This window comes from Brevundimonas sp., from assembly GCF_035935935.1.
In the GTDB taxonomy this organism is placed as follows: domain Bacteria; phylum Pseudomonadota; class Alphaproteobacteria; order Caulobacterales; family Caulobacteraceae; genus Brevundimonas.
Map to the genome: position 1 here is coordinate 107510 of NZ_DASYWO010000006.1, position 84060 is coordinate 191569.

The window sequence follows — 84060 nt, forward strand, 5'->3', positions numbered from 1 at the left end:
GACGTCGCGCTGGCGACAGCCGAACCGCTTCGCCACCTCGGACGCCGTGCGACGCGCCGCGTCGGCGCCCGCCTTGCCCGTGAAGGCGTTGGCGCAGCCCGCGTTGACGACCAGGGCCCGGACGTCCGACCCGCCGTCCGCGCCGTCCAGATGCCGCTTGCACCAGTCCACCGGAGCCGAGCCGATGCGGTGCCGCGTGAACACGCCGGCGCAGGTCGTGCCGCGGGCGAACCGGAACACGGTCAGGTCGTCGCGCTCGTGCTTGTAAAAGCCCGCGCGGGCGGTGGTGATCTCCACGCCGCCGACCGCGCCGATCGTGGGGAAGGGCACGGCCAGGGGCGACACCTGCAGGCCGGGCTTTCCCGGTGCGGCGGCCGCTGCGGCCTTCGGCTTCAACGCCGAGGCCAGGGGATCCAGCGCCTTGCCGATCGCCTGCTCGATCTTGCGGCCGGTCGAGCGCCCCTCCCGCGACCCGCTCAAGGCCGGTCTTTCGGCGCGGCGGAGGCGGCGGGGGTCTGGCCGGAGGTCGGGGCCGAGGCGGGCGGCGGAGTCGGCGCGGGCGCGGGCGTGCGCGGCGCCGATGCGGGCTCCTGCCCGCCGCCGTCGGCGGACGATCCCAGCAGCACCTCGACGTCGGCGCGGCCGCGAAGGTCCTCCAGCAGGCGGCGCACGCCCTCATAGGTCAGGTACCGGACGATCTGCGGTCGGGCCTGCTCCAGCGTGGGCGGCGTTTCGCGCCGGCGGTCCTCGATGCGCACGACCGCCCAGCCGCCCTCGACCTGGAAGGGCCCGATGGTCGATCCGGCCGGCCGGTCCCGCAAGGCGTCGGCATAGGCCTTGGGCATGACGTCCAGGGTGGAATAGCCCAGGTCGCCCCCGGAATAGCGCGTCGCCTCGTCGATGGAGCGCTCGGCCGCCACGGCCTCGAAGGCCGCGCCGGCGGACAGGATGCCGACGACCTGCGCCGCCTCGGCCTGCGTCCGCGACACGATCTGGCGCACGCGGATCTCCTCCGAAGTCCGGGCGAGGCTCAGCTGTTCGTTGTACAGGGTCTGCACCGCCTGATCGGTGATGGTGCCGTTCACGACGGTCTCGACCAGCACGTCGCCCAGGATGCGGTCGCGGGTGGTGGCCAGTCGCCGCTGCACCGAAGGGCTGTTGTCCAGCCCGCGGCGCTCCGCCTCGCGGGCCAGCAGCTTCTGGTCGATGACCTCGTCAAGGACGCGCCGGAACAGGCCCGACGTCACGTCCAGCGGCTCGCCCTCGCCGATCAGGCCCTGCGCCACCGCCTCGCGCTTGACGTCGGAAGCCCAGATGGTCTCGCCGGCCACGCGGGCCACGGCGCGGTCTCCGGGCTCGGGCGGACGGTCGTTTCCGCCGGCGCCGCCGCACGCGGCGAGCGTCAGCAGGGCGAAGGCCGCCAGAAGCGCGAGAAGGGAGGTCGGGCGCTGTGGCATGGGCGGCTCGGCTCCGGGCGAAAGGGCCGCCGCGACGGGGTTTCCGGGCCGCGGCAAAGCCCCTCGCGTTGACAGGGTCAAGGCCGGTGCTTAAGTCCCGCCTGCGTTCAAGTCGAGGGGTTTTCGACGGTCCGCGCGCCCTCGCCGCGCCGCTGTTTCAGCCGGGTTCGGGTCGCGCCACGCCGAAGCCCCCGAGACCGGCGCGACCGCCCCGATCGGGGCTCGTCCTCAGGCCAGAGAGCCCCGTCCCAGAGCCTTCGCCCGCTCGACCGCACACCGGATCCCACATGCTCGGCTTCGCCAAGAAACTGTTCGGCAGCTCCAACGACCGCAGGGTCCGCGAGTTCATGGGTCAGGTGACCCGGATCAACGCCCTGGAGGAGAAGTTCGCCAAGGTCTCGGACGACGAGCTGCGGATGATGACGGACGTGTTCCGCGACCGTCTGGCCAAGGGCGAGAAGCTGGATTCCCTTCTGAACGAGGCCTTCGCCGTGGCGCGCGAGGCGTCGAAGCGGGTTCTGGGCCAGCGCCAGTACGACGTCCAGCTGACCGGCGGCATGATCCTGCACGAGGGCGGCATCGCCGAGATGCGGACCGGCGAGGGCAAGACGCTGGTCGCCGTGGCGCCCGTCTATCTGAACGCGCTCGAGGGCAAGGGCGTCCACGTCATCACGGTGAACGACTATCTGGCCCGACGCGACGCCGAGTGGATGGGTCGCGTCTATCGCTTCCTCGGCATGGAGGTCGGCGTCATCGTCAACGGCCTGTCGCAGGGCCAGCGTCAGGCCGCCTATGCGGCGGACGTCACCTACGGCACCAACAACGAGTTCGGCTTCGACTATCTGCGCGACAACCTGGTCTATGACCGGCGGGAGATGGTGCAGCGGGGGCACAACTTCGCGATCGTCGACGAGGTCGACTCCATCCTGATCGACGAGGCGCGCACGCCCTTGATCATCTCCGGCCCGACCGAGGACCGTTCGGACCTCTATGTGACGGTCGACGCCATCATCAAGGACCTGATCCAGGACAAGGCCACCTTCGATCTCGACGAGAAGCAGCGTCAGGCGCTGCTGACCGAAGAGGGCTCGGAACGGATCGAGCAGATCATGGAGGAGCGCGGCCTGTTCGCGCCCGACACCACCGGCCTTTACGACGCCGCCAACATCACCCTGGTGCACCACATCAACCAGGCCCTGCGCGCCAACACCCTGTACCAGCGCGACAAGGACTACATCATCCGCTCCGGCGAGATCATGCTGATCGACGAGTTCACCGGCCGCATGATGGTGGGCCGGCGCCTGTCGGAAGGTCTGCACCAGGCCATCGAGGCCAAGGAAGGCGTCAAGATCCAGCCCGAGAACCAGACCCTGGCCTCGGTCACGATCCAGAACTACTTCCGCCTGTACTCCAAGCTGTCGGGCATGACCGGCACCGCCGCCACCGAGGCGCAGGAGTTCCTCGACATCTACAGCATGGACGTCCTGGAGGTGCCGACGCACCGTCCGATCAAGCGCATCGACCACGACGACGAGGTCTACCGTTCGGCGCGCGAGAAGAACGGCGCCATCTGCAAGCAGATCGCCGAATGCTACGTCCGGGGCCAGCCGGTGCTGGTCGGCACCGTCTCGATCGAGAAGTCCGAGCAGCTGTCCGAACTGCTGCAGACCTATGAGTATGCTGTCGAGCTGAAGACGCTGAAGGACAGGCACCGCCAGCTGGAGATCGACGTCCGGTCCGACGACGCCAAGGCCCGTGCCGCCGCGCGCAAGGCCTATCAGGCGCTGAAGGACGAAGACTTCGACGTCGAGGTGCGCAAGGGCAGGGGCATTCCGCACAACGTCCTGAACGCCCGCCAGCACGAGCAGGAAGCCTACATCGTCGCCGACGCCGGTCTGCCGGGCGCCGTCACGATCGCCACCAACATGGCCGGCCGCGGGACCGACATCCAGCTGGGCGGCAATCTCGAGATGCGGATGCAGCGCTGGCGTCAGGACCAGCGCAATCTGGGCGTCGAGGTCACGCCGGAGAGCGAAGCCGCGCGCGAGGACGAGATCAAGGCCGACATCGCGGTGCAGAAGGAGCGGGCGCTGGCCGCCGGCGGTCTGTTCGTGCTGGGCACGGAACGCCACGAGAGCCGCCGCATCGACAACCAGCTGCGAGGCCGGACGGGTCGTCAGGGCGACCCCGGCACGTCCAAATTCTTCCTGTCCACGGAAGACGACCTGATGCGCATCTTCGCCGGCGAGCGGCTGGACGCCATCATGAAGACCTTCGGCGTGGCCGAGGGCGAGGCCATCAGCCACTCCATGCTGAACAAGGCCGTCGAGACCTCGCAGAAGCGGGTCGAGCAGCGCAACTACGACATCCGCAAGAACCTGCTGAAGTACGACGACGTCGTGAACGACCAGCGCAAGGCGGTCTTCGAACAGCGCCAGGAATTCCTCGACGCCGACGACCACGCCGAGCTGGTCGCGGAGTTCCGCCGCGACGTCATCGCCGACCTGGTCGAGCAGCACATGCCGCCCAAGGCCTATGCCGAGCAGTGGGACATCGACGGGCTCAAGGAGAAGGTCCAGTCCACGCTGGGGCTCGACCTGCCGCTGCATGACTGGGCCGCCGAGGAAGGCGTGTCGAACGAGGAGATCGAGGCCCGGCTGGTCGAGGCGGCCGACGCCCGCGCCGTCGAGCGCGAAGCGGCGGTGACGCCCGAGCGCATGCGCGGGCTGGAGAAGCAGTTCCTGATGCAGATGATCGATCTGCAGTGGCGCGAGCATCTGGTCCACCTGGACCACCTGCGCGGGGTGATCGGCCTCCGCGGCTACGGCCAGCGCGATCCGCTGAACGAATACAAGACCGAGGCCTTCAATCTGTTCGAAGGCCTGCTGACCCAGCTTCGCCACAACGTGACGCGCTGGCTGATGACGGTGGAGTTCCGCTTCCAGCCGCCCCCGCAGATGGAGATGCCCGAGTTTCAGGAGATTCACCTGAACCCGGAGACCGGCGAGAACGAGATGGCCAATCCGGCGGCTCAGCTGCCGGAAGGCGCGCTGCAGGGCGACGACCGCGCCCGGCTGCCGGTCGACGCCCTGCCGCCCGGCTGGGAGCGCACCGGCCGCAACGCCGACTGCCCCTGCGGATCGGGCCGCAAGTTCAAGCACTGCCACGGCGCTCTTGTTTAAGGCGCTGCCGCTCGCGACGCGGTCGCTTGCTGCCTGAGCGCGAGGGAGGATTGCGAATGACCGGCGCGCGGAAGGACCTTTTCACCCGCGCGCTTGCCGCCGCGCCCGGTCGGCTGCATTTCGCCGCCCACAGCCATCACCTCTGGCCCGACGCCGGGTTCGAGGGGCAGGTACAGGCGTGGGACGACGCGGCGCGTCATGCGGACCGCAAGTGGGACCATGTGTTCGGCGCCGTCATCCCCGAGGCGCAGGGACATGTGGCGCGGGAGCTGGGCCTGCCGGACCCCTCGACGCTGACCTTCTCCTCGAACACCCACGACTTCCTGCTGCGTATCTTTTCGGGTTTCGAGCGACGACCGGTCCGCATCCTGTCCACCGACGGGGAGTTCCATTCCTTCCGGCGGCAGGCGCAACGCTGGGAGGAGGCCGGTCGGGCCGTCGTCGAGCGCGTGCCGCTGCAGCCTTTCGCGACCTTCGCCGAGCGCTTCCTCGAGGCCGCCCGGGGGGGGCGCCACGACTGGATCGTCGTCAGCCACGTCTTCTTCCGCACCGGTCAGGCGTTCGAGGCGCTGGGCGAACTGGCGGACGTGGCCCGGCCGGAGGGCCCGTGGGTGCTGGTCGACGGCTATCACGGCTTCATGGCGCGGCGGACGGACCTGTCGGCCGTCGCGGACCGGATCTTCTACACCGCCGGAGTCTACAAGTACGCCATGTCGGGCGAAGGCGGCTGCTTCCTGCACGCGCCCGACGGCTTCTGCCCGCGCCCGGTCGTCACCGGCTGGTTCGCCGAGTTCGGCGATCTGGACGGACCGCCCGGGGGGGTCGGCTATCGCGCCGACGGCGGCCGTTTCTGGGGGGCGACCTTCGACGTTTCGGCCCTGTACCGCTTCAACGCCGCCCGTCGCCGGCTGGACGTGGAAGGGCTGACCACCGAGGCGATCTCGGCCCATGCGACGTCGCTGGCGGCGGCCTTCCAGTCGGCCGTGCGCGAGGGACGGGCCGGGCCGCTCGTCGAGGCCGAAATCCTGAACCCCGTGGCGGCGGACCAACCCGCCCGCGCCCGCTTTCTGGCCCTGCGGCACCCGCAGGCGAAGGCGTGGTCGGAGGCGCTGCTGGCGCGAAACGTGGTCACCGACGTCCGGGACGACGTCATCCGCTTCGGCTTCGGCCTGTATCAGGGCGACGAGGACCTGGACGGCCTGATCGCCGCCTGCGCGGCCCTGTGACGCCTCAGTAGAAGGTCGTGTCTTCCTGCTTCGTCGGCTCGGGCGTCCGGCGCGGCTGGGCCGGGGCGGGGCGCGGAGCCGGACGGGCGTTCGGAGCCTGGCCGGACGGCGCGGGCGTCGCCGGGGTCGGCCCCGGCTGTCCCGTCGGCGCGTCGGCGGGCGGGATCGTGGGCAGGGTCGGATAGGGAAGCGGCTGGCCCTGACCGCCCGGCGGCACGCCGTCGACCGGCGCGGGCGGCAGCCCCGGACCCGCCGGCGCGTCCGGATCGACCCGGTCCGGGGCCCCCAGATCGTCGCGGATGAAGGCCCAGGAGCGCGGATCGGTGCAGGCGCAGGCCTTCAGGAAGCCGTCCCGGTCTCGCCAGAGCACCAGCGGCCAGCGGGTCTGGAGGCCTGACGCCGACAACAGGTCGGACAGGTCGCCCGAGAAGCTCCGCCCCGCCTCGACCACCGCCATGCGGGCCAGATTGCCGTCGGCCTGCGGCAGGCCGGCCGCCGTCCACGACGCGGTCGGCGTGGCCGTCCAGCGCTGGTACAGCGACCAGTCGCGCGTCAGCCACAACTCGGCCACGGTCGAGCGCTCCGCGGCGGTGGACTGCTCCAGACCTTCGCGGTCCGGCCTCGCGAAGACGACGACGCGGACGTCGATGCCCGCCGCGCGCAGCTTGGGGCCCTCCTGCTGCTCGTACCGCTGCATGGCCGCGCTGTCGCGATAGCCGATGATCCACAACTGCTGGCCGCCGGAGCCGGCCGAGACCCAACCGGAGCCGTCCAGCAGGGTCTGGATCGCGCCTTGATGGCGGGTGACCGTGACCGGCTGGAACCGCGCGTGGAACTGCCAGTAGGCCCAGTATCCGCCGCCGGCGATCAGCAGCCCCACGAGGGCCGCGAGGGCCGACCAGACGAAGAAGCGACGCATGGAAAGGTCCGGGTCCGTTTCAGTCGAAGGCGACGCTTACCATCGAACGCCGGTCGGAAACATGACTCGAAGGACACGCCTCCGCGCCGCGTCCGCCGGGGGCCTCACCGCATCGTCGGGATGACGAAGGCGCTGTCGGCGTGCTCCAGCTCGCTGTCGGGCCAGCGAGCGGTGACGGTCTTGGTCTTGGTCCAGAAGCGGACGCCCTCCATGCCGTGCTGGTTGATGTCGCCGAAGGCCGAGCGCTTCCAGCCGCCGAAGGTGTGATAGGCGACCGGCACCGGGATCGGCACGTTGATCCCCACCATGCCGACGTTGACGCGGGCGGCGAAATCGCGGGCCGCGCGGCCGTTCTGGGTGAAGATGGCGACGCCGTTGCCGTACTGGTGCTTCGACGGCAGCGACAGCGCATCCTCGAAGCTGTCGGCGCGCACGATCTGCAGCACCGGGCCGAAGATCTCTTCCTGATAGCTGCTCATCTCCGGCGTCACGCGGTCGAACAGCGACGGGCCGATGAAATAGCCCTTCTCGTGGCCCTGAAGGGCGAAATCGCGACCGTCGACGACCAGCTCGGCGCCTTCCTGCACGCCCTTCTCGATCCAGCCGGCGACCCGTTCGCGGTGCTGGGCGGTCACGACTGGGCCGTAGTGGGCCTCGGCGTCGGTCGAGACGCCGACCTTCAGCGTGCGCATCTCGGCGACCATGCGCTCGCGGAGCTCGTCGGCGGTCTTCTGCCCCACCGGGACGACGACGGGCAGGGCCATGCAGCGCTCTCCGGCCGAGCCGAAGGCCGCGCCGGCCAGATCCTTGACCACCTGGTCCATGTCGGCGTCGGGCAGGACGATGCCGTGGTTCTTGGCGCCGCCCATGGCCTGCACGCGCTTATGGTTGGCCGCGCCCGTCTGATAGACGTAGTGGGCGATGTCGGAGGAGCCGACGAAGCTGACGGCGTGCACCAGCGGGTGGGTCAGGATGCCGTCCACCGCCGTCTTGTCGCCGTGGATCACGTTCAGCACGCCGGCGGGGGCGCCCGCCTCCATCATCAGCTCGGCCAGGCGCACCGGCACCGACGGGTCCCGCTCCGACGGCTTCAGCACGAAGGTGTTGCCCACCGCGATGGCCACGCCGAACATCCACATCGGGATCATGGCGGGGAAGTTGAACGGGGTGATGCCCGCGACCACGCCCAGCGGCTGACGCATGGAATAGACGTCGATGCCGGGGCCCGCGCCCCAGGTGTATTCGCCCTTCAGCGCATGCGGGATGCCGCAGGCGAACTCGATGACCTCCAGTCCGCGCTGGATGTCGCCCTTCGAGTCCGCGATGACCTTGCCGTGCTCGCTGGACAGCAGCTCGGCCAGTTCGTTCATGTTGGCCTCGACCAGGCGCTTGAACTCGAACATCACCCGGGCGCGGCGCTGCGGGTTGGTCGAGGACCAGACCTCGAAGGCGTTCTGGGCGGCCTGCACCGCGCGATCGACTTCCGACGTGGTGGCCAGCTGGACGCGGGCCTGCACCTCGCCGGTGTTGGGGTTCATCACGTCGCCGAAGCGGCCCGAGGCCCCCGTGAAGGCGGCGCCGTCGATGAAGTGCGTGATGTCGCGCATGGGCAGGCATTTCCTCAAGAAACTGACGCGCGCGGTTTAGCGGCTGGCGCCTGCCCGCGCCAGCCCGCCGCGCGCGCCCTGAGCCTCAGTGGGCGTGAACGCGACGGCCGCCCAGCCCCGGGATCAGGCTCTTGATCAGGAAGAAGACGGCGATCACCACCGAGAAGCCGAGGAACAGCGCCAACGCCGTCATCCAGAACGACAGCGTCATCACCGGCGGCAGGGCGAAGGCGGCGCCGTCCAGCACGGGGCGGAGCACCTGAACGATCAGATGCACGACCGTCGCGCCCGCGGCCGTCGCCCACAGGGCGCGCCATGCCGGCATCATCAGGGCGGCGACCAGGGCGATGATCAGGCCGACGACCTGGTTCACGCCGTCGAAGCCCGACTGGGCCAGCGCCCACAGGCCGGTCAGAAAAGCGCCGACCGCGTCGATCAGGGACTCCATGTCCGCATCTCCGTTTCGTCCGGCCAAGCTTGGCCGTCGTTTCGGTTAACGCGGTTCGGTCCAGGAAGGTTCAGCGTCCGGTCGAGCCGAAGCCGCCGGCCCCGCGGGCGGTCTCGTCCAGCACCTCGACCTCCAGGGGGGCGGCCTGGACGAAGGGGGCGATCACCATCTGGGCGATGCGCTCGCCGCGCGCCACCACGAAAGGCTCTCGTCCATGATTGATCAGGATCACCCCGACCTCGCCGCGGTAGTCGGCGTCGATCGTGCCCGGACTGTTCAGGCAGGTGACCCCATGCTTCAGCGCCAGACCGGAGCGGGGGCGCACCTGCGCCTCGTACCCCGGCTCCAGCGCGATCTGCAGGCCGGTTGGGATAAGGGCGCGGTCACCGGGCGCCAGCGTCACCGGGGCGTCGGCGGGCACGGCGGCGCGCAGGTCCATCCCCGCGGCCTGCGCCGTCTCATAGGCAGGCAGGGCCAGACCGTCCGAATGCGGCAGCCGCCGGACGCGCAGCGTGGTCATACGGGCTCCTGGAAATGGGCGGCTATGCGGGCGGCCAGCGTTCGCGCGATCTCGGCCTTCGACCGGCGGTCGAGGCTCTCCGCCGATCCGTCGGCGCCGATGAGGGTGACGGCGTTGGCGTCGGCGCCGAACACGTCGGCCGACACGTCGTTGGCGACGATCCAGTCGCAGCCCTTCCTGGACAGCTTGGCCTTCGCCTGCGCGATCAGGTCGCCGGTCTCGGCCGCGAAGCCGACCACCAGCCTCGGCCGTCCGGGGCCCTTGCGCGAGATTTCGGCCAGGATGTCCGGATTCTCGATGAGGCTCAGTTTCGGCGCGCCCCCGGGGGCCTTCTTGATCTTTCCGGTCGCCACGCCGTCCACGCGCCAGTCGGCGACCGCGGCCGACATCACCGCGACGTCGGCGGGCAAGGCGGCCTGCACGGCGCCGCGCATCTGCTCGGCCGTCTCGACCAGTACGCGCGTCACGCCGGCCGGCGCCTCCAGGGCCACCGGGCCGGACACCAGCGTGACGTCCGCGCCCAGTTCCGCCAGCGCCTGCGCCACCGCATAGCCCTGCTTGCCGCTGGACCGGTTGGTGAGCCCCCGGACGGGATCGATCGGCTCGAACGTGGGGCCGGCGGTGACCACGGCGCGGCGTCCGGCCAGAGGCCGGCCGTCCGGCCCGTTCAGCAGCGCCGTCGCCGCTTCCAGAATGGCCGCCGGCTCGGCCATCCGGCCCGGTCCGAACTCGCCGCACGCCATCTCGCCCTCGTCGGGGCCGACGACGGCGAAACGGTGCAGGCCTTCGAACCCCTTCAACCGGGCCACGTTCGCCTGCACCGCGGGGTGGGTCCACATCCGCACGTTCATGGCCGGAGCCATCAACACGCGCTTGTCGGTGGCCAGCAGGGTCGTCGAGGCCAGATCGTCGGCCAGCCCGTTGGCGACCTTGCCGATCAGGCCCGCGGTCGCGGGGGCCACCACGACCAGATCCGCCCACCGTGACAGCTCGATGTGGCCCATGGCCGTCTCGTCGTCGGGGCTGAACAGGGACTGGCGCACCGGCCGGCCGGTGAGGGCCGCCAGAGACAGCGGCGTCACGAACGCCTCGCCGGCCGTCGTCAGGATCGCCTGCGTCTCGACTCCGGCCTTCGCGAACAGACGGACCAGCTCCAGCGACTTGTACGCCGCGATGCCGCCGCCGACGATCAGCAGGACGCGACGGGGTCGGGCGGCGGAAGGGCTCATGAGGCCTAGATAGCCGTCCGCGCGGTCCGGCGTAATGGAACATTGCAAGAACAGATTTCCTGTGGGCGTGTATCCCCTCTAGACATGTAAGGCAGAATGTCGCATACTGCCCGCATGAAAGACGCGACCCCCAAAGGCCCCACGCTCCGCCAGTTCCAGCAGCGGTTTCCGACCGAGGACAGCTGCCTCGATCACCTTATGCGGGTTCGCTACGGGGCCAAGCACACCTGCGCCAAGTGCGAGCGCGAAGCCCGCTACTACCGGGTCAAAGCCCGCCGCTCGTTCGAGTGCGAATATTGCGGCCACCAAGTCTATCCGACGGCCGGGACGCCGTTCGAGAAGACCCGCACCAGCCTGCGCGACTGGTTCTACGTCATGTTCCTCTTCACGACGTCGCGGAACGGCGTGGCGGCCAAGCGCGTCCAGCGCGAGATTGGCGTCACCTACAAGACCGCTTGGCGCATGTGCCACCTGATCCGCCACTACATGGGCTATGTGGACGGCGACGATGCGCTGGGCGGCCCCGATGGCAAGCCGGTCGAAATCGACCACGCCTTCATCGGCGGCTTCTCCCCAGGCAAGACCGGCCAAGGCGACAAGATGGTCGTGCTGGGCATGGTCGAGACGGGCGGCAACGTCATCACCACGCCGGTCAACTCGATCAGCAGCGGCGAGAACATGCCGATCATCATGCGGGCGGTGAAGGCGGGCTCCAGCGTCACGACCGACACCGCCACGTCATTCCAAGGGCTTGCTCGCACGGCGAACGGCTACGACCACAAGATGGTCAATCACCTGCGGAAAGAGCGCGTCCGCGAAGGCCGGACCACGAACACGATCGAGGGCTACTGGTCGCTTCTCAAGCGCGGGATCAACGGCACCTACATCGCCGTCAGCGCCAAGCACCTGCCCAAATATCTGGCTGAGTTCGAGTTCCGCTATAACCTGCGGAAGCACCCGCACATCATGTTCGACCTGCTGCTGCAGTCGTTCCCGCGCGGAGCTTGAAACTAAGCGGTTTCATCCGGCCCGTTTAGTTTGGCGCTAGACACGCGGAATCCGGCGTGCCTATAGAACGCGAAGGGCGGCCCGGCCGTTAGACCGAACCGCCCCCCGTGGATGCCGCAACCGATGCAGCGACTGCCAGCTACGCCGACCCGGCACAGGTCAACGTAGCCGCCCTACCCGGACCGAATCGGTCCGGGAACGTGCCCCATTACTAATTCAGAGTTCGCCGGACGCGTGGAGTCCGAATCACCCACACGCCCGTGGACAGGGCTGTGGACGCGTCGGCCTATTCGCCCTCGCCGTCCTTCACATCGTCCTGATCGGCTTCCTGATCTTCAGACGGTGAGGAAGGGCCGGGCTTGGTGAGCATGGCGTCTAGGAGGGCGTCGAAGGGATCAGGGTCAGTCAAAGCGCGTCTCTCGCTTAAGGTCGCCGACGAAGCGATGGCGTCGCCAAGTTAGGTAGAAGCCAACCAATAGGCTTGCCGCACCTACCACCATGGCGGCGATCCTGTAGCCGCCCCATGTCACGGCGGCAGCGGCCGGCACGTCCGCCGTGATCGCGAAATCCTTAGTGAGATCCAGCACGAAAACGGCACAGGCCGACGCAATCGAGAAAGCGACAGCCGACGCGGTGTTGCTCAAGCCCTGGTCCCGCAATTCGGCGTCCGTCACAGGGTAGTATTTCACGGAACGCCTCCCGTACTCAGGGATGACGCTGCTGCCTCTAGTTCGGGTTCGAGGCGGTCCGTTTGTACGGCCTGCTCCCGTTGGAGTCGGGCCGCCGCGAGCGCTCGCGCCGGACGCGGGCGGGGGATTAGCTGAGGTCGCCACTGAGGAAGGCCTTCGCGTCGGTGATGAACCGGTTCAGCAAGCCCGAAAGCTCCTCCGCGTCGTGAAGGGCCAGCGACACGGCGGACCTGAACCTCGGCCCATGCTCTAGGTTCGCTTGATCCATGAAGCTGAGGCGCACCACAGGTCCGTGCTGCGAGAGGAAGTAGCGGTTGGCAAACGGTGCCGGTCCCGCAAATGCCTCTTCCGCCATAAGTCGCTGATCCCGCGCAATCTGCTCCTCGGTCAGGCCAATCAAATCCTCGACGGTGTCCAGCGGCGGTTCGTTTTTCATGGTGATCTCTCGCAAAAGCGAGTCGGTCTGTATCACACATTGATCTTACATGTCCTGTGGGGATAGGAGCCTTCCTGTGGCACGAGTCCGAACGCGGGTTTTTCAACGGAGGGTTGGATGAGGGGATTTCTTGTGACGGCCTGCGCCGCGCTGGCGCTTTCGGCTTGCGACGACGGGGCCTCGGCCGTCGAGACGCGCGACCGCGCCGCGGACGCGACGGGCGGGGTCCTGACCGCGGCGTCGGCGGAGGCCGTGCCTGCCGAGACGGTGGCCAAGGTCGAGGCGGCGCCGATCACGGCCAACCGGCGCGAGACCGTCGACGCCAAGGTGCAGCGTCTGTACGAGCGCAACGGCGCCGACTTCGGGGCCGCGTCGGCCGAGGACTATCTGGCCAAGGTGACGGCCTTCACGCGCAATCCGCCCGCTGGCGTGGAGCGGGCGGAGCGGCCGAACGGCGACGTCCTCCTGTATCAGGCCTCGACCAACACCTTCGCCGTGGTCGATCGCAACGGTTCGGCCCGGACCATGTTCAAGCCGCGCGAGGGCGCGGCCTACTGGGCCGAGCAGAAGGCGAACGCGCCGACGTTCGGACGGCGTCGGGCCGACTGAGGCGCCTCAGTCTTCCCGGGCGGCGTGCAGCGCGCGGATGAGGTCCAGCGCCAGCTTCTGCTTCTGCGGCGGCAGCTGGGGCACGAGCCGGGCGATCTCGACGGACTGGCGGGTGGCCGGAAAGTCGTGGTCGAACCCCGTCGGCTCCTCCGCCATCCCCGCCTGGGCCTCGCCTTGGAAGCCCTGGAAGAAGTAGCCGATGTCGGTGTGGAAGAAGCGCGCGATCTCGAACAGCTTCGACGCCGAGATGCGGTTCGATCCCTTTTCGTACTTCTGGATCTGCTGGAAGGTCACGCCGACCGCACGACCGAGGTCGCTCTGGTTATAGCCCAGCGCGATCCGCTTCTCGCAGACCTTGCGCCCCACGTGCCGGTCCACCGGGTGGGGACCGTCCTCCACGGATTTGCCTCGTGCCATGACGGCCTCCGCCGCTGCCCTAGCGGTCCGCGACTGCATGCGCCCGTGACGGGGCGCTGTCACGGGGAAAAATGCCCCCCTGCGTACGGAAGCGGACGTTCAATCCGCCGGCGACGGGATCGGGGCTCGACGGCGACGCAGGGAGAGGCCGCCCAGCAGGCAGGCGATCACGCCGGCCAGCCACGGGAGGTCGCCCGCCATGGCGTAGGGCGTGGTCGTCAGGGCCTGCGGCAGGGCCGCGTCGATGACTCCGCTCTCGCCCGGATCCAGCCGCTTGTCGCCGACCACGCGACCCCACGGGTCGATGACGGCCGACGTCCCGGTCGGCGTGGCACGCACGACCGGCAGGCCCGTCTCGATCGCGCGGTAGGAGGCGAGGTTCAGATGCTGCAACGGGCCCGAGGTGCGCCCGAACCACGCGTCATTGGAGACGTTGGCGATCCACGCCGCCCCGCTCCTGCGGCCGACGAAGCCGGGAAACAGGCTTTCGTAGCAGATCAGCGGCTGGACATTCGGCAGGCCCTCGAGCCGCAGCGTCCGCGGGCGCGGGCCGTGGCTGAAGTCCGCCGGAACGTGGACCAGGCTGCGCACGCCCAGTCGGCTCATCAAGGCGCCCGCCGGCAGGAACTCTCCGAACGGAACCAGCCGGTGCTTGTCGTAGACGTCTTCGACCCGCATGCCGCCGTCGCCCGGCAGGCGCTTCAGCGCCATCAGACTGTTGAAGTACTGCCCGCCGGTCGGCGACAGCGGATCCGGCTCGCCGCGGCTGAGCCCGGCCAGCAGGGTCTGCCCGGGCTGCAGGGACCGCACGATCGCCCGGGCTTCCCACGCCCCGGGGGCGAAGACGGCGTTGGCCGTGTTTGGCAGGGCGCCCTCAGGCCAGACGATCACGTCCGGGACGCGCGGGCCGGGTCGTGCGGTCAGGGCGACGTAGCGCTGGACGATGTCGCGATACGCTTCGGGCGACCACTTCGACTCCTGATCCACGTCCGCCTGGACCACGCGCACGATCGTGCCGGACGGACGGACCTCGGCGCCCGTCAGACGGACCGCGCCGCCGACGAACAGGGCCACGAGCGCCAGCACGCCGGCCACCGCGGCGCCGACGCGCAGCTTCTTCGGTCCGGGCGAGAGGAGCGGCGCGGCGGCGCACACGGCGAGCACCGTCACAAGCCCCAGCCCGTAGACGCCGACGACGGCGGCGAACTGCGACGGAGCCGAGCCCGCCTGCCACGTCGCGCCCGCGGGGTTCCACGGGAAGCCCGTCAGAACGTGGCCCCGCAGCCATTCCATGATGCAGAAGAAGGCGGCGAACGACAGGACGCCGCGCACCCCCGACGCGCCGAAGCGGCGGTGCAGCGCCGTCGCGGCGCCCCAGAAAAGGCCGAGCCCCGCCGGCAACAGGCTGGCCGCGAACGGGGCCATCCACGCCTGCGCTGGGTTCACCAGAAACGCTTCCGCCACCCACCAGCAGCCGACCGCGAAATAGGCGAAGCCCGCCAGCCACCCCATCCAGAAGCCGCCCCGCACGGTGCGGGACCGTTCCGTCAGGATCATCAGCAGGGGGTAGCCCAGCAGCCCGGGCAGGAGGCCGAACGGAGGATGGGCGAAGGCCGTCGCCGCGCCGGCCAGGAGCGCGAGTGCGAGGCGGGCGGCCCAGCTCCAGGTTCCTGGCCCGGGGCGAGGCTCGCGCGGCGCGGTGCGGACTTCGATCTCGGTCACGTCTGGCTCGCCTCGACACGATAGGGATCCGGAATCCCCAGCCCTGCAAGGATCGTGCGCTCCTCGGCCTCCATGGCCTCGGCCTCGGCGTCGTCCATGTGGTCGCGCCCCAACAGGTGCAGCACGCCGTGCACCACGAGGTGGCTGAGGTGATCCCCCACGGACTTGCCCTGCGTCTCCGCCTCGGCCCGGCACGTCTCCCACGCCAGCGAAAGGTCGCCCAGATGCGGCCGCGCCACGTCCGGCGCCGGAAAGCTGAGGACGTTGGTGGAGCCCTCGCGATTCCGGAACCGGGCGTTCAACTCCGCCTGCGCGGCGTCGTCGGTCAGCAGAATCGTGACGGCGCCGACGACCTGTCCCAGCGCGGCCGTCGCGGCACGGCTCGCCACCGCCTCGACGTCGGCGATCCCGCTCCAGTCCCCGGCCTCGACCTCGACGTCGACCTCGCCGTCGCTCACTGGGCGTCCTCGCCCCGGCCGCGCGCGGCGTCGGCGTCATAGGCGCGGACGATGCGTTCCACCATGGCGTGACGGACCACGTCGGCGGCCTGGAAGCGCTGGACCCCGATGCCCTCGACGCCCTCGAGGATGCGCAGGGCGTGGGCCAGGCCGGAGTCCCGCGTGTTCACCAGGTCGATCTGGCTGGGGTCGCCGGTGACGACCATGCGCGCCCCCTCGCCCAGCCGGGTCAGGACCATCTTCATCTGCAGCCGGGTCAGGTTCTGGGCCTCGTCGGCGATGACGAAGGCGTGGCTCAGGGTGCGGCCGCGCATGAAGGCGATCGGGGCGGCCTCGATCTCGCCCTTGTCGCGACGGCGGCGCACGTCGTCGGCGCCGAGGATGTCGTTCAGCGCTTCCCAGATCGGCGCGAGATAGGGATCGACCTTCTCGTTCAGGTCGCCGGGCAGAAAGCCCAGCTTCTCGCCCGCTTCGACCGCAGGACGCGTGACCACCAGCCGGTCCACCTCGCCGCGCCGCAGCAGGGACGCGCCGTAGGCCGCCGCCAGAAAGGTCTTGCCGGTGCCGGCCGGACCCACGCCGAAGGTCACCTCGCAGCGGCCCAGCATCGACATGTATTCGGCCTGGGCCGCCGTCTTGGGCGCGATGGCGCCGCGGCGGCCGACGGGCAGAGCCGCGGCGGCGGCGACGGCCTGATCCGCCTTTCGCCCGCCCTCGGGGCGGGGCGCGCTGACGGCTGCGCCCAGCGCCGTGCGCACGTCGGCCTCGGTGATCTCCGCGCCCTTGTCCGCCCGGTCGGCCAGCGTCTGGATCACCCGCTTCGCCTGGGCCCGGTCTCGCGGGCTGCCGTTCACGGTGACCCCGCCACCGGGGGCCTCGACCAGCACCTTGAAGGCCGTCTCGATCAGGGCCAGGTGGCGGCTCCCCGGCCCCACGACGGCGCGCAGGGCCTCGTCGCCCAGCGCCAGGAATTCTGTGTCTCGGGCCAAGGTCAGGCGGCTCCCATCGCGTGGACCGGCTCGGCCCCGGGCTGGGAAACGTGGCCGGGGCCCGTCAGTTCGCCCGTCAGACTGTTCTGCTGCCCGCTCAGGATCCGCACCGGCACGACCTGACCGATCAGGTGATCGGCGTCCTCGACGTGCACGGACTGCATATAGGGCGAGCGGCCGATGGCCTGCGCGCCGTGACGTCCCTTGCGCTCGAACAGGACCGGCAGGACCCGGCCCGCCTGGGACCGGTTGAAGGCCACCTGCTGCGCCGTCAGCAAGGCCTGCAGGGCGTGCAGGCGCGCACGGGAGACGTCCGCCGGGACCTGCGCGGCCATGGTCGCCGCGGGCGTGCCGGGACGCGGCGAGTACATGAAGGAGAAGGCCGAGGCGTAGTCGACCCGCCGCACCAGTTCCATCGTGTCCTCGAAATCGCGGTCCGTCTCGCCCGGGAAGCCGACGATGAAGTCGCCCGACATCGCCATGTCCGGCCGCGCCTCGCGGATGCGGTCGATCAGGTCGAAGTATTTCTGACGCCCGTGCTTGCGGTTCATCAGGCGCAGGATGCGGTCCGAGCCCGACTGCACCGGCAGGTGCAGATAGGGCATCAGCTGCGGCAGGTCCCGATGCGCGGCGATCAGTTCGTCGGTGAAGTCGTTCGGGTGGCTGGTGGTGTAGCGGATGCGGTCCAGCCCCGGGATTTCCGCCAGCGCCGCCGCCAGTCGGGCCAGCGACGACGGCGCGCCGTCTGGACCCTCGCCGTCGTAGGCGTTGACGTTCTGGCCCAGCAGGGTGACCTCGCGCACCCCGCGCGCCGCCAGCTCCCCCGCCTCGGCCAGCACGGCCGCGACGGGCCGCGACCACTCGGCGCCGCGGGTGTAGGGCACGACGCAGAAGGTGCAGAACTTGTCGCAGCCTTCCTGGACCGTCAGGAAGGCGGTGACGCCGTCGACCCCGCGCGTCATGGGCAGGGCGTCGAACTTGTCGTCGGGGGCGAAGTCGGCGCCGATGCGCTCGCCGCGGGCCCGCGCCGTGCGCGTCAGCAGCTCGGGCAGCTGGTGATAGGCCTGCGGCCCGACCACGAGGTCGACCGCCGGCTGGCGCTTCATGATTTCCTCGCCCTCGGCCTGGGCGACGCAGCCGGCCACGGCGATGGTCAAGGCGCCGGCCTTCTCCTCCTTCAGCATCCGCAGCTTGCCGAGCTCGGAATAGACCTTCTCGGCCGCCTTCTCGCGGATGTGGCAGGTGTTCAGGATGACGAAGTCGGCGTCCTCGACCACCTCGGTCGGCGCATAGCCCAGCGGGCGCAGCACGTCGGCCATGCGCTCGCTGTCGTAGACGTTCATCTGGCAGCCGTAGGTCTTGATGAACAGGCGCTTCGGCGCCCGCTCGGCCTGCGGCGGAACGAGGGTTTCGGTCATGACGGGCTTATGGTGCCGGAACCCGGCGACGGCAAGGCGCGGTCAGGCGTCGACCGAACCGGGCGGCACGCGCGCGGCGTGGCGCTTGTAGATCAGGCCCTCGCGCTCTTCCGGAGCGGCGCCGGGAATGGCCTTGCCGTAGAGCTCCAGCTTGTGGCCGACCAGTTCGAAGCCCAGGCGCTTGGCGATCTCGGTCTTCAGCCGCTCGATCTCGGCGTCGAAGAATTCGATGACCTCGCCCGTACGGGTGTCGATGAGGTGATCGTGGTGATCGTCGCCCGCCTCTTCATAGCGGCTGCGGCCGTCGCCGAAATCGTGCTTCTCGACGACCCCGGCCTCCTCGAACAGCCGCACGGTGCGATAGACGGTGGCGATGGAGATGTGCGGGTCGATGGCCGAGGCGCGGCGGTAAAGCTCCTCGACGTCCGGATGGTCCTCGGCGCTGGACAGCACGCGCGCGATGACGCGTCGCTGCTCGGTCATGCGCATGCCGCGCTCGGCGCAGAGTTTCTCGATCCGGTCCATGGCGGGCGAGAATAGGGGGGCGTCGCCGGCTAGGGAAGCGGGTCGACCAAGTTGAGAGCCAGTAGCAGGGCATCGACGTGCGGACCCCCGGTGCGGGCGTAATAGCGGGGACGGCGGCCCGCCTCGGTGAAGCCCAGCGCGGCGTAAAGCGCGCGCGCGGCCGCATTGTCTTCCGCCACCTCCAGGAAAAGCCGGGCCGCGCCGAAGGCCTGGGTGCGGGAGACGCCCTGCGCCATCAGGCGACGCCCCACGCCGCGACGTCGCGCGCGGGGATGAACGGCGAGCGTGATCACCTCCGCCTCGTCGCCCGCGACCTGGATCAGGACGAAGCCGTCGGCTTCCGCCTCAAGCACGGCGCCCGGCCGCTCGATCAGGGTCTTCAGGGCGTCGGCGCTCCACGGGACGTCGAACGCCGCGGCGTGCAGGTCCGCCAGCCGCGCGGGATCGGGGGTCACGCCCGCGCCGGACGGGGCTGGCCCGGAAGCCGGGTGGGCGGCGTGGCGTCGGGCGCGCGAAGGTACTGGGGACGGGGGGCGGCCGCGTCCCCGTCCGCCAGCGCTCGCGCGGTCAGCGTCAGCAGGGCTCCGGGCGTCGGGCCCGCCAGCGTCACCGGCTCCCACCCGGACGCGACCTCCGCGGCGAGGTCGGCGCCCGTGCCGACGAGGCGCCCTCCCGAACCGACGCCCTGCAGCCGCTCGGCCAGTTCCGTCAGGGGCGTGGCCGCGGCCTCGTCCAGCGGCGTGCCGGCGGCGCCGAACAGTCGGGCGTAGACCTGGCCCCGCCGGGCGTCGACGACGGCGGCGACGGGGCGCAGATCCGGCTCGACCGAGGCGGCCAGGGCGTCGAGCGTGGACAGGCCGACGACCGGCCGGCCGAGCGCCGCGCCCAGCCCCTGGGCGAAGGCCAGGCCGACGCGCAGACCGGTGAAGGACCCCGGACCGACGGTGACGCCGATCGCGGCCAGTCCGGCGAAGGTCAGACCGGCATCGGCCATGATCGCCTCGACCATGGGCGCGAGCGCCTCCTGATGACCGCGGACCATGGGCAGGGAGCGCGCGACCACGCGCCCCTGCTCCGCGACGGCCGCGGTGCAAAGACCCAGCGCGGTGTCGATCACCAGCAGGCTCACGGGCGCGCTTTCGAAGCGCTCAGGCCGCCAGAACGGCCGCCAGCCCGATCAGGGCCGCGCGGACGGCCGGGTCGGCGATGCGGGCGGTCAGCCGGTCGAAGGCGTCGCCGTCCGCTTCGGCCGCGGACGACGTCCCGGAGGGCGGCAACAGGGCGGCCGGCGACAGACTCAGGGATTCCGCCAGCAGGACCAGACGCGAGGCGGAAATCCGGTTGGCCCCCATCTCGTACTTGGCCAGTTGCTGGACGCTGACGCCCGCAGCCGACGCCACCTGATGACGCGTGAGGCCCAAGGCCACCCGCCGCGCCGCCAGACGCTCGCCCAGATGGCGGTCGACCTCCGTGCTGTTCCGCGCGCTCATGCCTCGCTCCGCCGCGTGTGTCCGGACGGAGTTGTTTCATGATGGGTCGTCGTTCGCAACAAAAACGTTTCATCCGTCGCGCCGGGCCGTAATCGCACTCACCTGCGCCACCAGGGACCGGTCCAGCCTTATGGTCGAGCCGAGCCCCCCGGCGCCGCCCCGGAGATGAAGCCTGTCGGCGTCCGCGCCGTCGAACAGCCAAACTGAAACGGAACCGTCATTTCCTTCGACGACGCATCCCTGACCACGACGGGGGAAACGGCCCGGGTCGTATTCCACCACCGTCCCGGCCCCCGCCCACGGATCGAGCCCGTCGTCCGTCAGGACCATCTGGAGCGGCGGGGCGGCGACGACGGGGGCGGGGGCCTCGCGGAATGCGGCGCCGCGGCTCTCGACCCCGGTCGCAAGGGGCTCGGAGGCGGCGGCCGGCCCCGCGGCGGCCAGCGCCAGCGTTTCGGCATCCGCGCCCAGAGCCGCGGTCAGACGGCGCTGCACGTCGGGGCGGAACAGTCCCGGGCGTCGGCCGGATTCGTAGAGGCCCCATCCCTGCCCGGTCATGCCGGCCCGGGCGCCCGCCTCGGCCTGGTTCAGCCCGGCGTCGCGACGCAGCCGCGCGAGCGCCGCGCCGAGCCGCCGCGCCTCCTCCGTCGCCCTGTCGTCGCCGCGAAACCCGCCCATGGGGGCATCATGCCGCGCGTCGGCGCGCGACGGAAGCGTTTCAGTCGCTCAGAGAGCGGCCTCGACCGCCGTCACCTCCGGCACGTAGTGCCGCATCATCTGTTCGACGCCGGCCTTGAGCGTCGCCGTGGAGGACGGACAGCCGGCGCAGGCGCCCCGCATCCGCAGGGTCAGGACGCCGGTCTCCGCGTCGAAGGCGTCGAACAGGATGTCGCCGCCGTCCTGCGCCACCGCCGGACGCACGCGTGAATCCAGCAGGGCCTTGATCTCGCGCACCACCTCGTCGTCGTCGTCGGATGCGGCATGCTCCGCGCCCGTCGCGCCGTCGCGCAGAAGCGGGGCGCCCGACATGAAATGATCCATGATCGTCGTCAGCACGTGGGGCTTCAGGTGGGTCCAGTCGGGGCCGGACGGCGCACGCGTCACCGCGACGTGGTCCGGGCCGAAGAAGACTCCGGCCACGCCGTGCAGCCCGAACAGCGCATGCGCCAGAGGCGACGCGGCCGCCGAGGCGGCGTCGTCGAAAGCCATGCCGGCGCCCTCGGCAACGATGCGGCCCGGCAGGAACTTCAGCGCGTCGGGATTGGGGGTCGGCTCGGTCTGGATGAACATGGGCCGCAGATGCGCCTCATGACCTTCACGCGCAAGGCTCCCTCAAGCAGCGAGCCGCCACGCCGCGGGAGCGGCAGGCGCGCGTCAGGCCAGATCGTCGACGTCCTTCTCGCTCAGCTCTCCGGGCACGATGGTGACCGGCAGCTTGCGGCCGCCGAAGCCCTTGATGGCGGCGGTGACCAGGGGGCCGGGCCCCCTGCCCCCGACGCCCGACGCCAGCACGAGGATCTTGATCTCCGGATCCTGCTCGACGGCGCGCCGGATGGCCTCGACCGGCTCGCCTTCCTCGATGAGGAACTGCGGCGCCGCGCCGGAACGCTGCTGCGCCTCCTGTCCAAGCCGGTTGAGCAGGCGTTCCGCCTCTTCGCGCAGCTCGCGCTGGATTTCGTCCCGCACCCCGGCCCAGTGAGCGTCCGACCCGCGCGGGATGACGCGCAGCAGGGCGACGCGTCCTCCCGTCGAGCGCGCCCGGCGCGCGGCGTAGCGCAGGGCGGCGTCGAACTCGGGGCTCTCGTCGGCGACGACCAGAAACTTGCGCGGCATCGGCCCCCTCCCCTTCCGCTCACCTCGCGGTGGCGGCGATCTCCCGGATCGTGGCGTTGGCGATCGTCAGCTTGGCGAAGGTCCAGCCGGCGCCCGACGCCTCGATCTCGTCGACCGAAGCGCGCACGCCCTCGACGATCGAAAGCCGCGGTCCGATCCAGGCGTCGACCGCCTTCTCCGCCGTCAGCTCGTCCTTGCCGCAGGAGGCGTCGCTGGCCTTGGCCACGGCGCGCGTCAGGTCCAGCTGCTCGGCCTTGAGCTCCTGAATCAGCCGGCGGACCGCCATGCGATCGAAGCGGTCGTGCGAGGGCACGCCGCCCGCCGCGGCGCGCAGGCGGTCGAAGTCGAAGGCCGCGCCGACCTGGTGATACAGCCGCGCCATGGACGGGGCGTCCCAGCCGGCCTCCTTCGCCAGATCGCCGATGTCCGCCGTCGCCACGGTCGGACGCAGCAGGGCGACGGTGCGGGCCAGGTCGTCCGGGGCCCCGACGGCGCGGAAGCCGTCGATGCGGGCCTGAAGCCGCGTCTGCTCGAACCGCGACAGCACCTCTCCACCGTGGGGCTTCAGCGCGTCCGCCACCGGCTGGTAGGCGTCGATGAGGCCGTGAACCGTGCTGCCGGCGCGCTGGGCGCGGCGCGTCAGCCAGAAGGTCTGACGGCGCATCACGGTGGCGATCTCGCGGTACAGCGCGGTCTGGGCCTCAGCCGGGATCTTCAGATCCAGAGCCGACACGGCGGCCCATGCCTCGTCCAGGCGGAAGATGCGGCGCGCCGCCGCGAAGGCCAGCACCATCGGGCCCGCGCCGGTCTCGGCGCTTTGCCGAAGGCGCAGGGGGAAGGTGGCGCCGCACGCGTTGACGATGTCGTTCGCCAGCACCGTCGAGATGATTTCGCGCCGCAGCCGGTGACCCCGCATCTCGGCGTCGAAACCGTGCAGGGCTGCGGGGAAATAGTTCACCAGCGTGGTGTGGAAGAAGGGGTCGTCCGGCGCGTCCGATCCCACGATCTCGTCGAACAGCTCGATCTTGGAATAGGCGGTCAGAACGGCCAGCTCGGGCCGCGTCAGGGCCGACCCGGTAGCCTTCATCTCCGCCAGTTTGAGGTCGTCCGGCAGGCCCTCGACCCGGCGATCGAGGCGTCCCCGGGCGCCCAGAGCCTGCATGAAGCCCTGCTGCGAATCCAGCGCGTCCACGCCTTCCGCCTGCTGCAGCGTCAGCGCCAGGGTCTGGTCGTAGTTGTGCTTCAGCACCTTCAGGCCGACCTCGTCGGTCATCGAGGCCAGAAGGGCGTCGCGATCTTCCGGCTTCAGCGCGCCGGAGGCGATGGCGCCGCCGGTCAGGATCTTGATGTTCACCTCGTGGTCGGAGGTGTCGACGCCGGCCGAGTTGTCGATGGCGTCGGTGTTGATGCGTCCGCCGCCCGAATTCCGGCCCGAGAGGGCGAAGTGAATGCGGCCGGCCTGGGTGAGGCCGAGGTTCGCGCCCTCGCCCACGACCTTGACCCTCAGATCGCCTCCGTCGATGCGCAGGGCGTCGTTGGCCTTGTCCCCGGCTTGGGCGTCGGTCTCGTGGGGGGCCTTTACATAGGTGCCGATGCCGCCGAGGTAGAGCAGCTCGACCGGCGCCTTGAGGATGGCCTTCATCAGCGACGGGGGGTCCATCGCCTCGTCCTGGACGCCCAGCAGCGCCCGGACCTCGGGCGACAGCGGGATCGACTTGTCGCCGCGCGAGAAAACGCCGCCGCCCTTCGAGATCTTCGACCTGTCGTAGTCCTGCCAGGACGAGCGGGGCAGCTGGAACATCCGGTTCCGCTCGGCCCAGCTCAGCGCGGGATCGGGATCGGGATCGAGGAAGACGTCGCGGTGGTCGAAGGCCGCCACCAGCTTCGTCGCCTTCGACAGCAGCATGCCGTTGCCGAAGACGTCGCCGGACATGTCGCCGACGCCGACGGCGGTGAAGGGCTCGGTCTGGATGTCCTTGCCCATCTCGCGGAAGTGGCGCTTGACCGCCTCCCACGCGCCGCGCGCCGTGATGCCCATGGCCTTGTGGTCGTAGCCCACCGAGCCGCCCGAAGCGAAGGCGTCGCCCAGCCAGAAGCCGTACTGGGCGGACACGCCGTTGGCGATGTCGGAGAAGGTGGCCGTGCCCTTGTCGGCGGCGACGACCAGATAGGGGTCGTCGTCCTCCCAGGCCACGACGTTCAGGGGACGCACCACCGCGCCGTCGGCCCCGATGTTGTCGGTCACGTCCAGCAGACCCGACAGGAACGTCCGATAGGCGCGGATGGCCTCGGCCTGCTGGGCGTCGCGGTCGGCGCCGGCGCGGACCAGCGCCGTCAGATTCTTCGGATAGAAGCCGCCCTTGGAGCCTACGGGCACGATGACGGCGTTCTTAACCTGCTGCGCCTTCACCAGCCCCAGCACCTCGGTGCGGAAGTCGTCGCGGCGGTCCGACCAGCGCAACCCGCCGCGCGCCACCGGGCCGAAGCGCAGGTGGACGCCCTCGACGTGCGGGGCCCAGACGAAGATCTCGCGGTACGGCTTCGGCAGCGGCAGGTCGTCCAGCTCCCGCGAGGCGACCTTGATCGAGATGTGCGGCTTCGGGCCCCCGTCCGGTCCGGTCTGGTGGAAGTTGGTGCGCTTGATCGCGCCGATGAGGGCGGCCATCCGGCGCAGGGCGCGGTCATGGTCGAGGCTTTTCACGCCCTGCAGCAGGTCCGTGAGCCGCGCGGTCAGGCGGTCGACCTCCTCCTGCCGCGCCGCCACGTCGCCGCGCGCCGGATCGAACTTCGCCGCGAACAGATCCAGCAGGGTGCGCGCCGCGTCGGGGTACAGCGTCAGCGCCTCTTCCTGCACCGCCTGGCTGGGGTCCAGACCGCTCTGCTGACGGTAGCGGGCGAGCACGCGGATCAGGGCGGCCTCGCGCCAGCCGACGCCCAGCTCCAGCACCAGCCGATTGAAGCCGTCGCTTTCGGTCAGCCCGCTCCAGACCGCCTGCACCGCCGCCTCGAAGGGGCCGGAGACCTGGTCGAACGAAAGGGCTTCGCCGCGCGGATCTTCCAGCAGGAACTCATGCACGTGCACAGGGTCGTCGCCGAGCGGTCTCACCGCATGGCCCCATTCTTCCAGCGTCTTCAGACCCATGTCCGCGAGGATCGGCAGGATGTCGGACAGTGGCACGGCGCCGCCCCGCCGGTACAGTTTGAAGCGGAACTGCAGCGGGGTGTCGCCGGGATTGCGGAAGGCGCGGACGCCCACCGGCTCTCCGTCGCCCGGCGCCCCGTCGTCGTTCAGACGGTCGAAGGCGTGGAGGTCGCGCACGGCCTCCGCGGCGTCGTAGCGGTCGCGGTACCCGGCGCCGAAGGCTTCCGCCCAGCGCTCGCTGAGCGGGCCGACGCCGATCTCGTCCACCGAGGCGGCGCGCAGGGCGCTCTCGAACCGGTCCTTCCAGCCGCGACCGGCCTCGGCGATCCTCTGTTCAAGCTCCGCCGGATCGGGGTTGGCGTGAGCCCCCGGCGTCACCCCGATGATGTAGTGGATGCGGACCAGCGGATTGTCCGAGAGCTCCGGATACCAGGCCGACAGGCGCCCGCCCCAGGCCTCGGCCAGAATGCGGCCGATCCGTTCGCGCACCGTGGCGTGGAAGCGGTCGCGGGGAATGAAGACCAGAACCGAGACGAAGCGGTCGAACGGATCCTTGCGCGTGAAGCTGCGGATCCGCGGCCGGTCCTGCAGGTGCAGGATGCCCGAGGCGATGTCGAGCAGCTCGTCCTCGCGGATCTGGAACAGCTCGTCGCGCGGGTAGGTCTCGAGGATGTTCTTCAGCCGCTTGTGGCTGTGGCTGCCCTCGGCCTTGGCCGCGCGGGCCAGCGCATTGGCGACCTTGCGCCGGATCAGCGGCACCTCGGACGTCTGCCGGTCGTAGGCCTCGGCCGTGAACAGGCCGACGAAGCGCGTTTCGCCGGAGGGCCGGCCATCGGGCCCGAACCGCTTCACGCCGACGTAGTCCATGTAGGCCCGCCGGTGCACGCGCGAGCGGGCGTTGGCCTTGGCCACGGTCACCGGGTCCGACAGATCGATCTGGCGTTTCATGGCGCCCGTGAGCACGGCCGGCTCGCTGGCGCGGCGCAGGACGGTGCGTTCCGGGTCCCGCAGGACGCCCAGCCCCTCGCCCGACTGGGACAGCGGCGCCTCGGCCTGATAGGCGCCTTCGCCGTCGCGCGGATAGTCGTAGTCACGCGCGCCCAGGAAGACGAAGTGGTCGTCGTTCAGCCATTCGAGAAAGGCGATCGACTCCGCCACCAGCGACGGGTCCGCCCCCTTGGGTCCGGCGCGCAGGTGAGCGATGGCCGCAGACATGGCCGCGTTCATCGCGCCATGATCGGAGACGGCGGCGCGAACGTCGTCCAGCGTCGCGGCCAGCCCGGCCTTCAGCGCGTCGCGTCGCTCCTGCGGCAGAGGGTCGATGACCACCATGATGATGGATTCCCGGCCTTCGCCCTCGCCGCGGGCGCCGGTCGGGTCACGGACGACCGGCACGACCGGGTGGAACATGGCGCGGGTCGACACGCCGGCGTCGGCCAGCTCGCCCATGACGCTGTCGACCAGGAAGGGGCCGTCGTCCTGGATCACCGTGATCAGGTCGAAGCCGGTGGCCCGCCCGTCAGCGCCCGTCAGAGGGTCGATGGTGATGCGGGGCGCCTCGGCCGCCGCCCGCGCGGCCGTCGCCGTCCACACGCCGGCGAGGGTGGCCGCGAGGTCGGCCAGCCCGATCTCCGGCGTCTCGTCCGCGGACCAGTCCTCAAGCGCGTGGCTGAGGAAAACACGCTCCAGCGGGCCGACGCCGCCCCCCGTCGCCTGCGCGAAGTCCCGCGCCAGCGCCTCCATCCGGTTGGCGGACGTCGGGGCGGCTTCGGCTTGGGCGGCCATGGGGGCTCTCTTGTCGGACGCGGTCCTCCCGACCGCCTTTGGGCGATGGTTAGAGCGGGCGCCGGAAAAGGGGAAGGCCGGGCGCAAAAAGAAGGCGCCGGACCCGGTTTCCCGGATCCGGCGCCCGCCGCGTCTTCAGATGCGGATCAGAAGCGGACGTTCATGCCCAGACGGAACTCGTGGGTCTTGAAGTCCGGGTTCGAGCGCGTGATGTCCGTGCCGGCCGTGTTGGGCGGCAGGATGAACGGGTTGGTGGCCGGCGCGGTCCCGGGTCCCGCGCGGACGACGTATTCGCCGGCTTCCAGATCGGTGTACAGATACTCCCCGACCAGCGTCAGGCTCGGCGCCAGGCGCCATTCCACGCCGCCGCCGTACTGGAAGCCGTCGGCGTCGTCTTCCTCGACGGTCTCGGTGAAGCTGTTGGCGCCGTTCGAGGTGTAGAACCGGTTCTCGATCTTGCCGTAGGCGGCGCCGCCGGTGGCGTAGACCAGGGCCGGACCCGTGGCGTAGCCGACGCGGGCGCGAAGACCGGCCGTATGCTCAAGGTTGCGCGTGAAGATGTAGCTGGCCGGCGTGGTCGAGAAGCCGGTCACCGAGTCTTCGGCGTCGACGCCCTGGATGTCGCCGACCACGCCCACGACCCAGTTGCCGAACTGCATGTCGTAGCCGACGCGCGCGCCGCCTTCGACGCCGCCGTCGTCACGGTCGCACAGACCGCTCGGGGTGGTGGTCGAAGCCTGTCCTGAGCAGAAGCCCGGGCCGAAGGCGTTGGTGGTGCCGCCGCTCAGGACCACGGTGTCGTCGAAGTCGCCGTCGAAGTCGCGATCGAACACGAGGGTTTCGTTCTTGTCCTCGTCCGTGTCCAAGAAGCCGCCATGAACGCCGACGTAGAAGCCGCTCCACTCCTGGGCGAGCACGGGGGTGGCGCCGGCGGCGACCGTCAGGGCCAAGGCGGCGGCTGCGAGTTTGATCTTCATCTGAATCCTCTGAGATGAGCGGCGCGAGCCCGTCGCGTCGTTATGAGTTGGGAGCCCTCCCACGGCGCATGAACGTGACGTCGAGCTTGGCCGTTCCGTGGCGGACCCCGGCGTTTGCGTGGGAGCTCCGGAACTGTGACAGATCGGCAACATAGGCGCGGAACGCCTCGGAATGCGAAAGGCCGCCGAAGCGAGCTTCGACGGCCTTTGCCGGGACGGCGCCGGGAGGGGGAGGGGAGGCGCCGGCCTTGTGTCCGCCGCGGTGGAGGGGAGGGAGCCGCGGCGATGATGCGGATGTGGGAAGCGCCCGCTCCGGTTCAAGTCTCCGGCGCGCGTCTGGCTGCCCGCGCGGGGCGCGGCGAGTCGTCGCGGGGGTCGGCGGTCGGTTCGTCGGCATAGGGTTCGCCGTCGCCCGACAGGAGGATCGCCATCCATCGGCTGCCTCTGAACTCGGCCAGGATCGCCATGGCCATGACCGCCAGCGGCGTCGACAGGAACATGCCGACCACGCCCCAGATCTTGCCCCAGAAGGCCAGCGACAGCAGCACCACCACCGGGTCGATGTTCTGGTTGTCGCCCTGCATCCGCGGCTGGATCATGTTGCCGACGACGAACAGGATCAGCTGCAGCCCGCCCAGCAGGGCCAGCGGCTGCCAGTAGGTGTCGAATTGGACCAGCGCGAACAGGGGGGGAGCCAGACCTGCGATGGCGCCGCCCAGCACCGGGATGAACCCGACGATGAAGATGACGAAGGTCCAGAACTCCGCGTTCTGCAGCCCCACCGCGCGCATCAGGATCCAGGCCGCCGCGCAGATGATGACGCCGGTCACCGTCTGCACCCAAAGGTATCCCTCGACCCCGCCCCGGACGCGCTCATACACCTCGGCGGCTTCGGCGCGTCCCTTCCTGTCCGGGAACATGTTCACGACCTTGCGGCGGAAGCCCCACTGCGACGCCAGCAGGAAGGCCAGGTAGATCAGGACGAAGGCCGCGCCCGACAGCACGTTCTGCAGCTGCATGGCCGCCTGCCCGATGTAGCTGCGCAGGTTGATCTGGGCGAGCAGGTCGGTGACCGTCGGCGGCGGCGCGGCGCTGAACATGGCCCAGACGTCGGTCAGGATCTGGTCCAGCCGCGGTCCGATCCGCGTGGACACTCCCGAGGCCTCTCCGAAGAAGCCCAGCGCGCCGTCCAGGATGATCGCGATGGAAACGAAGAAGGCCAGCACCACCAGTACGAGGGCGGCCACCCCCGCCCATCGCCCCGTCAACGGCGTCCGACGCTCCAGCCACCTTTGAAGCCCGCCGATCATGATCAGCAGGAAGATGGCCATGGCCAGCGGCGTCAGGATGTCGCGCAGCCAGTAGACCGCGGCGCCCGCCGCCACGGTGGCGATCACCACCAGTGCGTTGCGCGACACGGTCGGGGACGGGATCACGGTCGGGGCTTTCATCGGCATAAGGTCAAGCTCCGGGCCGACGGCGTCAATCGCCCTTGATCCGGGCTCCGTCGCGGTGAAGCATGAGCGTCGGGGAACCGCTGCGGTTCCTGGAGCCCGCCCGATGACCGACGCCGCCGCCCTCTTCCTCGGCCAGTCCGACCAGCCCGAGACCCTGCTTCTGAACCGGGCCAACCGTCACGGGGTGGTCGCGGGCGCCACCGGCACGGGCAAGACCGTGACGCTGCAGATCATGGCCCAGGGCTTTTCGGACGCGGGCGTTCCCGTGTTCTGCGCCGACGTGAAGGGCGACCTGTCCGGCATCAGCCAGATCGGCGCGCCCAACGAGAAGCTGACGGCCCGGGCGCAGGAAATGGGTCTGACGCTGACCCCGCGCGCCGCGCCGACGGTGTTCTGGGACCTCTACGGCCAGAAGGGTCACCCGATCCGGACCACGATCTCGGAGATCGGCCCGGTGCTGCTGGCGCGGATGCTGAACCTCAACGAGGTTCAGGAGGGCGTGCTGTCGGTGGTCTTCCACGTCGCCGACAAGGAGGGTCTGCTGCTGCTGGACCTCGACGACCTGCGGTCCATGCTGGCCTACGTCGGGGAGAACGCCGACCGCATCGGTCGCGAGGTCGGGAACGTCGCCCCGACGTCGATCGCCGCCATCCAGCGATCGATCCTGCAGCTGGAGCAGCAGGGCGGCGCGGACTTCTTCGGCGAGCCGGCCCTGCGGCTGGAGGACATGCTGCGCACCGGTCTGGACGGCCGGGGGCAGGTCAACGTGCTGGACGCCACGCGGCTGATGAACTCGCCGCGGCTCTACGCCGCCTTCCTGCTGTGGCTGCTGTCCGAGCTGTTCGAGCAGTTGCCGGAGGTCGGCGATCCGGAGAAGCCGCGGCTGGTCTTCTTCTTCGACGAGGCGCACCTGCTGTTCACCGACGCGCCCGACGCCCTGCGCGAAAAGGTCGAGCAGGTGGTCCGCCTGATCAGGTCCAAGGGGGTCGGCGTCTACTTCGTCACCCAGAACCCGGCCGACATTCCCGACAGCGTGCTGGCCCAGCTGGGCAACCGCATCCAGCACGCGCTGAGGGCCTACACGCCGTCGGAGCAGAAGGGGCTGAAGGCCGCCAGCCAGAGCTTCCGCCCGAACCCCGCCTTCGACACAGCCGAGGCCATTCAGGGTCTGGGCGTCGGCGAAGCGCTGGTCTCGACGCTCGACGAGAAGGGCGCCCCCCGCGTCGTCGGCCGCACGAAGATCCGCCCGCCGGACAGCCGATTGGGCCCCGCGACCGACGCCGAGCGGGCACAGGTCATGGCCGCTAGCCCCGTGCGCGGCATGTACGACACGCCGGTCGATCGTGAGTCCGCCGAGGAAGTGCTGGCCGCCCGCCGTGGCGCCGCCGATCAGGCCGCCGCCGACGCCAGACTGGCCGAGGCGAGGGCGAAGGCCGACGCGGCCGCGGCCAGGGACGCCGAGAAGGCCGCTCTCGCCCGTGAGAAGGAGCAGGCCCGTCTGGATCGCGAAGTCGAGCGGGCGCGCACTCCCGCCCGCCGCACCCGCGAAACGCCGGTGGAGGCCCTGACCAAATCGGTGCTGCGCACGGCGGGGAGCACGCTCACGCGGGAGCTGCTGCGCGGAGTGCTGGGCGGGCTGAAGCGGCGCTGAGGCTCAGCGAGGAACGATCCGCCACATCCTGAGGGGGTGGCGCACCGTGCCGGCCTCGTCCCCCGCCGCATCGCCGCGGCCCATGTAGAAGTCGGCGCGGACGGGGCCGCGGATGGCCGAGCCGGTGTCCAGAGCCATGACCAGACCGGAGTAGCCGGATCGGGCCCCGGCGAGGTTGCCCGCGTCGGCCTCGATCCACACCGGGGCGCCATAGGTCCAGTATGAGGGATCGACGGCGATGGAGCGGCGCGCGCTCAGGGGCACGCCGGCCGCGCCGGCGGGGTGACCGCCGTCGTCCGGGTCCATGCGGAAGTAGATGTAGCGGGGGTTCAGGGCCATGACCTCGGCCGCCCGAGGTCCACGGTGCGCCGCCAGCCAGCTGCGGATCGCTTCACCGGACGTGCCGTTCCGCGGGAGCAGGCCGCGCTCCGCCATCGGTGTGGCGATGCCGGTGAACCTCTGGCCGTTGTCGGCGGCGTAGGCGGCGCGGGCGCGCGAGCCGTCCTCGAAGGTCAGGTAGCCCGAGCCCTGGACCTGCATGAAGAACAGGTCCTCGGCCCGCATGAAGGCCAGCGCCTGAGGGGCGGGCCGGGCCTCGATCTCCGCCCGGGTCGGACCGACGTCGCCGCGACGCCAGCCGGGGGGCGCCGGCAGAACGGGCGCCGAGAACTCCGCGTCCGGAAAGCGGCGGGCTGGATACTCCGGCGCGAAATAGGCCGTCAGTCGGCCCGGCGCGCCGTCGGGCGTCCGTGCCTCCACGGCGGCGAAGTTGACCTCGAGCCAGTCTCTGGCTCGCGGAGCGCTGGGGTTCTGGGCGGCCGCGGCGCGGGCGCGCTCGCACATCGGATCGGCTGCGGGGCGGCACCCGGCGGCGTAGGCCTGAAGCGCCGCAGCGTGATCTTCCCGCTCCCAGCCGGGCAGGGCCGTCAGAGACACCGCGCCGGCGGGCAGGGGCGGGACGGCGGGGGCGGGCACGACCACCGGGCCGGACGGCGGACGCGGCGTGGCGACGGGAGGCGCCGGGGGGCCGCCCGGGGCCGGCGCCGTGGCGCAGGCGGCGGCCAGCAGTCCCAGCAGCGGGAGGAGGCGGCGGATCACGCCGTGGCGGGCTCGACCCGGGCCAGCACCCAGTTGGGGTCGTTGGCGCCCAGCGGCCGCTGGAAGGTCCAGACCTCGGCCGTGCGACGTTCCTCGGTGCGGTCCTCGCCGCCCTGTCCGGCGGAGATCGAGCGCAGCTCCGCCAGGAAGCGGACGCGGGCGACGGCGCGGTCGCCGTCGACGGTGGCCAGCTCCAGATCGGCGCGGGGGGGATGCACGAACTCGACGCGCTCCGTCTCGCCCCGGGCCTCGCGCGCGGCGATGCCGGCCTCGAACGAAGACATGACGGGCGGCGACAGCAGGGGCTTCAGCGCGGCGCGGTCGCCCGTGGCGTAGGCCTGAACGATGGTGTCGTGGGCGGTGCGGGCGCCCTCGAGGAAGCGGTGGGGATCGAAGCCCGGGTCTCGCGCCTTCAGCCCCTGGATCGCCGCCAGGGTGTGGCTGTCGACGGGCGCGGCCTGCTGCGCGCCGCCGGGGGCGGGCGTGGCCGCCACGGGCTGGGCGCGCACGTCGTCCTCGGGCTGACGTCCGACCTTCTTGCCCAGCACGTTGTAGAGCTGGAACAGGACGAAGGCGGCGATCACCGCGAAGAGCACGATCTGGAACTGGACGGGCACGGGGCATCCCTGACGGCGGGGAGGAGAGAGCAGGCTTAGGCGGTCATATGGGGACGGGCAAGCGCAACGCCCAACGCCCGGAAGCCCCGCGCCGTTGCGACCGGACGCCGCGCATGATAGTCGCCCCGCCTTCCGGCGGCCGCCCTACCGCCGCCATGTTTCGGATGCCCGCGACCCATGACCGACGCCACGACCCCCACGCCGACCGCCGGCGACCAGCCCATTCAGGGCCAGCCCGCCGCCCCGGGCTTCCGCATCCTGGCGCAGTATGTCCGCGACATGTCGTTCGAAAATCCCAAGGCGCCGGAAAGCCTGCGCGCCGAGGGCAAGCCGGCCATCGACATGGGCGTGGAGATGAACGCGGTGGGCCGCAAGGACGGCCTGTTCGAGGTGGACCTGAAGCTGTCGGTCAAGGCCTCGGTCGACGCCGGCCCGATCTTCGCGGCCGAACTGGTCTACGGCGGTCTGTTCCAGCTGATGGGCGTGGCCGAGCAGGACATCGAGCCGATGCTGCTGATCGAATGCCCGCGCTACCTCTATCCGTTCGCGCGCGAAATCATCGCCCGCGCGACGTCGGACGGCGGTCTGGTGCCGCCGTTCCTGATGGACCCGATCGACTTCGCCGCCATCTATTCGCAGCGCCGCGCCGAGATGGAGCGCACGCCGGCGCAGGCCTGAGGCCTCAGGCCGCGCGGTCTTCCGCCCCGGTCACCACGTCCCACAAGGTCGTGGACCTGATCTCGGCCTCGAGGAACGCCCGGTGCGCCGCCACGTCCGCTTCGGTGAGGCGCGGCGCCAGCGGGCGGGGCCGCGGGCCGTGGGTCGCACCACCGCCGCCGGCGCCGACCGCGGTCACGGCGGCGGCCATGGACAGGTCCAGCTTGCGCGCCTTGCCGCCCTTCAGCTCCAGATACACCTCGGCCAGCAGGCGGGCGTCGATCAGGGCGCCGTGCAGGGTGCGTTCGGTCAGCGAGATCTTGAACCGCCGGCACAGGGCGTCCAGCGAGTTGGGCATGCCCGGAAACTTCATCTGGGCCAGCTGAAGCGTGTCGATCCATCGGTCGGCCGGGATCAGGTCATGCCCGCAGTTCGTGCATTCCCAGTCGATGAAGTTGCGGTCGAAGTTCGCATTGTGGGCGATCACCGGCGCGTCGCCGACGAACTCCAGAAACTCGCCGACGATCTGATGAAACTTCGGCGCGTCGCGCACCTTGTCGTCGGTGATGCCGTGCACGGCGATCGCGCCCGCGGGGATCAGACGCTCGGGATTGACGTAGCGGTGGAAGGTCCGGCCGGTCGGCAGCAGATCCTCGATCTCGATGCAGCCGATCTCGATCAGCCGGTCGCCGGTCTTCGGGTCGAAGCCGGTCGTTTCGGTGTCGAGGACGATCTCGCGGGCCATGGCCCTTACTGACCCGGTTCGGGATCGGAAGGAAGGCGCGACCAGCCCGGCGCCAGAACCGTCCCCACGATCCGTTCGACCTGCGCCCGGGCCGCCTCGACCCCGTGGGACGTGTCGACGACGAAGTCCGCGCGCGCGCGCTTTTCGGCGTCCGGCGTCTGCCGCGCCAGGATGGCGTCCAGCCGGTCCTCCGTCATGCCGGGCCGGGCCAGGACACGGGCGCGCTGGACCTCCTGCGGGGCGGTGACGACGACCACCGCATCCACGCCCCGGTCGCCGCCGGTTTCGAACAGCAGGGGGATGTCCAGAACGGCCAGCTTCACGCCACGCCGCCGCGCGGCCTCCAGGTCGGCCAGCCGGCCCTGCCCCACCAGGGGGTGGACGATCGTCTCAAGCCGGCGGAAGGCCTCGCGATCGTCGCCGAGCGCCTGCGCCAGCCGGTCGCGGTCCACCGCGCCGTCGCTCACGACCCCGGGAAAGGCCTCGCCGACCGGCCCGACGGCCGCCCCGCCCCGGGCGTAGAGGGCATGGACGGCGTCGTCGGCGTTCCAGACGACGGCGCCCGCCTCGGCGAACAGGCGCGCGGTGGTGGACTTGCCCATGCCGATCGATCCGGTCAGGCCCAGCACGATCATGAGACGCCTCCCATGGCCCTGAGGCAGAGGGTCCGGACGTCCGTCGGCGGGGGAGCGACGCCATAGATGGCCTGAAACGAGGGCCGCGCCTGACCGATCAGCATGGCCAGGCCGTCCACCACGGTCATGCCCCGGTCAAGGGCCGCGGTCAGGAGCGGGGTGTGCAGGGGCCTGTAGGTCATGTCCATGACGACGGCGTGCGGGGACAGGGCGTCGACGTCGACCGCCGGGTCGACGGGCAGGGCGTTCACCACCAGATCGGCATCTCGCAGTTCCTCCGTGGTCTGATGGAGGGCGTCCAGAGCCGCCACCAGCTGCCGCGCGCGGTCAGGGCTGCGGTTCACGACGCCGACGACGGCGCCGGCGTCCTTCAAGGCCACGACCGCGGCGCGGGCCGCCCCGCCGGCTCCCAGCACCGTGACCCGGGCGCCGTCCAGCTCCAGCCCCGGCGCCTGTTCACGAAGCGCCGTCAGCAGTCCGTGCCCGTCCGTCGATTCTGCAGCGACCTGACCGTCGGCGAAGGTCAGGAGATTGGCCGATCCCGCGCGCCGCGCCGTTTCCGAGGCGCTGGATCCGGCGGCCCGCAGCGCCCTGAGCTTCCAGGGCGCCGTGACGTTCAGTCCCCGGAACATGCCCGCTTTTCCGCGCGCGATCAGGGCGTCGAAGGCGGGCTCGTCCTCCGCGGGCAGGGCCTGATAGACGCCCGTGATCCCGGCCGCCGACAACCAGGCTCCATGGATCAGGGGACTGAGCGAATGGCCGATCGGCCAGCCGACGACGCCGCCCAGCATCATGACGGCAGCGCCCCATGCGTTCGCAGGGCGTCCAGCAGGGGCCACAGGGGCATGCCCATGATCGTGGCGTGGGCGCCGTCGATGCGCGAGAACAGCTGCGCGCCCCGGCCCTCGATGCGGTAGCAGCCGACGGAGGTCAGCAGGTCGGCGCCTTCCGCGGCGAGGTAGGCGTCCAGAAAGGCGTCGGAGAAGGCGCGCATGGTCATGGTCGCCGCCTCCCGGGCCGACCACACCACTTTGCCCCCCCACGCCAGGGCGACGCCGGACCACAGGACATGCTCGCGCCCGCGCATCTCACGCAGCCGCGCGCGCGCCTCGTCGAGAGAGGTCGCCTTCGAAATCAGCCCGCTCTCGAAGGACAGGATCTGGTCGGAGCCCACGACCCAGTCCTTCGGCCGCCGCCGCGACACGTCCCGGGCCTTGGCCGACGCCAGCAGGACGCTGAGACCCGCCGGATCGCGACGGGCGTCCGGGGTCTTCAGGGCGGCCTCGTCGACGTCGGCCGGATCAATCTCGAAGTCCACGCCGGCGTCCTGGAGTAGGCGTCGTCGCGCGGCGCTGGCCGAGGCGAGGACGATCATCGCGGCGTCTCCGCGCGGCCCCGACGCTCCTGCAGAAGGTTGACCACCGCGGCCGCCGTCTCCTCCACGGAGCGGCGCGTCACGTCGATGACCGGCCACCCGCGCCGTTCGAAGGCCCGTCGCGCCCTGATCGTCTCGTCCCGGACGGCGTCATGATCGACGTAGGCCGAGGCGCGGTCCGCGTTCAGCCCCTCCAACCGGTTACGGCGGATCTGGACCAGCCGGTCCGGCGACACGGTCAGGCCGACGACCAACGGACGCTTCAGCGTGGTCAGGCGCTCTCCGTCCTCCTGACCCGGCACCAGCGGCACGTTGGCGGCACGGATGCCGCGGTGGGCCAGATAGATGCACGTCGGCGTCTTCGACGTGCGGCTGACCCCCGTCAGCACGACGTCCGCCTGTTCCAGCTGCTCCGTTGTGCCCTGCCCGTCGTCGTGGGCCATGGCGAAATCCAGCGCCGAGATCCGGTTGAAGTAGTCGTGATCGAGGGCGTGCTGCGCCCCCACACGGGTCGACAGGGCGGCCCCCAGATAGCGCGACAGGGCGCCGACCAGCGGATCGAGCGCCGCGATCTGGGGCATGTCCAGCCGCCGGCATCCCTCCTCCAGCTGCGCGCGCAACTCGGCGTCGACGAGGGTGTGGAGGACCACCCCGGGCGCGTTCGCGACCTCCTCCAGCACCCGCTCCATCTGACGCGACGACCGCACCAGGGCGTAGATGTGCTCGATGGGAATGATGCCGTCGAAGCGGGCGGTGACCGCCTTGGCCATGGCGTTCAGCGTCTCGCCGGTGGAGTCCGACACCAGATGGACGTGGAAGTAGGTGGCCAGCCGGCCCGGGCGCGGCGGCGTCACGGGGTCGATCCTCCGGGGACGGTCGCGTGCAATTCTGGGGAGAAAGTCTGGGGCAATCGGGGCGCCGTCCGCAGAGTCTGGGTCCGGAAAACCTATAACCGACGGTCGGACGGCGGGCGAGCGGGGATGACCGGGGATGGTCCCGTCGCCCGGGCGCGGGTTCTCCACCGGCTCAGGACCGGCCCTTGCCCGCCTGGGGAAATCTCTGACGAGGCGCCAAGCGCCCACAGAGGTGCGGCTCCTCCCCGGACCCCCCGGCGTCGGGCGTTAGGACTTCGTTAAGCCTTTTCCGGGCGCCGGCGCCCACGATCATCCCCAGGGCGCCACAGACGCCGGAGAGCGGTGGAGAACCGCCGGGCGGGTGGCGATCATGGGCGGTCTGTCCCCGCCGTCCCCGCTTCAACCCTCTTCTTCCCTTCTTTCAATTCAAGGGAAGGATAGGGAAGGAAGGCGGCGCGCTTGAGCGGGGACGCGCCAGCCCGTAAGTCCGTCGCATGACGACCCCCCGCCTGCTGCGCGTCCTCGCCGGAGAAACTCCGGACCGGCCTCCCGTATGGTTCATGCGCCAGGCCGGCCGATATCTGCCGGAGTATCGGGCGCTGCGGGCGACCGCGCCGGGCTTCATCGAATTCTGCCTCGACCCGGACAAGGCGGCGGAAGCCACGCTGCAGCCGATGCGGCGGTTCGGCTTCGACGCCGCCATCGTGTTCGCCGACATCCTGCTGATCCCGCGGGCCCTCGGTCAGGACGTCTGGTTCGAGGCGGGCGAGGGGCCGCGTCTGGGCGCCCTGCCGCCGGTCGAGGCCATGCGCGCGCTCACCGCCGGCGCGGGCCGGGCCTTGTCCGAGGTCGGCGAGACCCTGAAGATCGTCCGCCGGGAGCTGGAGCCCGAGCGCGCGCTGATCGGCTTCGCCGGGGCGCCGTGGACCGTGGCGACCTACATGCTGGACGGCGAGGCCCGCACCATCGGCAAGGGCGAGCGGGCGCAGGCCCGGACCTATGCCTATGCGCAGCCGGATCTGGTGGACGCCGTGCTGGACATTCTGGTGGAGGCGACGGCGCATTATCTGAAAATGCAGGCCGACGCCGGCGCGCAGGTGCTGAAGATCTTCGAGAGCTGGGCGGAGGGACTGCCCGACGACCTGTTCGAGCGGCTGGTGCTGCGGCCGCATCAGAAGCTGGTCGCCCGGGTGAGGGAGCTCGGCGTGACCGTGCCGCTGATCGGCTTTCCGCGTGGCTCGGCGGCCCTGGCCGAACGCTATGCTGCGGACTGCGAGGTCCAGGCGGTCGCGCTGGACACCGCCTGTCCTCTGGAAGTCGGGCGGCGCGTTCAGGCCATCAAGCCGATCCAGGGCGCGCTCGACCCGCTGCTGCTCCGGGCCGGGGGCGCGGCGCTGGACCGCAGGGTCGACCAGTTGACCGAGGCGTGGGGTCGGGGTCCGTGGGTCTTCAACCTCGGTCACGGCATCCTGCCGGACGTGCCGACGGCGCACGTCGACCAGGTGCTGCGGAGACTTGGCGCGCAATGACGGAAACGGCGACGGCGACGAGGCGGCGGATCGCCGTGGTCCTGTTCAATCTCGGCGGCCCCGACGGCCCCGGAGATGTGAAGCCGTTTCTGTTCAACCTGTTCAACGACCCCGCCATCATCGGCCTGCCCGGGATCGTCCGCACGCCTCTGGCCCGTCTGATCTCGTCGCGTCGGGAGAAGAGCGCCCAAGCGAACTACGCCCTGATGGGCGGCGGATCGCCGCTGCTGCCGGGCACGCAGGCCCAGGCCGAGGGTCTGGAGGCGCGACTGCGGGCGGTCCTGCCGGACGCCGACGTGCGCGCCTTCGTCTGCATGCGCTACTGGCGGCCGCTGACGGAGCAGGTCGCCGCCGCTGTCTGCGCGTTCGCACCCGACGAGATCGTGCAGCTGCCGCTGTATCCGCAGTTCTCCACCACGACCACTGGGTCGTCGCTGAAGCTCTGGCGCAAGACCTATCGCGGGCCGGGCCGGTCGCGCACGGTTTGCTGCTGGCCGGTCGCCGGCGGATGGATCGAAGCGCAGGCGCGGGCCGTCGCCGCGAAGCTGGCGGAGGCGGGGGAGCGTCCCGTCAGGGTGCTGATGTCGGCCCACGGCATCCCGGAGAAGCTGGTCGCCGGCAAGGGCGATCCCTATCAGGAACAGGTCGAGGCCACGTGCGCCGCCCTGGCCGCGCGGCTCGAGCTTGGACGGCGGGGCGATCGCTGGGACGTCTGCTACCAGAGCCGCGTCGGGCCGCTGAAATGGCTCGGGCCTGCCACGCCCGACGCGATCGCCAAGGCTGCGGCCGACGGCGTCGGCGTCGTGCTGACGCCCGTCGCCTTCGTGTCGGAGCATATCGAGACCCTTGTCGAGCTCGATGTGGAGTATGCCGAGCTGGCTCACGAACTGGGCGTGACGCCGTACCTGCGGGCCCCGGCCGTCGGGACGGCGCCGGATTTCATCGCCGAGCTGGCCCACGCGGTGGAGGACGCCCTGAGGCGTGACGGCGTGGAGCCGCACGGGCCGGGATGCCGGGCGGACTGGGCGGCGTGTCCGCGAACCTGCGAGCGGAGGGCCGCGTGACCACCTACGATCTCGTCCGCGGGCTGCACATCCTTGCCGTCATCGCCTGGATGGCGGGCCTCCTGTTCCTCCCCCGCCTCTATGCCTACGACGCCGAACAGGCCGACAAGCCCGAGCCGCTCCGCTCGGAAATGCGCGCGCTTCTGCGCACGTGGCAGACCCGTCTGCTCCGCATCATTCTCGATCCCGCCATGGCCGCGGCCTGGGCGTTCGGCGGCTGGTTGATCTGGATCGACGGCACGACGCGGGGGTGGGACTTCCTGCTGCAGCCGTGGATGCTGGCCAAGCTGGCCGGCGTGCTGGGGCTCAGCGCATGGCACGGCTTCATCGCCGGAGAGCGCAGACGCGTTCAGGGCGGGACCTCGGTCCGGTCCGCGCGCTTCTGGCGAATGACCAACGAAGTCCCGTTTCTGATGGCCGTGATCATGGTGCTGTCGGTCACGACGGAATGGACTTTCGGTTGACCTGACGACGGGGGCGTGGTTTCGCTGACGGCGAACCGTTCCTGGCTCCGCCGGACGGTCCCTCTCTCCCAGCGGCGCCGCCTCCCTCGCGCGAGGCGGAATCCGTCGCTTTCCCTGCGGCCGCCCGGCCGGACATTCCAAGCCGTCGACCTCGCCCGGTGCGAGCGTGCGATCGCGCCTGCCTGAGAAGACTTTGCATGACCGACGTCCGCGACACCGACCCGACCGCCCCGGAAACCGAAACGCCCGAGGCCGTGGCCGGCGAAGAGGTCTCCGCCGCCGATCTTCCCATGGTCGATCAGGAAGCCGAGGACGAGGAGGACGACGGCGAGCCGATCGTGCCGAACGGCCGCATCACCCTGGCCGAGCTGAACGAGAAGACGCCCGCCGATCTGGTCGCCTTCGCCGAGGGGCTGGAGATTGAGAACGCGTCGAACCTGCGCAAGCAGGACCTGCTGTTCGCCATCCTGAAGGCGCTGGCCGAGGAAGAGGTGGAGATCATCGCCGACGGGGTGCTGGAGATCCTGCCCGACGGCTTCGGCTTCCTGCGCAGCCCGGACGCCAACTACCTGCCGGGACCGGACGACATCTACGTCTCTCCCTCGCAGATCCGCCGCTTCGGCCTTCGCTCGGGCGACACGGTCCACGGCGCCGTGCGCGGCCCGCGGGAGGGCGAGCGCTACTTCGCCCTGCTAAAGTGCGACACGATCAATCTGGAAGACCCGGAACTGGTCAAGACCAAGGTCCTGTTCGACAACCTGACGCCGCTCTACCCCGAAGAGCGGCTGCACATGGAGATCCAGGATCCGACGCTGAAGGATCGCACCGGTCGCGTGGTCGACATCGTCGCGCCGCTGGGCAAGGGCCAGCGCTGCCTGATCGTGGCCCCGCCGCGCGTCGGCAAGACGGTGATGCTGCAGAACGTCGCCAAGTCGATCGAGGCCAACCACCCCGAGGTCTTCCTGATCGTCCTGCTGATCGACGAGCGTCCGGAAGAGGTCACCGACATGCAGCGCACCGTGAAGGGCGAGGTGGTGGCCTCGACCTTCGACGAGCCGGCCACGCGTCACGTCGCGGTGGCCGAAATGGTGATCGAGAAGGCCAAGCGTCTGGTCGAGCACAAGAAGGACGTCGTCATCCTGCTGGACTCCATCACGCGTCTTGGCCGCGCCTACAATGCGACGGTGCCGTCGTCCGGCAAGGTCCTGACCGGGGGCGTGGACGCCAACGCCCTGCAACGGCCGAAACGCTTCTTCGGCGCGGCGCGCAACATCGAGCAGGGCGGCAGCCTGACGATCATCGCCACGGCCCTGATCGACACGGGCAGCCGCATGGACGAGGTGATCTTCGAAGAGTTCAAGGGCACCGGCAACTCCGAGATCGTGCTGGACCGCAAGGTGGCGGACAAGCGGATCTTCCCGGCCATCGACGTGCTGAAGTCGGGCACGCGCAAGGAAGACCTGATCACGCCGAAGGATCAGCTGGCCAAGACCTACGTCCTGCGCCGGATCCTGAACCCGATGGGACCGCAGGACGCGATCGAGTTCCTGCTCGACAAGCTTCGGCAGTCCAAGAACAACGCCGACTTCTTCCAGTCGATGAACACCTGAGGCGTCCTTCGGCGTTTCACGTGAAACAGGGAGCCGGGTCATGAAGGTCAACGTCGAGATCGACTGCACCCCTGCGGAGGCGCGGGCCTTTCTGGGGTTGCCCGACGTGACGCCCCTTAACGACGCCATGGTCGCCGAGATGCAGAAGCGTATGGAGGCCAACGTCGCCGCCATGCAGCCGGAAGAGCTGATGAAGACCTGGACCAGCTTCGGTCTGCAGGCCCAGGATCAGTTCCGGCGTCTGATGGAAGCCGCGACGACGGTCTGACGTGACAGACACCGTCTTCGCCTTGGCCACGCCGCCGGGCCGCGGCGCCATCGCCGTCGTCCGACTGAGCGGGCCACGGACGGCGGATGTGCTCGCAGCGTTGGCCGGACGCCTTCCCGCTCCCCGTTTCGCGGCCCTGAGGACTCTCCGTCACGACGGCGCCCGGCTGGACGAGGCGTTGGTGCTCTGGTTTCCCGCCCCGGCCTCCTATACCGGCGAGGACGTGGCGGAACTGCACCTGCATGGTGGACGCGCGGTCGTGGACGGGGTTCTGGGCGCCCTGTCGGCGCTGGGCGCGCGTCCCGCGGAACCGGGCGAGTTCACCCGTCGGGCCTTTGAGAACGGCCGCATGGACCTGGCGCAGGCCGAAGCCGTGGCGGACCTCATCGACGCGGAAAGCGCGGCACAGACCCGTCAGGCCCTCGGGCAGCTGGGGGGTGCGCTGGGCGCGGTCTACGCCGGCTTCCGGGCCGATCTGTTGCAGGCCCTGTCGCTTGTGGAAGCCGAGATCGACTTTCCCGACGAGGAGGTGCCGGACAACCTCGCGGCGACCGCGGGACCAGCCCTGGACCGGCTGGCCGCCGACCTCAGGCATGCGCTGTCCGACGGCGACCGCGGCGAACGGGTGCGCGAGGGCTATCGCATCGTCCTGATCGGCGAGACCAATGCCGGCAAGAGCGCGTTGTTCAACGCCCTGGTCGCGCAGGACGCGGCGATCGTGACGCCGATCGCCGGGACGACGCGTGACGTTCTGGACGCCCAGCTGGTGATCGACGGCTATGCCGTCACCCTGTCCGATACGGCCGGTCTGCGGGAAAGCGCCGATCTCGTCGAGGCCGAAGGCGTGCGCAGGGCCCGTGCGCGGGCCGAGGCGGCCGATCTTCGCCTGTGGGTTCGGGCTCCCGGCGACCCCGACGGAGAGGCCGCGGCCTTCGTGCGGCCCGATGACCTCACCGTGAACACCAAGGCGGACCTCACGCCAGCTTCGGGGCTTGCCGTGTCTTCGGTCACCGGTCAGGGCATCGCGGAGCTGCACGCCGCGATCGCGGAGCGTCTGCGGCGCGACCTGGCCGGCGCCGACTTCCCGGCCGTGACGCGCGCGCGGCACCGCCTGAGGCTGACGGAGGCTCTGAACGCCGTCGTGGCCGCGCGCGGCGCGCTGGCGATCGCGCCGGAGATGGCAGGGGACGATCTTCGCCGGGCCGCCGCGGCTCTGGCCCAGGTGACCGGCGCCATCGGCGTGGAAGACGTGCTGGGCGAAGTGTTCGCGAACTTCTGCATCGGCAAGTAGGGTCGACGTTTCACGTGAAACACGAAGGTCAGGCGGTGGCGTTCCGACGCCGTTTCGACTATGTCCCGCCTCCCATGCTCAACTTCGACGTCATCGTGATCGGCGGCGGCCACGCCGGCTGCGAGGCCGCGGCGGCCTCGGCGCGCGCCGGCGCGCGCACAGTGCTGTTGACCCAGCGGCTCGAAACGATTGGCGAGATGAGCTGCAATCCCGCCATCGGGGGGCTGGGCAAGGGCCACCTGGTGCGCGAGATCGACGCCATGGACGGCCTGATGGGCCGCATGGCTGACGCGTCGGGCATTCAGTTCCGCATGCTGAACCGGTCCAAGGGCGCCGCCGTCAGGGGGCCCCGCAGCCAGATCGATCGGCGGCTGTACCGCGAGGCCATGCAGGCCGAACTGGCCGCCACACCCAATCTGACGCTGATGGCGGGAACGGCCGAGCGCCTGCGACTGGACGGCGACCGCGTCGTGGGCGTCGTCACCGGCGCCGGCGAGGAGATCGCCGCGGCCGCCGTCGTCCTGACCACAGGCACCTTCCTGAACGGCGTGATCCACAAAGGCGACCAGCGCATTCCCGCGGGCCGGCACGGAGAGGCGCCGTCGACCGGGCTGGCCGCCGATCTGCACGCCGCCGGTCTCGCGCTGGGTCGGCTGAAGACCGGCACGCCCGCGCGGCTGGACGGCCGCACCATCGCCTGGGACCGGCTGGAGATGCAGGCGGCGGACGACCAGCCCGTGCCGTTCAGCTTCCTCACCGACCGCATCAACGTGCCCCAGATCGCTTGCGGCATCACGGCGACGACCGAAGAGACGCACCGGATCATCGCCGACAATCTGGCCGAAAGCGCCGTGTATGGCGGCCACCTCTCCGGGCGGGGGCCGCGCTACTGTCCGTCAATCGAGGACAAGGTCGTGCGGTTCGCCGACAAGACCTCGCACCAGATCTTCCTCGAGCCCGAAGGACTGGACGACCCGACCGTCTATCCGAACGGCATCTCCACCTCGGTGTCCGACGCCACCCAGATGGCGTTCCTGCGCACCATTCCGGGGCTGGAGGCGGTCGAGGTGTTCCGCTTCGGCTACGCCATCGAGTACGACTACGTCGACCCGCGCGAACTGACGCCGGGACTTGAGGTCAAGGCGCGCCCTGGCCTGTTCCTGGCCGGTCAGATCAACGGCACGACCGGGTACGAGGAAGCGGGCGCCCAAGGGTTGATGGCCGGACTGAACGCCGCGCGCAGGGCGGCCGGGCAGGACGCCGTCGTGGTGGGGCGGGATCAGGGCTACGTCGGTGTGATGATCGACGATCTGGTGACGCGCGGCGTGACCGAGCCCTACCGCATGTTCACCAGCCGCGCCGAGTGGCGTCTCAACCTCCGCAGCGACAACGCCGATCAGCGCCTGACGCCCGTCGCGGCGGCGGCGGGAATCGTCGGCGCGGAGCGGTCGCGGCGATTCGCAGAGAAGGTGCGGCAGGTCGGCGAGGCGCTTTCGGCCGCGCGGGAGATCGCCTTCACGCCCAAGGAGGCCGCAGCCTTGGGCATCGCCGTCAACGCCGACGGCCGTCGCCGCTCGGTTCGCGATCTCCTCGGGCATCCCGGCGTGACGCTGGACAAGTTCAGCTCCGTCCTGCCGCAGATCGCGGACTGGCCCACGGACGTCCGCGAACAGGTGGAGGTCGACGCGGCCTATGCGGGATATCTGGATCGGCAGGCGGCCGACGCCGCGGCGCTGAAGCGGGACGAGGACCTGCGGCTGCCCGAGGACCTCGACTATGCCGAAGTCGGGGGACTGTCGAACGAAGTCAGGGAAAAGCTGTCGCGCGTGCGTCCGCTGAGCCTTGGCCAGGCGGGCCGCATCGAAGGCATGACGCCGGGCGCCCTGACCGCCCTGCTGGCCCACGTCCGGCGCGTCGCCGCGTGACCCTGGACGCCGCCGGGTTTCAGAGGGCCATCGGCGCGAACGACGCCGAGATCGCGGACCTGGACGCCTATCGCCGCATGCTGATCGAGTCCAACGCGGTCATGAACCTCGTGGGGCCCGACAGCCTGCCCGATTTCTGGAACCGGCATGCGCTGGACTCGGCGCAGCTCGTCGATCATGCCCCGGCGGCGAGGACCTGGGCGGATCTGGGCGCGGGGGCAGGGCTCCCCGGCGTCGTGCTGGCGGTCCTGATGAAGGGGCGGGGAGGGCACGTTCACCTGATCGACAGCCTGCAGAAGCGGTGCCGGTTCCTGCAGTCGGTCGTCGACGCCTTGTCTCTGCCGGCCACGGTCGTCTGGGCGCGTGCGGAGGCGCATGCGGCCGTCGTCGACGTCGTCACCGCCCGCGCCGTCGCGCCGCTGACGAAACTGCTCGGCTATGCACAGCCTTATCACCAGAAGGGCGCGACGGGCCTCTACCTGAAGGGGGAGAAGGCGGAAGCCGAGGTGGCGGAGGCCCGGCAGGTCTGGCATTTCGAGAGCGAACTGTTCCCGTCGCGCAGCGACGTACGGGGGCGCGTGGTGTCCGTCCGGAGTCTTCGCCGTGTCCGCTAAGCGTCGCGTCCTCGCCGTCTCCAATCAAAAGGGCGGCGTCGGGAAGACCACGACCGCGATCAATCTCGGCACGGCGCTGGCCGCGATCGGTCAGCGCGTGCTCATCGTCGACATGGACCCGCAGGGCAATGCGTCCACCGGTCTGGGTGTTCCACGTGAAACACGCCGCGTGACCATCTACGACGTGATCGTCGACGGACGGTCGGTCGACGACGCGGCGGTGGCCACGGCCGTTCCCGGCCTGCACATCATTCCGGCCGACGCCGACATGTCGGGCGTCGAGATCGAGCTCAGCCAGGCCGACCGTCGGTCATACCGGCTGCGGGATGCGCTGGCGTCGCAGGCGACGGGGGCCGGGGCCCCGTTCGACTACGTCCTGATCGATTGCCCACCCTCGCTGAATCTCCTGACGCTGAACGCCATGGCCGCCGCAGACGCCGTGCTGGTGCCGTTGCAGTGCGAATTCTTCGCTCTTGAGGGCCTGACCCAGTTGATGAAGACGGTGGACATGGTCCGCCAGAGCCTGAATCCGAAGCTGGAAATCCAGGGTCTGGTTCTGACCATGTACGATCGGCGCAACGCCCTGTCGGGGCAGGTCGAGGCGGACGTCCGCGCCCATTTCGGCGACAAGGTGTATGACTCCGTCATACCGCGAAACGTCCGCGTTTCGGAGGCGCCGTCGTTTGGGAAGCCGGCGCTGATCTACGATCTGAAATGCGCGGGCAGCCAGGCCTATTTGAGGTTGGCGCGCGAAGTCGTCGCGCGCGAGCGCGTGCGGCTGCGGGCGGCCTGAAGGAGCGGAGGGGATGATGAGCGAACGTCAGCGCGGATTGGGCCGGGGGCTGTCGGCCCTGCTGGGCGAGCAGGTCGCCGAAAGCGCGCCCGTGGACGGCGGGCCCGCGCCCGCGGGCGTCCGCAGCGTGCCGATCGAGGCCCTGAAGCCCAATCCCGACCAGCCGCGGAAGATCTTCCTCAAGGAGGATCTGGACGAGCTGGCCGGCTCGATCCGCGACCGGGGCGTGCTGCAGCCGATCCTGGTCCGCCCGCATCCGGACGACGCCGGCTCATGGCAGATCGTGGCCGGCGAGCGGAGGTGGCGGGCGGCCCAGCAGGCGCGTCTTACCGAAGTGCCCATCGTGGAACGCCTGCTGGACGACGTGGCGGTGCTGGAAGTGGCCATCATCGAGAACGTCCAGCGCGCGGACCTGAATCCGTTGGAGGAGGCCGAAGCCTACCGCGTGCTGATGGACCGGTTCGGGCGGACCCAGGACGCCGTCGCCGGCGTCGTCGGCAAGAGCCGCAGCCACGTGGCCAACACCCTTCGCCTGCTGCAGTTGCCCGAAAAGGTGCTGGCCTATGTGAGGGACGGCAAGCTGTCCGCAGGGCATGCGCGGGCGCTGATCAACACCCCTGATCCGACCGGTCTGGCCGAGCGGGCCTTCATGGACGGGCTGAACGTCCGGCAGACCGAAGCCCTGGCCCGCCGGGCGACGGAGGGGGACCGGCCAGCCCCGGCCCGGTCGCGCGTCGTGCCGCTGGATGGCGACAGCGATCCGGACGTCGCGGCCCTGCAGCAGGATCTGGCCGACGCCTTGGGCCTGAAGGTGCAGCTGTCCGCGCGCCCGGGCGAAAAGGGCGAGCTGACTCTGCACTGGCGCAGCCTCGATCAGCTGGACGACCTGTGTCGGCGCCTGATGAAGGCGTGACGGCCGCCGCGGAGGAGATCGTCGATCTCTATTCCCGCCATGCCGACGTCTGGGCCATCACGCGGGGAGACGTCCTGCGCGGGTCGGAAGCGATGCATCTCGAACGGTTCATGGACGGCCTGCCGTCGGGCGGGACCGTGCTCGATCTCGGATGCGGATCGGGTCGGCCGATCGCCTCCACCCTGATCTCGCGGGGATTTCACGCGACGGGCGTGGATGCGTCACCCGGTCTGATCGACCTGTGCCGCACCGCCTTCCCTAATCATCGCTGGATCTGCGCGGACATGCGCGGACTGGACCTGGGTCGCCGGTTCGACGGCGTGCTGGCCTGGTACTCCAGCTTCCATCTGACCGCACAGGCGCAGACGGAGATGCCGGAGGTCTATGCGCGGCATCTGGAGCCGGGCGGCACGCTGATGTTCGTCGGCGGACCCCGCCGCGGCACGGCGATGGGCGAGTGGATGGGACGGCCGCTGCATCACGCCAGCCTCGATCCGCAGGAATACCGCGCGGGGCTCGCGGCAGCCGGGTTCGTCAGCGTCGAGGAACGGGTTCTGGACCCGGACCGGGACGAGGGCGCCCGGGTCTGGACGGCGCGGCGAAAGGCGTCAGACTGACGCCATGAACGACACCCCCTCCAATCCGACCGCCGAGGCCATGAAGAAGGCGCTGGCCGCCAAGAAGTCAGGCGCCCGGACGCCGGGCTCCGGCGGCTTCAAGCCCGGCCAGCATGTGGAGAAGACCGTCGAGCGCCAGAACGCCGCGCTCAACAAGCCGGCTTTCCGACGGGCGTCGAAGCGAGGCTAGAGCCCCAGCCGGCGGGCGCGGGCGGAGATTTCGAGGATCAGCCGCTCCGCGATCAGCTGATCGGGCGAGCCCGTCGAACGGCACGCCAGCTCCGCGGCGTTCAGGGAGTCCATGACGGCGTCGAGGGCGTCGGGCGTCCACGATTTCACCTGACGCAGCACCTCCGCCTCCTGCTTCCAGAAGACTCCCGCGGACTTGGCGGCTTCCTTTGCCCCGGCGCCCGCCCCCGTCAGGGTCTGGATCCGGATCAGGATCTGCAGCTGGCGGCCGACGGCGCGAAGTGCGGCCACGGCGCCTTCGCCCTCCAGAAAGGCGCGCCTGAGCCCCGACTGCGCCGGCGCCGCCTTGCCGCCGAACGCCTGCTGGGCGGCGTCCTGCAGGCTGGCGTCGGGTTCGACGCCCAGGTGCTGGTCCAGCTCGACGACGTCCAAGGTCCGCCCGCTGCCGGGTCCGATGAACAGGGCCAGACGCTCGATCTCCTGGCGCATCAGCCCCCGCTCGCGGGGCAGGCGGGCGACGAAGCGGTCCAGCGCCTCGCCCGTCAGGCTCACCTTGTCGGCGGCCAGGGCCTCGCGCGTCATGCGGGCGACGTCTCCGACCTCGTCCTCGTAGCAGGCGATGCCGACGGCGTTCGGACTGGCCTCAGCCGCCTTGCGCAGCGCGGAGTCCCGGCCCAGCGCCCCCGCCTCCACCACCAGCAGGGCCTCGGGGTTGAAGCCGCCCTCCGAATGCGTTTTCAAGGCGGCGGCCAGCGCCTTGTCCGTCGCCGCCTTCTCGCCGGACAGCCTGACGCGCACCAGACGGCGCCCGCCCATCAGGGACATGGCGGCCAGCGCGTCTTCCAGCCGGCCGTCGCCGGCATCGACGTCGCCGTCGGCCAGCAGGCTGACGTTGAAGGGATCGTTCAGGTCCGGCGTGACGGTCTTGCAGAGGACCTCGGACCGTTCAGCCACGCCCGACCGGTCGCGCCCATGGATCACCACGGCGCGCACTGCGGGATCAGGAGATTTCAGGAAGCGCTCGACCTCGGGGCGCTTGCTCAGAATCACGGCGTCAGCGTCCCGCGATCGCGGCCAGAACGTCCAGACGGGTTTCGCGGGCCAGTTCGGCGGCCGCGCGCACCTCCGCGTCCTCCTGGGCGGCGATGGCGGCGACCGGCTGGTCGGCGGAGGCGTAGGTCACGACCGCCGTCGTCTCGCCCGTCACGGGGCCCCCGCCCGCGGCGGGCGTCAGGGTCCAGCCCATGCGCACCGTCAATTCGTACCGGGCCGCGGTGTCGTCGATGCGACGGCCGATGGGACGGCGCGCCTGCTCGACCACGGTCTCGAGACGCCAGGCGGGCGGCACGCCCAGATCGGTTCCGAACGCATCCTCCAGCGCCTCGCGCAGCCGGTACCCGAAGCGGTCGTCCGGAGTGGTCACGGCGACGCGGGACAGCGCCGCGCCGGCGCCTTCGCCGTACAAGGGCGTGAAACCGCACCCCGACAGGCCCAGAGCCGCGGCGACGATCAGGGCGAGGCGGCGGATCACGCCACCACCAGATTGACGATGCGGTCCTTGACCACGACCACCTTCCTCACGGTCTGCCCCTCCAGCCGCGCAAGAACGTCGGCGTCGGCCATGACGATCGCCTCGACATCGGCCGGCTCAAGACCGCGGGGGACCCGAATCTCGCCGCGGCGCTTTCCGTTGACCTGAATGGGCAAGACCACCTCGTCGTCGGCCGCCAGCGCCGGATCGAAGACCGGCCAGGGCGCGTCGAGGATCATTCCGCCTTCGCCGAGTCGCGTCCAGCATTCCTCTGCGAGGTGCGGCACGAAGGGCGACATCAGGCGGGCAAAGGCCGACAGGGCCTCGCGACGCGCCTCCCCGCCGGCCGCGTCAAGCGTCTTCAGGGCTCCCAGAAATCCGTACAGTTTCGCGATCGCCGAATTGAAACGAAACTGTTCCACGCCTTCAGTCACGGCCTTGATCGTCTTGTGCGTCTCGCGGCGCAACGCGGCGTCGGCCGTCGCGTCGCCCGGTCCGGCTTCGCGGTCGAACTCGGCCCAGACGCGCTGCACGAACCGGCTCGCGCCTTCGACGCCGCCGGTCGTCCATTGGACGTCGCGCTCCGGCGGACTGTCGGACAGCACGAACAGCCGCCCGGCGTCCACGCCGTGCAGGTCGACGATCTCCTGCGGGGCGACGACGTTCTTCTTCGACTTGGACATCTTCTCGACGTCGCCGATGACGAGCGGCTCTCCGGTCGACAAGCGACGCGCAGAGCGTCTGCCCGCCTCGTTGGAGAGGTCGACGTCGGCGGGCTCGACCCACTGGCCGTCGGCGGTGCGATACGTCTCGTGGACGACCATGCCCTGGGTGAACAGCCCGGCGAACGGCTCCTTCACGCCCATCAGTCCCGCGTCGGACAGGGCGCGGCTGATGAAGCGGGCATAGAGCAGGTGCAGGACGGCGTGCTCGACGCCGCCGATGTACTGATCGACGGGCAGCCAGCGATTTGCGGCCCCGGCGTCGATCGGCGCATCGGCGTGCGGATTGGCGAAGCGCGCGAAGTACCAGCTGGAGTCCACGAAGGTGTCGAGCGTGTCCGTCTCGCGCGTCGCCGCCCCGCCGCAGGACGGGCAGTTGACGTGCTTCCACGTCGGATGACGGTCCAGCGGATTGCCCGGCACGTCGAACGTCACGTCCTCCGGCAGCACGACCGGCAGCTGGGCGGCCGGGACGGGCACGACGCCGCAGGCGCCGCAATGGATCACCGGAATCGGGCAGCCCCAGTAGCGCTGACGGCTGACGCCCCAGTCGCGCAGACGATAGACCGTGGCGCCCGTGCCCTGACCCATGGCCTCGATGCGGGCGATCGCCTCGGCCTTGGCCGGCTCCACATCCATGCCGTCGAGAAAGTCGGAATGGAACAGGCGCCCGGGCCCCACATAGGCCTCGTCCGTGACGTCGAAGTCGTCGCCGGCCCCGTCGGGACGGACCACGGGGATGACGGGCAGGTCGTACTTCCGCGCGAAGTCCAGGTCGCGCTGGTCGTGCGCCGGACAGCCGAAGATGGCCCCGGTCCCGTAGTCGGAAAGGATGAAGTTGGCGATCCACACCGGGACCGGGCGGCCGTCGAACGGGTGGACGACCTTCAGGCCCGTGTCCCGGCCGATTTTCTCGGCCTGCTCGATGTCGGCGGTGGAGGCTCCGCCCTTGCGGCATTCGGCGACGAAGGCGGCGACGGCGGGGTCCGCCGCGGCCAGTTGCTGCGAGATCGGATGATCGGGCGCCAGTCCAAGGAAACTGGCCCCGAACAGCGTGTCCGGACGGGTCGTGTAGACGGTGATCCCGTCCTCAAAGCCCTGCGGAGCCTGCCCGGCGAAACGCCAGGTCATCTCGAGACCCTTGGACCGGCCGATCCAGTTCTCCTGCATCAGCCGGACCTTGTCGGGCCAGCGGCCTTCAAGCGCCTTCAGGCCCTCGATCAGGTCGTCGGCATAGTCGGTGATGCGCAGGAACCACTGGTTCAGCTTGCGCTTCTCGACGACCGCGCCGGAGCGCCAGCCGCGGCCGTCGATCACCTGCTCATTGGCCAGGACCGTGGCGTCGACGGGATCCCAGTTGACCGTCCCCTCGCGGCGGTAGACCAGCCCGCGGCGGAACAGCTCCAGAAACCACGCCTGCTGCTTGCCGTAGTATTCCGGCTCGCAGGTCGCGAACTCTCGCGACCAGTCCAGCGACAGGCCCAACAGCTTCAGCTGGTCGCGCATGGCGGCGATGTTGGAGCGGGTCCAGGCGCCCGGATGCACGCCGCGTTCCATGGCCGCGTTCTCGGCCGGCATGCCGAAGGCGTCCCAGCCCATGGGATGCAGCACGTCGAAACCCTGCATCCGTTTCAGACGCGCCACCACGTCGCCCATGACGTAGTTGCGGGCGTGGCCCATGTGGATGTTCCCCGACGGATAGGGAAACATCTCCAGCACATAGTATTTGGGTCGGCCGGTCGGCGCGTCGGGCGCGCGGAAGGCGTCGGCGGCGGCCCAGCGCGCCTGCTGGCGGGGTTCGGCGGTCTTGGGATCGTAGCGGGCCACGGGTCGGCGGTTCCTGGGGGCGAGGGGCCCGTCAGGCTCGGCCTCGGGGCCCGGGATCAGTCGGGGAGGACTATGCGCCCGGCGAACCGGGCGCGGAGGTCAGCGGGCGTCGGCCAGGTTGAACTGGCGGGCCTTGGTCAGGATGGCGTTTTCCAGATCCGTCTCGGTCTGGGCGTCGACCGCGGCCGCCACCCACTGGCCCGAGGCGTCCTGCACCTGCTTGGTCAGGGACACGTTCAGGGCGTCGGCCCGAAGGCGCGTGTCGAGGATGAAGACCGTCGCCTTGAAACGCTCGTTCGGCGTGCGCGGGTCGGAATACCAGTCGTAGTTGATCACGCCGCCCCAGGGATCGGCGCTGGCCAGCGGCATGAAGCTGAGCGTGTCCAGGGTGGCGCGCCACAGATAGGCGTTCACCCCGATGCCCAGCTGCGCGCTCTCGGCCGCCGCGCGGGTCGTCGGGCCGCCGCCGAGGACGTCGCCCACGGTCGGGCCGAACGGGCGTTCCGCCGTGCAGGCGCCCAGCGCCAGGGTCGAGCCGATCAGGATGGTCGCGGCGCCGCGAGCAAACAGCATGTAGACACTCCGTCAGACGTCGGCGCGCGCGGCGCGCAGGCCCCCGAAGCGCGGGCAGGTCCGGCTCGGTCGGGCTCTATAGCACGGCGAAAAGGGGCGATGACAAGGCGAAGACGCGGCGGAACGGCGAACCGGGGCCCGAACGGCGCCGTTCGCGTGGCGGGCGATGGGCGAAGCGGCGCGTTCGCGTGACGCGCGCGCCACAAGCGGCGATGGAACGACGCGCGGGCTTCGCCGTTCGATTGACCGCAGTCGGCCCCGGCGCCTAGATCGACGACCGGGCCGAAGGACGAAAGCCGCAGATGACCGCGCAGATCGGACGCATGCAGGGACGAGGAGCCGCAGCCGCGGCCGTCTGCGCCCTCCTGCTCGCCGGCGCGGCCGGAACCGCCGCGGCCCAGACGGCCCAGCGTCCCGTGGTTTCGGCCGGCGAGGCGTCCCGCGCCGCCCAGCTGGCGCCCGCACGCCGCGGCCTTAGGGTCGACCGCTCGGGCCGCTGGAGCGTGGACTTCTCGCTCGATCCGTCGCTGAGCGATCCCGCCCGCGTCGGCGACGTGGGCGCGGGCGCCTACTATCGCGTCAATCCGCGACTGCGCGTCGGCGCCTCGGCCGGCCTCGTCGAAGGCCCCGAGAACCCGGGCCGGCCGGTTCAGAACACCCGCGACGCCGCGCCGCGGGTCCGGCTGGAATCGACCTTCCGCTTCTAGTGGCCGAACGCGGCCGACACGGCCGCCACCGCCGCGATCCCGACCGCGCCGCCGTCCGCCAGCGTGCGGGCGTTCGCCGGACCGATCCCGCCCAGGGCATAAGCCGGCACGCCCGCCGCGGCGATCATCGCCGCGAGGCCTTGCGGTCCCAGCGGGGGGCGCGCGGCGGAGGCGCCGCCCGCCGCGAACACGGGCGAGACCAGAACGGCGTCCAGCGCGCGCGGCGCGGACCGCGCCGGCGCATGCAGGGCGCCGGTCAGCAGCCAGTCCGGGCGCCGCGCCCTGAGGGGATCGGCGCGGTGCAGGTCGCGCTCCGGCAGATGCAGACCGTCCGCCCCGACGGAAAGGGCGAGCGCCTCGTCCGCGGCCACGAGCAGCCGGACGCCCGCCGTCCGCGTGGCGTCGCGCAGGCGGGCCACCTCGTCCGGGGCCTCCGGCCGTCCAAATCCCCGGTGGATCACGGCGGCGCCGGCGGGCAGGCGGGCGGCGGTCCGCCACGGGCGGGGCGTGCGGATCGGATCGGTCATGAAGATCAGCGGCGGCAGCCGGCCTGCACGGGGGTCGACCGCGGCGGCCGCGCGGTTTAGGGCCACGGCGATCCGCCAGATCTCGCCCGGGGGAACTCGTCCGTCCATGGCCGCCTCATCGCCCATGACGCCGCCGCCGTCCATCGCGGCCCGCATCGCTGACGCCCGGGCGCGCATCGCGGCTGCGGAAACGGCGGCCGGCCGCCCGGCCGGGTCCGTGACCCTGACCGTCGTCAGCAAGACCCAGCCGCACGAGGCGGTGAGCGGGGCGATCGCCGCCGGGGCCGACGTGTTCGGCGAGAACCGGGTGCAGGAGGCGCAGGCGCGCTGGGCCGAACTTCCCCGGCCGGCCGAGCTGAGACTGATCGGCGCCCTGCAGTCCAACAAGGTCGCGGCCGCCTGCGACCTGTTCGACGTCGTCGAGACCCTGGACCGCGACAGTCTGCTGACCGCGCTGGCGGCGCGGGCGCAGACGCGCGGCCGCGCGCCCCGCCTTCTGATACAGGTCAACACGGGCGAGGAGCCCCAGAAGGCCGGCGTCGTCCCCGCTGCGGCCGACGCCCTCATCGCCCGGGCACGAGCGGCCGATCTGCCCGTCGAGGGCCTGATGTGCATTCCGCCGGCGGACGTGGCGCCGGGTCCCCATTTCGCCCTGCTGGCCGACATCGCCGCGCGCAACGGGCTGGCGACGCTGTCGATGGGGATGAGCGACGACTTCGGAACCGCCATCCGCCACGGCGCCACCCACGTGCGGCTGGGATCTGCCCTGTTCGGCCCGCGTCCGACGCGCGCGGGGTGAAGCCGATCCGGTTTTCGGGCGTTCGGGGTTGGCGTTCCCGCACAGCGTCGCCATTCTGAGTTCATGCCCAGCGCCAAGACGATCCTGATCATCGACGACGACGACGACCTGCGCGAGGCGCTGGCCGAGCAGCTGGCCCTGCACGAGGAGTTCGCGCCGATCCAGGCCACCACCGCCGGCGAGGGCGTAAAACTGGGCCGGGAGTCGCGCGCCGACCTGATCCTGCTGGACGTCGACCTGCCGGACATGGACGGCCGGGAGGCCTGCCGCCTTCTGCGCAAGGACGGCCTGTCGACGCCGATCATCATGCTGACCGGGCAGACTTCGGACAGCGACACCATCCTGGGCCTGGACTCCGGCGCCAACGACTACATCACCAAGCCCTTCCGCTTCGCCGTCCTCCTGGCCCGCATCCGAGCCCATCTGCGCAGCCATGAGCAGTCGGAGGACGCGGTCTTCCGCATCGGCCCCTACGACTTCCGGCCGGCCTCCAAGGTTCTGATGGGCGACAAGGGCCGGAAAGTGCGGCTGACCGAGAAGGAAACCAACATCCTGAAGTACCTCTATCGCGCCGGAGCCAAGGCCGTGTCGCGCGAGGAGCTGCTGACGGAGGTCTGGGGTTACAACGCCGGCGTCACCACGCACACGCTGGAGACCCACATCTATCGCCTGCGTCAGAAGATCGAGTCCGAGCCCGGCCAGGCGCGCCTGCTGGTCACCGACCAGGGCGGATACCGGCTGCAGCCGTGATCAGGCGGGCCTCCGCTCGCTGAACCTCTCATCGAGGCGCCGCGGACTCCAGGATTGAAGTCGCCCACCCCCCGGGGGGCCGGCGCCACGATCGCCATTGACGGCGTCGCTAGACGTCGAGATCGACCGCCACCGGGGCGTGGTCGCTTGGACGGTCCCAGGCGCGGACGGGTTCATGGATGACGGCCGAGCCGGGCACGACCGCGGGCGTCAGACCCGGACTGGTCCAGACGTGATCCAGCCTCAGGCCCCGGTTCGTCTTGCGGAAATCGACGGCGCGATAGCTCCACCAGCTGGCCAGTTTGGTCGGCTCCGGCGTCTGGTCGCGGACCACGTCGGCGAAGCCGCCGGCGTCCTGCAGCCGGCGCAGCGTCTCCACCTCGATCGGCGTGTGACTGACGATCTTCGACATGTGGCGGTGGTTCCAGACGTCGTTCTCACCCGGCGCGATGTTGAAGTCGCCGGCCATCACCAGCGGCGCCTGCCGGTCGCGCCGCGCCACGTCGGCGGTCAGCCGCTCGTAGAAGTCCAGCTTGTGATCGAACTTGGGATTCAGCCCCCGGTCGGGCAGGTCGCCGCCGGCCGGGATGTAGAAGTTATGGAACTCGACGCCCGCGATCCGCCCGGCGACGCACCGGCCATGGCCCTCGCGGCAGGCCTCGATCCGGCTCGCGTCCTCGATCGGCAGGCGGCTGGCGATGGCGACGCCGTGCCAGCCCTTCTGGCCCGCCAGCCGCAGGTGCGGCAGACCCATCTCCTCGAAGGCGGCGCGGGGGAACTGATCCTCCGTGCATTTGATCTCCTGCAGCATCAGGACGTCGGGTCGCGCCTCGGCCACGAACCGCGCCACCTGATCGATGCGCAGGCGGACGGAGTTGATGTTCCAGGTGACGATACGAAGCATGGCCGGGGACTAGCAGGCGTCGGGTCGGCTTGCGACCGCCCTCAAGCAGCGAGCGCCCGCGGCGCGAGCGGCAGGGCGTCAAACAAAGAAACGCCCGGCCAGAGGACCAGCCGGGCGCGTCTCAGTTTTCGTCTCTCTTCGCCGCCGGGAGGGGGATGTTCCGCGGAGGTCAAACGGGCCGAAGCCCTGTTGCCTGTGTGCCACAGCCGAAGAAAAACGTCAACCGTGGCTCGGCCGACGGGACGCCGTGGCCGAACGGCCACGCTTCGCCCGCCTGGTGAAGTTAGCGGCGGCCGGGGCGGCGGGTGGGGTCGCGCAGCTGGAACAGGCTGGCGGACAGGCCGCTGGCCGGCGACAGGCTGGTCAACTGGGTGCGCGTGCGCGTCCCCTGCGCGTCGACCACCGTCCACTCCTGCAGGCGCATGGGGGAGCCGGCGAAGGCCAGGATCGCGTAGCCCTCGTTCGGACGGCGCGCGTCGCGCACGGTGACGGCGAAGGCGCCGGAGCTGCGCATCGTCACATCGTCGACGCGCACGCCCTGATCGAAGCTGACGTTGCGCGACAGGAAGGTGCTGAGCGGCGTCTGGCCCAGCGGCACCTGCTGGAAGGTGTTCAGGCGCGGGTCGTAGCGCATGACGTTGGAGCCGTCGGACACGACCAGCAGCCCCTGCGGGCTGCTGTATTCAAAGCGCATCTTGCCCGGGCGCTGCAGCCAGAAGCGGCCGCTGCGGCGCTGGCCGCCCGCGCCGGTCTCGGTGAAATTCCCCTGCGCCGAGGTCAGGCCGCGCAGATAGGCCTGCGCCCGGCCCAAGGCCTCGCGGTCGGCGGCCGACAGGCCGGCCTGCGCCCATGCGGGCGCCGCGGCGAGGGCCGCCAGGGTGCCGAGCGCGAAAGCGCGACGGGAAACGGTCATGGTCTTCTCCCTTGAGGGATTGTCGGTTCGGCCTTCATGCCGCCCGGCCTTGGCGCGCGAAGGGCGCCAGCCTGACCATATTCCGGCGGCGGGATGAAGGGTCGTTCAGGAACGCCGACCGGACGCGCCGGTTCACATCACCGGCGGCGGCCCCGCCAGCACCTCGCGCTTGCCGGCATGGTTGGCGGCGGTGATGACGCCTTCCTGCTCCATGCGCTCGATCAGGGTGGCCGCGCGGTTGTAACCGATCTGCAGCCGCCGCTGGACGTAGCTGGTCGAGACCTTGCGGTCGCGGGTCACCACGGCCACGGCCTGATCGTACAGGTCGTCGCCGGAGGACGAGTTCCCGCCCATGCCGCCGCCGTAGGGGCCGTCGTCGTCGCCGTCGCCGTCCGGGTCGTCGGTGATCAGGTCCAGATACTCCGGCTCGGCCTGCGCGCGCAGATGCTTGCACACCGCCTCGACTTCCTGATCGGTCACGAACGGTCCGTGCAGGCGGGTGATGCGGCCGCCGCCGGCCATGTAGAGCATGTCGCCCTGACCCAGCAGCTGCTCGCCGCCCTGCTCGCCCAGGATGGTGCGGCTGTCGATCTTGGAGGTGACCTGGAAGGAAATCCGGGTCGGGAAGTTGGCCTTGATGGTGCCGGTGATCACGTCCACCGACGGACGCTGGGTGGCCATGATCAGGTGGATGCCGGCGGCGCGGGCCATCTGGGCCAGACGCTGGACGGCGCCCTCGACGTCCTTGCCGGCGACCAGCATGAGATCGGCCATCTCGTCCATGACCACGACCAGATAGGGCATGGGCTCGGGCCGGATCTTCTCGCTCTCGTAGACGGGGCGGCCCTGCTCGTCGAAGCCGGTCTGGACGGTCCGCTCGAAATGCTCGCCCGACGCTTGCGCCTGCCGGGCGCGCTCGTTGTAGCTGGCGACGTTGCGCACCCCCAGCTTGGACATGCGGCGATAGCGGTCCTCCATCTCACGCACCGTCCACTTCAGGGCCACGACGGCCTTTTTCGGATCGGTGACGACGGGGGCCAGCAGGTGCGGGATGCCGTCATAGACCGACAGCTCCAGCATCTTGGGGTCGATCATGATGAAGCGGCAGTCCGCGGGACTGTGCCGGTACAGGATCGACAGGATCATGGCGTTGACCCCGACCGACTTGCCCGACCCGGTGGTGCCCGCGATCAGCAGGTGCGGCATGCGCGCCAGATCGGCGACGTAGGGTTCGCCGCCGATGGTTTCGCCCAGCGCCAGCGGCAGCAGGTGCGCCGGCTTGTCGAACTCGCCCGAGGCCAGGAGGTCGCGCAGATAGACGGTCTCGCGCCGGGCGTTGGGCAGCTCGATGCCGATGGCGTTGCGACCCTGCACCACGCTGATGCGGCAGGCGCGGGCCGACATGCTGCGGGCGATGTCGTCGGACAGCGCCACGACGCGGCCGTGCTTCACGCCGGGGGCCGGCGCGAGCTCGTAGAGGGTGACCACCGGCCCCGGGCGGATCTGGTCGATCACGCCCTTGACGCCGAACTCGGCCAGCACCTCCTCCAGCATGCGGGCGTTCTGCTTCAGCGCCTCCTCGTCGACGGCTGCGGCGCGCCTGGCCGGCTTGGCCAGCATGCCGAGCGGCGGCAGGTCGAAGGCGCCTTCCGGGCGCACGAAGTCGAAGCTGCCTTGGTCGTCGTCGACCCGCCTGGAGGCCTTGGCCGCCTTCGGCGCCGCCACCCGGGGCTCGGGCACCAGCGCCGGCTCCGGCGCGCGCGGCGCGGCCGGCTCGTCCCACGGGGGGGAGACGTCGGCGGGCTCCGCGTCCGAAAGACGCTGCGCGACCTCAGGCTCGGGACGGGGTCGGGGACGCGGCTTGCGCGCCGGCGGCGGGACCGCCGCGGCACGCGGACGGGCGCGTCCGCTCGCCCAGTCGATCGCGTCGCGGAGATCGGAGGTCTTCAGCCCCAGGGCCCGACCCACCATGAACAGGGCGGCGCCGAAGCACAGCACGCCCATGATCGCCCGCGCGCCGGGCACGCCCAGCGCCTTCAGGCCGCCGGCCGTCAGGCCCAGCACCGCGTCGCCCCAAAGGCCGCCCAGTCCGGCGGCGAGAGGCCAGGCTTTCGGCGCGGCCGGCGCCGACATGGCCGCGGCCAGCATCAGCACGCCGCCGAAGGCCAGCAGGGCGTTGAGCGGCGTCGGCCGCAAGCGCTGACGCACGGCGTCGCCGAGAGCCGTGGCCAGGCCGAAGGCGATCAGCAGCAGGGCGGCGGCGTGGGCCGCCAGCCCGAGCGACTGCATGAACAGGTCGGCGAACAGGGCACCCTGCGACCCCAGCCAGTTGGTCGGCTCGGCCCGGCTGACGACGTTCAGACTGGGATCGTCCCGGTTCCACGAGGCCAGGGCGAAGACCAGCAGGCCCGCCAGCAGCGCCTGCAGCACGCCCCGGAACCGCACGGCCGCCGGCGCCCGCCACAGGATGCGGGCCCCGATCCAGACTTGCTGACCGACGGCGTGGGCGGCGGACATGGGGCGGCGATCCTCCGAATGCAGGGGCGTTCGCGCCCACCCTCGCCCGCGCAGGGTTAAGGGCCTGTTTACCGCGACCATTCGGCGGTGGACGTTCCGGCCACTCCGCGCGACAAGCGGAGCATGAGCGATCGGGACAGGTTCGACGTCGTGGTCTCGGGCGGCGGCATGGCCGGAGCGGCCTTCGCCCTCGCCGCCGTGCAGGCGGGGCTGCGGGTCGCGGTGGTGGACGCCGCGCCGTTGACGGATCAGGTCGCGCCGACCTTCGACGGTCGGGCCACGGCCCTGTCCTTCTCCAGTTTTCGCATGCTCGAGGCACTGGGGTTGGGCGAGCAACTGCGACCCCGCGCCTGCCGGATGGACCGCATCCTCGTGACCGACGGGCGGCGGCCCGGGGCCGCCTCGCGTCCCGCCTCTTCGGCCTTTCTTCGATTCGAGGCGGAGGAGATCGCGGACCGGACAGGCGGCGAGCCGCTGGGGTGGATGGTCGAGAACCGCTGGATCCGGGCCGCTCTCGTCGCCGCGCTGGGCCGCAGCGGCGTGACCATCCTGGCGCCGGCGGCGGTCAAGGACGTGACGGTCGGGCCGGGCTCGGCCGAGGTCCTGCTGGCCGACGGCCGGCGACTGACCACGACGCTGGTCGTGGGCGCCGAGGGGCGCGGTTCGGCGGTGCGCCGGGCGGCGGGCATCGACACCCTGGGCTGGAGCTATGGTCAGTCGGGCGTCGTCGCGACCGTGCGGATGGAGCGCGACCACGGCAATGTGGCGCACGAGCATTTCCTGCCCGGCGGACCCTTCGCCATCCTGCCCCTGACCGACCGACGCGCCAGTCTGGTCTGGACCGAGACCACGCGTCGCGCCGAGGCGTTGAGGGCCGCGTCGGACGAGGCCTTCCACGCCCACCTGATGCGGCGTTTCGGCCCGTTCCTCGGCGAGGCGACGGTCGAGGGTCCGCGCTTCGTCTACCCCTTGTCCATGGAACTGGCCGAGCGGCTGTGCGCCCCACGCGTCGCCCTGATCGGCGACGCGGCGCACGCCGTGCATCCCGTGGCGGGGCAGGGGTTCAACATGGGCCTGCGCGGCGCCGCCGTGCTGGCCGAGGTGCTGGCGGAGGCCGTTTCGGTCGGCGAGGACATGGGGTCGGAGCTGGTGCTGCAGCGCTACGTCCGGTGGCGGCGGTTCGACGTCGCCGTGCTGGCCGCGGGCTTCGACGGGTTCGTTCGCCTGTTCTCCAACGACCTTCCGCCGCTTCGACTGGCGCGCGACCTTGGCATGGCCGCCGTCAACCGCATCGCGCCGTTGCGTCGGGCCTTCATGCACGAGGCAGGCGGCGCGACCGGCGATCTGCCGAAGCTGATGCGCGGAGTGCCGCTGGCCGCCTGAGGCTTTCGCCGCGCTGCCGCCCGCGCCGCGGCGCTAGTCGGCGAGGTCGCGGGCCTCTTCTGGCAGCAGGACCGGAACGCCGTCGCGGATGGGATAGGCCTTCTTCGCGCCGGGCGAGATCAGCTCGTGCGCTTCCCGGTCCCACGTCAGCCGGCCGCGCGTTATGGGGCAGACCAGAACCTCAAGCAGGCGCGGGTCGACGGAGGCGGGGGTGACGAAGGCGTCGCTCATGGGTTCGGCTACTGTCTCGTGGTCTCGGCATCGTCGTCGGGATCGGCGGCGTCGATGCTGAGGATGGCGGTCAGCGCCGTCAACCTGTCGGCGACGGTCGCCGCCTCAAGAAGCGCCTGCTTCTCGGCGATCTCGAATGGCAGGGCCATGGCCAGACTGTTGACCAGCGGCTCGGCCGGCGCTTCGCGGGCGGCGTCCCAGTCGACGTCCATTCCCCGCCGCTCCAGCCAGCGGTGCAGGGACTCCAGCAAGGCCGCGCGGTCTTCCGGATCTTCGACCGCGTCGTCCGGCGTCAGGTCGGCCTCGAAGGCGGCGAAGTCGGCCCGAACCTGCCGATACGGCGTCTGCACGGGCAGCTCGCTCGTCAGCCGCCAGCGGCTGACGCCGGTCAGTGTGATCAGATAGCGACCGTCGGAAGTCTCGGCGAAGCTGGTGATGCGCCCGACGCAGCCCACGGGCGACAGGGCCGGCAGACTGGGCGCCCCGCCCGACGGCTGGACCATGCCGATCAACCGGTCCCCGGCCATGGCGTCGTCGATCATGTTCAGATAGCGCGGCTCGAAGACGTTCAGGGGCAGCTGCCCCCGCGGCAGCAGGATGGCCCCCGCCAAGGGGAACACCGGAATCACCTGCGGCAGGTCGGCGGCCTTCACGTATCCCTGGGGCACCGCCCGCTCCCCCGGCCTAGGCGAACAGCAGGGAGGACAGGCGGCGTCGGCCCTCGCGGGCGACGTCAGAGCCCGAACCGGCGGCGTCGAACACGGTCAGCAGGGTCTTGCGCGCGGCCTGATCGTTCCACTCGCGATCGGCGCGCACGATCTCCAGCAGTTCGTCCACCGCCCCCTTGAAGTCGCCCTGCGCGGCCAGCGCCTGCGCCAGGTCGTGCCGGGCCTGGTGGTCGGAGGGGCTTGCCGCGACCCTGGCCCGGAGATCGGCGGTCGCGCCGTCGTCCTGCGCCGGGGCCGAGCCGAGCGCCAGCTGGGCGCGCACGCTCTGGACGTCGGGATCGGTCGAATCCTTCGGCGCCATGGCGATGGTCTGGACCGCCTGTTCGTGGTCGCCGGTGGCCAGGTAGACGCGCGCCATGCCGGCGACCGCCTTCACGTTTCCGGGATCGATCGAAAGCACCTCGGCGAAGGCCTGGGCCGCGCCGCCGATGTCTTCGAGTCCCAGCGATTCATTGCCAAGCGCCAGAAGGTTCTCGACGTCGGACACGGCGCCGTCTCCGGTCAGCCGCTCGATGAAGGCCTTGATCTGGCTTTCGGGGATCGCGCCTTGGAAGCCGTCGACCGGCTTGCCGTCCCTGAAGGCGTAGACGGTCGGAATCGACTGGACCCGCAACTGGCCCGCATAGGCGGGGTTCCGGTCGACGTCGATCTTGACCAGCTTCACCGCGCCTCCGGCGGCGCGCACGGCCTTTTCCAGCGACGGCGTCAGCTGGCGGCACGGTCCGCACCATGTGGCCCAGAAGTCGACGATCACCGGCTGGGTCTTCGACGCCTCCACCACGTCGGCCATGAAGCCGGCATCGGAGCCGTCCTTGATCAGGTCGTCGGCGGGGGTGGCGTCGGTCAGGGTCATCGGTCTCTCTAACTCCGGGGCGGTCGCTCGGCTCCGCAGATGGTCACGCGTGCGGCAATTGGCAAAGGGTGGGCCCGGCGAGGGGGTCCCAGAAGTCGATCACCAGCGGGTCGCGGCCAAGGCTGGAAAGGAAGCGTCTGAAGTCGGCCTGCGTCAGGGCCGTCGTCGCCGCGTTCGTCAGGGGGTGAAAGTTGACGAATTCGGCGTCCCACAGCGCCCGGTCGAGCACGAACGTCACGCGCCGGTCCGGATCGTTGATCAGCGCCAGGGCGGTGACGGAGCCCGGCCGCACGCCCAGCAGGTCCCACAACAGCTCCTCGCGCCCGAACGACAGCCGGTCCGATCCGACCGCGCGGGGCAGGCGCTTGAGGTCGACGACCGTGTCCTGACGCGCCGAGACCAGCCAGACGGCGCCCCTCTTGTCCTTGAGGAACAGGTTCTTGGTGTGGGCTCCCGGCAAGGAGGACTTGAGCTCCTGACCCTCCTCCACCCGGAACACCGGAGGGTGGTCATGCGTCCGCGGCGTCAGGCCCTGCGTCCTCATCCAGTCAAGCAGGCGGTCGCGGTCGTAGGGAGGCGTCATGAGGCTCTTGGCGAGGGGCGGCACGGGCGGTTAGGAGGAAACGTCCGCGTCAGTAACGCATCGGAGCCGCGCCTTGGAACTCGAATGCTTCCCCATGACCGCCCGGCCGCCGGACATGGTGCCGGGCCGCCAGCCGCGCGCCTGGATGGACGCCTTCACCTCGCGCCACCCCTATCGCTGCCTGCCCCTGAACATGGCCAACACCACGGGGTGGGAGATCCTGTGCCCCTACGGCTTCACGGCGGAATGGAACGGAGGGCCGCGGCAGGAGGACATCAAGATCACCGGCGACCGGCCGACTCCTGAGCTGGAGCATTTCGTCACCTCGCACTTCACCCAGGGCGTGCTGACGATGCACCCCCAGTACCTGTTCCGGACGCCGCCGGGCTGGGGCATGCTGGCCATGGGGGCGCCGAACCACATCAAGGACGGGATCCAGGCGCTGACCGGGCTGATCGAGACCGACTGGCTGCCCTTCCCCTTCACGATGAACTGGCTGTTCACGCGACCGGGGCGCGTCCGCTTCGAGCGGGGCGAGCCATTCTGCTTCGTCACCCTGCTGGAACACCGCAAGATGGAGCAGGTCGACCCGGTGGTGCGGCCGCTGGAGAGCAATGCGGTGATGCAGGGCCAGTTCGAGGCCTGGAACCGCCAGCGCACCGACTTCAACCGGCGGCTGGCCGGCGGCGACCCGGCCGCGGCCAAGGAGGCGTGGCAACGCTTCTATTTCAAGGGCGAGATGCCCGAGGACCTCGGCACGGCGCCCGAGACCCACACCAACAAGCGCCGGCTGCGCGCTCCGCGCATCGGCTGATCGAAAGAAAAAGCCCCGGCCGAGGCCGGGGCTTTTCCGTCACATGCGGACGCGGGGCCCGATGTTGTCGATGACCTCACGCGCGTCGAAGGCGTTCGGATCTCCGGCCGGCTTGGCGCCGCGGCCCATCACGATCTCCGCGGTGGCCTCGTAGCGGTCGACCTGACGGACGTCGTAGTCGTCCATCCAGTAGCGATCGAACGGGCTCCAGTAGCCGCGACGATAGAAGCGCCAGCGCGGGGACCAGTAGGGACCGTAGCGGTCGTAGTAGAAGGGGTCCGGCGTGGTGTAGAAGCGCGTGTCGCGGTCGGTGGCGCGCTCGACCGTCGAGAACCAGTCGTAGCCGCTCTGCACCGTCAGTTCGGCCGAGCGCAGCAACAGCGACATCTCGACCATGTCGCGCGAGGTGATCGAGTTGCCGGCGAAGGTGACGCGATAGCGGTCGTTCTGGATCCGCTGTTCGGAATAGCCGTAGCGGCCGCCGGGCTCGGCGGGGCCATAAGCGGTCGATGTGGCGCAAGCGCCCAGGGCAAGCGCCGCAACGCCCGCCAATGTCGCCAACCGCACAGATTTCATGTTGAGTTTCATGGGGTTCTCCATCTGCCGCAATTGGCGCTCAACGAAGCTGAACGAACGCTGAACGGCGAAGTTCCGTGGCGTCAGCGCAGCCCTATCAGCGCGGCCGCCGTCATCAGAAGCAGGCCGATGACGACGTCGAAGGCGCGGCGCACCGTGGGTTTCGTCATCGCCCGCGCGAGGGCCGCGCCGCCCAGGCCGTAGGCGGTCATCGTCACGAAATCCATGCCGACGGTGGCGAGGGCGAACAGCGCGAGTTGGGGTCCGGCGGACCTCGCGGGATCCATGAAGGGCGGCAGGACGGCGGTGAAGAACAGGATGGCCTTCGGGTTGGCGATCTGCACCAGGAAGCCGTCGCTGAAGGGACCTCGTCCCAGGCGGGGCGCCGGCGCCGCCGGCGTGGCCGCGGAGAGGGGCCGCACGCCCGACCACAGCGACTTCACGCCAAGCCAGGCGACGTACAGCGCGCCGGCCCAGGCCACGCCGCGAAAGACCTGCGGAAAGGCCGTGACCAGCGCGCCAAGACCCAGAGCGGCCGCGCCGAACCAGACCAGGGTCGCCGCGCTCATGCCCAGCACGGCCGGCAAGGCGGCGGCCCGGCCCCGCGCCATGCCGTTCGCCACCGAGAACAGGTTGGCGGGCCCGGGCGTCACGGCCATCACGGCCATGACCGTCAGGAAGGTCGCGTAGCGATGCGGATCGACGGGCAACTCCATGCTCCGCCCCGATGGCGCGACCCCGGGCCGGCGTCAATCGTCGACGGCGGCGAACGATTCGCCCGCGACCGGCGTTGACTCGCGGCGTCTGCACGAAGGAGTCGTCACATGGCCGCGCGTCCCACCTGGCAGGGCCATCTGAAGCTGTCGCTGGTGACCTGCCCGGTCGCCCTCTACACCGCGACCAGCAGTTCGGACCGGGTCAGCTTCCACCTGATAAATCCGGAGACGAACAACCGCATCCGCATGGTGCCGACTGACCCGGACGCGGGACCGGTGGAGCGGTCGGACCTGGTCAAGGGCTATGAGGTGGCCAAGGACGAGTATGTCCTCATGGACGACGCGGACTTCGAGAAGGTCAAGCTGGAGTCCACCCGGACCATCTCGATAGACCGCTTCGTGGACGCCCATGAGATCGACCGGATCTATTGGGACAGCCCGTTCTACGTCGTGCCGGACAAGGGACCGGGGGCGGAGGCCTTCGCCGTGATCCGCGAGGCCATGCGGTCGGCGGACAAGATCGCCATCGGCTGCCTCGTGCTGCGCAACCGCGAGCGACAGATCGCGCTGGAAGTGCGTGACAAGGGGCTGGTGGCGTGGTCGTTGCGGCCGCATGACGAGGTCCGCGACGCCGGCGACTTCTTCGACGACATCCCCTCGGTCAAGGCCGACAAGGACATGGTCGACATCGCCGAGCGGATCATCTCGCAGAAGGCGGCGGACTTCGATCCCTCGAAATTCGTCGACCGCTATGACGAGGCGCTGAAGGAGCTGATCAAGGCCAAGCAGAAGGGCGGCAAGAAGCTGGTGGAGGCGCCGGAGCCCGAGGACACCAACGTCGTCGACCTGATGGCGGCCCTGCGCGCCAGCCTGAAGGGATCGGCGTCGGGCGGCCGGGCGTCGTCCGGCCCCGCCGCAGGCAAGACCGCCGCGAAGAAGTCCGCCGCGAAGAAGTCCGCGCCCAGGAAGAAGGCGGCCTAGCGACCCCCGGCGCGGCGCCAGGCGTCGCGCACGGCGACCAGTCGGCCCGGCACCAGGCCTCGCAGCGTGGCGCCGTCGCCCGACCGCCTCAGACCGGCCTCCTGCCCCTTCTGCCACACCACGGCCACCGGGGTGGCGACGCCGCCGGGCACGTCGACGATCATGATCTCGCGGGGAAGGGCCGACGCCCGGTCCAGTCGGACGCGAAGTCCGGATGCGGATTGATCCACCAGCCGGCAGACCTGCTCCACGCCGGACCCGACCAGCAGGCCCCGGCCGTCGGCGGGCAGGCGGATTTCGCTGCGGCGGTCGGCGGTCATGCGCTGAAAGAGCCCGGGACGCGGTTTCGATCCAGCGGCACGATCACGTCCGCCCGCACGCCGCCCGCCAGCATCCGCCGCGTCACGCGCTCGAAATACTGGATGAAGTCCGCGAGCCGCGCGCGTTCGTCGAGGGGGAGGTCCTCCGGCGGCACGCCGAGCAGGTCGGCCTCCTGCTGCGACCGCCAGTCCAGCACGACCTCGAAACCCGGCGCGCGCAGGAACAGGATCGCGTCCAGCCCGGCCGCGAACCCGGCGTAGGCGCCGCCCACGAAGCCGTCGACGGACCGCCGCCACACGCCGTCGGGGTCGCGGTCGCGCTCAAGGGCGTTGATCGGCGTCTCCAGCGCCGCGTCGCCCTCGGGCAGGGCGCCGAGGCACCAGGCGTCGATCAGGATGGCCCGCGGCCGACCCGTGAACGCCCGCCAGCGGTCGGCGGGGACGCGATCGTCGCCGCGCTTGTCGAAATCCGGCAGCGGCGTCGCGTCCGTGGGCCCGGCTTCCGAAAGCCGGTCCATCAGCGCCTGCAGCATGCCGAGGTCGTGGGTGCCCGGCGGCCCGCGGGTGACGAAAAGCGGGTGCACGTCCCGCGCCATCGCCTCGCGCTCGGCCCGCGTCAGGTAGACGTCGTCGATCGACACCGGGACCGCGCCGTACTCCGCTGCGGCCGCGCGCGCGAGCGTGGTCTTGCCGGATCCCTGAGCGCCCACGACCGCGATGCGGGGCGGGCGATCGGACGGGCCGGTCTCGATCAGCCGCCCCACCAGGGCGACCATGTCCGGGTTCGCGCTCAGTGCTGACTTTCCGGCAGGCGCACGATCAGGCCGTCCAGATCGTCGGAGACGCGAATCTGACACGACAGGCGGCTGTTCGGCTGCACGTTCTCGGCGAAGTCCAGCATGGACTCCTCCATCGGCGAGGCGCGCCCCGTCTCCGCCAGAAAGGCCTCGTCGACGTAGACGTGACAGGTGGCGCAGGCGCAGGCGCCGCCGCAGTCGGCGTCGATCCCCGGGACGTTGTTGCGGATCGCGCCCTCCATGACGGACAGCCCGTTCTTCACCTCGACCACATGCTCGCGGCCGTCGTGTTCGACGTAGGTGATCTTCGCCACCTTACGCTTCGACCTTCGTCTTCTTGCGCGACGGCGACACCATCAGCTTCTTGGTTTCGGCGATCGCCTTGGCCGGGTTGAGCCCCTTCGGGCACACCTGGGCGCAGTTCATGATGGTGTGGCAGCGATAGAGTTTGAAGGGGTCCTCGAGGTCGTCGAGCCGCTGGTCCGTGGCGTCGTCGCGGCTGTCGGCGATCCAGCGATAGGCCTGCAGCAGCGCCGCCGGGCCGAGGTAGTCGGTCTGATTCCACCAGTAGCTGGGACAGCTGGTCGAGCAGCAGGCGCACAGGATGCACTCGTACAGGCCGTCCAGCTTCGCGCGGTCCTCGGGCGACTGCAGGCGTTCCTTCTCGGGATCCGGCTCATCCGACTGAAGATAGGGCTGGATCGAGTCGTACTGCGCGTAGAACAGCGACAGGTCCGTGACCAGGTCCTTGACCACGGGCTGGTGCGGCAGGGGCGCGACCGAGATGGTCGAAGACGAGCATTCGTCCCATCCCTTGGTGCAGGCCAGAGCGTTGCGGCCGTCGATGGTCATCGAACACGAGCCGCAGATGCCCTCGCGGCACGAGCGCCGGAAGGACAGGGTCGGATCGATGGTGTTCTTGATGTGGATCAGGGCGTCCAGCAGCATCGGCCCGTGGTCGTCGGCCGAGACCTCGTACACGTCCCAGCGCGGGTCGGCGTCGACCTCGGGGTCGTAACGGTAGACCTTGTAGGTCTTCACGTTCTGCGCGCCTGCGGGCGCCTTGTGGACCTTGCCGGTCGTGGGCTTCGAGCCCTTGGGGAGGGTGAGCTGGACCATCAGTAAACCCGCGCCTTGGGGGCGATGTATTCGATCTCGTCGGTCATGGTGTAGGCGTGCACAGGACGGTCATCCAGGACCACGCCCTCGCCCGGACGCTTCCACGCCAGGGTATGCTTCATCCAGTTCGCGTCGTCGCGGTCTGGGAAGTCCTCGCGGGCGTGGGCGCCGCGGGATTCCGTGCGGTTCAGGGCGCCTTCGATGGTGACCAGGGCCTGGGCGATCAGGTTGTCGTACTCCAGCGTCTCGACCAGATCGGTGTTCCAGATCATGCCGCGGTCGGTCGTGCGGATCGTGTCGCCCGCCGCGTCGATGGCGCGCAGCTTGTCCACGCCTTCCTGCAGCGTCCTGCCGGTGCGGAACACCGCGGCGTCGGACTGCATGGCGCGCTGCATCTGGATGCGCAGCTCTGCGGTCGGGGTCGATCCCGAGGCGTGGCGGAAGCGGTCGAAGCGCGTCAGATGGCCCTCGGTCGCCGCAGCCGGCGCGTCGGGCACGGCCGAGGCCTTGTCGACGATCTGACCGGCGCGCAGGCCGGCGGCGCGGCCGAACACGACCAGGTCGATCAGCGAGTTGGAGCCCAGCCGGTTGGCGCCGTGCACCGACACGCAGGCCGCCTCGCCCACCGCCATCAGGCCGGGCACCACGGCGTCGGGGTCCCCGTCACGCTTGGTCAGCACCTCGCCGTGATAGTTCGTGGGGATGCCGCCCATGTTGTAGTGCACGGTCGGCAGCACCGGGATCGGCTGTTTCGTCACGTCGACGCCGGCGAAGATCTTGGCGCTTTCCGAGATGCCGGGCAGGCGCTCGTGCAGGATCTTCGGGTCAAGGTGATCGAGGTGCAGGAAGATGTGGTCCTTGTTCGGACCCACGCCGCGGCCCTCGCGGATCTCCACCGTCATGGAACGCGAGACGACGTCCCGCGACGCCAGATCCTTGGCGGAGGGGGCGTAGCGTTCCATGAACCGCTCGCCTTCGGAGTTGGTCAGGTATCCGCCCTCGCCCCGCGCGCCCTCGGTGATCAGACAGCCGGCGCCGTAGATCCCCGTCGGGTGGAACTGGACGAACTCCATGTCCTGACACGGCAGGCCCGCGCGCAGCACCATGGCGTTGCCGTCGCCGGTGCAGGTGTGGGCGCTGGTGGCGCTGAAATAGGCGCGGCCGTAGCCGCCGGTGGCCAGGATCACCAGCTTGGCGCGGAAGCGGTGCAGCGTCCCGTCGTCCAGCTTCCACGCCGTCACGCCGGTGCAGGCGCCGTCCTGCATGATCAGGTCCAGCGCGAAATACTCGATGAAGAACTCGACCTCCCGACGGACCGACTGGCCGTACAGGGTGTGCAGCATGGCGTGGCCGGTGCGGTCGGCGGCGGCGCAGGTGCGCTGGACCGGACCCTCGCCGAAGTTACGGGTCATGCCGCCGAAGGCGCGCTGGTAGATCTTCCCTTCCTCGGTGCGCGAGAAGGGCACGCCCCAGTGCTCAAGCTCATAGACGGCCTTGGGCGCTTCGCGGACCAGGTATTCGATGGCGTCCTGGTCGCCCAGCCAGTCCGACCCCTTGACGGTGTCGTACATGTGCCACTGCCAGGAATCCTCGCCCATGTTGCCCAGACTGGCGGAGATGCCGCCCTGGGCCGCGACGGTGTGGCTGCGGGTGGGGAAGACCTTGGTCACGCAGGCGACCTTCAGGCCCTGCTGGGCCGCCCCCAGGGCCGCGCGCAGGCCGGAGCCGCCGGCTCCGACGACGACGACGTCATAGGCGTGATCGACGAACTGGTAGGCGCTCATCAGACGGTCAGATCCCGAAGCCGGCCGGCAGCGGGGCGGACCCCAGATGCAGGCGCACGATGAAGAAGACGGCGGTCGCGGTCAGCACCAGAAAGGTCAGGTTGGACAGCGCCATCAGGGCGGTCTTGCTGGACGTACGGTGGATGTAGTCCTCGATGATCACCTTCCACGCCAGACTGGCGTAGAGGCAGAAGATCATGATGGTGGCGGCCGACAGCACGGCGTTCAGCGGCTGACCGAACCACGCCAGCGTCGCCTCATGGTCGGCGCCGGCCAGGGCGAAGCCGCTGGCGGCGACCCACAGGCTGAGCGGCAGCAGGGCGACCAGGGCGATCCGTTCCGTGGTCCACTCCCGCGCGCCGTGACGCTCCGACACCTTCACGCCCTTGCGATACCGGTGGGCGCTCATGCCGACGCTCCCATCAACGCGGCCCAGAAGGCCACCGCCAGCACGACCGGACCGATCACCGAGATCCACGACAGCACGTTGGAGGTCTTCGGCGTCAGGCCGTTCCCGGTGTCGTTGATCGTGTGGCGCGTGCCGTTCAGGAAAAAGGAGAACAGAACCACCGTCAGGCCGAAGCCGATCAGCAGCCCGAGCGGCGAGGACAGAAAATCCGTCGCGGCGGCGTGCGCGTCAGGCCCGAAGGCGATGGCCCCCAGCCACGCGGTGATCAGGATCGCGCCCACGCTGGCGGCGCCGATGGTGACCCGGAACAGGATCGAGGCCGCCATGGTGACGTGCCAGCGCCAGATCTGCATGTGCGGCGACAGGGGGCGGGGGCGGCCGTTCGGCTGAACGACGAAGCGACCCGTCTGGTCCTCCGCCGCCGCGCCGTCCGGAAAGGGCTTCGACATGCGAACAATTCTCAGCTGGCGCGGGGGTTTGACGCGCATCAGACGGCCTTGGCTTTAGGTCATGCGCGCGCCGGGCGTCAACGAACGCTGCTGCGCTGCGGCAAGAATGCGCGCGGCGGGCGTGTGGGCTTGCCGATCCCCGGCGGCGCGCGGCAGCCTGCGGCCATGTTCGACGCCGTGACCGCCCTCACATTGTCGCTGGGCCTTGCCGTTCAGGACCCCCCGGCCGGCGCGCGGGACCAGCTCTACACGCCGCCGCCCGTTCGGCCGTTCGAGCCGCCGTCCGACTTCGGGCGCGCGGCGCCGGAGGGCGACGGCGTGGCCCGGCCGTTCCGCAGCTCCATCCCGGCGTCCGTGGCGGTCGGGGCCTACGCCGGACAGTACGAGGCCGAACCCACGGCCGACGAGGCGCAGTACGCGCAGGGCGTGGCCGCCGCCGAGCTGGCCATGGACGCCCTGGCCGGTCCGCTGGACGGCCGCTGGTCCGTGGTCGACGCCGATGGCCGCCCCCTGCTGCGCCTCGTGTTCGACGATCCCGGCCCCGGTCTGGCGATCGAGGGCGCCTGGCGGTCGGAACGGTCGCGGACGCGCGGGACGGCGACGTCCGGGGGGCGCTCGCCGGAGACCGTGGAGATCATGCTGGAGAACGGCGGCGCGTTGGCCCTGACCTCGGCGGGCGGGTCGTGGGAGGGCGTGCTTCGTCAGCCGGACGGTCGCCGGATCGCCATTCGCCTCGTCCGCTAGCCGGCGCGGACGATCCCGAGGGCGCGGGCGCGCGCCCCGTCGTCGAGGGGCGACGCCGTGCCGCGGCCCCAGACCGGATCAGGCCACAGGCCGTCGTCGCCGCGACGTCCGACGACGTGCTGGTGCAGTTGCCGCGTGACGTTGCCCAGCGCCGCCACGTTCAGCTTCTCGACCGGCAGGCCCCTGTCGGCCCCGAGCGCGCGCACGATCCTGCCGGCCCGCACGGTCTCCTCGGCCAGCATGGCGCGCTCGACCGCCGACAGGTCTTCCAGCTCAACCAGCCCCGTCCGGCGCGGGATCAGGATCAGCCACGGAAATCGTCCGTCCAGCTGCAGACGCACGTGGCACAGCGGCCAGTCGGCAGCCGCGGTCGAGCCGGCGAGGAAGGCGGGGTCGGGCATGAAGTCGGAACTCGGATCGGTCACGTCGAAGCCCCCCGGTCAGGCGGCGGCGCCGCCTTCCATCAGGAAGGCGTTCAGCTTGTTGCCGTCGGGATCGCGAAAATAGGCGGCGTAGAAGCCCTCGCCGCGCGGCCCGGGCGGCCCCTCGCACGCGCCCCCGTTCGCCAGCGCGGTTTCATGCAGACGGTGGACCTGCTCGCGGTCCTTCGCCTCCAACGCCACCATGACGCCGTTGCCGACGCTGGCGGCGTTTCCGTCGAACGGTTTCGTCAGTCCGATTCCCGGCGCGCCGCCGGGCGTGCCCCAGGCGATCGCGCCCGGCCACTCCATCATCCGCCCAATGCCCAACACCTTCGCAAGGGCGTCGTAGAAGCCCGCGCCCCGCTCCAGGTCATTGGTGCCCAGCGTCACATAACCGATCATTCCGCGTCCCTCCGTCCCCTACACGAAGCCATGAACAAAGCAGGAACGCAAGCGGAGTCTGGTCAGGTGGCGGCCGGCGTGGCCGCGGTGCGCAGCTGTTCCGCGAAGCGCGCGGTTCCCTCCAGCCAGACCACCGCCGGATCCGCCAGCTGCCCGACGCCCTGGCCGCTGACCAGGAGCACGTCGAACTGGACGAAGATCACCGGCTGCCCATTGACCTCGGTGGTGAAGGCCTTGAGCCAGCGCTGATCGCGGTTCCACGCGTTCACGGTCGCGGCCGACACGCCCGTGCCGTCGAAGACGGTGTTGAACTGCAGGTCGCCGCAACGGCCGTCGGCCTCGCATCCGTAGAAGAAGAGGAACCAGACCAGGCCGCCGTCGTCGACGCGGAAAAAGACGTCGCCGTCCTCGCGGGTGACCTCACCGGCCTGCGCCCCGGCGGCGACCAGCCAGCCCCGCACCGCCTCCGGGGTCAGGCCGACGAAGGTGGGCGCTGCGGCCGCGGCGTCCTGGGCGCGGGCGGCGCCCGGCGCGGCGAGGCCGAGGGCCAGGGCGGCCAAGGCGGCGAGCAGAAGCGGGCGGATCATGCGGTAACTCCGGGAACGGGATCGTCATCCTGACGCCCTGCAGGCGTTCTGGAAAGCCAGGCCGGGGCCGTCATCTCGTTCAGGCGCGACACCGTGCGCTCGAACTCGAAGGCTCCCGTGCCCCTGACGTACAGGGCCTCGGGCGAGGCTTCGGCCAGCACCACCAGCCGCGCCCCGGCTTCGTAGAGGGCGTCGATCAGGGTGACGAGGCGGCGCGCATGCATGTGACGCGCCGCGTCCAGCACCGGCACGTCCTCAAGGAAGAGGGTGTGGAACCGCCCGGCGAGGGCCAGCCAGTCCTGCGGACCCAGCGCGCTGCCGCACAGCGCTTCGAACCCGGCGCGCGCCACGCCGCCGACGGTCCTGTCGATCCGGACCTCGCGTCCGAGCACGGTCAGGCAGGTCGGGGCCTCTTCCGCATCGCCCTTCAGTTCGGCCCAGAGGGCCTCGAACTCCGGCCTCTGGTCGCGCAGGAACCAGGTCCGCGAGCGAGCGAGCCGGTCGATCCGCCAGTCCCTTTCGCCGGACACCACCACGGTTTCGCAGCGTTCGCGGATCAGACCGACGAAGGGCAGGAAGAGCTCGCGGTTGATCCCGTTCGGATACAACCGGTCCGGTGCGCGGTTGGAAGTCACGGCCAGCACGGTGCCGCGATCGAAAAGCGCCTGGAACAGCCGGCCGAGGATCAGGGCGTCGGCGATGTCGGTCACTTCCAGCTCGTCGAAGCACAGCAGGCGCGCGCGTCGCGAGATCAGGTCCGCGACGGGCGCCAGCGGATCGTCGCCCTTCGACTGGCCGAAGCGCGCCTGCCGCGCGGCCCGGTCGCCCTCGCGCCACTCCCGGATCAGACCGTGGACCTCCGCCATGAAGACGTGGAAGTGACGCCGCAGCTTCGGCTCTGGCGCACAGGCGTGGAACAGGTCCATCAGCATGGACTTTCCGCGTCCGGGCGGTCCGTGCAGGTAGACCCCGCGCACGTCCGGCCGCCGGCCGAACAGGCCGCGACGTTTGAGGTCCGCTTCAAGCCGCGACAAGGCGTCGATCGCCGCCGCCTGCCCCGGGTCGGCGGTCAGACGACCTTCGGCCAGACGTTTCTCATAAGCGGCGCGAATGCGTGACCCCATGAACTCGGGCTTAGCGGCGCGGACCGATGAGGAAAAGCGATTGCGTCCCCGGCACGAAGGACTATCTGCCGGAGTCCCAGATCATCCGCCCTGAAGCAGCGAGCGACCGCGTCGCGAGCGGCAGGGCGTCCGAAGGACACAAACAAAGATGGGCTATTCCGTCGCCGTCGTGGGCGCCACCGGGGCCGTGGGCCGCGAGATGCTGACCATCCTGGAAGAGCTGAACTTCCCGGTCGCCGAGCTGCATGCCGTGGCGTCGCGCAAGTCCAAGGGCGTCGAGGTCGCGTTCGGCGACCGCACGGTGAAGTGCGAGGACATCGAGCAGTTCGACTTCTCGAAGGTGGACCTGGTGCTGATGAGCGCCGGCGGCGACGTGTCCCGCGCCTGGTCCGAGAAGATCGGGAAGCTGGGTCCGATCGTGATCGACAATTCCTCGGCCTTCCGCGCCGACCCCGACGTGCCGCTGATCGTGCCGGAAGTGAACCCGGAGGCGGCGAAGCTGGCGCGGACGAAGAACATCGTCGCCAATCCCAACTGCTCGACCGCCCAGCTGGTCGTGGCTCTGAAGCCCCTGCACGACGCGGCGAAGATCACCCGCGCGGTGGTGTCGACCTACCAGTCCGTTTCCGGCGCCGGGAAGGAGGGGATGGACGAGCTGTGGAACCAGACCAAGGCCATCTACGGCCTGGGCGACGCCACGCCCAAGGTGTTTCCGAAGCAGATCGCCTTCAACGTCATCCCCTTCATCGGGTCGTTCCGCGACGACGGCTACACCGACGAGGAGGCCAAGATGTGGACCGAGACCCACAAGATCCTGGACCCCTCGATCCGCCTGACGGTCACGTGCGTGCGGGCGCCCGTGTTCGTCGGCCATTCCGAGGCGGTGACGCTGGAGTTCGAACGCCCGATCGCGCCGGACGAGGCCCGTGCCCTGCTGCGCGACGCGCCGGGCGTGCTCGTCGTCGACAAGCAGGAGGCCGACGGTTTCGTGACCCCCGTCGACGCCGCGGGCGAGTTCGCCGTCTACGTCAGCCGCATCCGCAAGGACCACTCGGTGGAGAACGGCCTGTCGCTGTGGGTGGTGTCCGACAACCTGCGCAAGGGCGCGGCCCTGAACGCCGTGCAGATCGCGCAGCTGCTGGACGAGCAGGGGGTGATCACGCCGAAGAGCGGCTACCGCTCGATCACGGTCTGAGGTGACGCGCCCTTCTGAGGCCCGCGCCGCCCTGATCGCGGGCGTCGGCTGCTACGCCATCTGGGGCTTCATCCCGCTGGTGTTCCAGTCGATGGGGGCGATCGGCGCGGACGCGTGGGAGATCATGGCCCACCGCATGGTGTGGTCTCTGCTGCTGGCGGCGGTGCTGGTGGCGGTCCTGCGTCAGTGGGATCAGGTCGTGGCGGCCCTGCGCGATCCGCGCACGCTCGGGTGGCTGGTCGTTTCCACCCTGCTGATCGCCGTCAACTGGACGACCTACGTCATGGCGGTGAACGGCGGCCGCACGCTGGACGCCAGCCTCGGCTACTACCTCAATCCCCTGCTGAACATGGCCGCGGGCGCGTGGCTGTTCCGGGAGCGGCTGAGCCGGACGGGCCTGATCGCCATCGGGCTGGCCGCCGTCGGGGTGGCGTTGCAGGCCGCGGCGCTGGGGCACCTGCCGTGGGTTTCGCTGCTGCTGGGCTTCTCCTTCTGCGCCTACGGCATCATCCGCAAGAAAATCAGCGTGGACGCCGGGCCCGGGCTGTTCGTGGAATGCCTGATCCTCGCCCTGCCCGGACTGGCCTGGGTGCTGTGGCTGACGGCGCAGGGCACGGGGCATTTCGGCCAGAGCGCGCCGGCCACCCTGTGGCTGCTGGCGGCCGGCCCCGCCACGGTCGTGCCGATGGCCATGTTCGCCTGGGCGGCGCGGCGCATGCCGTATTCGACCATGGGCTTCCTGCAGTTTCTGGCGCCGTCGATCGTCTTCGTGATCGGGACGCTGCAGGGCGAACCGCTGGGGGCGCTGCGGCTGGTCAGCTTCGGCTTCATCTGGGGTGGAGCGGTGGTCTTCGCGATCGGGGCCCTGACCCGGAAGCGGGACGAGGCGCCCGAAGCCGGGGTCGCGCCGGAGCCCGGCCTGACCGACGACCCCGCAGAGGATCGGGCCAGACCCTAGAGCGCGGCGTACAGCGCCTCGATCAGCCGCACGGCGCGGGGGTCCCCGATCAGATGCGGCGATTGCCGCGTCATGACGTAGCTCGCGGACAGGCCGCGATCCGGGTCGGCGAAGGCGCACGACCCGCCCCAGCCATAGTGGCCGACGGTCGCCCGCCCGGGACCGAAGACGTTCAGGCCGGCGTTGCGCGTGAAGCCCGCCGCCCAGCTCATCACGAAGGGCAGCACGCGGTCGGGGCCGTGCACGCGCTCGCGCCGGGCGGCGACCAGCGTCGCCGGAGACAGGACCTGTCGTCCCTCGAACCGCCCGTCGGCCATCACGGACATGAAGCGGGCCAGCCCTTCGGCCGTGCCGTGCATGTTGGACGAGGGGATCTGGGCCACGCGCCACTGCGTGGTCTCACGCGGACCGGGCGCGGCGCCGCGGTCGTAGAAGGCGGCCTTCTTGATGGGATCCAGCACCCCCAGGGCCGGTGCGGCGGAAGGCTTGCGCATCTGCGCCACGCGCCCGTGCTCGCTTTCGGGCAGGCCGATCCAGAGGTCGAGGCCCGGGAAGTCGGCGCGCAGGGCCTCGCCCATGGCGCGGCCGTCGACGCGCCGGAACAGCTCGTCGGCCAGCACGCCGACGGTGTTCGGGTGGTAGCCGCTGGCCGTGCCGGGCGGCCACATCGGCGCCTGTTCGCACAGGATTTTCAGGATCGCAGGCCGGTCGAACCACAGCGCCGGATCGACCGGTTCCGCGAAACCCGGCAGGCCGGCCTGATGGCTCATCAGCTGCGCCACGGTGACCGCGTCCTTGCCCGCCTGTCCGAACTCCGGCCAGTACGCCGAAACCGGCCGGTCATAGTCCAGCAGGCCGCGCTCCACGCAGGTCGCGATCAGCGTCGCCATCACGGCCTTGCCGGTCGAGAAGACCGGGACGAGCGCGTCGGCGGTGAAAGGCGAGGTCTTCGCCACGTCTGCGTGACCTGCCCACAGGTCCATCACCGTTTCGCCGCCGATGCAGGCGGTGAAGCGCGCTGCCAGCTCGTTCAGGCCCTCGGGCGCGTCGGCGAAATTGGCGGCGAAGGCGTCCTTCACGGCCCCGAAGCGGACGGGGCAGGTTCCGTGGATCTCGGTCATGCAGGCGTCCTATCGCGTCGTCCGCGGGCGCGCCATCGACGCGCCACTTTCCAGGGTTCTCGTCGTCACGGGGCGAGGAGGGAAGACATGAAGCGCATCGCGATGCTCGGCCTGCTGCTGGCGGCGGGCTGCACCCAGCCGGCCGATCCCCGGGGCGTCCGGCCCGACGAGGTTCTTCTGCAGGTGGCGGCCACGGGCCGGGCCGAGGCGGCGCCGGACGAGGCGCGCATCACCGTCGGGGTGTCGTCGAACGGGGCGACCGCGCAGGCGGCCAGCGCCGCGAACGCCCAGGCGATGTCCCGCGTCACGGCCGCCCTGGCCCGGCTGGGGGTCAAGGCCGAGGATGTGCAGACCCAAAACCTGTCGCTGGGCCGCATCGACTACGGACCGGGGCGCGGCGGCTATCGGGCCGAAAATCTGGTGGAGGTCCGCATCCGCGACGTGAGGCAGGCAGGGCCGGCGATCGCCGCGGCGACCGAGGCGGGCGGCAACGTGGTCTCGGGTCCGAACCTGCGGGCGTCCGACCCCGACGCCGTTCTGAACCGCGCCTACGCCGCCGCCTATCGCGCCGCCCGGGTGCGGGCCGAGGCCTATGCCGAGGCGGCGGACCTCGAGATCGCGCGCGTCGTGGCCATCCGGGACGGCGCCGGCCAGCCGCCGGTGCCCTATGGCGGGCGCTATGCGGTGGTCGAGGCGCAGGCCGCGAACGTGGCGCCGCCGGTCCAGGCGGGCAGCGACACCTATCAGGTTCAGGTGCATGTGGACTTCGCGCTGAAGCGCTAGGTCCGGAGCCTGTTCAGGACGCCGTCGGCGGCGACGGCGCCGGAGGCGAGGCAGGCCTGCAGCAGATAGCCGCCGGTGGGCGCTTCCCAGTCCAGCATCTCGCCGGCGACGAAGACGCCGGGCAGGGCGGTCAGCATCAGCGCCCCGTCGACCTGATCGAGACGCACGCCCCCGGCGGAGGAGATGGCGCGGTCCAGACCCTGCATGCCCGTCACCGTCAGGCGCACCGCCTTGATGCGGCGCGCCAGCTTGTCGGGTCCTGTCGGAACCTCGCCGGGAATCTCACGCAGCAGGCCGGCCGCCACGGGCGACAGCCCGGCGGCCTTGCGCAGCCAGTTCGAGACGCTGTCCTTCCCGCGCCCGTTCGCGAGGCGCGCCGCGAGCGCCTCGACGGACAGGTCCGGGCGCAGGTCCACGGTCAGCGTCGTCGTGCCCCGGGCGTCCAGCGCGCGGCGCAGGTCTGCGGACAGGGCATAGACGGCGCCGCCTTCCAGTCCGTAGCGGGCGACCATGCCCTCGCCCCGCACGCCACGGCCGGCGTGGGTCAACGTGACGTTCTTCAAGGGGTGGCCGGCGAAGCGGTCGGCGAAGACGGGCGACCAGTCGACGTTCACGCCGGCGTTGGCCGGGCGGAAGGGCGCGACCTCGACGCCCCTCGCCTGGAGCAGGTCGCGCCAGCCCCCGTCCGACCCCAGACGGGGCCAGGACGCGCCGCCCATGGCCAGCACGGTCGCGTTCGCGTCGACGCGCTTCGGGCCGTCGGGCGTGTCGAAGGTGGCGGCGTCGCCCTCCCAGCCGGTCCACGCCCAGCGCGTGTTCAGGGTCACGCCCAGCTCCGTGAGGCGGGAGAGCCAGGCGCGGAGCAGGGGCGAGGCCTTCATGGCCCGTGGGAAGACGCGGCCGCTGGAGCCGGTGAAGGTCGGCTGGCCCAGGCCTTCCGCCCACGCCGTCAGATCGCCGGGCGACAGACGGTCCAGCCAGGCGGAGACGCGCGGCGCCGCCTCGGCGTAGCGGGCGCGGAAGCGGTCCGGCGGCTCGGAGTGGGTCAGATTCAGGCCGCCGCGCCCGGCGATGAGGAATTTGCGCGCCGGCGAAGGCATGCGGTCGGCGACGGTGACCCGCAGCCCGGCCTGGGCCAGATGCTCGGCGGCGAACAGGCCCGCGGGGCCGGCGCCGACGATCAGGACGTGGGAAGGGGGCATCACGCCGGTCCAGCACGGCGGCCGGACCGGCGCAAGCGGGTCAGTCGGCGTCGTCCTGCGCCATTTCGGCCAGTTCGACTTCCAGCGCGGCCAGATCGGCCTCGAGGGCGGACAGGTCGACCTCGACGTCGTCGACCTGGCTCATCGCGTAATCGGCCATCAGGCCGTAGGTCGCCATGTGCTCCGGATCGTTGGAGGCCCAGGCCCCGTTGGCGGCGAAACCGCCCGCCATGGCCATGACGTCCACGTCCGCGTTCGACAGGGCGTCGGCGACCAGGGCGTCGACGTCGACCTCGGCCAGCGCCTGTTCGGCGATCAGGCCGGCGTTCTCGGACACCACACCGGTGAAGGCGTCCACTGCCGGCTGGTACTCCAGCCACAGCGCGGCGATGCGGGTCTCGCGCTCGTCCTCGCTCAGGGTCTCGTCCGCGGCGATCAGCTCGGCGCGTTCGCCGAACTCCTCCATGCGGGCCTCGAACACTTCGGCGGCGGCCTCGATGGAGGCCTCGGGGTCCGCCGGACTCTCCTGAGCGGAGGCGGCGGAGAGCGGCAGGATGGCCAGAGCGGCGGCGAGGGACAGGGCGCGGATCATGGCGTCAGGCTCCTGAAGGGTTGCGGGATCAGCCGCCCATGCCGGTGAACTCACCGGACTTGAGGGCGGCGGGCAGTTGGGCGAACTGGCTGCGGATCATGTCGACGACCATGTCGGTCTGGGCGGCGTCCATGCCTTCCGAGCCGGCTTCCTGACGGATGAAGGCTTCGAGGTAGTTCAGGAAGGCGTCGATCTCGGGCTGTTTGGCGGCGATCGCGGCGTCGATGCGGGCGCTCTTCTGCTCGTCCGACAGGGCGGCGTCGGCACGGATGGACGCGGCTTCCTCGGCCAGGGCCTCGATGACCACCTCGAACTCGGTGGCCCTGGCCTCGACGTCGGCCTCGGTGATCGGGTCCTGGGCCACGGCGATCACGGCCGGCGCGGCTGCAGCGGCGGGCAGGGCGACGCCCACGGTCAGGCCGGCGGCTACGGCGGCGGCGAGGGCGAACTTGCGGGACATGGCGAACTCACTGGAACGGGGGGAGGGGGCTTCTGCTCGAAGAGATGCGCTCCGCCCCTTATCCCCTCAAGTGAAATCGCGGACAGGAAGTTACAGCCGCGTCAGGATCAGCGCCGCTCCCGCTTTCCCAGCACCCGCAGGCGCAGCGCGTTGAGCTTGATGAAGCCCTCGGCGTCGTGGTGGTCATAGGCCTGCACGCCCTCTTCGAAGGTCACCAGATCCTGATCGTAGAGGCTGTCCGGGCTCTCACGGCCGATGACGGTCACATTGCCCTTGTAGAGCTTGACCCGCACCGTGCCGTTCACCCGGGTCTGGGACCAGTCGACGGCGGCCTGCAGCATCTCGCGCTCGGGCGAGAACCAGAAGCCGTTGTAGACCAGGTGGGCGTACTTGACGGCCAGTTCGTCCTTCAGGTGCATGGCGCCGCGATCCAGCGTGATGCTTTCGATGCCGCGGTGCGCCGCCAGCAGGATCGTTCCGCCGGGGGTCTCATAGACGCCGCGCGACTTCATGCCCACGAAGCGGTTCTCGACCAGGTCAAGCCGGCCGACGCCGTTGTCGTGACCGTACTGGTTCAGGGCGGTCAGCAGGGTCGCCGGGCTCATGGCCTCGCCGTTGATCGAGACGGCGTCGCCCTTCTCGAAGCCGATGGTGATGACCGTCGGCGCATCCGGCGCGTCCTCAGGTGAGATGGTGCGCTGATGGACGAACTCGGGCGCCTCGACGGACGGATCCTCAAGCACCTTGCCCTCCGAGGACGAGTGCAGAAGGTTGGCGTCGACGCTGAACGGGGCCTCGCCGCGCTTGTCCTTTGCGATCGGGATCTGGTGCTTTTCGGCGAAGTCCAGCAGCGCCTCGCGGGACCGGAACTCCCACTCGCGCCACGGTGCGATGACGCGGATGTCGGGCTCCAGGGCATAGTAGCCGAGCTCGAAGCGGACCTGATCGTTGCCCTTGCCGGTGGCGCCATGACAGACGGCGTCGGCGCCGACCATGCGGGCGATCTCGATCTGGCGCCTGGCGATCAGCGGCCGGGCGATCGAGGTGCCCAGCAGATACTGGCCCTCGTACACGGCGTTGGCGCGGAACATCGGGAAGACGAAGTCGCGCACGAACTCCTCGCGCAGGTCGTCGATGAAGATGTTCTCGGGCTTGATGCCCAGCTTCAGCGCCTTTTCCCTGGCGGGCGCCAGCTCCTCGCCCTGGCCCAGGTCGGCGGTGAAGGTCACCACCTCCGCGCCGTATTCGGTCTGCAGCCATTTCAGGATGATCGAGGTGTCCAGCCCGCCGGAATAGGCGAGGACGACCTTCTTCGGCGCGGTCTTGGCGGTCATGGACATATCCTTGAGCGAACGCGGGGAGGCGTGGCCGCGCTTAAAGGGCCGCCGGACCCGCGATGCAAGGGCGGGAATGGGGCGGGGCAAGCGGAAGCGCCCTGCGGCGGCGGCGGCAAGGTGGAAAGGGCGGGCGGAGCGCCGGGCGCGGAGCCCGGATGCTGTGATGTGTTACCGTTTCGGCTTCGCGACGACGCTCCGCGCGGTTCGTCTGATCGAAAGCTGTCCGAGGTGGAGAGGACCACCGCATAGGGCCGCTGACTTGGCGACTAACGGACGCGCCTTCGGCGGGCGGGCGGGAGACTTGCGAACCCCGTCCCCGGACGCGCGCCTTCCCGTGACGCGCCATGATCGCCGGCCTGATCCGGAGGCGTCTCATTGCCCCCGGCCCCCGCGCCGCCGCCCACCTCCGATGGCCACGACCTTGCAGGTTCACGCCGACGCCGGCCGGCCGTGAACATGTGAGCCCCCGGCGTCGACCCCCGCTCGAACCGCTTCCGCCGCGACAAGCTCGCAAGGCCTTGCGCCCTTCCCCCGCGACGGAACCAGGCGAAGGTTGGCACGACGCCGGACCGGTCACGACGGATAGGGTGAAGATTCCACGTGGCCGTTGAGATGGCGGAGGAAACCGGCGCGGGTCGTCGCAATGGGGCGGGGCGAGCCGACGGAACACAACCTCGGTGGACGTCACTCCGAGAGCGCAAGCCCGCCCGACTCCGCAGCGCCGAAGGCTCGGGCATCGAGGGCCCGCTTCATGCCGCAGCGTGATCGTCTGCTTCCGACCCGTTGCGGACCTCGCGTGGCCGGCTAACCTGAGGTTATGAGTGAACGTCCGGACTACTACTCAGCCCTGACAATCAACGAACGGCTAGCAGAGGCGAACCTGCTGGACGCATTCGATATCGCTGCGAAGGCGCGCGACCGCGAAGCCATGTTGCGCCTTCTGGCAAAGGTAGCCGTAGCCGACCCAGCTTCAACCGTTGATCCAATCCTCAAAGACCCGAAGCGTTACGGCTACTGACGTCCGCTCCCGACCCGTTGCGGACATTCCATGCCGGCGGTTTAAGGGTTGACGAGGGAGCAGACAGGATGAGCAGCAGCCCAAGGATCACCTTCAGCCGGACGAAGGACGGATCGCTCGAAATCTGGTTGAACCCGGCAGGCCGCGATC

90 protein-coding genes and 1 pseudogene (1 of these 91 running past the window's edge) are annotated in these 84060 nt (G+C 70.5%); 30 read left to right on the plus strand and 61 right to left on the minus strand.

Annotation, left to right across the window (positions count from 1 at the left end; genetic code table 11):
• Positions 1–480: the beginning of a bifunctional glutamate N-acetyltransferase/amino-acid acetyltransferase ArgJ gene (gene argJ, locus VGR32_RS07550; RefSeq protein ID WP_327449602.1), read on the minus strand. Its footprint begins 900 nt before the window's first position; 480 of the gene's 1380 nt are visible here — the first part of the coding sequence; its start codon is at positions 478–480; the stop codon falls past the left edge of the window.
• Entirely contained in the window at positions 477–1457 is a 981-nt protein-coding gene (locus VGR32_RS07555) for a peptidylprolyl isomerase (protein WP_327449603.1), read from the minus strand. The genes argJ and VGR32_RS07555 overlap by 4 nt, the downstream gene beginning before the upstream one ends.
• A 347-nt stretch (positions 1458–1804) precedes the next feature.
• Between VGR32_RS07555 and secA the strand changes: the two are divergent.
• The 3 genes and pseudogenes from secA to VGR32_RS07565 form a co-directional block, all read left to right on the plus strand.
• Positions 1805–3688 (plus strand): annotated as a pseudogene (gene secA, locus VGR32_RS07560) (preprotein translocase subunit SecA); the annotation flags it as partial.
• Between the two features lie 33 nt (positions 3689–3721).
• The gene (locus VGR32_RS13440) at positions 3722–4639 is read left to right on the plus strand and encodes an SEC-C metal-binding domain-containing protein (RefSeq protein WP_414642900.1); all 918 of its coding nucleotides are present in this window, start codon (positions 3722–3724) and stop codon (positions 4637–4639) included.
• Between the two features lie 56 nt (positions 4640–4695).
• Positions 4696–5865 (plus strand): class V aminotransferase, encoded by a 1170-nt coding sequence (locus VGR32_RS07565; RefSeq protein WP_327449606.1) that lies wholly within the window; start codon positions 4696–4698, stop codon positions 5863–5865.
• 4 nt (positions 5866–5869) lie between these two features.
• On the opposite strand, the gene VGR32_RS07570 is transcribed toward VGR32_RS07565, so the two are convergent.
• From VGR32_RS07570 to coaBC, 5 genes are all read right to left on the minus strand, one after another.
• A complete protein-coding gene (locus VGR32_RS07570) occupies positions 5870–6784 on the minus strand; it encodes a hypothetical protein (RefSeq protein ID WP_327449607.1) in 915 nt (304 codons plus the stop codon).
• Positions 6785–6888: 104 nt separating this feature from the next.
• Positions 6889–8391, minus strand: a complete 1503-nt coding sequence (locus VGR32_RS07575; RefSeq protein WP_327449608.1) for a CoA-acylating methylmalonate-semialdehyde dehydrogenase — start codon at positions 8389–8391, stop codon at positions 6889–6891.
• Between the two features lie 85 nt (positions 8392–8476).
• A complete protein-coding gene (locus VGR32_RS07580; RefSeq protein WP_327449609.1) occupies positions 8477–8839 on the minus strand; it encodes a hypothetical protein in 363 nt (120 codons plus the stop codon).
• A 70-nt stretch (positions 8840–8909) separates the two neighbouring features.
• A complete protein-coding gene (dut, locus tag VGR32_RS07585) occupies positions 8910–9359 on the minus strand; it encodes a dUTP diphosphatase (protein WP_327449610.1) in 450 nt (149 codons plus the stop codon).
• Positions 9356–10588, minus strand: coding sequence for a bifunctional phosphopantothenoylcysteine decarboxylase/phosphopantothenate--cysteine ligase CoaBC (coaBC, locus tag VGR32_RS07590; protein WP_327449611.1), 1233 nt, complete (start codon positions 10586–10588; stop codon positions 9356–9358). The genes dut and coaBC overlap by 4 nt, the downstream gene beginning before the upstream one ends.
• A gap of 114 nt (positions 10589–10702) precedes the next feature.
• Here coaBC and VGR32_RS07595 point away from each other — a divergent pair, with 114 nt between their 5' ends.
• Positions 10703–11596 carry an IS1595 family transposase gene (locus tag VGR32_RS07595; RefSeq protein WP_327449612.1) on the plus strand — a complete coding sequence of 298 codons (894 nt, stop codon included), beginning with the start codon at positions 10703–10705 and terminating at the stop codon, positions 11594–11596.
• Positions 11597–11997: 401 nt separating this feature from the next.
• Here VGR32_RS07595 and VGR32_RS07600 read toward each other — a convergent pair whose 3' ends face one another.
• A complete protein-coding gene (locus VGR32_RS07600; protein WP_327449613.1) occupies positions 11998–12285 on the minus strand; it encodes a hypothetical protein in 288 nt (95 codons plus the stop codon).
• A gap of 127 nt (positions 12286–12412) precedes the next feature.
• Entirely contained in the window at positions 12413–12757 is a 345-nt protein-coding gene (locus VGR32_RS07605) for a hypothetical protein (RefSeq protein WP_327449614.1), read from the minus strand.
• A gap of 81 nt (positions 12758–12838) precedes the next feature.
• Here VGR32_RS07605 and VGR32_RS07610 point away from each other — a divergent pair, with 81 nt between their 5' ends.
• Positions 12839–13330: an S-type pyocin family protein gene (locus tag VGR32_RS07610; protein WP_327449615.1), complete on the plus strand. Its 492-nt coding sequence runs from the start codon at positions 12839–12841 to the stop codon at positions 13328–13330.
• A gap of 6 nt (positions 13331–13336) precedes the next feature.
• On the opposite strand, the gene VGR32_RS07615 is transcribed toward VGR32_RS07610, so the two are convergent.
• From VGR32_RS07615 to VGR32_RS07685, 15 genes are all read right to left on the minus strand, one after another.
• On the minus strand, positions 13337–13747 hold the full coding sequence (locus VGR32_RS07615; RefSeq protein WP_327449616.1) for a helix-turn-helix transcriptional regulator: 411 nt from the start codon (positions 13745–13747) through the stop codon (positions 13337–13339).
• A 99-nt stretch (positions 13748–13846) separates the two neighbouring features.
• Positions 13847–15379, minus strand: a complete 1533-nt coding sequence (lnt, locus tag VGR32_RS07620; protein ID WP_327449692.1) for an apolipoprotein N-acyltransferase — start codon at positions 15377–15379, stop codon at positions 13847–13849.
• An 86-nt stretch (positions 15380–15465) separates the two neighbouring features.
• Positions 15466–15927, minus strand: a complete 462-nt coding sequence (gene ybeY, locus VGR32_RS07625) for an rRNA maturation RNase YbeY (protein WP_327449617.1) — start codon at positions 15925–15927, stop codon at positions 15466–15468.
• Complete coding sequence (locus tag VGR32_RS07630; RefSeq protein WP_327449618.1) at positions 15924–16916, minus strand: PhoH family protein; 993 nt, start codon at positions 16914–16916, stop codon at positions 15924–15926. Before VGR32_RS07630 ends, ybeY begins: the two co-directional genes overlap by 4 nt.
• Positions 16917–16918: 2 nt before the next feature.
• Positions 16919–18334 (minus strand): tRNA (N6-isopentenyl adenosine(37)-C2)-methylthiotransferase MiaB, encoded by a 1416-nt coding sequence (gene miaB, locus VGR32_RS07635; RefSeq protein WP_327449619.1) that lies wholly within the window; start codon positions 18332–18334, stop codon positions 16919–16921.
• 42 nt (positions 18335–18376) lie between these two features.
• A complete protein-coding gene (locus VGR32_RS07640; protein WP_327449620.1) occupies positions 18377–18859 on the minus strand; it encodes a Fur family transcriptional regulator in 483 nt (160 codons plus the stop codon).
• A gap of 29 nt (positions 18860–18888) precedes the next feature.
• Positions 18889–19314 carry a GNAT family N-acetyltransferase gene (locus VGR32_RS07645; protein WP_327449621.1) on the minus strand — a complete coding sequence of 142 codons (426 nt, stop codon included), beginning with the start codon at positions 19312–19314 and terminating at the stop codon, positions 18889–18891.
• A complete protein-coding gene (gene tsaB, locus VGR32_RS07650) occupies positions 19311–19988 on the minus strand; it encodes a tRNA (adenosine(37)-N6)-threonylcarbamoyltransferase complex dimerization subunit type 1 TsaB (protein WP_327449622.1) in 678 nt (225 codons plus the stop codon). Before tsaB ends, VGR32_RS07645 begins: the two co-directional genes overlap by 4 nt.
• A 19-nt stretch (positions 19989–20007) precedes the next feature.
• A complete protein-coding gene (locus tag VGR32_RS07655; RefSeq protein ID WP_327449623.1) occupies positions 20008–20349 on the minus strand; it encodes a helix-turn-helix transcriptional regulator in 342 nt (113 codons plus the stop codon).
• A 69-nt stretch (positions 20350–20418) separates the two neighbouring features.
• Positions 20419–21027, minus strand: coding sequence for a helix-turn-helix transcriptional regulator (locus tag VGR32_RS07660; RefSeq protein WP_327449624.1), 609 nt, complete (start codon positions 21025–21027; stop codon positions 20419–20421).
• A 48-nt stretch (positions 21028–21075) separates the two neighbouring features.
• A complete protein-coding gene (locus VGR32_RS07665; protein ID WP_327449625.1) occupies positions 21076–21639 on the minus strand; it encodes a NifU family protein in 564 nt (187 codons plus the stop codon).
• 84 nt (positions 21640–21723) lie between these two features.
• Positions 21724–22182 carry a universal stress protein gene (locus VGR32_RS07670; RefSeq protein WP_327449626.1) on the minus strand — a complete coding sequence of 153 codons (459 nt, stop codon included), beginning with the start codon at positions 22180–22182 and terminating at the stop codon, positions 21724–21726.
• 19 nt (positions 22183–22201) lie between these two features.
• Positions 22202–27109 carry an NAD-glutamate dehydrogenase gene (locus tag VGR32_RS07675; protein ID WP_414642899.1) on the minus strand — a complete coding sequence of 1636 codons (4908 nt, stop codon included), beginning with the start codon at positions 27107–27109 and terminating at the stop codon, positions 22202–22204.
• A 146-nt stretch (positions 27110–27255) separates the two neighbouring features.
• The gene (locus VGR32_RS07680) at positions 27256–28086 is read right to left on the minus strand and encodes an outer membrane protein (RefSeq protein ID WP_327449627.1); all 831 of its coding nucleotides are present in this window, start codon (positions 28084–28086) and stop codon (positions 27256–27258) included.
• A gap of 317 nt (positions 28087–28403) precedes the next feature.
• The gene (locus tag VGR32_RS07685) at positions 28404–29537 is read right to left on the minus strand and encodes an AI-2E family transporter (RefSeq protein ID WP_327449628.1); all 1134 of its coding nucleotides are present in this window, start codon (positions 29535–29537) and stop codon (positions 28404–28406) included.
• Positions 29538–29646: 109 nt separating this feature from the next.
• On the opposite strand from VGR32_RS07685, the gene VGR32_RS07690 reads away from it, so the two are divergent.
• On the plus strand, positions 29647–31194 hold the full coding sequence (locus VGR32_RS07690; RefSeq protein WP_327449629.1) for a helicase HerA-like domain-containing protein: 1548 nt from the start codon (positions 29647–29649) through the stop codon (positions 31192–31194).
• A gap of 3 nt (positions 31195–31197) precedes the next feature.
• On the opposite strand, the gene VGR32_RS07695 is transcribed toward VGR32_RS07690, so the two are convergent.
• Both VGR32_RS07695 and timA read right to left on the minus strand, forming a co-directional pair.
• Positions 31198–32292 carry an MltA domain-containing protein gene (locus VGR32_RS07695; RefSeq protein ID WP_327449630.1) on the minus strand — a complete coding sequence of 365 codons (1095 nt, stop codon included), beginning with the start codon at positions 32290–32292 and terminating at the stop codon, positions 31198–31200.
• Positions 32289–32909: a TIM44-related membrane protein TimA gene (gene timA, locus VGR32_RS07700; RefSeq protein ID WP_327449631.1), complete on the minus strand. Its 621-nt coding sequence runs from the start codon at positions 32907–32909 to the stop codon at positions 32289–32291. Before timA ends, VGR32_RS07695 begins: the two co-directional genes overlap by 4 nt.
• Before the next feature lie 177 nt (positions 32910–33086).
• Here timA and secB point away from each other — a divergent pair, with 177 nt between their 5' ends.
• Positions 33087–33587 carry a protein-export chaperone SecB gene (gene secB / locus VGR32_RS07705; RefSeq protein ID WP_327449632.1) on the plus strand — a complete coding sequence of 167 codons (501 nt, stop codon included), beginning with the start codon at positions 33087–33089 and terminating at the stop codon, positions 33585–33587.
• 4 nt (positions 33588–33591) lie between these two features.
• Here the strand turns inward: secB and dnaQ are convergent, their stop codons facing one another.
• Genes dnaQ through VGR32_RS07730 form a run of 5 tightly spaced genes read right to left on the minus strand, consistent with a single transcriptional unit; the run spans position 33592 to position 37175 of the window.
• Entirely contained in the window at positions 33592–34311 is a 720-nt protein-coding gene (gene dnaQ, locus VGR32_RS07710) for a DNA polymerase III subunit epsilon (protein ID WP_327449633.1), read from the minus strand.
• Between the two features lie 5 nt (positions 34312–34316).
• Positions 34317–34946, minus strand: coding sequence for a dephospho-CoA kinase (coaE, locus tag VGR32_RS07715; RefSeq protein WP_327449634.1), 630 nt, complete (start codon positions 34944–34946; stop codon positions 34317–34319).
• Positions 34943–35740 (minus strand): shikimate dehydrogenase family protein, encoded by a 798-nt coding sequence (locus VGR32_RS07720; protein ID WP_327449635.1) that lies wholly within the window; start codon positions 35738–35740, stop codon positions 34943–34945. The genes coaE and VGR32_RS07720 overlap by 4 nt, the downstream gene beginning before the upstream one ends.
• Positions 35737–36321 (minus strand): nucleoside triphosphate pyrophosphatase, encoded by a 585-nt coding sequence (locus VGR32_RS07725; protein ID WP_327449636.1) that lies wholly within the window; start codon positions 36319–36321, stop codon positions 35737–35739. The genes VGR32_RS07720 and VGR32_RS07725 overlap by 4 nt, the downstream gene beginning before the upstream one ends.
• Complete coding sequence (locus VGR32_RS07730) at positions 36318–37175, minus strand: pyruvate, water dikinase regulatory protein (RefSeq protein ID WP_327449637.1); 858 nt, start codon at positions 37173–37175, stop codon at positions 36318–36320. Before VGR32_RS07730 ends, VGR32_RS07725 begins: the two co-directional genes overlap by 4 nt.
• A gap of 494 nt (positions 37176–37669) precedes the next feature.
• Between VGR32_RS07730 and hemE the strand changes: the two genes are divergently transcribed.
• From hemE to VGR32_RS07790, 12 genes are all read left to right on the plus strand, one after another.
• Positions 37670–38704 carry a uroporphyrinogen decarboxylase gene (gene hemE, locus VGR32_RS07735; RefSeq protein ID WP_327449638.1) on the plus strand — a complete coding sequence of 345 codons (1035 nt, stop codon included), beginning with the start codon at positions 37670–37672 and terminating at the stop codon, positions 38702–38704.
• Positions 38701–39768: a ferrochelatase gene (gene hemH / locus VGR32_RS07740; protein ID WP_327449639.1), complete on the plus strand. Its 1068-nt coding sequence runs from the start codon at positions 38701–38703 to the stop codon at positions 39766–39768. Before hemE ends, hemH begins: the two co-directional genes overlap by 4 nt.
• Positions 39765–40232: a CopD family protein gene (locus VGR32_RS07745; RefSeq protein WP_327449640.1), complete on the plus strand. Its 468-nt coding sequence runs from the start codon at positions 39765–39767 to the stop codon at positions 40230–40232. Before hemH ends, VGR32_RS07745 begins: the two co-directional genes overlap by 4 nt.
• Before the next feature lie 197 nt (positions 40233–40429).
• Positions 40430–41842: a transcription termination factor Rho gene (gene rho, locus VGR32_RS07750; RefSeq protein WP_327449641.1), complete on the plus strand. Its 1413-nt coding sequence runs from the start codon at positions 40430–40432 to the stop codon at positions 41840–41842.
• Positions 41843–41882: 40 nt separating this feature from the next.
• On the plus strand, positions 41883–42110 hold the full coding sequence (locus VGR32_RS07755; RefSeq protein WP_327449642.1) for a DUF6489 family protein: 228 nt from the start codon (positions 41883–41885) through the stop codon (positions 42108–42110).
• Between the two features lies 1 nt (position 42111).
• Entirely contained in the window at positions 42112–43401 is a 1290-nt protein-coding gene (gene mnmE / locus VGR32_RS07760) for a tRNA uridine-5-carboxymethylaminomethyl(34) synthesis GTPase MnmE (protein ID WP_327449643.1), read from the plus strand.
• A gap of 74 nt (positions 43402–43475) precedes the next feature.
• Positions 43476–45326 (plus strand): tRNA uridine-5-carboxymethylaminomethyl(34) synthesis enzyme MnmG, encoded by a 1851-nt coding sequence (gene mnmG / locus VGR32_RS07765; protein WP_327449644.1) that lies wholly within the window; start codon positions 43476–43478, stop codon positions 45324–45326.
• Positions 45323–45940 (plus strand): 16S rRNA (guanine(527)-N(7))-methyltransferase RsmG, encoded by a 618-nt coding sequence (gene rsmG / locus VGR32_RS07770; protein WP_327449645.1) that lies wholly within the window; start codon positions 45323–45325, stop codon positions 45938–45940. The genes mnmG and rsmG overlap by 4 nt, the downstream gene beginning before the upstream one ends.
• Positions 45930–46733: a ParA family protein gene (locus VGR32_RS07775; protein ID WP_327449646.1), complete on the plus strand. Its 804-nt coding sequence runs from the start codon at positions 45930–45932 to the stop codon at positions 46731–46733. Before rsmG ends, VGR32_RS07775 begins: the two co-directional genes overlap by 11 nt.
• Before the next feature lie 16 nt (positions 46734–46749).
• Positions 46750–47646 (plus strand): ParB/RepB/Spo0J family partition protein, encoded by an 897-nt coding sequence (locus VGR32_RS07780; protein ID WP_327449647.1) that lies wholly within the window; start codon positions 46750–46752, stop codon positions 47644–47646.
• Positions 47643–48263 (plus strand): class I SAM-dependent methyltransferase, encoded by a 621-nt coding sequence (locus VGR32_RS07785; RefSeq protein ID WP_327449648.1) that lies wholly within the window; start codon positions 47643–47645, stop codon positions 48261–48263. The genes VGR32_RS07780 and VGR32_RS07785 overlap by 4 nt, the downstream gene beginning before the upstream one ends.
• A 4-nt stretch (positions 48264–48267) precedes the next feature.
• Entirely contained in the window at positions 48268–48453 is a 186-nt protein-coding gene (locus VGR32_RS07790; protein WP_327449649.1) for a hypothetical protein, read from the plus strand.
• Here the strand turns inward: VGR32_RS07790 and holA are convergent.
• The 4 genes from holA to VGR32_RS07810 all read right to left on the minus strand — a co-directional run bounded on the left by holA (position 48450) and on the right by VGR32_RS07810 (position 53105).
• On the minus strand, positions 48450–49502 hold the full coding sequence (gene holA / locus VGR32_RS07795; protein ID WP_327449650.1) for a DNA polymerase III subunit delta: 1053 nt from the start codon (positions 49500–49502) through the stop codon (positions 48450–48452). The genes VGR32_RS07790 and holA overlap by 4 nt on opposite strands.
• 4 nt (positions 49503–49506) lie before the next feature.
• Positions 49507–49983, minus strand: a complete 477-nt coding sequence (lptE, locus tag VGR32_RS07800; protein ID WP_327449651.1) for an LPS assembly lipoprotein LptE — start codon at positions 49981–49983, stop codon at positions 49507–49509.
• Positions 49980–52532 (minus strand): leucine--tRNA ligase, encoded by a 2553-nt coding sequence (gene leuS, locus VGR32_RS07805; RefSeq protein ID WP_327449652.1) that lies wholly within the window; start codon positions 52530–52532, stop codon positions 49980–49982. Before leuS ends, lptE begins: the two co-directional genes overlap by 4 nt.
• Before the next feature lie 99 nt (positions 52533–52631).
• Positions 52632–53105 carry a DUF3576 domain-containing protein gene (locus VGR32_RS07810; RefSeq protein ID WP_327449653.1) on the minus strand — a complete coding sequence of 158 codons (474 nt, stop codon included), beginning with the start codon at positions 53103–53105 and terminating at the stop codon, positions 52632–52634.
• A 302-nt stretch (positions 53106–53407) separates the two neighbouring features.
• Here VGR32_RS07810 and VGR32_RS07815 point away from each other — a divergent pair, with 302 nt between their 5' ends.
• Complete coding sequence (locus VGR32_RS07815; protein WP_327449654.1) at positions 53408–53812, plus strand: NtrZ family periplasmic regulatory protein; 405 nt, start codon at positions 53408–53410, stop codon at positions 53810–53812.
• Here VGR32_RS07815 and VGR32_RS07820 read toward each other — a convergent pair.
• Positions 53809–54447 carry a thiamine phosphate synthase gene (locus tag VGR32_RS07820; RefSeq protein WP_327449655.1) on the minus strand — a complete coding sequence of 213 codons (639 nt, stop codon included), beginning with the start codon at positions 54445–54447 and terminating at the stop codon, positions 53809–53811. The two genes, VGR32_RS07815 and VGR32_RS07820, sit on opposite strands and share 4 nt — an antisense overlap.
• Between VGR32_RS07820 and VGR32_RS07825 the strand changes: the two genes are divergently transcribed.
• Both VGR32_RS07825 and VGR32_RS07830 read left to right on the plus strand, forming a co-directional pair.
• Complete coding sequence (locus VGR32_RS07825) at positions 54446–55138, plus strand: YggS family pyridoxal phosphate-dependent enzyme (RefSeq protein WP_327449656.1); 693 nt, start codon at positions 54446–54448, stop codon at positions 55136–55138. The two genes, VGR32_RS07820 and VGR32_RS07825, sit on opposite strands and share 2 nt — an antisense overlap.
• A 63-nt stretch (positions 55139–55201) precedes the next feature.
• Complete coding sequence (locus VGR32_RS07830; protein WP_327449657.1) at positions 55202–55888, plus strand: response regulator transcription factor; 687 nt, start codon at positions 55202–55204, stop codon at positions 55886–55888.
• A 109-nt stretch (positions 55889–55997) separates the two neighbouring features.
• On the opposite strand, the gene VGR32_RS07835 is transcribed toward VGR32_RS07830, so the two are convergent.
• From VGR32_RS07835 to VGR32_RS07845, 3 genes are all read right to left on the minus strand, one after another.
• Positions 55998–56792, minus strand: coding sequence for an exodeoxyribonuclease III (locus VGR32_RS07835; RefSeq protein WP_327449658.1), 795 nt, complete (start codon positions 56790–56792; stop codon positions 55998–56000).
• 283 nt (positions 56793–57075) lie between these two features.
• Entirely contained in the window at positions 57076–57705 is a 630-nt protein-coding gene (locus VGR32_RS07840) for an outer membrane lipoprotein carrier protein LolA (RefSeq protein WP_327449659.1), read from the minus strand.
• A gap of 132 nt (positions 57706–57837) precedes the next feature.
• Positions 57838–60222, minus strand: a complete 2385-nt coding sequence (locus VGR32_RS07845) for an FtsK/SpoIIIE family DNA translocase (protein WP_327449660.1) — start codon at positions 60220–60222, stop codon at positions 57838–57840.
• A 123-nt stretch (positions 60223–60345) separates the two neighbouring features.
• Between VGR32_RS07845 and VGR32_RS07850 the strand changes: the two genes are divergently transcribed.
• Complete coding sequence (locus VGR32_RS07850; protein ID WP_327449661.1) at positions 60346–61605, plus strand: UbiH/UbiF/VisC/COQ6 family ubiquinone biosynthesis hydroxylase; 1260 nt, start codon at positions 60346–60348, stop codon at positions 61603–61605.
• 33 nt (positions 61606–61638) lie between these two features.
• On the opposite strand, the gene VGR32_RS07855 is transcribed toward VGR32_RS07850, so the two are convergent.
• From VGR32_RS07855 to VGR32_RS07870, 4 genes are read right to left on the minus strand one after another with little or no spacing between them, the layout of a single operon-like run.
• Complete coding sequence (locus tag VGR32_RS07855; RefSeq protein ID WP_327449662.1) at positions 61639–61836, minus strand: Trm112 family protein; 198 nt, start codon at positions 61834–61836, stop codon at positions 61639–61641.
• 8 nt (positions 61837–61844) lie between these two features.
• On the minus strand, positions 61845–62504 hold the full coding sequence (locus VGR32_RS07860) for an LON peptidase substrate-binding domain-containing protein (protein ID WP_327449663.1): 660 nt from the start codon (positions 62502–62504) through the stop codon (positions 61845–61847).
• Positions 62505–62520: 16 nt separating this feature from the next.
• Positions 62521–63417 carry a co-chaperone YbbN gene (locus tag VGR32_RS07865; RefSeq protein ID WP_327449664.1) on the minus strand — a complete coding sequence of 299 codons (897 nt, stop codon included), beginning with the start codon at positions 63415–63417 and terminating at the stop codon, positions 62521–62523.
• Positions 63418–63460: 43 nt separating this feature from the next.
• On the minus strand, positions 63461–64000 hold the full coding sequence (locus VGR32_RS07870) for a prolyl-tRNA synthetase associated domain-containing protein (RefSeq protein WP_414642901.1): 540 nt from the start codon (positions 63998–64000) through the stop codon (positions 63461–63463).
• 73 nt (positions 64001–64073) lie between these two features.
• Between VGR32_RS07870 and VGR32_RS07875 the strand changes: the two genes are divergently transcribed.
• The gene (locus VGR32_RS07875) at positions 64074–64814 is read left to right on the plus strand and encodes a DUF6065 family protein (RefSeq protein ID WP_327449665.1); all 741 of its coding nucleotides are present in this window, start codon (positions 64074–64076) and stop codon (positions 64812–64814) included.
• Between the two features lie 39 nt (positions 64815–64853).
• Here the strand turns inward: VGR32_RS07875 and VGR32_RS07880 are convergent, their stop codons facing one another.
• Both VGR32_RS07880 and VGR32_RS07885 read right to left on the minus strand, forming a co-directional pair.
• Entirely contained in the window at positions 64854–65402 is a 549-nt protein-coding gene (locus tag VGR32_RS07880) for a CC0125/CC1285 family lipoprotein (protein WP_327449666.1), read from the minus strand.
• A gap of 71 nt (positions 65403–65473) precedes the next feature.
• Complete coding sequence (locus tag VGR32_RS07885; protein WP_327449667.1) at positions 65474–66106, minus strand: LysE family translocator; 633 nt, start codon at positions 66104–66106, stop codon at positions 65474–65476.
• A 108-nt stretch (positions 66107–66214) separates the two neighbouring features.
• Between VGR32_RS07885 and VGR32_RS07890 the strand changes: the two genes are divergently transcribed.
• The gene (locus tag VGR32_RS07890) at positions 66215–67087 is read left to right on the plus strand and encodes a Ku protein (protein WP_327449668.1); all 873 of its coding nucleotides are present in this window, start codon (positions 66215–66217) and stop codon (positions 67085–67087) included.
• Here the strand turns inward: VGR32_RS07890 and VGR32_RS07895 are convergent.
• From VGR32_RS07895 to sdhC, 7 genes are read right to left on the minus strand one after another with little or no spacing between them, the layout of a single operon-like run.
• Complete coding sequence (locus VGR32_RS07895) at positions 67084–67407, minus strand: PilZ domain-containing protein (protein WP_327449669.1); 324 nt, start codon at positions 67405–67407, stop codon at positions 67084–67086. The two genes, VGR32_RS07890 and VGR32_RS07895, sit on opposite strands and share 4 nt — an antisense overlap.
• Positions 67404–68183 (minus strand): kinase, encoded by a 780-nt coding sequence (locus tag VGR32_RS07900; RefSeq protein ID WP_327449670.1) that lies wholly within the window; start codon positions 68181–68183, stop codon positions 67404–67406. The genes VGR32_RS07895 and VGR32_RS07900 overlap by 4 nt, the downstream gene beginning before the upstream one ends.
• Before the next feature lie 14 nt (positions 68184–68197).
• On the minus strand, positions 68198–68518 hold the full coding sequence (locus tag VGR32_RS07905; protein WP_327449671.1) for a 2Fe-2S iron-sulfur cluster-binding protein: 321 nt from the start codon (positions 68516–68518) through the stop codon (positions 68198–68200).
• Between the two features lies 1 nt (position 68519).
• Positions 68520–69323, minus strand: a complete 804-nt coding sequence (locus VGR32_RS07910) for a succinate dehydrogenase iron-sulfur subunit (protein ID WP_327449672.1) — start codon at positions 69321–69323, stop codon at positions 68520–68522.
• Positions 69323–71107, minus strand: a complete 1785-nt coding sequence (gene sdhA, locus VGR32_RS07915; RefSeq protein ID WP_327449673.1) for a succinate dehydrogenase flavoprotein subunit — start codon at positions 71105–71107, stop codon at positions 69323–69325. The genes VGR32_RS07910 and sdhA overlap by 1 nt, the downstream gene beginning before the upstream one ends.
• A gap of 7 nt (positions 71108–71114) precedes the next feature.
• A complete protein-coding gene (gene sdhD / locus VGR32_RS07920; RefSeq protein ID WP_327449674.1) occupies positions 71115–71516 on the minus strand; it encodes a succinate dehydrogenase, hydrophobic membrane anchor protein in 402 nt (133 codons plus the stop codon).
• The gene (gene sdhC, locus VGR32_RS07925; RefSeq protein WP_327449675.1) at positions 71513–71965 is read right to left on the minus strand and encodes a succinate dehydrogenase, cytochrome b556 subunit; all 453 of its coding nucleotides are present in this window, start codon (positions 71963–71965) and stop codon (positions 71513–71515) included. Before sdhC ends, sdhD begins: the two co-directional genes overlap by 4 nt.
• Positions 71966–72130: 165 nt before the next feature.
• Between sdhC and VGR32_RS07930 the strand changes: the two genes are divergently transcribed.
• Positions 72131–72709 carry a hypothetical protein gene (locus tag VGR32_RS07930; protein ID WP_327449676.1) on the plus strand — a complete coding sequence of 193 codons (579 nt, stop codon included), beginning with the start codon at positions 72131–72133 and terminating at the stop codon, positions 72707–72709.
• On the opposite strand, the gene VGR32_RS07935 is transcribed toward VGR32_RS07930, so the two are convergent.
• The 4 genes from VGR32_RS07935 to zapE all read right to left on the minus strand — a co-directional run bounded on the left by VGR32_RS07935 (position 72706) and on the right by zapE (position 75244).
• A complete protein-coding gene (locus VGR32_RS07935; protein WP_327449677.1) occupies positions 72706–73110 on the minus strand; it encodes an HIT domain-containing protein in 405 nt (134 codons plus the stop codon). The genes VGR32_RS07930 and VGR32_RS07935 overlap by 4 nt on opposite strands.
• A 39-nt stretch (positions 73111–73149) precedes the next feature.
• A complete protein-coding gene (locus VGR32_RS07940; protein WP_327449678.1) occupies positions 73150–73533 on the minus strand; it encodes a VOC family protein in 384 nt (127 codons plus the stop codon).
• A gap of 62 nt (positions 73534–73595) precedes the next feature.
• Complete coding sequence (locus VGR32_RS07945; protein WP_327449679.1) at positions 73596–74120, minus strand: YbjN domain-containing protein; 525 nt, start codon at positions 74118–74120, stop codon at positions 73596–73598.
• Positions 74117–75244 (minus strand): cell division protein ZapE, encoded by a 1128-nt coding sequence (gene zapE / locus VGR32_RS07950; RefSeq protein WP_327449680.1) that lies wholly within the window; start codon positions 75242–75244, stop codon positions 74117–74119. The genes VGR32_RS07945 and zapE overlap by 4 nt, the downstream gene beginning before the upstream one ends.
• Positions 75245–75392: 148 nt before the next feature.
• Here zapE and VGR32_RS07955 point away from each other — a divergent pair, with 148 nt between their 5' ends.
• Both VGR32_RS07955 and rarD read left to right on the plus strand, forming a co-directional pair.
• Positions 75393–76439 (plus strand): aspartate-semialdehyde dehydrogenase, encoded by a 1047-nt coding sequence (locus VGR32_RS07955; RefSeq protein WP_327449681.1) that lies wholly within the window; start codon positions 75393–75395, stop codon positions 76437–76439.
• Between the two features lies 1 nt (position 76440).
• Positions 76441–77397 carry an EamA family transporter RarD gene (gene rarD / locus VGR32_RS07960; RefSeq protein WP_327449682.1) on the plus strand — a complete coding sequence of 319 codons (957 nt, stop codon included), beginning with the start codon at positions 76441–76443 and terminating at the stop codon, positions 77395–77397.
• Here rarD and VGR32_RS07965 read toward each other — a convergent pair.
• Positions 77394–78518 (minus strand): serine hydrolase domain-containing protein, encoded by a 1125-nt coding sequence (locus VGR32_RS07965; RefSeq protein ID WP_327449683.1) that lies wholly within the window; start codon positions 78516–78518, stop codon positions 77394–77396. The two genes, rarD and VGR32_RS07965, sit on opposite strands and share 4 nt — an antisense overlap.
• An 87-nt stretch (positions 78519–78605) precedes the next feature.
• Between VGR32_RS07965 and VGR32_RS07970 the strand changes: the two genes are divergently transcribed.
• Complete coding sequence (locus tag VGR32_RS07970; protein WP_327449684.1) at positions 78606–79301, plus strand: SIMPL domain-containing protein; 696 nt, start codon at positions 78606–78608, stop codon at positions 79299–79301.
• Here VGR32_RS07970 and VGR32_RS07975 read toward each other — a convergent pair.
• The 4 genes from VGR32_RS07975 to VGR32_RS07990 form a co-directional block, all read right to left on the minus strand.
• Positions 79298–80503, minus strand: a complete 1206-nt coding sequence (locus VGR32_RS07975) for a TIGR03862 family flavoprotein (protein WP_327449685.1) — start codon at positions 80501–80503, stop codon at positions 79298–79300. The two genes, VGR32_RS07970 and VGR32_RS07975, sit on opposite strands and share 4 nt — an antisense overlap.
• A 40-nt stretch (positions 80504–80543) precedes the next feature.
• Positions 80544–81095 (minus strand): hypothetical protein, encoded by a 552-nt coding sequence (locus VGR32_RS07980; RefSeq protein ID WP_327449686.1) that lies wholly within the window; start codon positions 81093–81095, stop codon positions 80544–80546.
• A gap of 28 nt (positions 81096–81123) precedes the next feature.
• Positions 81124–81555 (minus strand): hypothetical protein, encoded by a 432-nt coding sequence (locus VGR32_RS07985; protein WP_327449687.1) that lies wholly within the window; start codon positions 81553–81555, stop codon positions 81124–81126.
• A gap of 107 nt (positions 81556–81662) precedes the next feature.
• Positions 81663–82889, minus strand: coding sequence for an argininosuccinate synthase (locus VGR32_RS07990; RefSeq protein ID WP_327449688.1), 1227 nt, complete (start codon positions 82887–82889; stop codon positions 81663–81665).
• A gap of 820 nt (positions 82890–83709) precedes the next feature.
• Between VGR32_RS07990 and VGR32_RS07995 the strand changes: the two genes are divergently transcribed.
• Positions 83710–83910, plus strand: coding sequence for a hypothetical protein (locus tag VGR32_RS07995; RefSeq protein ID WP_327449689.1), 201 nt, complete (start codon positions 83710–83712; stop codon positions 83908–83910).
• Positions 83911–84060 lie beyond the last annotated feature (150 nt).

Bases quoted from the DNA above. Each gene is read 5' to 3' on its own strand.
- VGR32_RS07580 (WP_327449609.1), bottom strand. From the start codon at position 8,839: ATGGAGTCCCTGATCGACGCGGTCGGCGCTTTTCTGACCGGCCTGTGG.
- VGR32_RS07935 (WP_327449677.1), bottom strand. From the start codon at position 73,110: ATGCCCGACCCCGCCTTCCTCGCCGGCTCGACCGCGGCTGCCGACTGG.
- hemH (WP_327449639.1), top strand. From the start codon at position 38,701: ATGACGGAAACGGCGACGGCGACGAGGCGGCGGATCGCCGTGGTCCTG.
- VGR32_RS07890 (WP_327449668.1), top strand. From the start codon at position 66,215: ATGGCCGCGCGTCCCACCTGGCAGGGCCATCTGAAGCTGTCGCTGGTG.
- VGR32_RS07565 (WP_327449606.1), top strand. From the start codon at position 4,696: ATGACCGGCGCGCGGAAGGACCTTTTCACCCGCGCGCTTGCCGCCGCG.
- coaE (WP_327449634.1), bottom strand. From the start codon at position 34,946: ATGATCGTGCTGGGCCTGACCGGATCGATCGGCATGGGCAAGTCCACC.
- VGR32_RS07655 (WP_327449623.1), bottom strand. From the start codon at position 20,349: ATGAGCGCGCGGAACAGCACGGAGGTCGACCGCCATCTGGGCGAGCGT.
- sdhA (WP_327449673.1), bottom strand. From the start codon at position 71,107: ATGAGCGCCTACCAGTTCGTCGATCACGCCTATGACGTCGTCGTCGTC.
- sdhC (WP_327449675.1), bottom strand. From the start codon at position 71,965: ATGTCGAAGCCCTTTCCGGACGGCGCGGCGGCGGAGGACCAGACGGGT.
- VGR32_RS07680 (WP_327449627.1), bottom strand. From the start codon at position 28,086: ATGAAGATCAAACTCGCAGCCGCCGCCTTGGCCCTGACGGTCGCCGCC.
- VGR32_RS07850 (WP_327449661.1), top strand. From the start codon at position 60,346: ATGAGCGATCGGGACAGGTTCGACGTCGTGGTCTCGGGCGGCGGCATG.
- VGR32_RS07830 (WP_327449657.1), top strand. From the start codon at position 55,202: ATGCCCAGCGCCAAGACGATCCTGATCATCGACGACGACGACGACCTG.
- VGR32_RS07995 (WP_327449689.1), top strand. From the start codon at position 83,710: ATGAGTGAACGTCCGGACTACTACTCAGCCCTGACAATCAACGAACGG.
- VGR32_RS07825 (WP_327449656.1), top strand. From the start codon at position 54,446: ATGGCCGCCTCATCGCCCATGACGCCGCCGCCGTCCATCGCGGCCCGC.
- VGR32_RS07570 (WP_327449607.1), bottom strand. From the start codon at position 6,784: ATGCGTCGCTTCTTCGTCTGGTCGGCCCTCGCGGCCCTCGTGGGGCTG.
- VGR32_RS07640 (WP_327449620.1), bottom strand. From the start codon at position 18,859: ATGGACCGGATCGAGAAACTCTGCGCCGAGCGCGGCATGCGCATGACC.
- VGR32_RS07985 (WP_327449687.1), bottom strand. From the start codon at position 81,555: ATGTCCCGCAAGTTCGCCCTCGCCGCCGCCGTAGCCGCCGGCCTGACC.
- VGR32_RS07615 (WP_327449616.1), bottom strand. From the start codon at position 13,747: ATGGCACGAGGCAAATCCGTGGAGGACGGTCCCCACCCGGTGGACCGG.
- VGR32_RS07990 (WP_327449688.1), bottom strand. From the start codon at position 82,889: ATGACCGCCAAGACCGCGCCGAAGAAGGTCGTCCTCGCCTATTCCGGC.
- VGR32_RS07885 (WP_327449667.1), bottom strand. From the start codon at position 66,106: ATGGAGTTGCCCGTCGATCCGCATCGCTACGCGACCTTCCTGACGGTC.
- hemE (WP_327449638.1), top strand. From the start codon at position 37,670: ATGACGACCCCCCGCCTGCTGCGCGTCCTCGCCGGAGAAACTCCGGAC.
- VGR32_RS07910 (WP_327449672.1), bottom strand. From the start codon at position 69,323: ATGGTCCAGCTCACCCTCCCCAAGGGCTCGAAGCCCACGACCGGCAAG.
- VGR32_RS07610 (WP_327449615.1), top strand. From the start codon at position 12,839: ATGAGGGGATTTCTTGTGACGGCCTGCGCCGCGCTGGCGCTTTCGGCT.
- VGR32_RS07665 (WP_327449625.1), bottom strand. From the start codon at position 21,639: ATGTTCATCCAGACCGAGCCGACCCCCAATCCCGACGCGCTGAAGTTC.
- miaB (WP_327449619.1), bottom strand. From the start codon at position 18,334: ATGACCGAAACCCTCGTTCCGCCGCAGGCCGAGCGGGCGCCGAAGCGC.
- VGR32_RS07660 (WP_327449624.1), bottom strand. From the start codon at position 21,027: ATGGGCGGGTTTCGCGGCGACGACAGGGCGACGGAGGAGGCGCGGCGG.
- VGR32_RS07965 (WP_327449683.1), bottom strand. From the start codon at position 78,518: ATGACCGAGATCCACGGAACCTGCCCCGTCCGCTTCGGGGCCGTGAAG.
- VGR32_RS07865 (WP_327449664.1), bottom strand. From the start codon at position 63,417: ATGACCCTGACCGACGCCACCCCCGCCGACGACCTGATCAAGGACGGC.
- VGR32_RS07595 (WP_327449612.1), top strand. From the start codon at position 10,703: ATGAAAGACGCGACCCCCAAAGGCCCCACGCTCCGCCAGTTCCAGCAG.
- VGR32_RS07840 (WP_327449659.1), bottom strand. From the start codon at position 57,705: ATGACCGTTTCCCGTCGCGCTTTCGCGCTCGGCACCCTGGCGGCCCTC.
- VGR32_RS07675 (WP_414642899.1), bottom strand. From the start codon at position 27,109: ATGGCCGCCCAAGCCGAAGCCGCCCCGACGTCCGCCAACCGGATGGAG.
- VGR32_RS07780 (WP_327449647.1), top strand. From the start codon at position 46,750: ATGAGCGAACGTCAGCGCGGATTGGGCCGGGGGCTGTCGGCCCTGCTG.
- VGR32_RS07980 (WP_327449686.1), bottom strand. From the start codon at position 81,095: ATGATCCGCGCCCTGTCCCTCGCCGCCGCTCTGGCCATCCTGCCGCTC.
- VGR32_RS07670 (WP_327449626.1), bottom strand. From the start codon at position 22,182: ATGCCGCGCAAGTTTCTGGTCGTCGCCGACGAGAGCCCCGAGTTCGAC.
- VGR32_RS07725 (WP_327449636.1), bottom strand. From the start codon at position 36,321: ATGATCGTCCTCGCCTCGGCCAGCGCCGCGCGACGACGCCTACTCCAG.
- VGR32_RS07855 (WP_327449662.1), bottom strand. From the start codon at position 61,836: ATGAGCGACGCCTTCGTCACCCCCGCCTCCGTCGACCCGCGCCTGCTT.
- VGR32_RS07685 (WP_327449628.1), bottom strand. From the start codon at position 29,537: ATGAAAGCCCCGACCGTGATCCCGTCCCCGACCGTGTCGCGCAACGCA.
- VGR32_RS07895 (WP_327449669.1), bottom strand. From the start codon at position 67,407: ATGACCGCCGACCGCCGCAGCGAAATCCGCCTGCCCGCCGACGGCCGG.
- VGR32_RS07845 (WP_327449660.1), bottom strand. From the start codon at position 60,222: ATGTCCGCCGCCCACGCCGTCGGTCAGCAAGTCTGGATCGGGGCCCGC.
- mnmG (WP_327449644.1), top strand. From the start codon at position 43,476: ATGCTCAACTTCGACGTCATCGTGATCGGCGGCGGCCACGCCGGCTGC.
- VGR32_RS07970 (WP_327449684.1), top strand. From the start codon at position 78,606: ATGAAGCGCATCGCGATGCTCGGCCTGCTGCTGGCGGCGGGCTGCACC.
- coaBC (WP_327449611.1), bottom strand. From the start codon at position 10,588: ATGAGCCCTTCCGCCGCCCGACCCCGTCGCGTCCTGCTGATCGTCGGC.
- VGR32_RS07720 (WP_327449635.1), bottom strand. From the start codon at position 35,740: ATGATGCTGGGCGGCGTCGTCGGCTGGCCGATCGGCCATTCGCTCAGT.
- zapE (WP_327449680.1), bottom strand. From the start codon at position 75,244: ATGGGGTCACGCATTCGCGCCGCTTATGAGAAACGTCTGGCCGAAGGT.
- VGR32_RS13440 (WP_414642900.1), top strand. From the start codon at position 3,722: ATGAAGACCTTCGGCGTGGCCGAGGGCGAGGCCATCAGCCACTCCATG.
- VGR32_RS07930 (WP_327449676.1), top strand. From the start codon at position 72,131: ATGTTCGACGCCGTGACCGCCCTCACATTGTCGCTGGGCCTTGCCGTT.
- VGR32_RS07945 (WP_327449679.1), bottom strand. From the start codon at position 74,120: ATGATCCGCCCGCTTCTGCTCGCCGCCTTGGCCGCCCTGGCCCTCGGC.
- rho (WP_327449641.1), top strand. From the start codon at position 40,430: ATGACCGACGTCCGCGACACCGACCCGACCGCCCCGGAAACCGAAACG.
- dut (WP_327449610.1), bottom strand. From the start codon at position 9,359: ATGACCACGCTGCGCGTCCGGCGGCTGCCGCATTCGGACGGTCTGGCC.
- VGR32_RS07755 (WP_327449642.1), top strand. From the start codon at position 41,883: ATGAAGGTCAACGTCGAGATCGACTGCACCCCTGCGGAGGCGCGGGCC.
- VGR32_RS07900 (WP_327449670.1), bottom strand. From the start codon at position 68,183: ATGGTCGCCCTGGTGGGGCGGCTGATCGAGACCGGCCCGTCCGATCGC.
- VGR32_RS07555 (WP_327449603.1), bottom strand. From the start codon at position 1,457: ATGCCACAGCGCCCGACCTCCCTTCTCGCGCTTCTGGCGGCCTTCGCC.
- VGR32_RS07955 (WP_327449681.1), top strand. From the start codon at position 75,393: ATGGGCTATTCCGTCGCCGTCGTGGGCGCCACCGGGGCCGTGGGCCGC.
- VGR32_RS07835 (WP_327449658.1), bottom strand. From the start codon at position 56,792: ATGCTTCGTATCGTCACCTGGAACATCAACTCCGTCCGCCTGCGCATC.
- VGR32_RS07690 (WP_327449629.1), top strand. From the start codon at position 29,647: ATGACCGACGCCGCCGCCCTCTTCCTCGGCCAGTCCGACCAGCCCGAG.
- VGR32_RS07815 (WP_327449654.1), top strand. From the start codon at position 53,408: ATGACCGCGCAGATCGGACGCATGCAGGGACGAGGAGCCGCAGCCGCG.
- VGR32_RS07575 (WP_327449608.1), bottom strand. From the start codon at position 8,391: ATGCGCGACATCACGCACTTCATCGACGGCGCCGCCTTCACGGGGGCC.
- dnaQ (WP_327449633.1), bottom strand. From the start codon at position 34,311: ATGGCCCGCGAGATCGTCCTCGACACCGAAACGACCGGCTTCGACCCG.
- VGR32_RS07870 (WP_414642901.1), bottom strand. From the start codon at position 64,000: ATGACGCCTCCCTACGACCGCGACCGCCTGCTTGACTGGATGAGGACG.
- VGR32_RS07790 (WP_327449649.1), top strand. From the start codon at position 48,268: ATGAACGACACCCCCTCCAATCCGACCGCCGAGGCCATGAAGAAGGCG.
- VGR32_RS07975 (WP_327449685.1), bottom strand. From the start codon at position 80,503: ATGCCCCCTTCCCACGTCCTGATCGTCGGCGCCGGCCCCGCGGGCCTG.
- VGR32_RS07940 (WP_327449678.1), bottom strand. From the start codon at position 73,533: ATGATCGGTTATGTGACGCTGGGCACCAATGACCTGGAGCGGGGCGCG.
- VGR32_RS07810 (WP_327449653.1), bottom strand. From the start codon at position 53,105: ATGCTGTTTGCTCGCGGCGCCGCGACCATCCTGATCGGCTCGACCCTG.
- sdhD (WP_327449674.1), bottom strand. From the start codon at position 71,516: ATGAGCGCCCACCGGTATCGCAAGGGCGTGAAGGTGTCGGAGCGTCAC.
- VGR32_RS07820 (WP_327449655.1), bottom strand. From the start codon at position 54,447: ATGGACGGACGAGTTCCCCCGGGCGAGATCTGGCGGATCGCCGTGGCC.
- VGR32_RS07880 (WP_327449666.1), bottom strand. From the start codon at position 65,402: ATGAAACTCAACATGAAATCTGTGCGGTTGGCGACATTGGCGGGCGTT.
- secB (WP_327449632.1), top strand. From the start codon at position 33,087: ATGACCGACGCCACGACCCCCACGCCGACCGCCGGCGACCAGCCCATT.